A 112,571-nucleotide genomic window follows, 5' to 3' on the forward strand; every position below is an offset into this window, starting at 1 on the left:
GCACGATCCGTGATGGAAAAGATATCCGAGTGGGCGATTGGGTTCAGGTCTATCGCGCGGGCGACGTGATCCCCAAACTGTCGGATGTCGACTTGTCCAAACGCCCCGCCGATGCACGCCCCTTTGCCTTTCCGACACATTGCCCCGAATGCGAGAGCGATGCGATCCGCGAAGAAGGCGACGCGGTTCGACGGTGCACCGGCGGCCTGATCTGTCCTGCGCAGGCCGTTGAAAAGCTGAAACATTTCGTGTCGCGCAAAGCCTTTGATATAGAAGGGCTGGGTGCAAAACAGATTGAAATGTTCTATGGGGATCCAACCCTTCCGATCAATGCGCCAGCTGATATCTTCACGCTGGAACAGCGGGACGCAGCCAGTCTGACGCGGTTGAAAAACCGGGACGGGTGGGGCGAAACATCCGCCAGGAACCTGTTCGAAGCCATTGATGAAAAGCGGAAAATTCCTTTTGCGCGCTTGTTGTTTGCACTGGGCATTCGACATGTGGGCGAAGTCGGTGCGCGCGATCTGGCACTGTATTATCGTGATTGGGATGCGATGGCGCTCGCGTTGGACACTGCACGACCGGCTGCACTGGCGCAACGGCGGGCGGATGAGGCGGAAGACGCAGAGCGTGCGGCAGCGCAGCTTGAAGGGCGTCGCGCACGCGTGAAAGAAGTGCGGGACGCAGCCATCGCGGAGGCCAATGTCGCAGCCGATGCCAATGCCGCCTGGGCAGAGCTGATTGGCATCGACGGAATTGGCGCAACGCTTGGCCTTTCACTGTCGGACGCATTTGCCAATGAAGAGGAACGACGGGCTTTCGACACGCTGCGCAGCGAATTGACGGTTATCGCCCCCGACGCGCCAGCCTCGGACAGTCCGGTCGCGGGTAAAACCGTAGTGTTCACCGGAACGCTGGAAAAATTGACCCGCGCCGAAGCCAAAGCGCGGGCCGAGGCGTTGGGCGCCAAGGTTTCCGGATCTGTCAGCAAGAAAACCGATATTCTGGTCGCGGGTCCCGGGGCCGGGTCAAAGGCGAAAAAGGCAGCGGAACTTGGGATCGAAACTTTGGACGAGGATGGCTGGCTTCAGCTGATAGAAGGCGCATGAGCGGACGGCCCGAACAGCTTTTCCCGCTATTTGCGGGGCTGGAAACGTTGGATGGCGTCGGCCCCAAGACAGCGCAGGCCATGGCGCAGACCGGGGTGGAATCCCCGCGCGATGTTCTGTTCAGCCTGCCTTATGCCGTGGTGGATCGGCGCAGGCGGGATTCAATACAGGGGGTGAACCTGCCGGCCACTCTGACCGTGGAAGTGACAGTTGGCCCGCACAGACCGCCCCGCAGCAAGGGGGGTGCCTATCGCGTTCATGTCGAAGACAGTCAAGCCGATTTCCAGCTGGTCTTCTTCCACGCACGTGGTGAGTATCTGAAGAAAGTGTTGCCACAAGGATCACGCCGCGTGGTTTCCGGCAAGTTGGAACTGTTCGACGGTATGGCGCAGATGGTGCATCCGGACCACGTGCTGCCCGTTGAACAAGCAGGAGATATCCCGGAATTCGAACCGGTTTACCACCTGACGCAAGGGCTGACGCAGAAAACAGCGTTCAAGGCCAGCCGCAGCGCATTGGCACGCGCACCCGAACTTGAGGAATGGATCGATCCGGCGCAGGTGTCGCAGCAAAACTGGCCGAACTGGTCCGCGGCCATTCACGCCGGTCACAATCCGCGCGGCGCGGATGATGTAGCGCCGTTTGCCCCTGCACGTCAGAGGTTGGCGTATGACGAGTTGTTTGCGCATCAGCTGACGCTCGCTCTGGCCCGGCAGCGAGAGCGCAAGTCGCGGGGAATCGTCAGCGTGGGAACCGGGGTACTGCAATCGAAAGTGCTGGCAAGCCTTCCATATCGCCCGACCGGCGCACAAACGCGCGCCATTGATGAGATTTCGGCTGATATGGCATCTGACGCCCGAATGAACCGGCTGTTACAGGGCGACGTCGGCGCCGGTAAGACGCTGGTGGCCTTCATGGCCCTTCTGATCGTGGTTGAGGCAGGCGGGCAGGGCGTGATGATGGCCCCGACCGAAATTCTGGCGCGCCAGCATCTGGAAGGATTGCGCCCCCTGGCGGAGCAAGCCGGAGTGGTTCTGGAACTGCTCACCGGGCGTGACAAGGGCGCGGAGCGGCGTGCCAAGCTTGAGGCGCTTAAACAAGGCGATATTCACATACTGGTTGGCACACATGCAGTGTTTCAAAGCGATGTTGAATTCCAGGCGCTGAGATTGGCCATCGTCGACGAACAGCACCGGTTTGGCGTTCGGCAGAGGATGGAGTTGTCGGAAAAAGGCAAGGGGGCAGATGTTCTGGTAATGACTGCCACCCCCATCCCGCGCAGTCTGGCGCTGGCGCAATACGGCGACATGGATGTTTCGGTGCTGGATGAAAAGCCTCCGGGGCGAAAACCGATCAAAACGGCAATTGTCAGCACACAGCGTATGGACGAAGTCATAGCCCACCTGCGGCGCGCGATTGATGAGGGGCGACAGTGTTACTGGGTGTGTCCTCTGGTCGACGAATCCGAAGTTTCAGACCTTACAGCGGCCGAGGAACGCTTCAAACGCCTGCGGACCATTTTGGGTGAGGGCGTTGTGGGGCTGGTTCATGGTCAGATGCCACCAGCCGACAAAGACGCCGCAATGAGCGCATTTCAGAACGGGCAAACAAAGGTCCTTGTTGCCACGACGGTGATCGAGGTCGGCGTGAACGTACCCAACGCAACGATCATGGTCATTGAACGGGCCGAGATCTTTGGGCTCGCGCAATTGCACCAGTTGCGGGGGCGCGTTGGGCGCGGGGATGCGGAATCCACCTGTTTGCTGATGTATCAACCACCGCTCAGCGACGGAGGGCGCAAGCGGCTGGAGGTTCTGCGCGAGACAGAGGATGGCTTCCGAATCTCGGAAACTGACCTTAAGATGCGAGGCGCGGGCGATCTGATTGGTACTGCGCAATCCGGGTTGCCAAAATTCCATATCGCGGACCTGGAACGTCAGGCAGGATTGATGGCAGTCGCCCAATCCGATGCGCGGGCGTTGCTGACGACCGATCCCAAGCTGACCTCGGACAGGGGACAGGCCGCGCGTGTTCTGCTTTGGCTGATGAAACAGGATCAGGCGATCCGTTTGATTTCAGTGGGTTAGCTTTAACGTCCCCTAAAGTTCACAAATGTTCTCAAAAAGTTCTTTACCTGCGCTTGGAAATATGAGAACAAAAGGTCAACAAAGGATTAAAACTCTGACCGGAGGTGACCCTATGCTGACCCAGATCAAGACCGCTTTCAGCCGCGCGCAATCGACTATCCTGCAGGATGCCGTTGGCGTGGTGTCTTTGGTCGTGATGCTGATGGTGGCCCTTCACCTGCCGGTTGGTTTCTAAGCCTTTCTGCCTGCGATCTCGTGCCGAAAAATCCGCGCTGTCATCCCCATTTCAGTCAAGGGTGACCTGCCTGTCCCAAACCCCTTGAGGGGCCATGCCTCGGCCCCGCGCGGTACACCGGACCCCACGCGAGACACGCAATACCTACCGCCGCCTTTTCGCCCGGAAAGCGCGGCGGCTTTTTTTACAATTGGCCGGTTTTGAAGATTTCCAACAGCGCGGACAGGACTGAGTTGGCGGCAACCGAGGCCAAGATCATCCCCATGACACGGCTGATGATTGCCGCGCCTGAATGACCGATCAGCCGAATGATGGGCTCGGCCAAAAGCATCAGCACAAACGCAACCAGCAATACAGAAAGCATGACAAGCGCTGTGATACCCTGATCCGCGATGCTATAGCGGTGGTTGTCTGTCAGAATAACGATTGCCAGCATTGCGCCGGGGGATGCCAGTGAAGGCACGGCAAGCGGGAAAATCGCCGGGTTCTGCTGGTGGTACGCGTCTTCACGATCTTCTTCGGCTTGCCGTTGTTCGACCTCTTGTTTGCTTTCACCAAAGATCATCGTCAGGGCAAACAGAAACAGGATAATGCCGCCAGCGACCTGAAAAGAATTCAACCCGATATCCAGCGCTTCGATCAGCACCTGACCAAATACAAGGAAGAACAGCAATACGGCAGCACTTATCACGGCTGCTAACATCGCTGTCCGCCGCCGGCCTGCCGCGTCCAATCCGGCAGTAACTGCAATGAAAACGGGAATTGTTCCAATCGGGTCGATAACGACCCAAAGCGTAACGAAATGCTCGAGCAAATTATTCAAACCCATCCCTCCTGAAATCTGGGCAGAGGGTAAACGGGTTTACACCAAATAGCTATAATCAGGCGCAGTTTGCCTGTTCAGCCTGCGCCATGGCCTCAGCCGTGGCATCCAGAACCAGCAGGATCGACGCGTGGCGGTTTTTATAATCCCGTGCGGGCATAAGCACCTCAAGCCCATCAAACGGCGCATCAGGTGCAGGGCCGCCAGTCTTGAGCATGGCCGCCAACTGATCGCGCGCAGCTTCGACCTGCGCCCGCGACGCGCCAATTATCGCTTCCCCAACGACCGAGGCGGACGCTTGCCCCAAAGCGCAGGCTTTGACGTCCTGACCAAAGGCACTGATCTGACCATCACGAACCTTGATGTCCACAGTTACAGTCGATCCGCATAAAGGTGAGCGTTTCTTGACGGTTGCATCGGGATCTTCCAATCGCTCAAGATGCGGAATATCCGCAGCCAGCGCCAGAATGCGCCCAGAGTACAGCTTAATCAGGTCGTTCTCGCCGCTCATGGCTTTCCCTCGTCGTGTGTTACCCATACATAGTGGCGAGCCCACCGGATGCAAAAGGTTTTTGAGATGTCTGACCCAGTCGTGTTTGATCCCTCTACTTTGAGATTTAATGAGGCGGGTCTGATCCCGGCGATTGCGCAGGATGAAACATCAGGCGAGGTTCTGATGATGGCCTGGATGAATGTACAGGCAGTTGAAAAGACCCTCGAATCCGGGCGGGTGACCTATTGGTCACGCTCGCGGCAGGCTTTCTGGATCAAGGGCGAAACCTCGGGCCATGTGCAGGAACTTGTGGATTTCCGGATCGATTGCGACCGGGACTGCCTACTGGTTCTTGTCCGTCAAACCGGAGCAGCCTGTCATACCAACCGACGAACCTGTTTTTTTACCGCCGTTCGGGATGGGGACGAAACTGAACTGATGGCGCCAATGGAATAGGGGTCAAAGCCCAACCATTCGGCGTATGTCATTTGGGCTGGCCCCTTCGGCCCGGTACTTTGCAATTGCGCGGGCATCGTCGCGTTTGGCCAGCCGTTTGCCTGCATCATCGCGGATCAGATCATGATGGAAATACACGGGTGTCGGCAGGTTCAACAACGCCTGCAAAAGAACGTGGATGCGGGTTGCTTCGAACAAGTCCCTCCCTCGAACCACCTGTGTTACGCCCTGAGCAGCATCGTCAAGCACAACGGACAAGTGATACGACGTCCCCATGTCGCGGCGGGACAGAACTACATCACCTATGGTGGTGACCACCTCATCAGGCGTGAAAGTGATAATGCCGGTTTCGCCGCCCGGACCCGATCCTAACTCAAGAAATTGGTACCTGTCCGGGTTGCGGACCGCCTGACACGCCTTGACCACGTCCAATCGCAAGGGGTCCTGAGTTGGACGAGGAAGGTTCGATAAATCTTTGCCAGCAAACCTTTTTCGACAGGTCCCGGGATAAACAAGCCCGTCGGGTCCAAGCATGGGTGCGCCTTCCTGCGGCGCACTGGCTGCTGCTGCGATATCTTTGCGATTACACGTGCACGGATACAAAAGCCCCTGCGCCCATAGCTGGTCCAGCGCCTTATGGTAAACGTACATACGATCCGATTGGCGCATTACGGGTTCAGGCCATGTCAGCCCCAGCCATCTGAGGTCGCTGTATATCTGATCCTCCCATAGCTGTCGTGAGCGGGATCGATCGATATCCTCAATTCGCAGCAAGAACCGGCCGCTTTCAGATGCGGCCCTATCGCTGGCAACCAACGCAGAATACGCGTGCCCAAGGTGAAGGGGGCCTGTTGGGGATGGCGCAAAGCGCGTTACAAGAGTCACGCTTTTTCTAATACATACACGTCAGAGTTAAGGTTGATACCAGGCAGGTGGGGACCGTGTTCACGAAATAACAAACGTGCTGCCCCCATGTCGACCCAATCCGTCAGACGGCAAGTGAATTGATGGTCCGCCAACGCATGATCGTTCAGCGAAAAGCCAAGCAAACCGCCCTTGGGCAGTGCGTGCATCAACAAATCCAGTGTCTCGGGCGGGGCAGCACCTTTTCCGATCACTCCTATGGCTGTGATCATCGTGTACTCCCCACGCTTCAACGGCGCGGGTTTGGCGATATCGAATCCGGTCAATGCTCGGTAAACGCCTTTGCTGGCGGCTTCCTGAAGCATGTTCTCTGTTGGATCCATCCCATCGATGACCTCAAAGCCAACTGCGCGCAGGGCAAGCCCCGACAACCCGGTGCCGCAGCCGTAATCCAGAATGGGTGTCTGAGGCTTCGGTGCGAAAGACCACAAAGCCGCTGCAACACGGCCCGGCGTGGCGTAACCGTGTTCACCAACTTCCTTTTCATAGGTTGCAGCCCAGTTCTGATAGTGCGCTTCAGTCGCTTCAGGCGTGCCGAGATTGTATGTGCTGTTCAGAAACGTGTCGTTCATTCCAGCATGCTAGGCCGAGACCGCATTACGCGTCCAGTCAGCAATGCTCCAACCAGGTACTCCATTCGGCTTTGGCCCGGTCGGTATAGGCCTTGTACCGGTCTTTACGACCCCGACGCCCGCCTTTCAGACCATCCACGGGGCGAAACAGGCCGAAATTCACGTTCATCGGCTGAAAGGTCTTGGCCTCGGCACCGCCCGTTATGTGGTGAATCAAAGCACCCATTGCGCTGTCTTGCGGAACGGTTGGCAGGTCACGCCCCAAAATCTGAGCGGCGGCAAGCCGACCGGCCAGCAACCCCATCGCGGCGCTTTCTACATAGCCTTCGACACCCGTGATCTGTCCGGCAAAGCGGATGTTGGGTTTGGATTTCAACCGCATTTGCGAATCCAAAAGCGTGGGAGAGTTGATGAACGTATTGCGGTGGATGCCACCCAACCGGGCAAAGCTGGCATTTTCCAAGCCCGGGATCTTACGGAACACTTCGGTCTGGGCACCATATTTCATCTTGGTCTGGAAACCCACGATGTTGAACAAGGTGCCCAAAGCGTTATCACGGCGCAGCTGCACCACCGCATGAGGTTTCACGTCGGGCTCATGCGGGTTGGTCAGCCCGACCGGTTTCATCGGTCCATGGCGCAGCGTTTCGCGACCGCGTTCGGCCATAACCTCTATGGGTAGGCAACCGTCGAAGTAACCTGCTGTCTCTCCTTCGTGAAATTCAGTTTTTTCTGCTGCCAGAAGCGCGTCTATGAAGGCTTCGTACTGATCCCGGTCCATCGGACAGTTCAGATAGGCTGTGCGTTCTTCTTCGGTCTCGCCCTTGTCGTAGCGTGATTGCATCCACGCTTTGCTCATGTCGATGCTCTCGGCATAGACGATCGGTGCGATGGCGTCGAAAAAGGCAAGTGCGTCAGACCCTGTCTCGGTCTGGATGGCCTGGCCCAGCGCGGGCGACGTCAGGGGGCCGGTCGCAAAGATCCACTGGCCTTCGTCGGGCAGGGTCGTCACTTCTTCGTCGGTTACCGTCACGCGCGGGTGGGTGCGAAGTTTTGCGGTCACACTTTCTGCAAACGGGTCACGATCCACAGCCAGCGCGCCACCGGCTGGCAGGCGGTGTTCATCGGCCGTTGTCATGATCAACCCATTGGCGGCGCGCATTTCCCAATGCAGCAGGCCCACGGCATTCTGCTCATCATCATCCGAGCGGAACGAGTTCGAACACACCATTTCCGCCAGATTGCCGGTCTGATGTGCAAAGGTGCCGATGGTCGGACGCATTTCGTGGATCACAACACCCACACCCATTTCAGCAGCTTGCCAGGCCGCTTCTGACCCGGCCATGCCGCCGCCTACAATATGCAAAACTTGTGTCATGCGATGCCACATAGGGCAGACCACAATCGGGCGCAACTGAGGCGAAGCGGTTTCGCGAATTTTATCGAAGGGGTCTTGGGGCCGCCGCTGCGGGATTGTCAGCGCTGGTGAGAGAGACCAGCTGGAGGGACCTTCCGCCCACGGCGACCCAAAAGTGTCCTGAGGCCTTGGCCTCGACCCAGCTTTGCCACAGTGTCGCCCTTTTGAAAAGTGCAAAATTCAAAACAGTGGCGAAAAATGTGCAAAACAATTGCATTATTGGGACCAATTTGGGGGGCGTTTTTCGATAAAGGCTGAAATGCCTTCTTCTGTATCCCGGTACAGCATGTTTTGCGCCATTACGTCGCCGGTATAGGCATAGGCCTGATCCAGCGGCATCAGAAGCTGTTGATAAAACGCCTCTTTACCGATTTTGACAGCGGCTCCTAGCTTGGAGGCAACCTGTTCTGCAAGCGCATTGGCTTCGTGTTTAAGATGCGTCATGGGGACAACGCGGTTGACCAAACCCAAATCGGCAGCACGTTCAGCTGATATGAACTCTCCTGTTGTCAGCATTTCAAATGCCTGCTTTTTGGGGATATTGCGGCTGAGGGCCACCATTGGGGTGGAGCAGAATAAGCCGATATTAACGCCGTTCACTCCAAACCGCGTGTCTTCGGCGGCGACGGCCATGTCACAGGTGGCCACCAACTGACACCCGGCGGCGGTTGCAATGCCGTGGACCTGTGCGATGACGGGCTGGGGCAGGGACTGGATTGACATCATCACCTTCGCGCAGCGAGAAAACAGGTCATTGAAATAAGCTTTGCCGCCATCTTCGGACTGGCGTCCGGCCGTCATCTGTTTCAGGTCGTGACCGGCGCAAAAAGCCTTGCCCTGACCCGCCAGGATCACTGCCCGGATCGACGTGTCTTCACGCAACGTGTCCAGTTCAGCCTGAAACGCCGACAGCATCTCGTCACTCAGCGCGTTCAGCCGCTCTGGGGCGTTCATTGTAAGCCGCGCAACAGCGCCAGTGTCGTTACGTTCCAGAATTGCCATCTTGCCCTCCGATCCCATGTTGGGCCAACTCTAGGTCGGTATGAGCAGGAGGGAAAGCATGGCTTTGGCATTGAACCGGGACGAACTGTCACAATACCTTAAGCAGGTTTTCCCGCAGGTGCACAAAGACTTTGTCGTCGAGGACCTGACCGAAGATACAATCACCATGCGCCTTGTTGTGCAGGATCAGCATTTGCGGCCGGGGGGCACGGTTTCGGGGCCATCCATGTTTGGGTTGGCCGATGTTTGTGTATACGCAATGGTTCTGGCGCGAAAAGGGCGTCAATCCCTAGCGGTCACAACGAACAGTTCCCTGGATTTTTTGCGCAAACCAGAAGGCAACACGGACATGATCGCCAAATGTCGCCTGCTGAAACTGGGCCGGACTTTGGCCGTCGGTGACGTGCTTATGTATTCCGATGGCGCAGAAGACCCAGTTGCCAGAGCGACGATGACCTATTCCCTGCCACCTGCAGGGTCTGCAGCCGCGAAATTCGGATAAAAAAGACCGGGGACAAGCCCCGGCCCAGGAAGAGGTCCCAATAATGGGACTGGGGATCAGTTAAATCTGCCAAAAATGGCGCTTTACTTCGCGGCGCGCATCATGACGGGTCAGACCGACGTCTTTCAGCAAGCGGTCATCCAGATAACTAAGATTGACGCGGCTGCGGCGACGACGCTCCCATTGAGTGACCGCTGCCGCAAACCGCACGGCCAGTGCAGCGGCCAGAGGCAGCCGGGGGCTGTCGGTCAGCAGCAGAAGGGCGGGGGTGTGCATTGTGCGTGTCATCTCGGAATTCCTTTCAAATTGTATTGACACAAATTAGCTGTACTTGGTACACATGACTGATACATTCGAAATTGTGTCAAAAGCAAAGGAAGAATTGTAATGGATACAATTTGGCCAGAGGCGCTATCAAAATCTAAAGGACCGAAATACACTCTGGTTGCTGACACAATTCGAAAAGCCATAGATAACAAATCTTTGGAAGTCGGTGTCAAACTCCCTCCGGTGCGCGAACTGGCGTATCGTCTGCAAATAACACCTGGTACAGTCGCGCGCGCCTATACAATCCTGACAGATGAGGGGTTGTTACAAGCCGAAGTCGGACGTGGTACATTTGTTGCGCCGCCGAAATCGCCCATTCTTGACGACGTTTGGGCGCGGCAACTGCATCTTCGCGACGACAAGTACAATGCCAATGTAAGCCTGTTCAGCCCAAGGTTGGCGGATATGGGGCAGGTGTCCCTGATCCGTGAATGTCTGAAAAAAGTGTCGCAAGCCGATCCGGGTTTGTTTCTGAATTACCCGACGCGCGATGCGTACCAGCCCGTGCGACAGGCGGTTGTGGACTGGTTGTCAGATCTTCCGCTGGGTGCACTGACCCATGATGATATTGTGTTGACACATGGTGGCCAGAACGGGCTTTGCGTTGTGTTTCAGACGATCCTGCGTGGGCCCAAACCTGTCGTACTGGTCGAGGACCTGTCTTATGCCGGGTTCCGTCGCGCAGGCGAACTGATGCGCGCGGAAGTGGTCGGTGTGAAGATGGACAAATGGGGTGTCGATCCCGCAGCGTTGGAGCATGTTCTGCGCCAGACCACAGCGCAGGCCGTCTGTGTGTCGCCAGAAGTTCAGAACCCAACGGGCGCGCACACACCGTTGGAGCGGAGGAAAGAGATCGTTGAGATTGCCCGTCGCTTTGATTTGCAGATCATTGAAGATGACTGCTATCGCATGGGCGATGCCCGAGAGCCCAGCTTTCGGGCGCTGGCGCCTGAACGGGGATGGCACGTGTCATCAATCTCGAAGATTCTGACACCGGCATTGCGTGTGGGTTTTGCTATCGCCCCCAGAGAAAGAAGTGTCGATTTGCGCCGGTCCGCTGAATACGGATATTTCGGATTGGCCCAACCCTTGGCGGAATTAACCCGTCATTTGTTGTCCGATCCGCGCACGCGCCAGATCGCCAAGGATGTGCGCACACGGATGGGGGATTATCTACGCGTCGCCGTCAATACCCTGGGTGGGTTTGATTTGAACTGGGGCCCGGACGTTCCCTTTGTCTGGCTGAGCCTTCCGTCTGGCTGGCGGTCGGCTGCATTCAGTCGCGCAGCCGAGAGGGAAGGGATACAGCTCCGATCCGCCGACGAATTCGCGCTGCGCGATGGGCGCGCGCCGAACGCGGTACGTATTGCCATGAATGGCCATGTGTCGCTGGAACGGTTCGAGGACGCGATGCAGCGCCTGCGGGTTCTATTGGACAATCCGCCTGAACAAATCAGCGTTTGAAGATGGGGTAAAATAATACCTATTTTTTAAGTATTTGTTTTTACGTGCATAAATAAGACAAGTGCCGCTTGACCTGCGTGCAGGCACCTCATAAAACCCGTCCATCGAATTCGGGCCGCTCCGCTGGGGCGGTCTTTCACATCAAACAGGACTATCCTGCCATGAAAACCTTTTCTGCAACACCTGCAGACATCGACAAGAAGTGGATCCTGATCGACGCCGAGGGCGTTGTTCTGGGCCGTCTTGCTTCGATCGTCGCCATGCGCCTGCGTGGCAAGCACAAAGCGTCGTTCACCCCGAACATGGACATGGGCGACAACGTCATCGTGATCAACGCTGACAAAATCCAGATGACCGGCAAGAAGCGCGAAGAAAACTTCTACTGGCACACTGGCCACCCGGGCGGCATCAAGTCGCGCACCAAACAGCAGATTTTGGAAGGTGCGCACCCCGAGCGCGTGGTCTTCCAGGCCGTCAAGCGCATGCTGCCAGGCAACCGCCTGTCGCGCCAGCAGATGACCAACCTGCGTATCTATGCCGGTGCCGAGCACCCGCACGAGGCCCAGGCCCCCGAAGTTCTGGACGTCAAGTCCATGAACAAGAAAAACACCCGGAGCTAATGACCGATGGTTGATCAGATCAATACTCTCGAAGAGCTGAGCGCCGTCGCAGGCGTTGAAACCGTGGCCGAAGAAGTCATCGTGCGTGAACCCGTACGTGACGAGCTGGGCCGCTCCTATGCCACTGGCAAGCGTAAAGACGCTGTTGCCCGCGTTTGGATCAAGCCGGGTTCCGGCAAGGTCACCGTGAACGGCAAAGATCAGGACGTCTATTTTGCACGCCCCGTTCTGCAGCTGATTCTGCGCCAGCCGTTCCAGGTTGCCGGCGTAGAAGGTGAATTCGACGTTGTTGCAACCGTCAAAGGCGGTGGCCTGACCGGTCAGGCCGGTGCGGTCAAGCACGGCATCTCGAAAGCGCTGCAACTCTATGATCCGAACCTGCGTGGTGCCCTGAAAGCCGCTGGCTTCCTGACCCGCGACAGCCGCGTTGTGGAACGTAAGAAATTCGGTAAGCGCAAAGCCCGCCGTTCGTTCCAGTTCTCGAAGCGTTAATTCGCCGGGAATACCCAAAAGAAAGGGCTCGCACTTGCGAGCCCTTTTGCTTTGCGCGGGTCAGGGATTCATTCTTCGTGAACGAGTTTCCACGCACCGTTTTCAACAACGTTGACGAACACAGTATCCGCGCCCTGATGGTCTTCAGGGCCATAGGTGATATGGTTGCCAACCAGATCGTCCTGATAATCCAGCGTTTCCATCGCTGCGATGAAACTGTCCTGCGTCAGATCGGGGCCTGCGGCTTCTAACGCCTTGACCATCATCTCAGCCGCCGAATAACCCAGCATGGCAAATCCGACCGGATCTTCGCCCGTGGCTGCCTTGTATTCCTCGATAAATGCGGCCGGAGCAGGTTGATCCGCACGCGCCCAAAGATCCTGCCACGAAGCTGCCGCGTAGAATCCATCAGTCACGCCACCGGGCACCTGCGCCACGACCGTCAGGAAACTGGCCGAGGTGCCGAGAAATTTCATATCGGTCAGGCCCATTTTCTTAGCGGTGCCCACGACAGTGATCGCCTGCCGCACCCCAAGCGCCATGGTGACGATATCGCAACCCTCTTCCTTGAGCTTGCTCAGCGATCCAACGAAATCCGTCTCATCCGGTTTGTGGGTGGTTTCTGATCCAAAAGTGATCCCGGCTTCTTCGGCTCCGGCCTTGCTGCCTTCTAGAATTTCCTCACCAAAATCTGTCGGCAGGTACATGGTGCAGACCGTCTTTGATCCAAACTCGCCAGCCAGATAGTTCACACCGACACGCGCCTGATCGAAATAGGTCGAGAAGGAGGTGAACTTGTTCCGCATAGGTTCCTGCAACATCTGACGCGCAGCAGTAAGAGGCGCCACGTTGGGAATGCCTTTGGGATCCAACAGCTTGAACCCCGCCATGTTCATCGGCGTTCCAAGCGACTGCAACATGGCAAATACCTTGTCGCGATTCAGCAGTTTGTTATAGCCCTGCATGGCTCGCGGCATCTGATAGCCATTGTCTTCGACCACGTAACGAATTTTGCGCCCGTGCACGCCGCCAGCCGCATTCACCCGATCAAAGACAACATTTGCACCTTTGGTTGCCGGAACACCCACCGCGGCGAAAATCCCGCTCAGGTCGTTGACCGAACCAATGACAATCTCATCATCGGTCACGCCCTGTGTTTGCGCCCAACCAAGTGTTGCCGATGCTGTCAGCAGTGATGCAGCCGCCAGCCTGTTGCGTAATTTCTTCATCTCTTTCCTCCCGTTAATCTTTTGGTCAAGTGTACATGTCTTCGATCAGATGCCCGTGTTTCTTTTCAACCAATCCGCGTTTCAGCTTCATCGTGGCTGTAAGCTCGTCGTCTTCAGCGGTCAGCAGGACATCAATCAGACGGAAATCCTTGATCTGCTCGACCCGCGCAAATTCTGCATTCACAGCGGCAATTTCCGAACTGATCAACTGCCTGATTTCCGGTGCCGCGCATAGCGAGGCAAAATTCGAGAAGGGGATTTTATGGCCCTGCGCGTATTTTTCGACATTTTCCTGATCAATCATGATCAGAGCCGTCAGAAATTTGCGCCTGTCCCCGATGATGATTGCGTCCGCGACATAATGACTGAACTTAAGACGGCTTTCGATCTCGGCTGGGGTGATGTTCTTACCACCTGCGGTGATGATAATGTCCTTCAGGCGGCCCGTGATGGTGACATAGCCATCCTTATCTAATGTCCCCATATCTCCGGTACGCAGCCAGCCGTCGGCGGTAAAGGTTTCTGCCGTTTTCGCGTTGTTGCGCCAGTATCCCTGAAAAATGTTCAGGCCCTTCAGTTGGATTTCGCCATCGCCCGAGATACGGATGTCGCACCCTTCGACGGCTTTGCCTATGGTTCCGATCTTATTACTGTCTGTGGTGTTGAGTGTGGCAAGGCCCGAAGTTTCGGTCATCCCGAACCCTTCCACCAACGGCACGCCGATGGACCAGTACCATTTCAGCAGATCAGTCGAGATTGGGGCGGCACCTGTTCCGCCTCGTCGCAGTTTGTCCAGACCCAGCATCCGGCGCAGGTTTTTCAAAACCAGCTGATCCCAGAACCAGAATCTGGTGGCGACGCCGGATGGAACTGGTTGGCCTGCGCTCAGATATCCGGCACGGCGCGCACCAGCTTTCAATGCCAAACCGAATGCCAGCCGCCCCAAAGGTGTGGCTTCCTGCGTTAGGATCTGGACGTGTGAGTAGATCTTTTCCCAAACCCTTGGCACCGCTGTGAAGGTTGTGGGCGAGACCTCCTGAAGGTTTGCAAAAACGGTTTCAGGGCTTTCGGCAAAATTGACAGTGCAGCGGGCCGCCAAAGGAAAATAGACCGAGACATTACGTTCCAGAATGTGACACAGAGGCAGGAAACACAGCTGTTCATCGCTGGGCAGCGCTGGCAGCGCCCGTGCCGCGGATTCGATGGCCGCCAGAATATTTTCATGGCTAAGCATTGCGCCTTTCGGCTGACCCGTTGTTCCCGACGTATAGACCAGCAAGGCAGTGTCCTGCGGTTTGGCCAATGCAATTTCCGCTTCGAAGCGCCCGGGCTCGGCCAGTTCTGCCTTTTGGCCCAAGGCGAACAGCTCGTCGATCATCATGCAGCGCGGATGGTTCAGGTCATGCAATCCTTCGTCCTCAAGGATGATTACCTTGATCAGATCGGGAACCTCGGTCTCAATTCCGAGAAACTTGTCCAGATGTTCTTCGTCCTCGACAATCAGAAACCGGCTGCCGCTGTCGTTGATCAGATACTGCAACTGACTGGCGGAATCCGTGGTGTAGACGCCGGAAGCGATACCGCCAACACCCTGAATACCCATGTCGAGCCAAGCCCATTCCTTGCGATCTTCGGACAGGATTGAAACCACATCGCCGCGTTCCAGTCCCAGCTTGCGCAAGGCCAGCCCGATCCATTTGGCATGCTGCCAGTAATCGGCCCAGGAATAGGATTTCCAGATACCCAGGTCTTTTTCGCGATGCGCCGTTCGGCTGCCCAGTTCGGCACATCGGCCTTGGAACAACTCGGCAATGGTGATGCAGCCATCAACTCGTACCGGTCGCTGACCCGTTGTTGCGTTGAACTGAACGCCGTTTATCACGACCTGAGGGGGTAGGGGCGTGGCGTCCATCCGTTTTACCTCCACGTCTTTTTCCGCTTCCAGCGGCGGCTTTCGCGCGCGCCTTCTTCCTGTTTTCCAAGATAAAAGCTTTGGATATCGTCGGATCGCAAAAGCGCGTCCGCGGCCCCGTCCATGACGATGCGACCCACCTCCATGACATAGCCGTGATGCGCCAGTTCCAGCGCCGCATTGGCATTCTGTTCAACCAGCAACATCGTCATATTCTGCTCTTCGTTCAAGCGCTTGAGAATGCCGAATATCTCTTGCACCAGCAGAGGGGACAGGCCCAAAGACGGCTCATCCAGCAACATGATACGAGGTCTGGCCATCAATCCGCGCCCTATGGCCAGCATCTGTTGCTGCCCACCCGAAAGGGTTCCGGCCTCTTGCGACCGACGGCTTTTCAGAACCGGAAAATAACGAAAAACCAGCTCACGATCCTGTTCGATCTGGTCTTTGTCTTTGCGGGTGTAGGCGCCGAGGCTTAGGTTTTCATCAACCGTTAACAGAGGAAACACTTCGCGCCCTTCCGGGATGTGGACCACCCCGCGCTGGACAACCTTGTGCGGCTCCCAGCCCTGGATGTCACCGCCGTCAAAGGTAATCGTTCCCTTTTCCGGGTCCATCACTCCAGAGATGGTTTTCATCAATGTGGTTTTGCCTGCGCCGTTTGCGCCAAGGATCGACACGATTTTTCCTTCGTGCACATCCAGCGAAACGCCCCGAATGGCCATGATCGGACCGTAGAAACTTTCGATATTGCGAACTTGCAAGATCGGAGCGTTCATGAGGCTTTCCCCAGATATGCCTCGATCACGGCCGGGTGCGATTGCACGTCTGCCGGTGGCCCGAGGGCCAGCTTTGCCCCATCTGCCATGGCCAGGACCCGGTCGGACACGCCGGATACCAATCCCATGTCGTGTTCGACCATCAGCACGGTAATTCCCATTTGCCGCCGGATATCTTCGATCCACCAACGCATATCGGTCGTCTCTTCCACCGACAGCCCCGACGCCGGTTCATCCAGCAACAGTAGCTTAGGGTCGGTCGCCAAGGCACGTGCCACTTCGACCACTTTGCGCACGCCGTAAGGCAGCCCTGAAATCATCTTGTCGCGATAAGCCTGCAGGTCGAGGAAATCGATGATTTTTTCAACTTTTTCCCGGTTCTCCAGCTCTTGCCGTCGAACTGCAGGGGTGAACAAAAGTTCTGAAATCAGGTTCGTAGTCCGATGCCTGTGTCGTCCGACCAAAAGGTTTTGCAGGACAGTTGCGTGTTCGAAGAGCTCGATGTTCTGGAAGGTTCTCGCCACACCAAAGGCGGCCACGCCAGACGGTTTGACCTGAAGCAGATCGTGACCATCAAACCGAATCGACCCTGAAAACGGTTCGTAAAAGCGCGAGATCAGATTGAAGACCGTCGATTTGCCAGCGCCATTCGGCCCGACTATGGCAAAAACTTCGCCCTTCTGAACCGCGAAGGACAAATTGTCCACGGCCGTCAGACCACCAAATTTCAGGGTAACGTTTTCAAATTCCAGCAAGCTCATCTCAGACGCTCCGTCTTGAGATAAGATTTCTGCCGTTTGAACATGTCCTTGCGATAGAAGGGAAACAATTCGAACCAGGTGCGAATCTTCAGCCAACGGCCATAGATGCCCATGGGCTCGAAAAGGATGAAGCCGATCAGGATCATGCCAAAGATGCCGAACTCCAACCCCGGAATGGCAACGGTGTTTCCGCCAATGATCGCGCCGACATATTCCTTTGAAATCGATAGAAACTGCGGCAAGAACCCGATGACGATTGCGCCCAGAAACGCGCCATGGATCGAGCCCAGCCCGCCAATAACAATCATCATCAGCAATTGGATCGAAATCAGGACGCTGAAGGTTTCATTGTTAAACGCACCAGCAAACAGACCCATCAACGCGCCGGCCCAACCTGTAACCGCACAGGACAAGGCGAATGAAATCATCTTTGTTCGCGCGATATCTATACCCATCGCCTGCGCCGAAACCTCGGAGTCGCGAACGGCGATGAAGCTACGTCCTAGAGGGGCCCGCAGCAGGTTTATATATCCCAACGTGACCAGAACGGTGACGAACAGAACCAGCCAGTAAAAAAGATCAGGCGTCCCCCAGCGATCAACCGTAAGGCCAAAGATCTCGACCCCGCCGATATATTTACCCGCGACACCACCAGTGATCGGCTCGGACAGAACGATGATGTCATCCATCAGGATGGACAGCGCCATGGTAAAGATCGCCAGGTAGATACCGTGAAGCCGCAGGGCAGGGACTGCGACGGTCACACCCGCGATCCCGGTCAGAATTCCGGCCAGCGGAAACGCGACTAGAAAAGGAACGCCTGCCTCAATCAGGGCCACGTTGGCGTAACAGCCAAAGGCCAGAAAGGCCGCATGGCCCAGGCTGACTTGCCCTGTATGTCCGGTCAGGATCATCAGACCCAGACCGGCGATGGCCCAGATCAGAACGTTTGTCAGTTCACCCAGATAGAAATCGTCCAGTGCGAAAGGCGCGGCCGCGACGACAAACAGTAGAAGCAGATAAAGGCGCAGCTGGAACCCGTCTTTCCAGGGGCGGATATCCTGCATGTAGTCGGTTTTGAAAACGATCCGCATGGCTCAGACCTTCTTGACCCGGACCTGACTGAACAGCCCGTTTGGTCGGAAGATCAGGACGGCAAGCAGCAAAGCGTATGGCGCGACCTGGCTGTAACCTGCCGCAATGTACCGGCTGGCGAAGGGTTCGATAATGCCGACAATCAGCCCTCCGGCCAATGCACCCGGCAAACTGCCGAATCCGCCGATAACGGCGGCGGCAAACGCCTTGATGCCCAGCAGTCCGGTTGTCGGATCCACAGCGCCTTTTGCAGCAAAGAGAATTCCGGCAATTCCTGCAACGCCTCCGGCCAAAGCCCAGACCCATCCCTGAACACGCCTGACGGGAATGCCCATGTAATAAGCTGCCAGCTGGTTTTGCGAGGCACCCTGCATCGCCAGACCCAGCTTGGTGCGGCTGAAGAAAACATAGAGTGCCCATGTCAGCAGCACCGTAACAACGATTATCGCGACATCCTCCATCCCCAGTACAAGACCGCCCATTCGCACTTCTTTGCCCGCAAGCGGGTTTTGCAGCGTTTGCGGCTCGTGCCCCCAGATCAGACCGGCAACGAAACGGATCACAAAGCCCAAAGCAATGGTCAGTATGACAACGGCGGTCTGGCTTTCACCGAACAAGCGGCGAATGATCAGGCGATCCAGAAGAAAACCGAGCGCGCCCATTATTCCCAATGAAACAGGCAGAGCGAGCCAGAACGGCAACCCCATGTATTCGGTATTTGTCAGGCCGATGGTCACAAATGCGCCCAGCATCATGAAATCGCCCTGCGCAAAGTTCACCGCTTCGGTAGCCTTGTAGATCAGTACAAAGCCAAGCGCGATCAGGCCGTAGACACACCCGTTCGCCAGCCCGCTAATCAGCAGCTGCGCGTTATCCACACTGTCCTCCCTCCACCGGTTTTCCAGCGTCTTCGTCCGCCCGCGTGTATCCTCCGGTAACGCAGGTGAGTTCTACTATGGGGTGATAATCACCTTTCCGTCACTCTTTTTCAGCGCATCGGCAAGATTCGACACAAGATTTTCGAGAGTAAGGTGTTCGGAAACATCCGTTTTCCAGCGACCATCGGCAAAGCGGGCCTGAACTTCGGCCACAACCCGCATCTGGTCAGCGGGCGGTGTCGACATCATCCATTGCGTCAGCCAGAAACCTTCGATCCGTTTGCCCATGAAAATCAGCTGGCCGGTCTGGGAAAGCGTTGGCGCTTCGGTCGAAAGTTTGCCGTAGCTGACCCAGCGCGCCCGGTTGGGCATGGCGCAGAACAGTTTCTCGGACAGTTGATCCGTCACCGCATCAAGGAAGACCCGAGGCTTCAGCGTGGCGCTTATCGCGGCAAACTTCTCGCCGATTTCAGGATCGGACGTCACAAGCACTTCGGCTGCTCCAAGACTTTTCAGCGTATCGACTGTCTCGGCCCGGCGCACCAGCGCGATGGGTTTCAACCCCAGATCACGCCCGAGGCTGCACATCAGTTTTCCCAATTGGCTGGACGCAGCGGATATCACAAATGCATCGCCGTCTTCCCTTGCCATGTCCACCATCGCCATCGCGGTGAGAGGGTTGACGATTTGCGCGGCTCCGTCATCATCTGAAATATCCGGACGCAAAGGAATACACATTTGCATCTGCGTCACGATGTATTCCGCCCAGGCGCCGGAACCTGCGGCCACGAAAGCGACGCGCTGTCCCTTCAGCGCCTCGGCACCTTTTCCGGTTGCAACGACGTCGCCACAGCCTTCGAAACCGGCCGCGGCACCTTTGACGCGCGGCTGACCGTATTCACCCTTGATGAAGTGGAGGTCGGATGGATTGACCGACGACGCGCGCAGGCGGATCAAAACCTGACCGGGGCCGGGATTGGGAACGGGCAGCTCTGCTGCTTCAAGCCAGTCTGCTGCATCCTCGATAACCGGTCCGGTCGAAGTGGCCGAGTACCCGCCGTGTTTCAGGATGGCAGCTTTCATTGTTTGGGGCAGGTCAGTCATGGGATCATCCTCAAGATGGCTTGTTCAATGCGCACACCCCCTTAAACAGGAGATTGCCAACGGGCGACCTCGGGGTGAGGATGTGTTGTCGGGGCAGCCAATCAAAAGCCGAACACTGGGTCAATTCAGAGAAACGATAACGTAAGGGCACGACTGGAAAATTGGCGTGCGGGGTAGGGGCCGGAAACTGGCAACCGGCCCCTTCTTTGTTACTGCTGCGTCAACAGCGCGGTCAGTTCCTGAATCTTCAAGGCGATGGTTTCAGGCGACTCTTTAATGTCATTTACAATCTTGATCGCCTGTTCTTTCAGATCCGTGGCCAATGTGCTGTCCTGAATCGAGCTCATGATACCTTCATAGTCGAAATTGGTGGGGTCCAGCTTGCCTTCCTGAATCCAGGAGCTCAGCAATTCCTGTCCCTGACCCGCCAGCGCCGCCACCTGATCACCGGCTTGCTGTGCTGCCTCGGATGCTTGTTCCGCAACAGACGAAGCTGCCTCACTGGCTTGGTCGGCAACCGACGATGCGGCTTCCTGCGCCTGTTCGGTCAAGGATGAAGCTGCCTCGCTGGCCTGTTCTGTTGCACCTTCCAGCGCATCAGACGCAGCTTCCTGAGCGGTTGACGCGGCATCAGCCACTGCATCGCCCGCCTCCTGCGTTGCGGATTGCACTTGTTCAGCCGGGGTTTGTTCGGACTGGTTGAGATAGTAGTAACCACCAACACCGACAGCGGCGATGATGAGGAGGATGAGAATACGCGACATGTGTGTCTCCTTTGGAAAATGTGTCGCCGGGATGCGTTAAATGTAGCGGATATACAAAGGGGAATTCCTGTGAATTCTCAGCAGAATACAGGTTTGGGCCGTGCTACGCTGATTGCACCAGATTTCACGGCAAGAACACGCCGGGTGACCCAGGCCACTATAGTTTCTTACAGCGGACCACTTGCAATTTGTTGAGAACCCAAATCAGACCGGAAGACGTTTTCTGACGGCCTTCGATATTGGGAATGTGGCGGAGAGACAGGGATTCGAACCCTGGGTGGGCTTGCACCCACAACGGTTTTCGAGACCGCCCCGTTCGACCACTCCGGCACCTCTCCGCGGGGGTCTGTGAGGGGGGGATTTAGTCAGGAACGAACGGGGGCGCAAGCAGAAAATTCCGGAAATCGTGATTGCCGGGATTTTCCGTTGCCTGCCAGCGCAAAACACCTACTCTGAAAGGTATGACACAGTTTGCACGCCGCATCGCCTTTTGGTTTCTCGCCTCGTTTCTGGCACTCGTTCTGGTTCCTCCTGAGCTTTCCGCAGCGAACCGGGATCGGATTGAGGCTTTTCTGATCACAACGGGCTTTGACGTAGCTCTTGAAAGCATCGCCCTGAGTTCACGGTCCGCGCCGCAGATGTTGGGTGTCGACCCCGAGGGGTTCGGTTCGGACTGGTCTCGTTTGACGGACGAGGTTTTTGAAGTCGGTGCAATGCACGACACCGCGGTGTCCATTTTGGAGCAGACCCTAAGCGACGAGGCCCTTTTACACGCGGTGGAGTTTTACGCGTCTGATCTGGGGCAGCGTCTGGTCGAGGCCGAAAATGCCTCACACATGCAAGAAGACGATGACGTCAAGCAATTGGCAGGCCAAAGGATCATCTCTGACCTGATCAAAAGCGGATCGAAACGGGTCGAAAGTTTTAAACGCATGAACACGGCGATCGATTCCACAGGTACGGCGTTGCGTGCCTTGCAGGAAATTCAGGTGCGCTTCCTGCTGGCGGCCAGCGCATCGGGCGTCATCGAGTTGCAGCTGAACGGAGATGAACTGCGTGAATTGATCAAGCGAAATGAACCGGCAATGCGTCAGTCACTGCAACTTTCTAATCTGGCGGGTGCGGCCTACACCTATCAGGATTTTTCCGACGCTGATGTGGATACTTATGTTGACGCGCTGGAACAGCCGCTGATGCAGGAAGTCTACGAGCTGTTGAACGCCATCCAATATGAGATCATGGCCATGAGGTTCGAGGTTCTGGCGGCGCGGATGGCCGAATTGCACCCGGCACAGGACATTTGATGCAGCGCGCTATTCTGGCATTTGTGGTCGCCTTGTGTTGGGCACTGCCGCTTTATGCCGATGGAAAAGTCGATCGATTGGCAAAAGCCATGCGTCTGACACAGGTGATGGAAATCCTTGTTCACGAGGGGCAGGGCCACCGCGAGACTCTTGACGATACTTTTTTGGACAACAAGGGCGGCGCTTTTTTCGAGTCGCAGGTCAATCGTATCTACGATCCACTTTGGATGCGGCAACACATGACGAACGCCTTCAAAGATGGTTTGTCCGATGTTCAGCTTGATCAGGCCATCTTGTTTTTTGAAAGCGATCTTGGCCAGACCATCGTAACACTGGAAAACTCGGCCCGGCGCGCCATGTCGGATCAGGCAATCGAAGACATGGCCCGAGAAGCCTACAAATCCGCAGAACGCAGCACCGCTCAGTTTGCTTTGGTCAAGGAATATATCGAGGCAAATGACCTGATCGAAAAGAATGTTCAGGGGGCATTGACGTCTGACTACAGCTTCTTTCAGGGACTTGATATTGATGCGCGGACCGATGATCAGGAACTGCTGGCAGAGCTTTTGTTGCAGAAAGACAGCCGGGCCGAGGACACCGAAGAGTGGCTTTTCTCGTTTCTTCTTATGGCCTACCGCCCGTTGGACGAGGCTCAGATGCGCGAAAATATCGCGTTTTCCAGAACCGAGACGGGACAGGCCCTGAATGACGCCGTGTTTGACGGCTTTGATCGCATGTTCAATGATATTTCCTATCGCCTGGGGCAGGCGGTTGCACAGGCGCTGAGGGCGTCCGATCTTTGACACCGCTTTGGTGTTGACTTTTACCTGTAATCTATGGATAAGCGCGCATCCCGGCCGGTTTTCCGCGCCGGGTATCGTTATTATTTGGCCCTCATGACGTTGTCAGGGGCCATTCACACAGCCCGAAAAGGGCGCGCTGTTCGAGGTGGCTTTCAAGTTTCTTGGGGCCAAAACACCCAACCGGGGACCACAGAACGCGGGTTAGAAAAGGAAAGACGCATGTTTGCGGTCCTCAAGACTGGCGGCAAGCAGTACAAGGTTCAGGCGGGCGATATCCTCCGCGTTGAAAAACTGGCTGCCGACGCAGGTGAAAAAGTTCAATTCAACGATGTTCTGATGCTGGGCGGTGACGCTCCGGTCGTTGGCGCACCTTTCGTTGCAGGCGCAGGCGTTCAGGCCGAAGTGATCGAACAGATCAAAGGTGACAAGGTCATCAAGTTCGTCAAACGCCGTCGTAAGCACAGCTCGAAGCGTACCGTTGGCCACCGTCAGAAACTGACACTGGTCAAAATCACCGACATTCTTGCGTCGGGCGCCGACAAATCGGGCATCAAAGCTGCAACCGGTTCCGCTCCGGCTGGCGAGGCGGCACCCGCTGCAAAGCCTGCCAAGAAAGCCGAAGCCAAGGCTGAAGCACCCGCTGCTGCCGCTGCTGACGATCTGACCCAACTGAACGGTGTCGGCCCTGCCGCCGCCAAGAAGCTGGTTGAGGCCGGTATCGAGAGCTTTGCCGCTCTGGCCGCCTTGTCGGATGAGCAGATTGCTGCTATCGAAACGGTCAAAGTGAAACCCGAATGGGTTGAGCAAGCCAAAGAATTGGCTAAAGGCTAAGGAGAGAGAGAATGGCACATAAAAAAGCTGGCGGTTCCTCCCGTAACGGTCGCGACTCAGCTGGTCGTCGCCTTGGCGTAAAACTGTATGGTGGCCAGGCCGCTATCGCAGGCAACATCATCGTGCGTCAGCGCGGCACCAAGTTCTGGCCGGGCGAAGGCGTAGGCATTGGCAAAGATCACACCATCTTTGCAACTGTCGATGGCGCCGTGAAGTTCCACAAGGGACTTAAAAACCGCACCTTTATTTCGGTCCTGCCAGTGGCGGAGGCCGCAGAGTAAGCCGAGACCCAGAAGGTTTAAGAAAAATTCATGGGGGACCGGCACAAAGTGCCGGTCCCCTTTCTCGTTTTAACGCAGTCGTGACCGAAAGAACCGATGACAGTCGCAACCACCAGTTTCCTGATCTTTGCCGCCTCTCAGGTCGGTACGCCGGGGCCGGCCAACATGGTCCTGCTGGGAACGGGTGCGCGCTATGGGTTTCGTGCCGCATTGCCTTTTGTGGCCGGTGTCGTGCTTGGTAAGCAGCTGATTATCTGGCCCGTGGGCTTTGGTTTGCTGCAACTGGCGGAACAGGTTCCGACGGCCTTTGCGGCGCTGAAATATGCTTCGGCTGCATATATTTGCTGGCTGGCGTGGAAGATCGCGAATTTGCGACTGTCGCGCGAAACTGCGGTTGGTGATGTTCCGGGATTCTGGGCGGGGTTGATCGTGCATCCGCTGAATCCAAAAGCCTGGGCCATGATTGTTGCGGGTTTTACCGGCTTTGTCGCGGCGGGGACGTCCAGCTTTGACGCAACGCTCACGATCGCTCTTAGTTTGTTGATCTGCCAGATCGTTTTGCACCCGATTTGGACTTTTGCCGGGGATAGAATCGCGCATGCGGTTGAAGGTCGCCCGGCGGAAAAATATCTGATGTGGACGTTGGCGGGTCTTACGGTCGCGTCCGTACTATTCGTGTTGTTCGGAGGAGGAACACACCAATGAAGCTTGAGACAATAATTAATCAGCCGGTCATTGAAACCGAGCGGTTCGATCTGCGCCCCCTGCGCCGGTCGGACATGGGCCTTATCGAGCATTATGCAGGTGATGAGCGCGTGGCGCGGATGACCACCAGTATTGCACATCCACTGGCCCCCGGATCGATCGAAGCCTTTGTAACCCGTTCGATGGCCGACAACCGGGATGAAGACGTCTGGGTCATGGATGCCACCAAGGACGGAGGTCCGGAACTGATCGGTGTGATTTCGCTGAAACGACTTGACCGGAATCAGTCCGAAGTCGGCTATTGGGTCGCGCCGATCTATTGGAACACGGGCATTGCCTCGATGGCTGTCGAAGCACTCGTTAACGCCAACCCGCTGGAAAACGCGACGATGTTCGCCAGTGTGTTTCAGGATAATCCGGCCTCGGCCCGGGTCCTGACCCATTGTGGGTTCCAGTATCTGGGCGATGCGGAAAGCTATTCGGTGGCACGCGATGCGAATGTGCCCACCTGGACATACAGTAAAAAACTCTGACTTGTGGCCGATGGGGCCTTTGCAGTAGGGGACACACATGAAATTTCTCGATCTCGCAAAGGTCTACATCCGGTCCGGGGCCGGCGGTAGCGGCTGCGTCAGCTTCAGACGCGAAAAGTTTATAGAATACGGCGGCCCCGATGGCGGGGACGGCGGCAAAGGCGGGTCTGTCTGGGCCGAAGTTGTGGATGGGCTGAACACCCTGATCGACTTCCGCTATCAGCAGCACTTCTTCGCCAAAAACGGGCAACCGGGCCGGGGGCAGCAACGCACCGGCAAGGATGGGGACGATATCGTTCTGCGTGTTCCGGTTGGCACTGAAATCCTGGACGAAGACGAAGAAACCGTCATCTGCGACCTGACCGAAGTCGGGCAACGCGTTCTGCTGGCCAAGGGCGGCAATGGCGGCTTTGGCAACCTGCATTTCAAGTCCGCCACCAATCAGGCCCCGCGCCGCGCCAATTCGGGGCAGGCGGGGATTGACCGCACAATCTGGCTGCGGCTCAAGCTGATCGCCGATGTGGGTCTTTTGGGTATGCCGAATGCAGGCAAGTCGACCTTTCTGGCGGCCACGTCGAATGCGCGGCCCAAGATTGCCGACTATCCGTTTACCACGCTGCACCCCAATCTTGGCGTTGTCGGCGTGGACAACGTCGAATTTGTTGTGGCCGATATCCCGGGCCTGATCGAAGGCGCTCATGAAGGCCGTGGCATTGGTGACCGTTTTCTGGGTCACGTGGAACGCTGTGCCGTGTTGTTGCATCTGGTCGACGGCACCTCTGCGACGGTCGCCGATGATTACCGCACGATCATTCACGAGCTGGAAGCCTATGGCGGTGAACTGGCTGAGAAGCCCCGGATCACTGTTCTGAACAAGATCGACGCGCTGGATGACGAAGAACGTGCCCTTGCCGTCGCTGAGCTTGAGGAGGCCGTGGGCGGCCCCGTCATGACCATGTCCGGTGTGGCACATCTGGGTGTAACCGAAGTTCTGCGGGCGCTGCGCAGCCAGATTGACGACAACCGTGTGCGTCAGAAACCCGCTGAGGAGGCACAGCCTTGGCAACCCTGACCTCGGCACGCCGTCTGGTGGTAAAAGTCGGGTCGGCTTTGCTGGTTGATCGCGACACTGGCCTGCTGCGGTCTGACTGGCTGCTGTCGTTGGCGCAGGATGTTTCCTGGCTCAAGGGGCAAGGGAAAGATGTAATCCTTGTTTCGTCCGGTTCGATTGCACTGGGCCGCGGCGTTCTGGGACTGCCGATGGCGGCACTGCCCTTGGAACAGTCACAGGCTGCTGCTGCGGTTGGGCAAATCCGGCTTGCACGCGCTTATGAAGAAGCGTTGGCACCCCATGGGATCACCACGGCGCAGGTTCTGGTAACGCTTGAAGACAGCGAAGATCGCCGCAGGTATCTGAACTCACGCGCAACCTTGGAAACTCTGCTTGGGTTGGGCGTCGTTCCGATCGTCAATGAAAACGACACGGTTGCAACGGATGAAATCCGGTATGGCGACAATGACCGTCTGGCCGCGCAAATCGCCGTGACAGTAGGGGCCGACCAACTGATTCTGCTGTCGGATGTGGATGGTTTCTATTCCGGTAATCCAAAAGAAGATTCCTCGGCGACGCGCTTCGAGACAATCGACAGGATCACACCTGAGATTGAAGCTATGGCTGGTGATGCGGGATCGGGCCTGTCCAAAGGCGGGATGAAGACAAAGCTGTTGGCGGCCAAGATGGCAACCGCTGGTGGTTGCGCCATGGCAATTACTGAAGGGTCGGTTCTGAACCCTCTGAAAACGCTCGAAAACGGTGCCAATTCCACATGGTTTACTGCGACATTGGATCCACATGCAGCCCGCAAACGCTGGATTTCGGCAATGAAACCTCGGGGTGAGATCACAGTGGACGAGGGGGCGGCCAAGGCACTGGCCAATGGCAAAAGCCTGCTACCTGCCGGGATTGTGGAAGTGACCGGAGATTTCGGTCGTGGCGATCCTGTCGCCATCCTTGATCTGGAGTCCCGTCGTCTGGCTCAGGGGATCAGCCGGTATACGGCGCAGGAAGCCGATGCGATCAAGGGGCGTAAGTCTTCTGAGATTGAATCGACGCTGGGCTATCCAGGCCGCGCAGCCCTCATCCACCGGGACGACCTGGCCCTTTAACTTTCAATAAGATGATCTGAAAGGCACGCGATATGAAAGACTTCGACAGCATTCCTGCTCTGATGGAAGATCTTGGGAAACGTGCCAAAGCCGCTTCGCGTGAACTGGCTTTCGCAACAGCTGAACGAAAGCACGCAGCGCTGATTGCAGCCGCAGATGCGGTTTGGGCCAATCGGGCACGGATCATCGAAGCCAATCAAAAAGATCTGGAATTCGGCCGCGACAAGGGTCTGAGCCCCGCAATGATGGATCGCCTGATGCTTGATGAGGCGCGTGTTCAGGGCATGGTGGACGGGCTGAGAACCGTCGCGGAGCAGGCCGACCCGGTGGGTGAGGTTCTGTCTGAGTGGAATATGCCCACGGGCCTTAACATCCAGCGCGTCCGGACACCGTTGGGGGTTATTGGCGTGATCTACGAAAGCCGACCCAACGTGACTGCGGATGCCGGGGCGCTGTGCCTGAAATCGGGCAATGCGGTAATCCTGCGTGGCGGATCCGAAAGCTTTCATTCCTCAACCGCGATCCATGCCTGTCTGGTCGAAGGGCTGAAGGCCGCGAACCTGCCTGAAGACGCCATTCAACTTGTGCCCACACGCGACCGCGCTGCGGTGCAGGAGCTGCTGACGCTGACCGACTATGTCGACGTCATCGTTCCACGCGGAGGCAAGGGACTGGTGGGCCTTGTACAACGAGAGGCCCGTGTGCCGGTCTTTGCCCATCTCGAAGGCATCGTGCACATTTACATCGACAAGGCTGCTGATCCGCAGAAAACGCTGGAAGTGGTACTGAATGCCAAGACTCGCCGCACTGGTATTTGCGGAGCCGCTGAATGCTTGCTGGTTCATCAGGATATCGCCGACACACTGGGGCGTGACGTGGTTGCGGCACTGGTCCAGTCAGGCGTTGAGGTTCACGCCGACGGTGTCCTCGCTGGGGAGGGTACAGTTGCTGCTACGGCGGAAGACTGGGGAAAAGAGTTCCTCGACAGCGTGATCGCGGCGAAGCCCGTTGCCGATATTGATGCCGCGATTGCTCATATTCAGCAATACGGCTCGAACCACACCGATTGCATCATGACCGAGGATGACGCAGCAGCGGCCCGTTTCTTTGAGCGTCTGGACAGCGCAATCCTGATGCACAATGCCTCGACTCAGTTTGCGGATGGTGGCGAGTTTGGCATGGGGGCAGAAATCGGAATCGCGACGGGCAAGATGCACGCGCGCGGACCGGTTGGGGCGGCGCAATTGACCAGTTTCAAATATCTCGTGCGCGGGAACGGAACGATCCGGGCTTAAAACCGAAGTGACACGCGGGTTGCCGAGGTTTCAACGGCAATCCGCCGACCCATCGCAGCTGCCGTTTCAGGCAGCAACGCGAACTGAACGTGCGCGGGCGTGATCTTGGTGGGAAACCGACCTGTCACGACGTTCTTCCAAAGATCACCATCGACATTCAACCGGTCTGCAACCCCGGTCAATATCCAATTGTTGCCCTGATTGACGATTTCGACTGCGCCGCCCAGCGGCATGGCACTTTCGCAGCACATAAGCGCCAGAAAGGCCAGTTTGACCTGATTACGCGGCACTGGCCCGGTCAGGTTCCAGTTGACCCGTATCCGCCCGGCACGCTCGATATCTTTCAGCAGTTCGGTTACTTCGGTCCGACCAAGCGGCTGATCACTGGCCGAGCCAAAGGCAACGCGGAAAAAGCGAATACGTGCCCCGGCACTTCCGACACTGCCCGAGATCAGTTCCATCTCGGGGCCCTGTACGGCGCCCACCATATCCAACAGCTCAAGCCCGTTGGTGATCGCCCCGATCGGGCTGATCAGATCATGGCAAATCCGCGAACCGATCAATTCGGCCAGGTTGACGTTGCTCTCGCCCATACGTACCTCCGACTGTATCTGCCGCACGTCCCGGAGGCCCCTATGACAGACATGAATGCTATACTTGCACCGGGCATGTTTGTCCGCCACCCGGATTTTCCCGAATGGGGCGTCGGACAGGTTCAGTCCAACATTGCAGGCAAGATCACCGTAAACTTTCGCGAGCAGGGAAAAGTGGTGATCGACGGAACGCGCATCGCCCTGATGCCGGTCTTTGATCTGTGAAAGTGGTTTAGGAAAGGTTAACAACGCTGACCGAAGCGGGGCTTGTTGCCTTTGGCTGAAAAACTGCGGTATCAGCAGCCAAAAGAACACGGATCGCCCCATATGCCGGATACTGGCCCTTCTTTCACTGTAAAACTGGCCGAGACCGAAGCCGACCTGCAAGCAGCTCAACGCCTGCGCTATGATGTCTTCGTGCGTGAGTTGGGGGGCGGCGGAGAGATGGTCGATCACGATGCTGGCCTCGAGAAAGACCGTTTCGACCCGTATTTCGATCATATGTTGGCCTATGATGATCACACCGGCGAAATTATTGGCGTCTACAGGATGTTACCGGGCGAACGTGCCGCGGAACTAGGGCAATTCTATTCCGAAGATGAATATGACCTGACCGTTCTCAAGAACAGTGGGCGCAAACTGCTGGAGTTGGGACGGTCGTGCCTGCACCCCGACTACCGTGGGGGTACGGCAATGTACCACCTGTGGAACGGTTTGGCCGCTTATGTAGCGGAACGTGACATTGAGGTGCTGTTCGGCGTTGCGAGTTTTCACGGAACAGACGTGGCCACATTGGCGCAGCCCTTGTCGATGCTTCACCACAACCATCTGGCTCCGCCAGAGTTGCGCGTACGGGCGCAGCCCGATGTTTTTCAGTCGATGGACCTTGTGAAACCAGAGGCTTTGGACCGCCGCGCCGCCATGGTTCAGGTGCCAGCATTGATCAAAGCCTACCTTCGCTTGGGTGGTTTCGTGGGCGAGGGCGCCTTTATCGACCACACCTTCAACACAACGGATGTGTGCCTGATCCTCGACACGACGCGCATGAATGAACGGCAGCGTCGAATTTATGGCGGGGCGTGACGCTGTGAACGACCCGCTCTGGAATAGTGAAGACGCGCCCGATCCGATCGAGCTGGGCGTTACCGGATGGGTTCTGGTCATTCTGCGCGGAGTACCACTAGCGGCCCTTGTCTTTGGTGGCCTGATCATCCTTCTGGCCGTTCGCCTGATCGAGTATCCGATTTTCGGCGTCCGGCGACCTGTGACGCCGTTCATCACACAGTTTGTCTGCCGCAACGCGTTTCGAATTCTTGGCATCGGGTTCCGCGCATCAGGCGCGCTGATGAAAGAGAGGGGGGCGGTGGTGGCAAACCACACGTCCTGGCTGGATATCTTTGCTCTGAACGCGCGCAAGCGGGTCTATTTTGTCTCCAAGGCAGAAGTTGCCAAATGGCCCGGTATCGGCTGGCTGGCCCGTGCGACCGGGACACTGTTTATCGAACGGGATCGCAAGAAAGCCAAGGAACAAACCAAGCTGTTTGAAACCCGCCTGAAAGTGGGTCACAAACTGTTGTTTTTCCCCGAAGGCACCTCAACCGACGGGCTTCGCATTTTACCTTTCAAAACAACGCTTTTCGCCGCGTTCTTTGCAGATGAGTTGCGTGATTTCATGTATATCCAACCCGTTTCTGTGGTGTTTCACGCGCCCATAGGCCAGCCAAAACGCTTTTATGGCTGGTGGGGGGATATGGAGTTCGGGCCACATTTGCTGAAGACCCTTGGCGCACGTCGGCAAGGAACGGTTGAACTAATCTATCATGCGCCAGCGCGGGTCAGCGACTTTGAAAACCGAAAGGCTCTGGCCGCCCATTGTGAAGACGCCGTCAGGCATGCGCACGCATTGGCGCAGCTTGAAAAATAGGGGCGATTGGCCCTTGCGTAGCGCGCAAACCTGCCTTATACGCGCGCCATTCAAACCCGCAGGCGGGGTTTGGCCTTTTTGAGGGAGACATCCTCATCAAGACCGCCGGTTGGAGCGTCCGCTTCTTTCACCCCCGCCCAGGCGTAAACCGGAAAAGGAAAATTGCATGGCTCTTCCCGAGTTCACCATGCGTCAGCTGCTGGAAGCTGGCGTTCACTTTGGTCACCAGACACAGCGTTGGAACCCCCGCATGGGCCCGTTCATCTACGGCTCGCGCAATGGTATCCACATCATGGACCTGACCCAGACCGTTCCGATGCTGGATCAGGCTCTGCAGGCTGTTCGTGACACCGTCGCAAAAGGTGGCCGCATTCTGTTCGTTGGTACCAAGCGCCAGGCCGCTGGCCCGATCGCTGAAGCGGCCGAAAAGTCGGCTCAGTACTATATGAACCACCGCTGGCTGGGCGGCACGCTGACCAACTGGAAAACCGTTTCCCAGTCTATCAACCGTCTGAACCAGATCGACGAAGCCATGGAATCGGGCGCAGAAGGCCTGACCAAGAAAGAGCGTCTGGGCATGGAACGTGACCAGGGCAAACTTCAGGCGTCGCTGGGTGGTATCCGCGAAATGGGCGGCGTTCCGGACCTGCTGTTCGTCATCGACGTCAAGAAAGAAGCACTGGCCATCGCAGAAGCCAACAAACTGGGTATCCCGGTTGTGGCTGTTGTCGACACCAACTGCTCGCCCGATGGCGTTGACTACATCATTCCCGGCAACGACGACGCAGCTCGCGCAATCGCTCTGTACTGCGATCTGGCCGCACGCGCCGCTCTGGACGGTATGACCGCGCAGATGGGTGCAGCAGGCGTTGATCTGGGCGCATTCGAAGAAGCTCCGGTTGAAGAAGCTCTTGCGGAAGAAGCCGCAGAAGCCCCTGCCGAAGCGTAAGCTGCCCGTCACGTAAATGACATATGGGGCAGGGTATGACCTGCCCCAATTCCGTTTGAATTGAGGAGAGCCAAAAGATGGCAATCACAGCAGCAATGGTTAAAGAACTGCGCGACTCGACCGGCGCAGGCATGATGGACGCAAAAAAAGCGCTGACCGAAACCGGCGGCAACATGGACGACGCCGTTGATTGGCTGCGCACCAAAGGCCTGGCCAAAGCGGCCAAGAAATCAGGCCGTACCGCAGCAGAAGGTCTGGTTGCTGTTCACGTCAACGGTGGCAACGGTGTTGCTGTCGAAGTGAACTCGGAAACCGATTTCGTTGCGAAAAACGCTGAATTCCAGGAAATGGTCAGCAAAATTGCAAACGCGGCTGAAGGTGTGGACAACATCGAAGCGCTACTGACCGCTGATCTGGGCGGCAAAAGCGTTGCCGACACCCTGACTGACAAGATCGCCACTATTGGCGAAAACATGTCAGTGCGCCGCATGGCCAAACTGTCGGGCGACACTGTTGTGTCTTATGTGCACAACGCTGCGACCAACGGCATGGGCAAAATCGGTGTGCTGGTTGCACTGTCGGGTGGTGATGAAGCTATCGGCAAGCAGGTTGCGATGCACATCGCCGCTGTGAACCCGGCTGCCCTATCCGAGGCCGACATGGACCCGGCAATTGTCGAGAAGGAAAAGCAGGTTCAGATGGACATCGCCCGCGAATCCGGCAAGCCGGAGCAGGTGATCGAAAAGATGATCGAAGGTCGCATGAAAAAATTCGTCGCCGAATCGACATTGCTGAGCCAGCAATTCGTTGTGAACCCTGATCTGACCGTTGAAGCCGCTGCAAAAGAAGCCGGCGCAACCATCACCGGCTTTGTTCGCCTGGAAGTTGGCGAAGGCATCGTTGTGGAAAAAGAAGACTTCGCTGCCGAAGTCGCAAAAGCTGCTCAGGGCTAAAGAAAGGCTCCGACAGGGGCCTTGCTGAACAAAGTGAAAGGGTTACGCGTCGCGTAGCCCTTTTTTGTTGGTGGCACATCAGAGAATTGGCAAAGAAGTGAAGGATTGGAGGGCCCCGCATGATGGGGATGGTCGAGGCCCCCCAAAATTCCGACACAGGTACGCGGACGAATAGGCGCCCCCTTGTCAGAGTGATTGGAGAGCTTTGAAATCGCAAAGATCCAACCGAATGTTCCCTGGCTAAAGCCACCACTCACGGAACACTCTCACTTTGCAACTTTTAGGTTAGATTTGAAAAGTAGTGATTTCCTTACCTAGGGTAAACTGACGCGGGATGGCGTCATAAAAACACTCCTAAACTTCCATAATGAACATCTGATTATGCAAAGATGCCTTCAAAACAGCCTGAGCCGTCGTTTCAACCGACAACGCCTCACGGGCGAGTCGAAGATGCTTTTCGACAGTTGCCGCTGTCAGGCCCATCAGCAAGGCTATGTCCTGCGTGGTTTTTCCGTCACCAACCCATTGCAACGCCTCGCGCTGACGCTTTGTCAGGGCCCGGTTCGGTGGGTTGAAAGGCAATGTCAGGATCTTCAGATGCGCAACGTTGTTCATCAAAAGAATGTCTTCGCCATGCTCTTGCCAGATCGCGTCAATGTCTTCCTGGCTCATCCCTTCCTTGGCGGATAGGGAAATCGCCCCTTTCGAGCGCACAGAGACCGAGTTGAAGCTGACGGTGTAACCAGAAACGACGCCCATGGACTTGTTGAACTCGAAAACCTCACGCTCTTTGTCGCTCATCGACCCTCGAGAATGCATGTCCAGCAACATTTTCCAACTGGCGGCGCCTTCATTGTCCAGCGCCCATTTCAACATGGGGGCGTGAAAATACAAACCGTCCTTGATGAAACCATCCACATAGGCACGGTTATGGTTAGTCAGAATGACAAAGTCCTCTGGATCACCCAATGAGGTTGCCGTCCTGTATTGCGTGTGGCCGTAGATAAGGCGATCGAACCCGAATTTCGCCATCTGTCGGCAATGCGCATCCCACAGGTCTTCCAGGGTCTTGGCATAGCTGACAAACCGCAGATAATCCCTGAGGGTCATGCCGTGTCACCTGCTTTCAGATGGGCGGCAAGCGCGTCCAGAGCAAGAACATAGCCTTGGGCGCCAAAGCCACAGATCTGCCCCAAAGCAACAGGCGCGATATAGGACTTGTGCCGGAATGCTTCCCTTGCATGGATGTTTGACAGGTGAACCTCGACAACCGGCAGGTCAACTGACGCGATGGCATCCATCAGCGCAACCGACGTGTGTGTGAATGCCCCCGCATTGATCACAAGGCCATCCTGCACACCGCGTGCGCCGTGGATCGCATCAATTAACACACCCTCATGGTTGGATTGCAGATGCGAGACTTCAAGGCCAATGGACGCGCCATGGCGCTGGCACTCCTCCTCGATCATCTTCAGAGTGGTGCTGCCGTAAACCTCGGGCTGCCGTGTGCCAAGCAGGTTGAGGTTTGGGCCATTCAATACCAAAACGTTGTGCATGTCTTCACGATCCCCATTAATGGTACATAGACGCCTAAAGGTTGGGTTGTCTACCTGCCTTTGCCGGATCGAGTACAGTCGAAAAACCGGTGTGCGAAGCGGGTCGCTATTTTGTTCACGGCTTCAACTTTTCGCCATGGTGACAACGATTTTTCCCAGAACGGAACGTTGTGACAATTGTTCAAGCGCCTCGTGCGCGCGGGCAAGCGGGAACCGCGCGCTAATTCGCGGTTTGATTTTGCCGGCTGTGTAAAGATCGAACAGGTTCTTGACGTTGTCAGCATGGCCGATTGGGTCGCGGAAAACTGACGCGCCCCAAAACACACCAACGATCTGACATCCTTTCAAAAGGGCCAGATTCAAGGGAATCCGCGGAATGCCCGCTGGAAAACCGACGACAAGGTAACGACCTTTCCAGGCCATGCTGCGCAGGGACGGTTCGGCCAGCGTACCGCCAACAGCGTCGTAGACGATGTCTACGCCGTCAGGACCGGCAAGTTTCTTAACTTCGGCTGAGAAGGCTTTTTGTGCTTCCTTGTCCATGTCGCGCGGGTAAATCACCACGTCATCAGCGCCAATCTGGCGGCAGAATTCGGCCTTTTCCGGTGATGAAACGGCTGCGATCACCCTGGCACCCATGGCTTTGCCCAGTTCAATGGCGGCTGACCCCACACCTCCGGCGGCACCCAGTACCAACAGGGTTTCACCGGGTTGAATCTCCGCCCGATCCTTCAACGCGTGGTAGGACGTGCCGTAGGTGAAAATGAAACAGGCGGCATCTTCATAGGGCATGGCATCAGGAATTCGGATTGCAGTGTCCGCATTGAGTGTGACGTGGGTCGAAAACCCACCATGTCCGATAAGGGCCAAAACACGGTCGCCGGGCTTAAATCCACTGACGCCTTCGCCCAAAGCCAGAACTTCACCCGCGATCTCGCCACCCGGGGCGAAGGGCCGTGGCGGCTTCATCTGGTACAGATCGCGGATAATCAACGTGTCCGGAAAATTCACGCCCGCTGCTTTCACGCCGATCAAAAGTTGGCCTTTGCCCGGCTGCGGATCTGGTAGGGTCGTAAGCTCCAGGGTTTCGGGACCGCCCGGTGCGACGCTGAGTAATGCTTGCATACCGCCTCTGTTCTGCCTGTACTTTGTGTCGAGGAAGTTTTGGTGCAGCATGGTTTTTTGTCAACGCTACGGTCCAACGCCTGCCGCGACGGCAAGAGGAACGCAATTTGTATCAGGATGAACTGGCGACAAAGAAACTGAGGAGCACAAAATGACCCCCGACACCCTCTTTTCGCTTCACGGCAAAACCGCTTTGGTAACAGGTGGGGCGACAGGTATTGGCCGCATGGCAGCCGAGGCGCTGGTTCAGGCAGGCGCGCGCGTGCTCATTGCCTCAAGAAAAGGAGACGCCTGTGCCACGGTCGCTGCAGAACTGAACGCGCTGGACGCGCCGGGCAGCGCCGAAGGCTTTGCCGGTGACATTGGCAGCGCAGTCGGTATAGGCAAGCTGGTCTCTGACATTCAGGCGCGTACTGACAAACTGGACATCCTGATGAACAACTCGGGGGTGTCCTGGGGTGCACCGATGGGGCAGTTTCCCTACGATGCATGGGAAAAGGTCATGTCTGTCAACGTGACAGGGATATTCGAACTGACCCAGCGGCTTTTGCCAATGCTAATGAAATCAGGCACCGCCGAAGACCCGGCGCGCATTGTCAATGTGGGGTCAGTCATGGGTGAAGTCCCAATGGGCGATGGGGCCTACAGCTATTCGGCCTCAAAGGCTGCAGTTCTGCATCTGACCAGGGTCTTGGCCAAGGAACTTTCACCGCACCACATCACGGTTAACGCGCTCGCTCCGGGGCCGTTTGTGTCGCGCATGACTGCCTTTGCGACAGCCGATGAGGATACCAGAGAACGGGTTGGCAAGTCTGTACCTCTGGGTCGCGTCGGACGGGACGAGGATATTGCAGGCTGTATGTTGTTCCTGTGCGGTCGCGGCGGCAGCTATGTGACAGGCGCAGTGATCCCGGTTTCGGGTGGGATCAACGTGGTGACCGCCGGAAACATCTTTGCCGAGGCCCTGTGACGGGAAGACAGCCGATGAAAACCGAAACCAATCTGGATCTGGCGGCGGTAGATGCGTATCTGAGCGCGCATCTTTCCGGCTACAACGGGCCATTGGAGGCGAGGAAATTTGATGTCGGGCAATCCAACCCGACGTTTGAGTTACGCACACCAGAGAAGGAATACGTACTGCGCCGAAAACCCGCCGGCGTATTGCTGAAATCGGCACATGCCGTTGATCGCGAATTTCGGGTTCAAAGCGCCCTTGCCGGGAGCGAGGTTCCGGTGCCCACGATGTATCTGCTGTGTGAAGACGACAGCGTCATCGGCTCGGCCTTCTATGTGATGGAACGCTTGCAGGGCAGGGTGTTTCCGGACCCAACCCTGCCCAAAGAAAGCAACGAAACCCGCGCCGCCATCATTGACGAAATGAACAGGGTTCTTGCCCAATTGCACATGGTGGATATCGATGCCGTTGGCCTGTCTGACTATGGGCCGATTGGCAACTATTACGAGCGTCAGATCGCGCGCTGGACCAAGCAATACCGCGCGTCCGAAACCTCGGTAATTGCGGATATGGATGCGCTGGCTTCAGCGCTCGAGACCTCGGTACCGGCCGATGACGGGCAGCGCACGCTGGTGCACGGGGATTACCGCATCGACAACCTGATGTTCGCGCCAAATCGGGCGGAATGTATCGGGGTGCTGGATTGGGAACTGTCAACGATCGGTCACCCTTATGCGGATCTTGCCGCAGTAATCATGCAATGGCAGTTGCCGCCGGGAAAACAGGGCCGGGGGCTGGCAGGTGTGGATCGAAATCGCCTGGGCCTGCCCAGCGATGAGGCATTCATTGCCCAATACTGCAAACGTCGAGGCCTGGATGGCATAGACAACTTCGGCTTTTATCTCGGCTTCAATTTCTTTCGCATGGCGGGCATTCTACAGGGTGTCTACAAACGCGCGCTGGATGGGAACGCATCCGACCCTGACCGAGCAAAGGCGTTTGGCGCATATGTTCCGGTATTCGCCCAGCATGGCCTGAAAGCCCTTGATACCACATTAGAGTGACGCCCTATCAAGCTGTTTTTATGTCACTATTTTGCCTTGAAAGTTCAACCTCAAGGTTTGGCAGGCTATTCTTTCCAAAAAACAATTCAGCCCCGGTGAACATGCTGGGAACCCCAAACACGCCACGCCGAACCGACGACTTGGTTATCTCTTTCAGTTTCAGTTTAACGTCGGGGCTCGTCATGGCTTCGCGAATTTTGCGAACGGGCAAGTCGTTTTCATGCAGGATATCCGTCAGGACACCGATCTCGTCCGCCTTCTGACCATGCACCCAAATTGCATCAAAAATCGCGTTTATATATTTGACTTCCCAAGGTTTTCCATTGGCAAAACACGCGCCGCGCATGGCAAGTTTTGTGTTGATCGGAAAATGCGGGCTCATATGAAAGCTCAACCCACGACGGCGGGCAAACCGGTGCAGATCATGCGTCAAATAGGCTGTCTTTTGGCGGTTTTCGGAATACGCCTGAAATGGGCTTTGGTTATGCGTCGCCTTGAACACCGCAGGCAGCAGGACAGGAACATAAGTAATGCCTGCGTCATAGCGCTCGGCAAGATCGGGGAGCATCTTATGGGCGAGAAACGCGTTCGGGCTGCAAAAATCGTAAATGAAGTCTATGGTCTGCGTCATGGGGTTCCTCCCTTTCGGTTCCTTGAAATCTTGTTCATTGAACTTCAGGCGAATCTGCGTCGAAATCAGTCTAACATTCCATTGTGAGGCACGCTGATGAAGCCCATTCACGAATTTCTCTGCAACACGCAACTTTTTGCTGCTATTTCAGGTCACAAGCTCAAACAGTCGCAGTTTAGTACCTCACGGAAGTTCCCAAATGTCCCACAGGCAATCCATGTTTGATCAAACCCGGCTGGATCGGCTTAGCCATTGGATGGAAAACTATGTTGAGCAGCGCAAATATGCCGGATCATCCTTTTTGCTGCGCCACAAAGGGAGTGAGGCCTTTTTTCATGCCTGTGGTGTCAGCAGCCTCGAGACTGGCCGGCAATTCCAACGCGACACGCTGGTGCGCATTTATTCCATGACCAAACCGATCACATCGGTCGCGTTGATGACATTGGTCGAACGCGGGCTTGTTCACCTGAACGCGCCTGTGTCTGAGTTTCTACCTGAATTCAAAGATATGCAGGCGCTGGTCCCGGGGGCGGAGAAACTGGATCAGACCGAGGCTGCACCGCCTCCAACGCTACATCAGTTACTGACGCATACCAGTGGGCTAAGCTACCCGTTCAACCCCGGGCTTTTGCCCCAAGCGATGGATGAACAGGACCTTATTTTCAAACCCAATCAGGGGCTTCTGGAACATCTTGTGCGCGATCTGGCAGGGCTGCCACTGGCGTTCCAACCCGGTGCTCGCTGGGAATACTCGGTCGGGATTGACGTGCTGGGTCGTGTGATCGAGTTGGTCTCGGGCCAGTCATTGGAGCAGTTCTTTCGAAGCGAAATCCTTGAGCCGCTGGACATGCGCGAAACAGGTTTTTCCGTACCCGCTGGGGCAGGGGATCGTTTCGCATCGCTTTACACCCCATTGGCTGGCGACGCGATGGCGCTGAATTCCGCGGATCACGGTAGCGAAAGCCTTAGACTGTTCGATTCCCACATAGAATCCCCGTTCGAAAACACGACGACCTTTTCCGGCGGTGGCGGTCTGATTTCGACAATCGATGATTATGCCAAATTCGCGGACATGCTTCGAAATCGGGGGGCCGGGAACGGGTACCGCATACTTGGCCCGAAAACCGTCGATTTCATGATGCGCAATCACCTTCCCGGGGACATTGCTTCAATGGGTCCGCAGAGTTTCGCAGAGCAACCGATGGAAGGAATGGGCTTTGGGCTAGCCGGTGCGGTTGTTCTGAATCCCGGTCTGGTAAGGGTTCCCGGCTCTATCGGGGATTTCAGCTGGGGTGGAATGGCGTCGACCTATTTCTGGATTGACTGGCAGAATGACCTGACGGCGATTTTCTTTACCCAACTGTCCCCCTCAAGTTCGTACCCATCCCGCGCCGAACTCAAGGCACTGGTTCATGCGGCCATGATTGAATGATTTCCTCTGTACTGATACCCGGTGCCGGACGACACAACTTGCGAGCAGACGATGACCGAAGCGGAACGTATCTTACTGGATCTTCTGGATATTGAACGGCTTGAGATCGATCTGTTTCGCGGGACAGGGTCGGGCGGTGAAACCCCCACACGCATCTTTGGCGGACAGGTCATCGCGCAAGCGCTCGCTGCGGCGTATCGGACTGTTGAAGAACGGTTGTGCCATTCGCTACACGCCTATTTCATTCGCCCGGGAGATCCAGAGAAACCCGTTATTTATCAAGTTGATCGCGCGCGAGACGGAGGTTCGTTCACAACCCGCCGTGTGGTTGCGATTCAGCATGGAAAGCAAATCCTGAACATGTCGGCATCCTTTCATGTCCGGGACGAAGGTTGGGACCATCAGCATCCGATGCCCGTCGTGAACGCACCGGAAGCGTACCCGTCCCGATCTGAATTGCGTAAAACATACGTTGAACGTGTTCCCGAAAGGTTGAGGGGCGAATTGCTGCGCGAGCGCCCGATAGAGGTTCGGGAAGTCGATCACCTGGATCCATTCACACCGAAAGTCTCTGACGATCGAAACCAGACTTGGTTCCGTATGCCTGCAGCCGCTTCCGTTGACGCCAGAACGCAGCACTTACTGCTGGCTTATGCGTCTGACATGAACCTGATGTCCTCTGGATTGCGGCCACACGGTCTGAGCTGGTTTAGCGGAGAGTTCAACGGCGCAAGTCTGGACCACGCGCTATGGTTTCACGCACCGGTAAATTTTCAGAACTGGCATCTGTACGTAATGGACTCGCCGTGGACGGGGCAGGGACGCAGTTTTAACCGTGGATCGATCTATTCCGAGGACGGTACCCTTGTTGCATCTGTCGCACAGGAAGGATTGATGCGCAGAATTCGCGCACGACCTTAAGTATTGCCAATAAACCTTTGATTTAACTTCTGCATTCCGCTAAGCCACCGATCGTAATCAGCCGCTTTGAATTGCAAATAATCAGCGACTTGTGGATGAGGCAGAATCAAAAACCGTTCATTTCGAATAGCTTGCACACAGGATTCAGCCACATCTCTGGGCTCAAGCATCCCATCAATCGAAGCTACTGAGATTTCATGGCCTTCGGTCATTTTCGAACGTACCGCCTGCGGACACAGGACCGAGACTTTCAATCCTTCAGCGCCATATGTCAGCGAAAGCCATTCGGCAAATCCTACAGCCGCGTGTTTGGTAACCCCATATGGGGCTGCACCAGGTTGGTTCAGCAAACCTGCCGCAGACGCAGTTATCATTATATATCCGCCGCCGCGACGAACCATGCGTGGAACCAGATGGCGAGCAGTCCAGACATGGGACATGACATTGATCTTCCAGATCCGATCCCAATCTTCGTCCGCAACATCGAGACCGCCAAGCGTCAGAATTCCGGCATTTGCGCAAAACAGGTCAATTGGACCGACAGTTTCTTCAACAAAATCAATCAGAGCCTTGATCTGCGCTTCGCTGGAAACGTCGCAGGGATACGCCTGACCACCAATTTGCTCTGCGACCAAATTTGCGCCAGCGATGTCGACATCCGAGCAGATTACACGTGCACCTTCTTGGGAAAACCGTTCTGCAAGACCACGACCAATACCTTGGGCAGCGCCGGTGACAACGACAGTTTTGTTCTTAAGCTCCATGCGTATTCCGGACAGGTTCGTTACAGTGTTTTCAATGTGTTGGCTTGCCTTCCGTATTACAAGTATTACGTTTTTACCATAATACCAATTACACGCTAATCGAAAGTAGCGGAGATATACTCAGATTCCACTGCAATCAGTCATCAGACCAATGCGATCAACACAGGTCTGATGCGATTTATCCCAACGCGTAACCTGCACCGCGGACTGTTCGAACCGGATCATCCCCGCCGTGTTGCGTTAAGGCTTTGCGCAGTCGTCCAATGTGAACATCAACGGTACGCGTATCGACATAGATGTCGCGTCCCCAGACCCGATCCAGCAATTGTTCACGGCTCCAGACCCTGCCCGGCTTTTCCATGAACGTGCTAAGAAGCCGGAATTCGGTTGGACCAAGTTTCAAGGGCTTGCTGTCACGGCTGACCTTGTGGGTTTCCGAATCCAGAATGATGTCATCGTACTCCAGTCGCAAGCCAACAGTTGCAGGTCGGACGCGGCGCAGTTGTGTTCGGACACGCGCCATCAGTTCGACGATCGAATATGGTTTGACCACATAATCGTCGGCACCAGTTTCCAGCCCGCGAACCTTGTCTACCTCTTCTGATCTGGCCGACAGCATTATTATCGGGATCGAACGTGTGTCCGGACGGCTTTTGAGCCGGCGGCAAACCTCAATCCCGCTTAGGTTGGGCATCATCCAGTCCAGAACAATGATATCCGGGCAGTCTTCGTCGACCAGCAGCATAGCTTCGTCACCGTTGGCCGCCTTTGAGACGCGAAAACCTTCGGCTTCAAGGTTGTAGGCCAGCACCTCGCGTTGGGCCAACTCATCCTCGACCACCAGAACCGTCGGTTGATCTGCGGACATCTCAAGCCTCTCCTACGCTGTTTGCGACGTTATATCGGCCTTGGGCCGAGCCTCGGTCGGGCGGTCGCCTGTAACCAGATACACCACCTGCTCGGCAATCGAGGTTACATGGTCGCCCATACGCTCGATGTTCTTGGCGATGAAATGCAGGTGCATACAGGCCGAAATATTGCGCGGATCCTCGGCCATAAAGGTCAGGAATTCGCGGAACAGGCCGTTATACATCTGGTCGACCTCTTCATCGCGGTTGATGACGTCGGTGGCCAGTTCCGCGTCGCGCTGAATATAGGCGTCCAACGCGTCGCGCAGCATACGTTCAACTTCGCGCGCCATGCGGCGTAAGGCAGCTGCGCTGCCGCTGATCTCGCCCGCATTGGCCAGAACGGTCGTACGCTTGGCGATGTTCTTCGCGTAATCGCCAATCCGCTCAAGATTGCCGGATACTTTCAGGACCGAAAGAACCAGTCGCAGGTCACTGGCCGTGGGCGCGCGCAACGCAATCAGACGCGCGGTTTCCTCGTCGATCAGGTCTTCCAACGCGTCGATGGCCTTGTCACCTTGTCGTACTTCCTGGGCCAGCTCAACGTCACGGCTTTCAAGCGAGCGCGCCGCGCCCATGATAGCGGCCTCAACCAGACCGCCCATCTTCATGATATGCGCCTGGATTGTTTCGAGGTCGCGGTCAAAAGCAGATGCAATATGTTGTTCGCTCATTGTTTGATACCTGTGCTTAGCCGATACGGCCTGTAATGTAGCTTTCCGTGCGCGGATCGACCGGATTGGTAAAAATCTGACCGGTTTCACCGAATTCCACCAGATTACCCAGGTGGAAAAAGGCCGTTTTCTGACTGACGCGCGCGGCCTGCTGCATCGAGTGGGTGACGATCACAACCGAATATCGGGAACGCAATTCGTCGATCAACTCTTCGACCTGTGCGGTTGCAATCGGGTCCAGCGCCGAGCACGGCTCGTCCATCAACAGGACTTCCGGTTCAGTTGCCACGGCGCGCGCGATACACAAACGTTGCTGTTGCCCCCCTGACAAACCCGTGCCAGGCGAATCCAGACGGTCCTTGACCTCATCCCAGATTGCGCCTCGACGCAGTGATTTCTCAACGATCTCATCCAGTTCCGCCTTATTCTTGGCCAAGCCGTGGATACGCGGACCATAGGCCACGTTGTCGTAGATCGACTTGGGGAACGGGTTCGGTTTTTGGAACACCATGCCGACTTTGGCGCGCAACTGAACGGGGTCGACCCGCTTGTCATAAATGTCTTCGCCGTCCAACAGGATATCACCTTCGACACGGCAGATATCGATGGTGTCGTTCATCCGGTTCAGACACCGCAGGAAGGTCGATTTTCCACAACCCGAAGGACCGATAAAGGCCGTGACGGTCTTGTCTTCGATCTCAACACTCACGTCCTTGATGGCGTGGGTATCACCGTAGTATACCTGAACCTTCTTCGCGTTGATCTTGATGTCTTTGGAGTCCACGGTTCTCTCCACTCGTGTCATGTCGTTCATTATTGCCCCCAATTACCAGCGGCGTTCAAAGCGGCGGCGCAGGATGATAGCGATGATATTCATGGTCAGCAGGAACATCAAAAGGATGATGATTCCGCCCCAGGCCTTTTCGTAGAACCCGACATCAGCGCGTGCGGCCCAAGTGTAAATCTGGGCGGGCATTGCCGAGTTCGGCTCGGTAAAGCCGGCAAGGAACCCGTCGGGATATCCCCGCGCCACAAAGCCTACCATGCCGATCAGCAACAACGGCGCGGTTTCACCCAAGGCTTGTGCCAGACCGATGATGGTGCCGGTCAGAATGCCCGGCGCGGCCAAAGGCAGCACGTGGTGGAACACAGCCTGCATTTTCGAGGCCCCTACCCCCAACGCTGCATCACGGATCGACGGCGGAACCGCTTTCAGCGAGGCGCGGGTCGAGATGATGATCGTCGGCAATGTCATGAGGGTCAGAACCAGACCACCAACCAGCGGCGCCGATTGTGGCAGGTGCATGAACTGGATGAACACGGCCAGACCCAGAATACCGAACACAATCGACGGCACGGCTGCAAGGTTCGAGATGTTCACTTCAATCAGGTCGGTGAACCTGTTCTGTGGAGCGAACTCTTCAAGATAAATCGACGCTGCCACACCAATAGGCAGTGACAGGCCCAAAACCACCAGCATCATGAAAAACGACCCAATGACCGAGGCGCCGATGCCGGCACCGCCCGGGTTGTCAACGCCAGAATCCGCACCGGTGATGAACGGCCAGTTGAAAGCCTGCTTGATGATGCCCGCCTGTTCCAGCGCATCAACCAGATCCAGATCGCTAAGCTGCAGAAACCGGCTGTCCTGCAAGGTGTCACGGGACACGCGGCCTTTGAAATACCCGTCGACCCGGCTGGAGGCGGCCAGATCAAACTTGACCGGATCACCCAGCTTGCCGGGGTTATCGGCATAGTAAGTTCGGATTGTACCGCCGATTTTACCAAGAAGACGTTCGATCGCCGCTTCGTCGAAATCAACGCTGATCCCTTGGTCTTCCAGTTCCTTGCTCAACTGAGCGATGAACAGGTTGGAATAGGCCTTAGTCTTGAACAACGTACTTTCCGCCTCGTCTCGCTGCGCAGCGGACAAGGTGAAATCCACGCTGACAACAGTGCGCTGAAAGGCCGGAATACCCTGCGACAGGATCGAGGCGAACAGAACGATCAGGAAGAACAGGCCCGTTGCAATCGCGACAATCCCGTAGGCCCGAAATCGTTTCTCTGCATTTGCGCGTTTTTTGGTATGTGCATCCGCTACAGTCAGCGAGACAGAGCGATGACCTGTTTCAGGACTTTGCATACTGGCGTCGGTCATTCGTATTGCTCCCGATACTTACGCACGATGTAGAGGGCAAAGATGTTCAGCCCAAGCGTGAGGGTGAAAAGGGTCATGCCCAGTGCAAAGGCCACAAGCGCCTCGGGCGATGCGAAATCCGCGTCTCCGGTTAGCTGGCTCACGATTTTTGCGGTTACCGTCGTCATGGCTTCAAACGGGTTCAGGCTCAGCCGTGCTGCCGCCCCTGCCCCAAGGACCACGATCATAGTCTCACCGATGGCGCGCGATGCGGCCAGCAGGATCGCCCCCACGATACCCGGAAGCGCAGCTGGCAGAACGACCTGACGGATGGTTTCCGATTGCGTTGCGCCCAATCCGTAAGAACCGTCACGCATGGCCTGCGGCACCGCATTGATGATGTCATCGGACAAAGAGGACACAAACGGGATCAGCATGATGCCCATGACCAACCCAGCGGTCATGACTGCCGTGCCAGCTTTCATCCAGCCAAGCCCCTCATCCCCGAACAGGCCAAGCAAAAGCGGACCAACGGTCAGCAGCGCAAAAAGGCCGTAAACGATGGTCGGGATACCGGCCAGAATCTCGAGCAGCGGTTTTGCTACGGCGCGGACACGGGGGGAGGCGTATTCGCTGAGGTAAATCGCGGCGAACAACCCGATCGGGACGGCCACCAGCAGCGCAACGATAGAGATATAGAATGTCCCCCACAACAAGGGAATAATACCAAGCTCAGACGACCCGCCGCGTCCCGAAAAACTGGGGGCCCATGTCGTGCCGAAAAAGAAATCGGTAGCAGGGTAGAGCTTGAAGAATTCCCAAGTATTGAAAACCAGAGACAGGACGATCCCGACAGTGGTCAGAATTGCGATGGATGCGGCCGCCAGCAACAGAAAACGCACGCCCTGCTCGACCACATTACGCGCGCGGTATTCTGCGTGAGTTTGAAACCAGCTGGCTGCAGCACCGGCGAGTGCCGTCAGTATGACGGCGACAGTCATGACCGAATAGCCGGTCGCATTCATGATCCGATAACTTTGCGCCGCGCGCAGCACAGGTTGCGTGATATCCGACGTCACCACCTGCCCGGCATCCTTCAGACGCTGGGTCATGTCGATTACATCCGCGCGCGCGTTGCGCGCCAGTTCCTCGGGTATCTGCCCGGCGGCAACCGCGTTATCCAGACCGTACGCGGTGCGACGGACCTCGGCCATGACCAGATTTAGGGACGAGCCGTCTTGGATGGCGGAACCCGAGATCGTTTCAGAAACCTGAGAGTTCACGTAAAGCGGTTGTACCAGCAACCAGAGGATCATAAGGCCAAATGCGGGTACGATCGTCTTGAGAGCGACATTTGCGCCATAATACGACGGCAGCGAGTGCAAAGCCCGGGTATCTCCTGTGGCGCTTTGCAGGGCGCGTGTGCGCCCCAACACGTAACCGACTGAAGCAATCGCAAGCACGATCAGAACGAGCCATACTATCGGCATGAAACCCCCATTTGGTCTTGGCCGGGAAAGCTGAAAAATGTGGGGGCGACATAAATGCCGCCCCCGGTATTTCGAACCAAAGGCGGGATTAGCTGCCCGAACCCATGGTGACTTCGTTGGCGATTGCATCCTGAGTTTTTGCCAGCTCAGGGTCCGCAACCAGACCATAGTTTGCCAGAGGACCCGAAGCGCCTGCGATTTCGTCGTGGGTAAAGAACTGGGCATATTCTTTCAGGCCGGGGATCACGCCGATATGGGCTTTCTTCACGTAGAAGAACAGCGGGCGCGAAACCGGATATTCACCGGTCGAGATGGTTTCGGTCGAAGGAGCGATACCCGACATGGTGGCCACTTTCAGCTTGTCGGTGTTGTTCTCGTAGAACGCCAGGCCGAAGATGCCGATGCCATTGGGGTTGGTGTCGATACGCGCCAGCGTTTCGGTGTAGTCACCATCGATGTCGACCGCCTTGCCGTCGGTACGTACAGCCAGACATGCATCTTCTGCGTCGTCTTCGCTCATACCGCCAGCAATCATGGCTTCCATCGCGCCGGTTGCTTCACACCCGATCAGCAGAACTTTTTCTTCGAACACTTCACGGGTGCCGTGTTTGGTGCCCGGAATAAAGCCAGCGATTTCTACATCAGGCAGTTCAGGGTTGAATTCGGCCCAAGTAGTGTAAGGATTATCAACCACTTCACCGTCTTTCAGAACTTTTGCGCCCAAAGCGTTAAAGATGTCGGCAGGTTCAAAAGCGGTGAAGGCAGGACCGGTCTGCTGGCTTGCAAAAACGATACCATCATAACCGATGCGGACTTCCATGATGTCAGTCACACCGTTTTCGGCGCAGGCTTTGATTTCTTTTTCACGGATCGCGCGCGATGCGTTTGCAATGTCGATGGTGTTTTCACCAACACCTTCACAGAAACGCTTCAGACCAGCTGACGAACCGCCCGATTCAACAACCGGGGTCGGGAAATCGGTGTTCTCACCAAACAGTTCCGCAACGATCGAGGCATATGGCAGAACGGTCGACGAACCGGCAACCTGAACGTTGTCACGGGCAGCAGCGGTGGTTGCCGAGACGGCGGCGATTGCCAGCGCAGAAGCCGACAGTTTCACAAAGGACATTTCAGTCTCCTTGAAAAGGTATGATTGATCACCCCCATGATGATCCTGCGTGCACCCCTAGGGGCCGTGCGTAAGCCTTTTGTGACAAGTGTGTAACGCTTTTATGACAACCTTCGTTTATCCGGAGATTTCGGGTCAAAAAATCGAAACGAGGCAGATTTTGAAGGGCGGTAATGTGGGAAGGGCTACCGTGGTAAGATGACCGTAAAGACGGAACCTTTTCCCAACTCACTTTCCACGCGCAACCGTCCGCGGTGGCGATTGACGATGTGCTTGACGATGGCCAGCCCCAGCCCCGTTCCACCCAACTGCCGGGATCTGTGATTGTCGGCGCGATAGAATCGCTCGGTCAGACGTGGCAAATGCACGGAATCAATTCCTGGCCCCTTGTCGATGACCTTCACCCGCACCCCAGGTCCACGCATCGCCGCGTCACGCTCTGATGACAGAACGCTGACTGTGACGCTGCCACCGCTGGCACCGTATTTGATTCCGTTTTCGATCAGGTTGGTGAATACCTGCCGTAACTGATCGCTGTCTCCGGTCACGGAAAGTGGGCCGTCCTGTGCGTCAAGCGTTAGCGTCACACCCGCCTCTTCCGCCAGGGGGCGCAACGAGTTCAGGGTGGATTGCAGCAGCCCTGTCAGCTCCAGCTGTTGATTTGGGCGTACTCTTTCTTCGCTTTCCACGCGGTTCAGGGACAAAAGATCGCCAACCAGCCGGTTCATCCTGTTGGCTTCATCAGCCATGATTTGCAGGAACCGGTCACGCGCAGCCGGATCGTTGCGTGCAGGGCCGCGCAGGGTTTCAATGAAGCCCATCAGTGCCGTCAAAGGCGTCCGCAATTCGTGACTGACATTGGCAACAAAGTCGCGGCGCATCTGACTTGCCTGTTCCAGATGCGTGACATCTTGAAAAGTGGTCAGAACGGCCCCGCCCGACACGGCTCCGACCCCGTTCATATACCGGCATTGCACATCAAATGTTGTGTCCTGTGCACCATCATTGGAAAGATGACGCGCCGTCTTAGTTCCCTTCGATTGAAGGCTTTGTTCAATTGCTTCAAGAACCTGTGGCTGCCGCAGGATGGTCGCAAAATGCCGCCCCACGATATTCTGCCCCAAAAGGGTTTTCGCATCCGTATTGGCGGCAACGATCCGTTCGGTCTGATCCACCATCAGCGCGGGCATAGGGATGGCCTGGACAAATCCATCAAGAAGGTCATCTGACATGCTTCAAACCCCGATCAATCCACGCGCCTTATTGAGCAGCTCTCAGGGTGTCACGAAACCTGCGCATGTTTTCCTGATAGTGCAGCGCGCTTAGGGTAATCCGTTTTGCTGCGACCTCGTCCAGCTGGCGTACCACTTTGCCCGGAGCCCCCATCACAAGGGAATTATCCGGAATCTCCTTGCCTTCCGTGATCAGGGCCCCTGCCCCGATCAGGCAATTCCGGCCGATCCGGGCACCATTCAGAACAATCGCGCCCATTCCGATCAGAGTATTTTCTCCGATCGTACACCCGTGCAGCATCACTTTGTGTCCGATGGTGCAATTCGAACCGATCGACAAAGGATACCCGGCATCGATATGCATGACGCAGTTTTCCTGAACGTTGCTGCCTGCACCAACGCGGATTTCCTCGTGATCTGCGCGTATCGTGCAGCCGAACCAAACCGAGGCGCCCTGTTCCAGCACGACCTTGCCGATTAGGTTGGCATCGGGCGCAACCCACGTGTCCTCGTGAATTTCGGGCATGTGCTCGCCTAACGCGTAGATCGTCATGACAGCCCCTCGAATTCGTTTTGAAGTTTGCGCACGTGCTGTTGCAGATTTGGCTGTTGAATACGGCGCATCCGTTCGGCGCTGACGATGGTCTTCAGCTTCTTTTCGGTCGCCTCAAGATCGTCATTGATCAGGACATAATCGTAATAGCCCCAGTGGCTGATCTCGTCCCAGCTTTTGAGCATCCGCCTTGCGATAACTTCATCGCTATCCTGTCCACGCGATTCCAGACGGCGGCGCAGTTCAGGGATCGACGGCGGCAGGATGAAGATCGACAGCGCGTGTTTACCCAAGTCCGAATTGCGGATCTGAACCTCACCTTGCCAGTCCACGTCGAACAGAACGTCCTTGCCCGCGTGAATCGAGCTACGCACCGGATCAGCGGGTGAGCCGTAGAAATTGCCGAAAACATGCGCATGTTCCAGCATCTGGCCATTGGAGACCTTCTGCTTGAACTCGTCCTCTGAAAGAAAATAGTAATCCCGCCCATGTTCTTCTCCCGGACGCGGGGCGCGGGTTGTGGCCGAGACCGAAAACTCAAGGTCCTTGTCCCAGTCCATCAGCCGCTTTGCCAGGGTGGATTTGCCTGCCCCGGACGGGGAAGACAGGATGATTAAAAGGCCTCGGCGATCCGCCATATCAGTCGTTCCCATCATTATTCTACGTTTTGCACTTGTTCGCGCATCTGATCGATCACCGCCTTCAGTTCCAGCCCGACAGCCGTCAGTTCCGTACTCTGAGCCTTGGAACACAGCGTGTTGGTTTCGCGGTTGAATTCCTGCATCAGGAAATCAAGTTTGCGTCCGACAGCCCCTTCCTGCCCAAGCAGCTCTCTTGCTGCGACGACATGTGCAGACAGGCGGTCAATCTCTTCGGTAATGTCGGCTTTAACCGCGATCAATGCCAGTTCCTGCGCGACGCGATCCGGGTCCGCGCCCTGCGCGTTGTCCAGTACGTGCGCCAGATTGTCCCGCAATGTCGCGGCCATCTTGTCCTTACGATGCACGGCCAGATCAGCTGCCCGAGCTGTCAGCGCCGCAACCTGATCCAACTGAGTGTTCAGCACGTCAGCCAACGCCTCGCCCTCGGCCCGGCGCATATCGACAAAAGCGGCCAACAGGACGTTGAAATCTTCGGTCAGGCGCGCAACCAGCGGCGCGGGATCATCCGCATCTGCGGTTGCATCCAACATGCCTTTGAGTGCCAAAAGGTCCGAGGCGCGCGCCGGTTCCAGAGCAATACCGCGCGCAGCTGCCATCTTGTGTGTTTGTTCCAAAGCGCTCAGGGCAGCGGCCATAGCGACCTCGTTCAATGCCAGTTCCGAGGCAGAGTCCTCGCGGGTCAGACGCATTGACAGGGTCACATTCCCACGGCTCAGGGATTTTGACAGCGCGGCCCGAAGGGCCACCTCAAGCCCGGTCAGCCAATCAGGGACGCGCAGGCGCATATCAAGGCCTTTGCCGTTGACACTGCGCAACTCCCACGTCCAGCTGTGCGGTCCGTATTCCCCTTTCCCCGAGGCAAACCCGGTCATGGATCTGATCATGACTGTCCTTTCCTGTGACCTCACCCTTTTGGATGTGTGCCGCACCTAATGCGATTGGCCGGTGCAGAGCAAGAGTTTGCTGAGGCAGCATTTGTTTGGCGTAAGTTAACCATTCGTTAAAGAATTACTCCAAAATTGAATAAACCCGAGTCAAACTACCCCTGGTAATGGCTTGCAGGCCACAAATGCTCCGGTTGTGTTGCATTTTATGAAAATGGCGGCCAATTGACGTTCGGGTGAAGAAAATGAAAACCTTTTTCGGGACTGGTTCCGGGTCAGATTTTGGAAAGATCGTCGCAATGGATCGCTTTGACAGTGGGCGCAGCCTTACGCCGATCCGCCAGGCCGAGGCGTATTGGACTGCATTGCTGAGCGGTGACGGTGTTCCGATGCGGTCTCAGGTCGACCCGCGTGGACTGGAAAACATACTTGAATATACTTTCATTCTTGAACGGATCGCGCCCGGACTGGCCCGGTTTCGTCTTGCCGGAAGCCACTTGAACGCGCTTGCGGGGATGGAGGTTCGCGGCATGCCTGTGACGGCCTTTTTTCAACCTGATGACCGCGCCAGGATTAAGGACGTTCTGGAGCAGGTATTTGCAGCACCCGCCGTCGCAGAACTGGGTCTGGAGTCGAACGGGATACTGGGACGTACCCGGATGCAGGCCTGCATGATCCTTTTGCCGCTCAAAAGCGATCTGGGCGACGTCAGCCGGGTTCTGGGCGTCATGGTTGCGGATGGTGCGATTGGTAAAACCCCACGCAGATTTTCGATTACTGATACGCGGATCAAATCGTTTTCGGAAGTTCAGGCACCAGTTCCTGCTGTGCCTCAAACCGTTGACGGTTTTGCCGAAGACCAAACGGATTTCAAACGCGCGGCCAAACACCTTCGTCTGGTCGTGTCGCGCGATGACTGAACCAGTTTGAACACCCGGAACTAAAAAACAGCGGACCGTTGGCCCGCTGTTTTTCCCTCTTTTCGCACGCTTAACTTGCGGCGCGTTTTGATCCGTTACGGCGCAGGTTGGTCAGTTCTTCCGCCACAAGGAACGCCAGTTCCAGTGACTGAGACGCGTTCAGGCGTGGGTCGCAGGCGGTGTGGTAACGATCCGACAGATCCTCTTCGGTCACGGCCCGCACACCACCGGTGCATTCGGTAACGTCGAGACCGGTCATCTCGAAATGGACACCGCCAGGGATCGTGCCCTCGGATTGATGCACACCAAAGAAATCGCGCACCTCACGCAGGACAGAATCGAACGGGCGGGTTTTGTAGCCCGTGGCCGATTTGATCGTATTGCCGTGCATCGGGTCGCACACCCAAGTAACCTTGGCGCCTTCTTCCTTCACGGCCTTGACCAGACGCGGAAGGTGTTCACCCGCCTTGCCTGCACCAAAGCGCGCGATCAGGGTCAGACGGCCCTCTTCATTTTCAGGGTTCAGCTTCGACATGAGAACCTTGAGATCTTCTGCCGTCGTCGTCGGACCACATTTCAATCCGATCGGGTTCAGAACGCCACGACAGAACTCGACATGTGCGCCGTCAGGTTGGCGTGTACGGTCGCCGATCCAGATCATGTGGCCAGACCCGGCCAGCCAGTTGCCCGAGGTCGAATCCAGACGGGTCAGCGCCTCTTCATATTCCAGTAACAGACCTTCGTGACTGGTGTAGAATTCAACGGTCGAGAATTCGTGCGTCGTGTCTGCCGTGATACCAGCCGCTTCCATGAAGTCGATGGTGTCCTGAATGCGGTCCGCAACTTCGGAATACTTCTGAACGTCCTGTTCGTCGGTAAAGCCCAGCGTCCACGAATGAACACGGCTCATGTCGGCGAAGCCACCGGTTGAGAAGGCACGCAGCAGGTTCAACGTGGCCGCCGCCTGCGTGTAGGCCTGCAACATCTTTCCGGGATTCGGAATCCGCGCTTCGGGCGTGAACGCCAGTTCGTTGATGATGTCACCCCGGTAGCTGGGCAGTTCTACACCATCCACAACCTCGGTCGGGGCGCTGCGCGGCTTTGCAAATTGACCGGCCATGCGACCGACCTTTACCACGGGCACCTTGGCACCGTAGGTCAGAACCATCGCCATTTGCAGCATCACCTTGAAGGTGTCACGGATCGCATCGGCGCTGAATTGTTCAAAGCTTTCAGCACAATCCCCGCCCTGAAGCAGGAAGGCCTCGCCGCGACCGGCGGCACCAAGATGTTGCTTGAGGCGCCGCGCTTCACCGGCAAAGACCAGCGGGGGATACTGCGAAAGCTGGGCCTCGACCTTGGCCAATGCGGCCGCATCGGTATAGTCTGGCATCTGAACCCGGGGCTTGTTGCGCCAGTTCGACTTTTGCCATTCGGTCATAGCTTTGATCTCCGCTGAAGTGTTCAGGTCGCCTCTATACAAAAAGCAATGAAGAGTGACCATATCCCATTTGCGCCTCTTGACGCCGCAAACAAGCTTTGATCATGGTGACTGCCAAATACGTCGCCGGATACCAGGTTTTCCCGCGCAGAATTAAGGACATTTTGTCATGCAAGTGCAACGCCAAGCAGTCACGGTGGAAAATGCTGGGGCCACACCCCGCCATTTCGTTTTTGTCCTGCTGGACAAGTTTTCGCTGCTGTCTTTTGCGTCGGCGCTCGACAGCCTGCGCATCGCAAACCGCATGGCCGACAAACAACTTTATACATGGACGCTTTCAGGTGAAGGCGGAGATTCGATTTCATGTTCAGCCGGAACCGAATTCAAACTGGATCGTGACCTGGACGAACTGCAACGCGACGATGTCGTTCTGATTTGCGGGGGCGTTGACGTACAAGCCGCGACCACCAAACGCATTCTGAACTGGTTGCGGCGCGAGGCACGGCGCGGATTGCGGATCGGCGGTCTGTGCACGGCTGCTTATACCTTGGCCAAGGCGGGTCTGCTAGATAACAAACGCGCCACGATACATTGGGAAAACTCAGACAGTTTCATCGAAGAATTCGATGAGGTCGAGTTGACGAAAGCTGTCTTTCAGATTGACGGCGGTCGTATGACGACGGCTGGAGGGACCTCGTCTATCGATCTGATGCTCAAGTTGATTGCAGACGATTTCGGCGAAGACCTGGCAAATGCGGTGGCGGATCAGATGATCTATTCGTCTATCCGGACAGATCAGGACACGCAGCGCCTATCTACACCGACACGGATTGGCGTACGTCACCCCAAGTTGAGTCAGGTCATCCTGATGATGGAAAAGAACATAGAAGAGCCGATCTCACCTTCGATTCTGGCCAAGGAAGTCGGCATGTCGACCCGACAGCTTGAGCGTCTGTTCAGGCGCTATCTCAGCCGCTCGCCCAAGCGGTACTATATGGAACTTCGCTTGCACAAGGCGCGGAACCTGCTGATGCAAACGGATATGAGCGTCATCAACGTAGCGCTGGCCTGTGGATTCGCTTCGCCCAGCCATTTCTCAAAATGCTACCGCGCGCATTACAACACAACACCTTATCGCGAACGCGGAGCGCAAAGCGGGCGGCTATCGGTTTAAGGTCACTCCGCCGGAGATATTCTGTAAATTGCCCCCTTCCCAACCGAAATAAACCAGATCGACCCGTCTGGCGCTTCGACGATATCGCGGACGCGCTCGGTTTCAGGGCTTCTGATCTGTTCGGCTTCATGCATTGGATGGCCCTGAAGTCGGGCGATATAGTCAAATTTCAAAGATCCTACGAAAACATCACCTGCCCATTGCGGCCAGAGCTTGCCGGAATAAACCAGCAGGCCAGACGGCGCGATGGAAGGATCCCAGTAGTGAGCTGGCTGTTCCAGCCCCTCTTTGGCTGTACCTTCTCCGATTTTTTCACCCGAATAATGCGTACCATAGGAGATGAGAGGCCAACCATAATTCCGGCCTGCGCGGGGTTGGTTGATTTCATCTCCACCCCGCGCCCCGTGTTCCGAGGTCCAAAGTCGGCCACGCGCGTCCAAATCCGCGCCCTGTGGATTTCGATGACCGTATGACCATATTTCGGGTTCGATATTCGATTGCCCGACAAAGGGGTTATCTGCCGGAACCGTCCCATCGCGGTTGATACGGATGACCGAGCCCATGGGATTGGACCGATCCTGTGCATTCTCCGCATGCCCACGGTCACCGAGGGTCACGAACAATGTCCCGTCCAGCGCTTCGACCACACGACTGCCAAAATGCCGACCACCCGTACCACCGGGCGATGCCTCGAAAATTACTCGGAAGTTCTGAAGGTTTTTGCCAGTCTCGGATAGGTGCGCAACCGCAACCGCAACCGCAGTCCCTGCACCGTCGCCCTGAGGTTTTGCGAAGGTCAGAAAGATCTCTCGGCTTTGATTGAAATTGCGCGAAATCGTGACGTCCAGCAATCCGCCCTGCCCCAGAGCGGCAACCTTTGGAACGCCTGAAACATCCCCAACTTGTCCATTTCGCACATACAGCAACCTTCCATCCCGTTCCGTGACGAGGAAGCTTTCATCGGGCAAAATGCCAACCGCCCATGGGGTCTCTAGCCCGCCGATCATTTCTTCCAGTTCGATCATCCCGGTGGAAACCGACAACGTCTGAGCTGCGGCATTCAAGGCGCAGAGTGAGAAAGACAGAATCATCGCCGTTCTGAGCATTCTGGTCCCTTTCGGTGACAATCAGGGGTGAGTCCCAACAAAACAGATAGATTTTCAACCGAAAAAGACACGTTTGCGTTAGGACTTTTCTTTTCCGAACAGCTTGCCTAGGGTCGTCGCCAGAACGAATACGTTCACAACTGGGAGTAACCATATGAAAAAGCTGCTTACTGCAACTGCAGCAACTGCATTGCTGGCCGGCGCAGCCATGGCCGAAGATGTCAAACTTGGGATTTTGATCGGCTTTACCGGCCCCATTGAATCGCTGGCCCCTGCCATGGGGTCGGGTGCTGAGCTGGCAATCGCCGAAGTCAACGAATCCGGCAAGTTCATGAACGGTGCCAGCGTGGCTGGTGTACGTGCCGATACCGGCTGTATCGACAATGGTCTGTCCACCTCGAACGGCGAGCGTATGATCGCTGACGGCGTTGCAGGCATCATCGGCGGCGACTGTTCGGGTGTTACCGGCGCGATTCTGCAAAACGTTGCCATTCCAAACGGCATGGTCATGATCTCGCCTTCGGCGACCTCGCCCGGCCTGTCGACCATGGAGGACAACGGCCTGTTCTTCCGCACCGCGCCATCGGATGCACGCGAAGGTCAGGTTATGGCTGATATCCTCAAGGATCGCGGCATCAACTCGATCGCGCTGACCTATACCAACAACGACTATGGCAAAGGTCTGGCCGATGCGATCCAGACGTCCTTCGAAGCGGTTGGCGGCGAAGTGACCATCGTTACGGCGCATGAAGACGGCAAGGCCGACTATTCGGCTGAAGTTGGCGCGCTGGCCTCGGCCGGTGGCGACATTCTGGTTGTCGCGGGTTATCTGGACCAGGGTGGTCTGGGCATCATCCAGTCGTCGCTGGACAGCGGTGCGTTTGACACCTTTGGTCTGCCCGGTGGCATGATTGGCGACTCGCTGCCCGCAAATGTCGGCCCCGACCTGAACGGCTCGTTCGGTCAGATCGCCGGGTCGGGTGGTGAAGGTGCAGAAAAGTACTTTGCACTGGCTGAAGCAGCCGGGTTTGACGGGTCGTCGCCCTATTCGCCCGAATCCTATGACGCGGCAGCGCTGTTCATGTTCGCCATGCAAGCCGCCGGTTCGACCAACCCGGCAGATTACGCGGGCAAAGTTATGGACGTCGCCAATGCGCCGGGTGAAAAGATCTATCCGGGTGAACTGGCCAAAGGTCTGGAACTGCTGGCCGCCGGTCAGGACATCGACTATGTCGGCGCGTCCGGTGTCGAGTTGATCGGCCCCGGCGAAAGCGCAGGGTCGTACCGCGAGATCGAAGTGACCGACGGCGAAAACAAGACCGTCAACTTCCGTTGATCCCGCATATCAAGCTATAAAATCAGACAGCCCGGGCCTTGTGTCCGGGCTGTTTCAATGACAAAAGGCTGCACCTCGTTTCACGGGGACAAGGCAAGGGGATACCATGATCGTCGTCGAGGACGTGCATAAGCATTTCGGCGGGTTTCACGCGGTGGACGGGGCGTCGCTGGAAATCCAAAAAGGGTCGATCACCGGCCTGATCGGGCCCAACGGGGCCGGAAAAACCACTCTGTTCAACGTGATCGCCGGTGTTTTGCCTCCGACCAGCGGAAAGGTGGTTATGGATGGTGAAGATATCACTGGCCTGCCTCCGCATGAGCTGTTTCACAAAGGTTTGCTGCGCACGTTCCAGATCGCGCATGAATTCTCGTCGATGACCTGCCGCGAAAACCTGATGATGGTGCCCGGTGCGCAATCGGGTGAGGCGCTGTGGAATACCTGGTTCGGACGCAAGCGCATCGCTGATGAAGAGCGCGCGTTGAAAGCCAAGGCAGACGAGGTGCTGGAGTTTTTGACCATCGAACATCTGGCCGATCACAAGGCCGGTCAGGTTTCGGGCGGTCAAAAGAAACTGCTGGAACTTGGTCGTACCATGATGGTGGACGCCAAGATCGTATTTCTGGACGAGGTCGGAGCAGGCGTGAACCGCACCCTGCTGATGACCATCGCTGATACGATCCTGCGCCTGAACAAAGAGCGTGGTTATACGTTTGTTGTCATCGAGCACGACATGGATTTCATCGGCAAGATCTGCGACCCGGTCATCTGCATGGCCGAGGGTAAGGTTTTGGCCGAGGGTACTCTGGATGAGATCAAGGCAAACGAGCACGTGATCGAAGCCTATCTTGGCACCGGCCTCAAAAACAAAGACAAGCTGGAGGCCCAGACATGACCGCTGGCATGAGCGACAACCCCTATCAGGACGACAAGGGCAACAAGGACGCATCGATTACCAACACGCAAGGTATCGGAACAATGACGCCTGCCCATCGTAAAAGCGGGACGACTCATCGCGTTGAAGGCGGCCCGTTTCTGATCGGCGACACCATGACCGGCGGTTATGGCAAAGGCCCGGATATCCTGCATGACTGCACCATTGCCGTGGACAAGGGTGAGATCGCAGTCATTGTCGGCCCCAACGGTGCGGGCAAGTCAACGGCGATGAAGGCTGTGTTTGGGATGCTGGATGTGCGCGCCGGCTCTGTACGCCTGGACGGCGAGGATATCACCAGCCTCACCCCACAAGATCGCGTGATCCGCGGTATGGGCTTTGTTCCTCAGACATCGAACATTTTCACCTCGATGACTGTCGAGGAAAATCTGGAAATGGGTGCCTTTATCCGGCACGACGATTTCTCGGACATAATGGAGCAGGTCTATGATCTGTTCCCAATTCTGCGTGACAAACGCAACCAACCTGCCGGCGAACTGTCCGGCGGTCAGCGCCAACAGGTTGCCGTGGGTCGCGCGCTGATGACGCAACCCAAGGTCCTGATGCTGGACGAGCCCACCGCAGGTGTCTCACCCATCGTGATGGATGAGCTTTTTGACCGCATCATCGAGGTCGCACGCACCGGCCTGCCGATCCTGATGGTTGAACAAAACGCCCGCCAGGCGCTGGAGATTGCCGATAAGGGATATGTGCTGGTTCAGGGGCGAAACGCCTATACCGGTACGGGCAAGGAATTGCTGGCCGATCCGGAAGTGCGGAAGAGTTTCTTGGGCGGTTGAGGATGAGACGGAGCGCAAACTCCCTTTTGGTGCGCACCGTCCTCCTCATTCTAGCAGTGGGTTCGCAGAAACACGTTGCTTCAAGGAAAACAGTGCAGAAAATCACTGCATAACCAAGTACAACCGCCTTCCTAATTCTCACCCCGCCGGATTGCTACAATATCCGGAGTCATTCGCGGCATGTGGGCCTTTGACCGACATGTCATAGTGCAGGTTATCGAAATCCATCACAAAGGTCACCACGTCCTGATCCATGATATGCAGGAAGGTGAGCGAGTTCAGACCGGGAATAATCTTCGCCTCGCCCTTGATGTTTTCGGCCACGATGAACCCCTTGTCCGTCTCACCCGACCGCGCCAGAGTCACCGATCCCCCGTTTTTGTCGGAGAGGCAATTGACGACAAAATCCGCGCCATTCAGCGGGTCGTCGATTGCAGCTTGTACGAATGTGGGCATCAACAGGCCAGCCGTGATCAGCGCGGTAAATCTCATGAGTTTCTTCCTTCTGTTACTTATGCCTGCCTTCGCGCGCTATTACGCTCGCGAGATCAGCCTTATATTTCGGTCCTGGCTGCGCTCGACAATCACATCTTCCGCAGCTCAACGAAGTGAATTTAGGAAAAACCCTTTCGTATCATAGACCTGAACCAGCTATTTCACCGGAACTTGAGGCCTGGTGAGGTGGTGTGCGCTCAGCTTGAGACAAGAACAATCTGGGGCCCTAGATTGGCAGACAGAACGGCCCGGCGCGGGTCACTTTGAACCTGAATCGCTCAACCCATGTCTGATTGTGTTTTCAATATGTCAGGATAATGGTGCGTTAAATTTGAGGACGTTAAACATGACTATTATTTATTTGTTTTAATGGCTCTTTCACGAGACCAAATCGGTTATTTTCACGCGTTATTCAAAGGGCAAAAAACACGCTTAAGTTCAATTTGTGACATAATGGAGCTTTAGGCGGGCCATCCACGCCGGTCGGGCCATATTACTGAACCAATGGCTCGACAGTTCGAAGGCGAATGCAAAATCGAAGACAAGGACCCGCAGACTATGAAACTCTGGATCGCTTTGCCGCTTGCCCTATTTTCGGCCACTCAGGCAGTAGCCGAAGAACGCCACCTATTGTGCACCTCCGACCGCGACGGCAGCGAAATCCGCCTTAGCCGTGCCGCGGACGGTGACAAAGGTAACATTGAAACCCCAATAGCCGCAGGCGATGCTGTGATCCTCAAAGGCGTGGGAAGCATGACGTTCATGTATATCGAAGGTCAGAACGTGATGACGCTGGTGGTTCAACTTGACGACATGTCCTATGATCTGTCTGTCAAAGGTCCCCATGCCGACGAGGATTTCGGCAAATGCCAAGACGTTCAGGCGTGACTTTGCATCCAAGCAATACTGCCGGGTGGCCACGCTGACCTCAAAAGTCGCGCGGCTTCACCTGCGGGTTTGGTTCTCGGAAACTCACAAGCCTTGCTGGTTCCGCGTTACCCTGGCAAAAAACGTTCGCCCAATTCGTTGAAAACCATAGCCGTGTGTTGAATTACCAATGGTACACATGCCATAAAGCCGCACCCGGACAGTGAGAAGAATTCATGGATTTACTGAACGCGTTGGTCACACTGGCCAACTTTGTCATCGTGCCTGCGATTGCCTATGGCAGCCAGCTGGCATTGGGAGCGCTTGGCGTGACCCTGATCTACGGCATCCTGCGGTTTTCGAACTTTGCACATGGTGACACCATGGCCTTTGGGGCGATGATCGCTGTGCTTGTCACTTGGGGCTTACAGGCCGCTGGTGTCAGCTTTGGGCCGTTGCCGACTGCCCTGCTCGCCCTGCCCTTTGCCATCCTTGGCTGCATCCTGCTGGTGTTGGTCACGGACAGGCTGGTCTACCGCTTTTACCGCGAACAAAAGGCCAAGCCGGTTATCCTTGTGATCGTATCAATGGGTGTAATGTTCATCATGAACGGTTTGGTGCGCTTTATCATCGGGCCGGATGACCAAAAGTTTTCGGACGGTGCAAGATTCCTGATATCCGCGCGGGACTTCAAATCCATGACGGGCCTACAAGAGGGGCTGGCTATCAAGACCTCGCAAGGGATCACACTGATAGTGGCCGTTATTGCCGTGGTCTTGTTGTTCTGGTTCCTCAATAAAACACGAACCGGGAAATCGATGCGCGCCTATTCCGACAACGAGGATCTGGCGCTTTTGTCCGGCATCAACCCTGAACGTGTTGTGATGATCACCTGGATCATCGTGGCCGCCTTGGCGACCACAGCGGGTGTTCTTTACGGGTTGGACAAGAGCTTTAAACCCTTCGTCTATTTCCAGCTTCTGCTGCCGATATTCGCTTCGGCCATCGTGGGTGGCCTTGGTAACCCACTGGGCGCAATTGCCGGCGGGTTCATCATCGCGTTTTCCGAGGTGACGATCACCTATGCCTGGAAAAAAGTACTGACCTATGTGGCCCCCGAAAACCTGGAGCCGTCCGGATTGGTCCAGCTCCTGTCCACCGATTACAAATTCGCTGTCAGCTTTGTCATCCTGCTGATTGTGCTTCTGTTTAAGCCCACGGGCCTGTTCAAGGGAAAAGCAGTATGACCGAATCTGTCAAAAACACTCTGCTTTTCATAGCGGTTGGCAGCCTCATTCTGCTGACCGGTTTCACGCAAAGTTGGAACACTGCCGTTCTGATCCTGAACATGGGGCTGATCTCGGCCATCATGGCGATCGGTGTGAACCTGCAATGGGGCTTTGCGGGCCTGTTTAACGTAGGGGTCATGGGCTTCGTCGCGCTGGGCGGTCTGGCCGTGGTGCTGGTATCAACAGCGCCTACCCCGGGCGCCTGGGGCGCTGGCGGTTATGGTATCGTTCTGTCCTTGCTGTTGGGGGCTGCCACCGTGGTTGCAGCCGTCCTGGTGGCAACAAAAATGCCCAAAGGCCGGGTGCAGACGCTGACAATAATCACTGTCCTTATCGTCGGCTTTTTCCTCTACCGGGCCGTGTTCGACCCCAATGTTGCCGCGGTCGAGGCCATTGACCCGGCGATTGCCGGTAACATTGGTGGTCTGAACCTGCCCGTTCTGCTGGCCTGGCCTGCCGGAGGTCTGCTGGCTGCCGGGGCGGCATGGCTGATTGGCAAAACCGCGCTTGGGCTGCGGTCAGATTATCTGGCAATTGCCACGCTGGGTATCGCCGAGATTATCATCGCCGTCATGAAGAACGAGGATTGGCTGGCCCGCGGCGTGAAGAATGTCTATGGCATTCCGCGCCCCTCACCGGTTGTCGGGTACGAAGTTGAATTGCAGCAAGATCCGGCTTTTCTTGCCCGCGCCGAATGGCTGGGGCTGGATCCGGTCACTGCATCCACCCTCTCGGTGAAACTTGGGTATTCGCTGCTGTTCATGCTGGTTCTTCTGGCGTTACTCTGGATGGCGCAGATGGCGCTGAAAAGCCCGTGGGGTCGCATGATGCGCGCAATCCGCGACAATGAAGTTGCAGCCGAAGCGATGGGCAAGGACGTCACCCGTCGCCACTTGCAGATTTTCGTATTAGGGTCGGCCATTTGCGGCATCGCAGGCGCGATGATGACCACTCTGGACGGACAGCTGACGCCGGGCACCTACAATCCGCTGCGCTTTACCTTCCTGGTTTGGGTCATGGTGATCGTTGGCGGTTCAGGCAACAACTTCGGGGCCGTTTTGGGTGCGTTCCTGATATGGTTCTTGTGGGTTCAGGTCGAACCGATTGGCTTGTGGTTGATGAGTGTTATCACTGCAGGCTTGCCGGATGGCAGCGCGCTGAAGGCACATCTTATTGATAGTGCCGCACATATGCGCCTGTTCACGATGGGCCTGATCCTGTTGATTGTTCTCAGATTCAGCCCAAGGGGTCTGATCCCCGAGAAATAGGTCCGCGCCACGTTCCAATGCGCAAAACCGCGCCACTTATCTGGCGCGGTTTCTTGATTCTTAAGGTTTTTCTGAATAAACGAACCCACCACAGTGTTTTCGATTTGCGGCAGGTTGCTGGCACTCACCCTCGCCTATGCCGTTTCAATCGATCAACAAGACGAGTAGATAAGAGTAGAAAATGAAAGCACCACATCTGAAATCACTCATTCTGTTTCCGGCTATTGCGGTTGCGGTATCCGCTTGTGTTCCCAGCCCCGAAGATCTTGAGACGACGCCCGTCAAGGTTCAGACACCTAAAGGTGTCGTGACCTGTCAGTTGTATCGTCAGGATCGCGTGACCTGGGACCGTGCAATCGACTTCCCAGCCACGAAGATGTCTGTTCCCGAGGCTGACGCCTATTGTCGCCAGGAAGGCCAACGCCGACTGAAGTAAACGCTGTAGCGCCCACCAAGGACGCTACGTTTTTACCTGTTGCGAAACAATCCGCCGAGGATACCGCGCACGATCCGGCGCCCGGTTGTGCCCTTAAGCTCTTTGATCACCGCTTCGGTCATTGCCGTGGCAAACGTGTCCTGCTTGCGCTCAACACGGGAGGAGGACCGGCCGACCCGGCTGCCCGAATATCTGCGGGCCGAAGAATATTCGCGTTCGATCGGCGTTTGCGCTTCAAGAACTTCGTCGGATTCGGCCAGTTCTGCGGCATTGGCCGCAGCTTGGGCCCGAGCCTGAAGAATCTCGAAGGCAGATTTTCGATCTACGCTCTTGTCGTATTTTCCTGCCATCGCCGAGGCGGCAAGGATATCCCGACGTTCGGCATCTGAAATTGGCCCCAGCTGAGATCCCGGCGGACGAATAAGCGTACGCTCGACCACGCCCGGAACACCTTTCTTTTGCAGCATTGAGGTGACGGCCTCCCCCACACCGACTTCGCGAATTGCCGTTTCCGTGTTAAAAGTCGGGTTCTCGCGATAGGTTTCAGCGGCCAGCCGCAGGTTCTTTCGGTCCCGCGCCGTGAATGCCCTTAATGCGTGCTGTATACGGTTGCCCAGCTGTCCAAGAATATCTTCCGGGATATCGGCGGGGCTCTGAGTAATGAAGTATACACCCACACCCTTTGAACGGATCAGGCGGGCGACCTGTTCGACCTTGTCCACCAGAACCTTTGGCGCATCGTCGAACAACAGATGGGCTTCGTCAAAAAAGAACACCAGCTTTGGTTTTTCGGGGTCTCCGACCTCTGGCAGCTCTTCGAACAGTTCACTCAACAGCCACAACAGAAACGTTGCATATAGCCGTGGGGCTGCCATCAGCTGGTCTGATGCCAGAATGTTCACCATTCCGTGCCCGTTTTCGTCAGTTCGCATCAGATCGGCCAAATCCAGCGCCGGTTCGCCAAACAGTTTTGTTCCGCCCTGATTCTCGAGAACCAACAGACGTCGCTGGATCGCCCCAATCGAGGACGTGGATACATTGCCGTATCGCAATGACAGTTGCGCCCGATTCTCTCCGATCCAGACCAGCAGCGCCTGTAGATCCTTGAGGTCCAGCAACGGCATCCCTTCTTCGTCGGCCACGCGGAATGCGATATTCAGGATACCTTCCTGCGCCTCGCTCAACTCCAGTAACCGCGACAGCAACAGCGGACCCATTTCCGTCACCGTCGTGCGCACTGGATGGCCCTGTTCACCGAACAAATCCCAGAATGTCACCGGGCAGGCAGAATAGGCAAAATCCTCGAACCCGATCCGACTGGCCCGGTCCTGAAAGGCCTGATGCAGTTTGTGAGCCTCGCTTCCGGGAAGGGCCAGACCAGACAGATCCCCTTTTACATCCGAGAGGAATACCGGGACACCCGCCTGAGAAAAACCTTCTGCAAGAATCTGCAATGTCACGGTTTTGCCGGTACCAGTTGCCCCGGCAATCAACCCGTGGCGGTTGGCATATTTCAACGCCAGTTCCTGCGGCTGGCCATAGTTTTTACCGCCACCGCCCAAAAAGATATTCGTGCCCATTAACATTGCCTTATTGTTCACCGATCTGCCGCCAGCATACAAAGTTAACCTTTGACTGCGATAGTCTATTTGCCTTGCATTGCGGGGCAGACTTCCTCCCTGTCGACTGGCCGTGCCTGCTGGCACGGCCTTTTTGGTTTGGCCATCGGATTATTATTCTGGCGCATAGATTAAAAAATGAGGATTGCTGTTGACCCGTGTGCGCCCCTTCCGTAGGGTTTGCGCATAAATAAGTCGGCCAGTCCGACGGGGAGAAACTTATGGGGAAGGGAGCTGGTCGAACAGCTCCCTTTTTCTAATCTCCGAAGGTGCGGTTCCAGGCCTCAGGCAAGAATCCGTTCACGTTCACAAAGGCAGTTCTGTTAGTGCCTGACACTGGTTCAGAAGAGTGTTAAACGAAGCAAAAAGATCAATCATCAACCCGAGGCATTCATGTTCAAGAAAATCCTCTCGTTCAACACGATCGCCGCTGTTCTGCTATCCGGCGCAGCGTATGCACAAGACACACCCACAACAGCGCCAGACGCCGGTCTGGACCTTGGTCAGGAAGGCCCCCGGGTCGGAGAACAGTTCGTAAAGGAAGAATTCGGCGATTGGGACGTATCCTGTATCAAGGCACAGGAAGGCGAGGATCCTTGCGCCATCGTTCAGGTTCTGGAGGGTAAAAATGGTGATCCGATCGCAGAAGTATCCATCGGGAAACTGCCAGAAGGTGGTGCCGCCGTTGCTTGGGCAAATGTGATCGTACCCCTCGAAACTCTGCTGCAAGCGCAACTGGCCCTGTCAATCGATGGCGCGCCGCGTAAATTGTACAACTACCACCAATGCGTTCCCGTGGGCTGCATCGCGCAACTAGGTCTTAGCCAAGGGGATATCGACGCGATGAAAGCTGGAACCAAAGCGACGTTTTCACTGGTTCCCGCCCGTTTCCCGGATCAGGTTCTTGAAATGGACATGTCGCTCTCCGGCTTCACATCGGGCTTTGACGCTCTGAACGTCAACACAAACTAAGAAAAAACATCCGTGGAAGCCGCCGTATTATTAACGGCGGCTTTTTCACTAAACCCGCTTCAGGGCCAGTACGGCATTCAACCCACCAAAGGCGAATGCGTTGCTAAGCGCGACGTCGACCTTTGCTTCGCGTGCTTCGTTCGGTACCACGTCCAACGCGCATTCCGGGTCCGGTTCCTCATATCCAATCGTCGGTGCAATGACACCGTCCCGCAGTGCCATGATGCAGGCCAGCAATTCCACCGCGCCGGTCCCTCCAATCAAGTGGCCGTGCATGGATTTCGTGGACGAGATCATCAGATCGTCGGCGTGTGGGCCAAATACGTCGGCCACGGCTGCGCATTCGGTCTTGTCATTTGCAGCTGTTCCGGTGCCATGCGCGTTGATATAACCTACATCTTTTGCGTTCAGCTTCGCATCGGCCAAGGCACCGGCCATGGCACGCGCGGCCCCTTGTTTGCTGGGCATCACAATGTCAGAGGCATCCGATGACATGGCAAAGCCGACAACTTCGCACAGTATTTCGGCCCCTCGGGCGCGGGCGTGTTCGTATTCCTCAAAGACAAAGACGCCAGCCCCTTCACCCTGCACCATTCCGTTGCGGTTGGCACTGAACGGGCGGCACGCGTCTTTCGACATCACGCGCAGACCTTCCCAGGCTTTTACACCGCCGAAACACAACATCGATTCGGACCCGCCCGTAACCATGACCGGAGCCGCGCCACTACGCACCATCTGAAAGGCCTGAGCCATCGCATGGTTTGATGACGCACATGCCGTCGACACGGTGAAACTGGGGCCTTTTAGGTTATGTTCCATTGAAACATGACTGGCGGCGGCATTGTTCATGAGCTTTGGAACGACAAAGGGGTGTACCCTGTTCTTCCCGTCCTCATAAACGGAACGGTAATTGTCATCCCAGGTTGAAACACCACCGCCTGCGGTCCCCAGAACGACGCCTGATCTGGCCGCCAGTTCGCCGTGAAATTCGATACCCGACTGTTCAATCGCCTCTTTGGCTGCCGTCAGGGTGAATTGGGTGAAGCGGTCGTACAGCGACATCTGCTGTCGGTTGAACCGCCCTTCCGCCTCGAACCCCCGAACCTGTCCGCCGATCTTGATGGCCAACCGATCAACATCCCGGAATTCAAGTTCCGAAATACCACAACGACCTTCGCGCATTGCTTCCAGCGTGTCAGGGACCGAATGGCCCAGCGAGTTGATCGTACCTGCTCCGGTAATGACAACGCGTTTCATGAGCGTGTGTCAGACCTTTTCCGACACAAGCTTTTCGATCCCAGAGATGATCGCAGCCACATTGGAGATATCAAAATCGTTGGCCTCGGGCTCGTTGGCATTGAAAGGAATCGAAATGTCGAACTCTTCCTCGATGGCAAATATGCTTTCGACCAGCCCTAGGCTGTCGATACCCAGATCTTCCAGCGTGCTTTCGGGTGTTACATCCGATGGCTCCAGAACGGCCTGCTCTGCAATGATCGCGATGACGCGGTCGCTGATGCTCATGTCGATCCCCTGATTATCAGTTTGAGGTTGATTTAATCGCTCGGGGTCTGTTTGAAAACAGCCTTTTTCAATGCCTCGACGTCGCGTGCCATACGGGGCAAACGCCGTTGTGCCTTGTAGATGTCCGTATGCGTTTCCATTTTGACGCCGGGATACCCCATGATCACGCGACCAGCAGGCACGTTGGAAAGTATCTTGGTGCCGCCACCGGCAATAACCCCATCCCCGATGAATATGTTGTCGACAACGCCGGTCTGACCGCCCAGAACCACGTTGTTTCCGATCTCAACCGAACCCGACACACCAGTCTGACCGCACAACAGGCAGTCCTGACCGACTCGGGTGTTGTGCCCGACATGGACCAGGTTATCCAACTTGGAACCGTGGCCAATATACGTATTTCGGATCGTGCCATTGTCGATTGTGCAATTCGCGCCAATTTCGACATCGTCACCGATTTCCACAGCACCCAGCGAGTGAATGCGCAGCCAGCTCTGAGCTTTGGCCTCACCCTGATCGCCCATTGTCTTGCGTACATTTTCGACGCCCGAGACTTCGGGGGTAACAAAACTGAACCCGTCCCCTCCGATCCGGGCACCGGGTTGCGCAATAAAACGATCTCCGATCTGCGCCCGTGCGCCAATGCTGACCATTTCGCGCAACACTGCCTGGTCGCCCAATATGGCGTCCATTCCCACGGTGCAATGTGCCCCTATGACAGAGCCTGCGCCGATCCGGGCGCGCGCTCCTACAACAACCAACGGTCCAATCGCCACGTCAGAACTGATTTCAGCTGTTGGATCGATCACGGCCGAGGGGTGAATCCCCGGCTCAACTCCTTGCCCACGGTCCAGCATGGAAGTGATGCCAGCCATCGCCATACGGGGACGTTTTACAAAAATCGCCGCACGCAATCCCATCGCCTGCCAGTCGGCGCCCTCCCAAAGGACGGCCGCACGAGCGGCTCCGTTGGTAAGCGCCTCGGCGTACTTCGGAGACATAGCCATCGCCAGATCTGTCGGGCCTGCATCGCCCGGTTCGGCGGCGCGCACAATCGTCAGGCCGCCATCGCCCTGACATTCGGCACCCAGAGACTCGGCAATCTGTTGTACGGTAAACTGCATGGCGGGCTTCCTTTTGGCAGGATTTGCCCTGTGCTTACCCCTGAACGTCCGGCAGGGCCACCCCTGCCTTTTGTAGGGCATCCCAAATCTTGCCGTCCCGCCCATAGACATCGCGACGATACTGCACTTCGCCTTTGGGCCCGATATAGGCCGTGCGGTAAATCAGATGCACCGGAACTTTCTGTTCCAAATTGACTTTGGTCTCTTTTCCGGTGTTCAGAACGCGATGGAAGAATGCCTTTGGATCTTCCTCTTGTTTGGCCAGCAAGGCGTAAGCAAATTCAAATGGCTGGGCCAAGCGGATACACCCATGTGAAAAGGCCCGAACTTCGCGCGAGAACAGGTTTTTCTGTGGAGTATCATGCAGATAGATGTTGTGCTTATTGGGGAACATGAACTTCACCAGACCCAGCGCATTGCTTTGGCTGGGCGGTTGACGCATTGCGAAGGGAAAATTGCTGGTCGTAAACTGGGTAAAGTCCACCGCACCCCGATCGACCTGCCTGCCGCTTCTGTCAGTTATCAGAATATGTCCCACGGAATTCGGGTTTGATTGCAGTTTCGGAAGGTATTCCTTGGTCACGATCGAGCGGGGAACATGCCAGCTTGGGTTGATCACCATATGCTCCATCTCATCCGAAAATTCCGGACTTCTTCGATCATGCACATTTTTACCGATGACTGCGCGGGTTTCAAAAGTGACTTGCCCTTCGTCCACGATCTTGGCCGTGAAGTCGGCTTGGTTCACAAGGATATGACGCGTGCCGCGTTCCCGAGGCAGCCAGCGTTCGCGTTCCAACGCAACGTAAACGGCTTTCAACCGGTCTGTGGCTGGACGGTTAATTTCGGCAATCGTCCCCTTGCCCGCCACACCATCGGTTTCAAGCCCATGCGCGGATTGAAAGGCACGAACGCCTTCAAGCAACGCGCTGTCGAAAGACGGGCTGGCGGACGGTTTCATGTAACCCATCACCACCAGACGGTCGCGCAGCTTGACAACATTCGGTCCCGTGTCGCCGTATTCCAGTTTGCTTTCGGGAACTGTTGGCCCCCATCCCCCTTGAAATACCAGCTTTTCCAAGGACAGCTTCTGCTTCATCAATGCGCGGTATTGATGTGATTGCGGCGCCAAGACTGTAAAGTAGGCCGCGCCCAGAGTGCTTATTCCCAGCAAATGCTCAACAGTGCTGCGTCGTTCTACGGACCGAACCAGCCCATCATCCACACTGCCGGGCCGGATTGCGCCCGCATAAAGCGCGTCGGCATATTCGACAAAGATACGGCTAAGTTCTGCTTCAACCGCACCGAGATCGCGCACCGAACGGGCCTTTTCCATCTTCTCCATCACGGCGGCAACAGTCGGCTCGGCCTGTGGAAGGCCGTGCAGATGCGCATTCGTAAGCGCATTGATCAGCGCCGCCCGGCGTTGAGTGTGTTCAGGCGTATCGCCGACCCAAAGCGGCAAAAACCCGTTTGCCCGGTAGAACTCAACCAGTTGCGGCGCCTGCTGAGTATGTTCAGCCATCGCCATCTGAAACGCAGTTCCTGGCGTAGCTTCAGACGACACATTGGCGACGGATGCGGTAGCCACGAAACACGCGGCAAACAGGATGCTGGTACTGGTGCGGAGAACAGAAAACATAGGATGGCCTTGGAATTCAATAGTTTGAACTGGTGATTTATACGTCGATCAACTATGCAGTCGTGCCAGAACGCTTGTCCACTCACGATATCCTTACCAAATCGCTTCTTCGTGGGCCTGATGCGCGTTTGCATCGGCTGCGCGGCCCAAAGCCCACAACTGCGAAATATTTGTGATGCTCTGTGGCAAATGCGCAAAAAACTGCCGAAAATTCCCCCTTGAAAAGGTGAAAATGAAACACTTCTTGGCCGTCGATTCCGATTGTGCCATAAATCCCGCATCTGGGATGGGAATAATTAAGACAGTGCACGTAACATCGTGTGCAGGCAGGAACAGTACGGGACGAAACCAAAATGACAGAGAGCAGTTCCTCGGGCTTGACCCGGCGTGCCCTATTGGGAGCGTTTGCAGCAACGGCAGTCGTAGCAGCACCCACCTACTCCAACGCAGCAGGCTTTTTACGCGGTGGCGGCGATATTCGTCGCATTCGTATGTATTCCGGTCGCACTGGCGAACGGTTGGATATGATCTATTGGGTCGATGGTAAGTATATCAAGGACGCTGTCAAAGAAGTGAACAACTTCATGCGTGATTGGCGCACAGATCAGGTAAAATCCATCGATTTACGCACGATTGATATCATGGCGGCATCACACAGCCTGCTGGATGTCAACGAACCCTATATGCTGTTGTCCGGCTACCGCTCTCCTCAGACCAACGCAATGCTGCGTTCCCGGTCCCGCCGTGTGGCGCGCAACTCGCTTCACATGGAAGGGCAAGCAGCTGATTTGCGCCTTGCCTCCCGCTCGGTATCGCAGATGGCCAAGGCGGCGATGTCGTGCCGCGCAGGCGGTGTTGGTCAGTATTATGGATCGAACTTCGTACACATGGATTGCGGCGTAGTTCGCACCTGGCGCGGGTAACACCTTGACGCTCCTCCCGGTTTGTTCAGAACTTTAGCTGACTGTTTATTCCGGTCGGTTTTATAGTTTTCGTGGCGATTGGCGGCAGAGCCGCCAAGTCTGCTAATTTGAATTTCTCGGTACCTGGCAGGGTATCCCTCTCTCAAGCACTACAACTCGGCTATGGTTATTAGCTTGCGGGCCGTTGTGATGACTGCACGATCAACGCGCAAAGCGAGCTAATTCACAAGCCTACAGTTCTGGGCTCCCGACTTCGATCCAATTTTGAATATTGGGTGGCGCACCTGAGATGGCTCTCGTGCAAATCCAACCTCCGCGTAACGCCTTATTTTATTGAGAATGTCAGCCGCTAGGTGTGACGCAAGTGGTACAGAAGTGGTACAGAAGCTGTCAAGGTTGGTCGTGGCTCTTTGAAAATCAGTCTTTGTTTGTATCAACCAGCCTCTTCAAGTCTGAAAGCCAGCGTACAAACGCATAACCAGCAGAAACCGACAGTATGCAAAGTTCCTCAGGTGGTTGACTTGGAGCGTTGGCACCCGGCTCGTGACGATAGGTGTGCGCTGCCTCTATCCACTCGCAAAACCCCGCCAACTGCCTATTTGCCACTCTCAATTCTGATGAACCGTTATCGTAATTTTGAGCGAGGAACTTTCCAATCTTTGTCTTAGCTTTACCAGAGACCAGTCGGTCGTCATTTGTCATCTGCTTGTATATATTTTCTGCTGCCAGAAAGACCCTGTAAATTGCTTGAGCACCGTCGACAGGGTTCTTCAGAAGCGCGGTTTCTACTTCATCAAGGTGGGTTCGCGCCGCCTCAAACTCAGCAGCCTCCACACCTCTAACAGCCCAAGTCCTTGCTACCTCAAAGGCTTGATCGACCTTTGGGTGAACAATCCCATCGCGATCCAGTTTCGCTAAGACATTTTCCTCAGCGAAGACGCGATTAACATCCCTGAAAAACTCGCTTAGCCGCCTACTGTAAACAGAGCTTCTTTCGGTATTTGATTTCTCAAGCAGGTAATCAATCAAGGCGCTAATGCAGTTTCGACAATCTCGCCAGTCTAGACCCTCAAAGTACCGAGGCCAGTCCGCGTAGTATATGCCAACTCTGCTAGGGCCATCTATCCCGACAAGGCCCTCTATCGCATTTCCGACAGAGATATGGTCTTCTCCCACAGCCCTTTCAAAGGCTTTTGCCAACCTGAGCCTAACTCTTGCATTGTCTCCAGAGTTCGCGTCGGGCCTTTCGTACATCTGGGAAAATGTTCTTGGGACAAAGTCTTCTTCTGACACTGCTCAACCTCTAATTACTTTCGGTGACATTACTCACCAAAAGAAAGAATGGTCCACCTATGACTGCTCTTTTTTTCAATTGGGAGGCAGGTTCTACCGAATATTTTGGCGAAAAAACCTGAGTGTTAGAGATTAAAGAATATGCCGCGCAGGCCCCCCGGTGGGACCACCTCAGGGCCACCTCTCTCCACCGGCAGGAAAGTCCTTTTAGTGCATATTTTTCAATGGGTTGACTTGCTGTTGAAGCGGAGCCAAGTTGAACGCACATCGCTAATGATGGACATCATTTATGAGGTAACGACCCATGATCATCTTTGACATTCGCTTTGGTCCTTTTGACTTGCTCATCGAACGTGAGGCTCGTTCAGTTCCTTTTAAGGTGACACGAGAAGCACCGGGTGAGGTGTTCCTTGACGCTGGACGCTACGCCCTGACCTTCACGAACCACCGGAAGGCTGCCTGAACATCTGTGTCTCATTTGACCGGAGTGTAACAAGACAGGTGCCAACCCCTTACATACTGTCTCATTTAAGTTGGGTTTACATTTATGATACACTTTCCTATTTACCTCATAAAGATAAACGATACACATTCGGAGACAGGCACATGCTCATAGGATATGCGCGGACGTCAACAGCAGACCAGATTGCAGGCTTTGAGGCCCAGCAGCGTGAACTGACAGACCATGGGTGTGAGAAGTTGTTCGCAGAACAGGTTAGCAGTGTTAAGCAGCGTGACCAGCTTGAAGCGGCCATAGACTTTGCCCGTGAAGGGGACACTCTGGTCGTCACAAAGCTGGACCGTCTGGCACGCTCTGTTCCTGACCTCATCGACATTCGTAAACGGCTTGCAAGCAAAGGTGTCCAATTGCACATCATGAACATGCCCATGATGAATGACAGTGCCACTGCGCAGATGCTTGAGACCATCCTAGGGGCCGTTGCTCAGTTTGAACGTGAGGTGATGCTTGAGCGGCAGCGGGAAGGGATTGCGAAGGCCAAGGCTGAAGGGAAATTCAAGGGACGCCCAGCAATGGATGAGGACAAGGCAGCCGCCATTCGCGAAGCGTTCCAGAAAGGCGAGAAGCCGACCCAGATCGCGAGAGACTTCGGGGTCAGCAGAGCGACTGTTTATAGGCTGGCGAAAGAGGCGACGTGAGGGCCTGAAATCAATTCGCCCCCAAACAAGCAGAAAGCGGACATTCAGCAAGCAACAGTGGTCGCTCAAACTGGCATTAGTCCATTTACCCACAGTATAGACGCTTGGAACATTGCGCGAGCATTCACCCCCACTATAGCCGTACACTGAATTCCGAAACCCGAAGTGTTGGCAGGCCAGACGGCAGGTTTTTTCCGTCCGGTAGTTCGTGCGTGCCCCTGCCATGGGGCGTCATCCATTGAAAAGCCAAGTTGCACGCAATGCAGGAAGCGAACGAGACCGCATCTGGCAAACCTCCGAATGTTCCCGAGCAGGCACCAGCAAGAACACCTACCCCGGGAACACCTACCCTTACCCTTATGGTTATACTTAGTAGCCCACCCCAGAAAGGATATACACATGCGGACCGATGCGCTGGGCACGCCGTTATTTGATGATAGGTCGTTCCATCATTCAACTCTCATCTTCAAAGACCAACCAATCAACGTCGTGGCTACAGGTGGTCGTAAGTGGCTGTATGCTGCCGATGCTTTGGCCGCGGCAGGTGTACCTAAAGCCAAGAAGGCGGGATATGCAAAGACCATTGGTCGTCTGCATGCGATGGATAAGATCAAGATCGCTGACACAGCATTCTCATTCATGAATGGTAGCAAGGACAGAGGGTCTCTCATCTCACCTCGGTCAATCATTGAACTACAAACCAAGACCATTCGGGGTCGAAACCCCATTGAGACCACTTCTTTCATTGAGTGGATTGAAGAGAATGTTCTAGAGGGCGAACACCCCGATCATTGGTCTCCGGCAAAACCAGAACCTCTGACACCTGTATTCAGGAAAACAGTGGTTGAAAATAGCGATGCTGATCAACCTTTCATCCCTGACCCTATGCGCCCGCTCGGTCTCTACAAGCACACCAACGATAAGCGCCGCCTAAGGTCAGACGAGGTGCAATTCTGTCTTTGCCAATCCAAGGTATGTGGTTGTGACATTATCGAACTCACTCCGTATTTCGGTCCTTACAATGAGGATGACTGCCCTGTTGTTGATGACTACGATGACCTCTCCCCCGACACAGCCTGGACTGCGGTCTGGTCTAAGAAACTCCATCACGATGTCCGCCCAGACTTCTTCAAACATGCCGATTTGGGACCCTTTGGCCTCAACCAAAGCCGCCCCGATGTAATGACCAGTCGCCCTGCCTTCTATGGTGCTGCGTGTGTGGAGTTCACAGACGAAGGCCTGCCTGATCGGGTCATCCTAGGGGAGACAGCATAGAGGGAGGCGTTTTCTCCTCTGAACAGCAACCGGGGCGTCCAGAACGGGCGTCCCTTTTCATATCTGGAACATACAATGGAACTGAATGAACAAAATCGCGTGGCCGACAAAGGGCTACGCTGTATCGGCTACGACAAGCGACGAGCGTTTACGAAGCGCCTGAAGTCAACTGCACGTTCCCGCTTGGGCCGCGACAAGATCGACGAACAGCTTGTCCCTTGGGTCGACCGACCAAACCACTGGGCCAGCATGAGAGTGCGCCCCGAAGTGGTAGCTACGGTTAACACCGTGCGGGAACGCATGGTCAAACAGTTGGCGCGTGAGGTCTCACAGAGCGAGGCGCTTTCATTCTTGGTTGAGCTTGGCGTGGTCGCCATGACCGACTGCAAACAAACCACAGCCCCCTAACGAACGAAGAAGAAGCCCAAATGACAAACACTGAAATCACTATTCACACTGATGGCTCATGCCTTGGAAACCCCGGTCGCGGCGGCTGGGCTGCAACTCTCCGACGATACGAAGGCGGCAAAGAGGTCAAGAAGCGCTCCATCAATGGCGGCGTCAAACACACCACCAACAACAGGATGGAAATGACAGCCGCCATTCAGGGCCTGAAAAAGATCAAGAAAGGCGAAAAAGCTCAGATCACCGTTTACTCTGACAGCCGGTTGCTCATCCAAGGAATGACTGATTGGCACCACAAATGGCAGACTAACGGCTGGCGTAAAGCGGGCGGTAAGCCCGTCGAAAACCGCGACCTTTGGGAGGAACTACTCACAGTGACTCACGAGCTTAACGTGCAATGGGAATGGGTTCGGGGTCACGCAGGAGACCGAAGAAATGAAGAAGTAGACGCAATGGCTGCTAACGCTGCCTACAAAGCGGCCTGAGTTCGGGGCATATTTACCTCGAGAACACCACGTTCACCCCGGCGGTATTCAGCCGGGGTAGATGGGTTTGGCATAGAGGCTCCAAAGGCCCGTTTGCAGTGGCACGACGAGTCAAACCGTATCGCTCAGGCGCTTCTTCAAAACCTCCGCTAAGCCTTCTTTGTCGTTCGCTGAGTGCAACGCACGGTGGCAGTTAGGACAGACAGCAGCGCAGTTTTCTACGGTGTCGGGACCACCCTCTGCTAGAGGCAATATGTGGTGTGTTTCGAGATAGCCTGTGCCATCTGGCCTGCGGAAAGGTGCTTTTTGTTGGCACAGTTCGCACACGCCATTTGCCCTTTGCTGTGTGTACGCAACGACGCGTGGGTCGCGGACGTAGACCGTCCCGAGTGCTAGCTCTTTCTTTGGTGACGGATTACCAGCAGGCGGTTCTGAGAGCATTTCAGGCCGCGAAAGTATGGCCTTGGCCTTTTTCTCCAACTCATCCCGGTTGTCAGTCGGCATTGCCAAGTCGAAATCCGCGAGCCGTTTCTTCGCGGTTTCAACGACTTCACTCGGGAATTGCTTGAAGTGATCGACTACAATTTGTTCGTAAGACTTACCGGATGCCGATACTTCATCGAAACCACTGGCACGAGAGCGCACGCGCTTTTCTATGACATGCACAGCACCGTGTTTCCGAATTTGGCCTGGTTCTCGACCAAGCCCCGGGAACCGTCCGAAGTCACGTTTGGTATCCTGCCAATCAATCAGAACTTCCGCTAGCTGGTTCTCCAATGGCTTATCGCTTGCCAGTAGCTCCCGTAGCACTTCTGATTTTGGCAGCGGCCTTTCAACCTTCGGAACCTGCCCCCCGCTTTCAAGAAAAGCCTGAATGCGGTTTCTTATGTCATACGCAGCCAACAATAATTCGCGCTCTGGCAACGTAAAGACTTCAAGTTCAACGTCACGAACACGCTCGTGCCCAAGCCCAATGCCTTTGTAATTTTCATCATATTTCCGCAACTCCATAAGCTTCATGTAAACACCGTTTGGGTTACGGAAGGTGTCGTTGCCGCTGAGCCCCTGCATAACTGCTGTCGCACGTATTTCGTCCGCGAGTGCAGTCAACGGTTTAGATGATTTGCTGGGAATACTCGGCGCGTGTCGAAGATAGAACTCAGTTGCGAGGATTAGTTCGTCGCGCGACCAGTCCGGATTTCGTGTTGGCGGCGGATTCTCAACCACTTCAAATCTTAGGTTCTCTAAGACCTGCACGGCGAGCCTTTGCCCACCAGATGAGTTCTTAGCATTAAGCGGAACAAATCCCGGCCCCACATATCCATGCGCGGCCCCCACGATAGCCTTAGATTCGTAGTATTTCCCGTTGTGGAGAAGGTGGTACTTCTTCGAACTACCGAAGCCATACTTTTTCAGAAACCTGGTTTTGCCAAGCTCGTCGTATTCGTCACATGCGGCTATGATTGATGCTGTAGTAATGTCAGATAAACTCATGACGACATCTTGCTGCTAGCGTGCCGCAAAGCAAGACCAGATCGCGGAACTCCGTTCATTTACGCATCGTTAACCAACGTCCCGCCAATATCTACGGAAGGAGTTCAACGGCGGGCGCGGGTATGAAAAGCCAGATCATAGACCACCTCAAAGGGGTGATAGCGGGAGACAGAAAGAAGTTCGGCAAGCTAGTCAAATACGACGGGCAATACGGCTTCTCAGAGGATGCGATGAAGGGGCTGAAAGACCTCGACGCGCGAATTCCCCCACCGGACGCGATCAGCGAACCAGCCCATTCACCCAGTTATGTTTATCGTGACCGTCTATCGCCAAAGAACGCAGCCGGGGGCGGCCTCGTTACGGGTGATGACGGAGCCAAACGACCTCACTATTGGGGGCACCGCCAGCGCCTAAGAGATCGCTTCTTACAGGGCGGTCACCAACCGATGCCCGAGTACGAACTACTGGAACTCCTTCTGTTCAACGCCATCCAAAGAATTGACGTTAAACCTCTTGCGAAACGTCTACTGGCAGAATTTGGCGACTTAAACGGGGTCATTGCAGCATCAAGGCATCGAATACTCCAAGTCGATGGTGCAAACGACTGGGTCTACTATCACCTCAGAGTGGTCGAAGCGTTTGGGCACAGAATGGCACAGGCTCAGGTATTGAAGCGGGATGTGGTTTCATCTTGGGAAGCCTTGGTCACCTACTGCAGGACCGCAATGGCGCACCGAGAGGTGGAACAGTTCCGTGTCCTGTATCTGGACCGCAAGAATGTTCTGATTGCTGACGAGGAACAGGCAAAAGGCACAGTAGACCATGTACCAGTGTACCCTCGCGAAATTGTCAAACGTGCTCTAGAACTGAACGCGAGTTCACTCATACTGGTCCACAATCATCCCTCAGGTGACCCTTCACCCAGCACTTCTGACATCTTAACGACAGAACGTATTCAGGATGCCTGCAATACTATGGGCATACTCATACATGACCATGTCATCATTGGGAAAAAGGAAGAGTATTCGTTCAGCACTAACGGGTTGCTAACACGAGGCTAGAGGCGTAGCTGATAGCCAGACCTTTGCCTTCTTGATCTGATTTCCGAACATGAAACGCTTTCTCACAGCCTTCACTCTCGCCCTCGCAACGAATGCTCTCGCTGGTGGCACATACGTCCGGGACGCAGACACCATCGTCGTTGATGGCACCCCTGTGCGATTAAACGGCGTTGATGCACCCGAGTTGGGCACCCGTTCTGGTCGGAGTGCTAAACGGTGGATGGTCAACTATCTTCGCGGGAAGACTGTAACGTGCGACTTGAACGGAGAACGTACCTATGACCGCTGGGTCGGTGTTTGCTATGCGGATGGTCAGGACGTGGGTGCCGCTGTGATTGCCGCTGGCCACGCACTAGATTGCCCTCGGTACTCAGGTGGCAGATACAGGAAGTTGGAAACAGCCGCAGCCAAATCACGGCTGAAACGTGCGGGATATTGCAGATAGAAGGACCCTCAAATTGAGAAAATCAAGACTGCTAGGAGCCGCCGCTGGAGGGCTGCTCGGGTTTTTAGTGGGCAGCGGTACAGGCATTGTCGGCGGGCCATTTGTCGCCATAGCCGGAGTTTCGGTTTTCACCTCTATTGGGGCTGGTTGGGGGTTCAGTGCAGGGCCTGACTTAGCCAACTGGTGGGCCAAGCGAAATTCGTAATTCAGGCAAACGAGAAGGAACCACAAGTGGCAGTCCCTAACGAAGCTCAGCATCAAAGGAACTTTGAAGAGTTCCAGATGATAAACGAAAAAGCTATTGATACCTCAAATATTGTACTGAAAAGTGCACTGCTTATCAACGGTGGTGCGGCTGTTGCCGTGCTTGGTTTTGTTGCTTCGATAGTTAAAGACAACGGCGACTTAACGGCACTATTGGAAGGTGTTGCGTTTGCACTGATGTACTTCGCGTGGGGCGTTGCTGCTTCGGTGATTGCGTTAGCTTTGGCCTATTTGACCCACTACTCAATGCTGGCGATCTTGAATAAGAGAACTGAGGGGAAAAGTGATCGCCTGAGTCGTATTGCCAATGTTTCATCTCACGTTTTGGCATTTCTAGCCACAGTTTCGGCGATAGGGCTTTTTGTGCTCGGAGCCTATCAGGTCAAAGCGACGATCTCATCCGATGCTTTGGCAACCTCGCTGATGGAATAGAGGTAGCCCACCACCAGGTAAAAACACCTTGGTCAGAAAGTATTTGGGTTACTTTGTATTTTCACCCCTCGGCTCTTCTCTAGCGAGGAAGCGGTATTTCAAAGCCCAGCCTTAACGCCCCACCTAGCGAACTCTCTGAGCCGAGCGTCACCCCGCTAACGAACAGACTGTTCCTAATTGGGGCGGTCTGTTTTCAATGACTTAGGAAACACTATTGAAGGCATCTGAGACCAACTTCAGTCTAGCCTCTGGTCCACCGTAGGTCTCGCCTACACCGGCCACAGCGTGACCCAACGCAAACTTCTGAACGACTGGGTCTACACCAGCCAACCTTAGGCGGTCCTTCATTGCATGCCGCGTGGAGTGGACTGTCAGCCTTGTGTCTTGGGTAATGGTCCTGAGATGTTTGATAAGCACCTGAGACGCGCTGTCAGCCCCCCTGTCGCGGCCATACGCAGGCCACAATGGGTCACTTCCACCAGCCCCGTTGCGTTTCTCAACGGCTGCCTTAACAGCCACCAGAGCGCTGCCAGTGAGTGGGACCCTTCGCACTGATACCTTAGTCTTGATAGGCCGGATGGAGTTTGGGCGAATGTCGATGTTTGGAATATCATCATCAAGGTGGACATCGTCTAGGGTGAGACCAGTTATCTCAGCTAGACGGCAGCCGGTGTCGATGAGCATATCCCATATCAAAGGTAGATCAGGTGACCTTGCGTGGTCCCTTAACCTGACACTCATTGCCTCCATCTGGTCCATACTTAGGGGCAGCCTCTTGTCTTCTTCTTTGGTTTCCCCTTGGTGAACCTCTAACCCTTGGAAGGGGTTCGATGCTTCATTGGTAAGGTCGAACTCCTTTATACCCACGTTGACCATAGAAGAGACAATCCGCAATTCCCGCTTCACAGATGACGGAGAAAGTAGCTTGCCGGGTGAGGTGGTCATTTTGAGCATCTGGTCACGCAGATACCGCGCCTGTTCTCGCTTCAATCCCATCAGCTTGATTTGATCCAAGGGACCAAGCACATCCTCAATACGTCTACAGGTTCGATCAAGCTGTTGTTGGGAGGACCTCTTACCCCTCACCCTTTCCGTTTCATAGATAGCCTTGGCGTCAGCTAGGGTAACCGCAGGGGGTTTAGCTTCTGGGTCCCGGATGGCTTTGAGTAGCATCGGGTCCGAACCTAGCTTGTGCATCTCATCCGCTAGGACGTCACTGAGGTCTTCGTCAGGTAGCTCACCGACAAGCCTCTCGGCTTCTGTGAGGGCGCGATACCATCTTTCCCTAGGAGGCAACTCTTCCGACCCGGTCGCCCGTTTTCTGGCTGCCCTGACGGTGTTGTCAAAGTCTCTCAGTAGGGCCGCATGTTCACGAATAAGAGCGGGTCCCTCTTCCTTCACCGCGAACCGAGCCTGAAAGAACTCCTTGCCAGTGAATTGAACAACGTCCTTTGGAAACCTGCGCTTGAACCTGTAGCCTTCTTTGAGTTTGTCGAGGTATTTGATCTTCATCACGATAGCCATGTGGTACTTAAGCCCCTGCAAATGTGGTACAGAAGCGGCTGTTTTTCCCAATAACCCTTAAAAACATGGCGAAAATGGCGCACCTGAGAGGATTCGAACCTCTGGCCTCTGCCTTCGGAGGGCAGCGCTCTATCCAGCTGAGCTACAGGTGCCTTGGCCGTTAGCTAACCTTGTTCCAATCCGGGTGCAACTGCAAATCGCGATTGCCGCACCCCAATCAAGACCAAAATCAGGCAAACAGATCATGCGCCAATTCAAGCGCTTCGATCAGCGTGTCAACTTCATCGGTAGTGTTATAGAGACCAAAGCTGGCGCGGCACGTTGCCGTCACCCCCAGGTGGTCCATCAGTGGCCCGGCACAGTGGTGACCGGCACGAACCGCAACACCCTTCTTGTCGAGAATGGTTGAGACGTCGTGTGCATGGCCAGCACCGTCCAGCGTAAAGCTGAAAATCGCGGCCTTGTCCGGGCGAGTGCCCTGAACCTGCAACCAGTTCAGCCCTGTCAGACGTTGCATCGCGTAATCGCGCAAGCTGGATTCATGGGCAGCGATGTTTTCCATCCCCAAGTCCATCATATACTCCAGCGCTACGCCAAGACCGATGGTCTGAACGATCCCCGGCGTGCCGGCCTCGAACTTCATAGGCGGGTCATTATAGATGACTTGATCCTTACTGACCTCTTTGATCATGTCGCCGCCACCGATAAAGGGGCGCATTTCGGCCATGCGGTCGGATTTGATGAAAATCGCACCCGACCCTGACGGACCATAAAGCTTGTGGCCAGTGATCGCGTAGAAATCGCACCCGATCTCTTCGACATTTACCGGCATGTGAACGGCACCCTGACTGCCATCAACCAGAACCGGGACGCCCTTGGCGTGGGCACCGTCAGTTATGGCTTTCACATCCACGACCGTACCCAGCACGTTCGAGCAGTGTGTCACAGCAACCAGCTTGGTTTTCGGCCCGATTGCATCGATTACCGCCTGAGGGTCAAGCCCGCCCTCTGCGTCGACATCGACCCATTTCAGCACGATGCCCTGTCGTTCGCGTAGGAAATGCCAGGGTACGATGTTTGCATGATGCTCCATCACACTCAGAACGATCTCATCCCCCGCTTTAAGTCGCGGCATAGCCCAGCCATAGGCGATCAGGTTGATCCCTTCGGTGGTACCAGAGTTCAGGACGATCTCATTCTCGTTCGATGCCCCCAGAAACCGCGCGGTCGTGCCACGAACGGCCTCGTATTTCTCTGTCGCAAGATTGGACAGAAAATGCAGGCCACGATGGACGTTCGAATACTCCTCGGCATAGGCCCGCGTCACCGCGTCAATGACCACCTGAGGTTTCTGAGCCGAAGCACCATTGTCGAGATACGTCAAAGGCTTGCCATTCACCTGACGCGACAGGATCGGAAAGTCAGAGCGGATTTTCTGCACATCATACATAAGAGTGGTATTCCTAGACGGGCCCGGTTGGGCTTAGAAACAGAACAAAAGGGATGGCGACAAGGGCTGACAACACAATTACCGCAAAGGATTTCCAGAGCGACCCGAGCTGATGCGCTTCGTTCAGAAAATGAAGCGTGACGTAAAGGCTCAGGATTGCTGTCGCCAACAAGGTCATCATCATCAGGAACGGTAGGGTCAGGCTCAAGATCAGCGTCACGACCAAGGCGGCTATTTGCAGGAATTGCAGCCAGATCGTCAGAACCATCAGATCATCGAACCTCGCCAGACCTCCAAGCATTCGCCCGACCAGCAGGAACGCGACAATGCTCAGCATCATGGCCCCGGCCGAGCGCACCAAAACCATGGGAATGCTTTCGAGCGCAGGAGAGGGTTGACCCGCCGCCATTGTTATCGACAGATCAATTCCCAATTGGACAACGCAGTTCAAAACGACCGCCAGCGCAAATGCCAACCAAAGCACTTCTCGTCCCAGCTTGAGCGCCATCAGCCGTCGCGCCGCTTCGGCCGGGTTCTTGATCGTCAAGACCGCCAGATTTCCCAGAAAACTCGAATTCATGCGACGGACCTTTGCACTTGTCTGAGACCGGATACCCAGAACCAGACAAAAACAGCAACCCAGGCGAGACCTACAAACGTCAAGGTAGGCCCTGGCCCGATGAATCCGGCGACAAGGCCGTTCAGCAGAACCAGCGGCGCAGAGGACAACAGCGCCCAAAACAGTGCCAGGCGCGCACCATAAGCGCTTCCCTGCCCGCCAAACAGGCGTGCCGCCCAATGAGATACCAGTGCCAGCGTGTAAAAAACCAAGGGCAGAATGAACACTGATCCAAGCAGAGCACCACCCAATAGCATATTCAGCTCAACGCCTTCCAGATGCGCTTTACGGGCAAGGCCAGGCATCTGGGCGATGAATGCCACCACACAAAACGCCATGACAAAGATCAGCGCCCGGTCTTCTCGTTGACCCATATCCAGAAGCCTGCGCACCACGCGCCCCGGCCCCCGGTACGTTGCCAGGATATCCGACGACAGGGCCATCAGCTTCGGCGCGCCAGCCACCCTTCCAGACGGCTTACGATTTCATCTGCCAAAGCACTGTCTTCGATTTCGTCCACCGCTTCGGCCAGGAATGCCAGCGTCAACATGTTGGTCGCGTCCTTGACCGGAACACCCCGTGACCGAAGATAGAACAGCGCTGTTTCGTCAATCGCCCCCGAGGTTGAGCCGTGGGAACACGCCACGTCATCGGCGTAGATCTCAAGTTCGGGTTTGGCGAGGAACTGGCTATCATCATCCAAAAGCAGCGATTGGCTGATCTGGTACCCATCGGTTTTCTGGGCCCCTTCCTTTACAAGGATCTTGCCCTGAAACACTCCGGTCGCACCGTTGCGCAGCACTTTCTTAAAGACCTGACGGCTTTCGCAATTCACCGCGTCATGGGTGATGAACACCGTGTCATCATGGTGGAAATCACCATCCCCAACACAGGCCCCGGCCACATGCGCCACAGCATTGTCGCCGGTCAGTTCAACGACCTGTTCGTTACGGGTCAGCACCCCATTCGCTGTCAAGGTGAAGGACTTGTAGACCGACTCTGCCCCCAAACGCGTGAACATATGGGTCGCGGCGCGACGTTCATGGTCCCTGCCTTGTGCCCGCACATGATGCAGCGTCCCCTTGTCGGCGATTTCAATCTCCATGCATTTGTTGAAACGCGACGCCGCCGGACCGGATTCAAGAATTGTCACCTCGGCCCCGCTTTCCACACGAATAACGTGATGCAGGATCGCGTCGGATGTCGGTGAGGCATGACGATAGATCAGGTTGATCGGTTTAGAGGGTTTGCCCGTAACGTGAATGGCGACACCGTCCGACGCAAAGGCCGTGTTCAATGCAGCCAACGGACGTTGAACCGGGGACTGGCCACGCGCTTCCAGAACGCCATACAGGTCTTTTGCCCAATGAATGTCTTTGCAGCAGATGTCTTCAATCCGGTCGATCTTGACACCGTCCAGCGACAGCTCATCGGATTCCTCGGCGCTGAACACCCCGTCGACAAAGACTATTTTCAAACGGTCGAGGTCGTTGAAAAGTACCGGTTCATCATTGACAAACACCGCCGCAGGCAAAGCCTCGGCAGAAATCAGACTGTCGGGCTGGGTGTATTTCCAATACTCATCCCGGCGCCCCGGCAGCCCGGATTCCAGAACACGCGCCAGAGCGTCTTCGCGTGCACCGCGGGTGCAGCCCGCGTCAGGCATGGTCAGCGCAGCCAGACGCGCCTCGGTTGCGGTTTGTTTCGCTTGCGGCAAAGCCATCAGTTCACCTCGGCCAGAATGTCGGCATAACCGTTGTTTTCAACCTCAAGCGCCAGATCCGGGCCTCCGGTTTTGACAATGCGGCCATCGGCCATGATGTGCACGACGTCAGGTTTGATGTGATCCAGCAGGCGCTGGTAATGGGTGATCACCAGGAACCCACGGCCTTCGTCCCGCAGGGCATTCACACCTTCGGCGACCAGCTTCATCGCATCCACATCAAGGCCCGAGTCGGTTTCGTCCATGATGCACATCTTCGGTTCAAGCATAGCCATCTGCAGGATTTCGTTACGCTTTTTCTCACCGCCCGAAAAACCAACATTGACCGGGCGCTTAAGCATATCCGCGTCGATCTTTAGCGTCTTGGCCTTGGCACGCACTTCTTTCAGGAAGTCTGCGGCAGACAGTTCCTCTTCTCCACGGGCCTTGCGCTGCGCGTTTACTGCGGTGCGCAGGAACGTCATGTTGCCAACTCCGGGGATTTCAACCGGGTATTGGAAGGCAAGGAAAACACCTGCTGCTGCGCGTTCCTCCGGTTCCATCTCCAGCAGGTCCTGACCGTCCAGAGTGGCCGAACCTTCGGTTACTTCGTACCCGTCGCGGCCCGACAGCACGTAGCTGAGTGTTGACTTGCCTGACCCGTTCGGCCCCATGATCGCGTGTACCTTGCCGGCTTCAACCGTCAGGTCCACACCCTTTAGGATCTGCTTGTCTTCTTCTTCAAGTTTCACGTGCAGATTCTTGATTTCCAGCATTTTTTGTCCTTTTGCGTATCGCAAGGGGCACTGTGACCCCGCATTGTTCTAGCCCAGCAATCTGCGGATCAGTCTGGCGAGAATCCAACCCAGGATTGCCCCGCCACCTACCGCCCAAACCGGGTTGATGAATTCCATGTAATGGGTGTTGACGTAGGCCACGCCAAGCAGACCGCCCAGAACCGGCAATGCGTACCCAAGCCAGGTCAGCACATTATCCTTACGGATGCGGGTTCCGGGTGACCGCGTCATCACCCAACCGAACCTTCAAGTGAGATGGCCACCAACTGCTGTGCTTCCATCGCAAACTCCATCGGAAGCGCCTGAAGCACGTCTTTGCAGAACCCGTTGACCACCAGAGCCACGGCTTCTTCCTCGTCCATGCCGCGCTGACGGCAGTAGAACAGCTGATCGTCATCCACTTTTGACGTCGTCGCCTCGTGCTCAACGCGGCTCGAGTTGTTCTTGACCTCGATATAGGGAACCGTATGTGCGCCGCATTTGTCGCCGATCAGCAGACTGTCACACTGCGTGTAGTTCCGGCTGTCCCTGGCTTTCGGGTGCATCGACACTAGCCCACGATAGGTGTTCTGGGCCTTGCCCGCGCTGATGCCCTTGGACACGATGCGCGACTTGGTGTTCCTGCCCAGATGAATCATCTTGGTGCCGGTGTCGGCCTGTTGATAATTGTTGGCAATCGCGATCGAATAGAATTCACCCTGGCTTTCATTGCCGCGCAGGATGCAGGACGGGTATTTCCATGTCACGGCCGATCCGGTTTCCACCTGCGTCCACATCACCTTGGACCGGTCACCCCGGCAGTCGGCGCGTTTGGTCACGAAGTTATAGATACCGCCCTTGCCGTTTTCGTCCCCCGGAAACCAGTTCTGAACGGTCGAGTATTTCACCTCGGCATCTTCTTCGACGATGATCTCGACCACGGCAGCATGCAGTTGTGCCGTGTCACGCTGGGGTGCAGTGCAGCCTTCCAGATATGAGACGTACGAGCCCTTGTCAGCAATGATCAGGGTGCGTTCGAACTGGCCCGTGTTCTCGGCGTTGATGCGGAAATACGTGCTTAGTTCCATCGGGCAGCGAACGCCCGGCGGGATGTAGACGAATGAGCCATCCGAGAATACAGCTGAATTCAATGTTGCATAGAAATTGTCCGATACGGGAACCACGGTTCCCAAGTACTTCTTGACCAGCTCAGGATGCTCTTTGATCGCCTCAGAGATCGAGCAGAAGATCACGCCTGCCTTTTTCAGTTCGGCCTGAAAAGTCGTGCCCACGGAAACCGAGTCAAACACTGCATCGACTGCCACCTTGCGGCCTTCGGCAGGTGCATCCTCAGCCCCTTCAACACCAGCCAGAATCATCTGTTCTTTCAGAGGGATACCAAGCTTCTCGTAAGTGGCGAGCAGCTTTGGATCAACCTCATCCAAAGATTTGGGTTTCTCTTCCATCGATTTGGGGCGGGCATAGTAATACTGGTTTTGAAAATCGATTGGCGGATAGTGAACCATCGCCCATTTGGGTTCTTCCATTTTGGTCCAACGCTCGAACGCGGCCAGACGCCATTCGGTCATCCACTCGGGCTCATCGTTTTTCCCCGAGATCAGACGGACGATATCCGGGTTCACGCCTTTGGGCGCGTATTCCATCTCGATATCGGTATCCCAGCCATATTTGTATGTGCCGACCTCGCGAACCGCGTCCACGGTTTCCTGATCGACACCTTCTTTTACCTGGGTCTGGTCCAAAGCGGCCATGACTTACCCTCCGTCAGATCACGCAGCCCGCGCGCGATGCTTTTTCTCTTTTTCAAGCCACGTTTCGGCGAAACGCAGCACATCTTCTTCAGTCGTCTCTGGCCCCAGCGATACGCGGATTGCGCATGACGCCACCGTCTCATCAAATCCCATTGCCGTCAGAACCCGACTGGTTTTGACCTTGCCGCTGGAACAGGCGGATCCCGCACTGATGGCAAAGCCAGACAAATCCATCTGCATCACCTGCGTTTCGCCTTTCCAGCCGGGCGTCGCGAAACACAGGGTATTCGGGAGTCGCTCCTGATCTTTCCCGACAAAAATAGTAGATATTGCACCAGCCTCAAGGGCGTTTTCTAGAATATTTCTAAGTTCTCTGACTTTTTCCCATACTCCATCCGCCAGATCGCGCTGAGCAGCCTCGGCAGCCGCGCCAAATCCGGCAATGCCCACCACATTTTCAGTACCAGATCTTCGGCCCATTTCCTGTCCGCCACCGCTGGCCAAAGGTTCGATATCGATACCTTGCCGCAGGATCAAAGCGCCAACACCTTTTGGCCCGCCAATCTTATGCGCCGACAGGATCGCCATATCAGCGCCGCTCCAGGCGAAGGAAAATGGAATGCGTCCGACAACCTGCGTAATATCCAGCAACAGCCAGTCCGCGCGCCGCGCGCCATAGGGCCACTGGTTCTCAACTTTCTGTGGCGGCTGCGTGATGACTCCGGTTTCGGAGTTCGCAAGCCCCATCGCCAATATGTGCCCAGGGCCAAAGGGATGCTCGCTACAATGGGTCAGATCGAAATGCGACCACAGCGCATCGTGGGCAGTGCTGTCGACAAAGACGTCGCAGCCTTCGGGGCGATTTTGCAGAACCCGCGCCGCTTCAGTCGCGCCAGAGGTAAATATGACCTCTTGCGGACGGCAACCGACGGCCTCGGCGACCTGCGCCCGCGCGCGTTCGACCAGCGCTTTTGCGGCACGTCCTTCCGCATGAACAGATGACGGGTTCCCGACCACATCCATCGCCGCGATCATTGCCTCGCGCGCTTCGCGTCGCAGCGGCGTAGTCGCGTTATGATCCAGATAAACACGTTTCATGGATACATCTTTTCCTGCACAGAAGTCATATGCATGTTCGACTTACCCAGCTCATTCATCGACGACGGAAAACAGGCTTGGAACTGCCGGGCAAGGCGCAAGGTCGTTTCTGATCACATCCGACAGGCGCGTCTGGTGCAGGAAGACATAAACATGCGCGCTCAGGCTTTCCCACAAGCGGTTCGTCAGGGATTGCGCCCTGCTACCCGATGACGCACCGGATGCTCCGGCCCCTTTTTGCAGCGCATCAACTGTCTCATCCACAGCGGCCAGAACCTCGACCACGCGAATCTCGGACGCGGGGCGTGCAAGACGATACCCCCCTCCGGGCCCACGGACAGAAGCAACCAGTTCCGCGCGACGCAGCTTGACGAAAAGCTGCTCAAGATACGGCAGAGAAATGTCCTGCCGTTCCGAGATTTCGCCCAGGGTTACCAGCCGGTCTGTTGGCTGAAGCGCAATATCCGCCAAAGCGACCATCGCGTAACGCCCTTTGGTCGAAAGCTTCATGCCCTGCCCCCTTTTAGCCGGATCTGCGCGAAATCATTGACGCCGACGCTGCCAGTGCGTATCTCCGACTGACAGCGCGATTGCGCCAAGCAATGTAATTAGAACCGTTCTAAGGTGTCCGACGATTATAGTCAAGTATATCCGGATACCCGCACGAAAATGACAGGACCAAAGCACACATGCCCGAGGTGATTTTTCCCGGACCCGAAGGCCGCCTGGAAGGCCGTTACCACCCGCAAAAGGAAAAAGACGCACCGATCGCTATCGTGCTTCACCCGCATCCTCAGTTCGGCGGGACCATGAACAACAAGGTGGTCTATAACCTGCACTATGCCTTTTACAACATGGGCTTCACAGTGCTGCGCTTTAACTTCCGCGGCGTCGGTCGCAGCCAGGGCGAATATGATCAGGGCGTAGGCGAGCTGAGCGATGCGGCATCTGCGCTGGATTACCTTCAATCCATGAACAACAACTCGAAACACTGTTGGGTTGCGGGCTTTTCGTTTGGGGCGTGGATTGGAATGCAGTTGCTGATGCGCCGCCCCGAAATCACGGGTTTCATCAGCGTGTCGCCGCCTGCCAACATGTATGACTTTTCCTTCCTTGCGCCCTGCCCGTCTTCGGGCTTGATCATCAACGGATCGGCTGACCGTGTGGCACCACCAGCGGATACCACCGCGCTGGTCAACAAGTTGCACGAGCAAAAAGGGATCACGATCACCCATAACGAGGTTGAGGGCGCGGATCATTTCTTCCAGGATCGCCACATGGACACGCTGATCACAGATGTCAGCGACTATGTGAAACGTCGGCTGACTGAGAACACCCGCTAATGTCCGACACCATCACATCGCTCGCGGCCAAACTGGCCGAAGATACGATGAAGGTCATGGACGAAACCGGCGAAGACCGGTTCTTTGTGGAAGTGGGTGAAGTTCTTGGTGCGGCGTCTCAATCTCTGGAAGAGGCTTTCCTGACAGAAATCCGCGTGCGTCTGGCTGAACGCAAGGCCAGACAATTCGTGATCAAGCGCCTCGCTTCGCATCGCGCGAAACTCAAGGCGATTGAAAAGCAATGACCGATCGCCTGGTTGCGCAGGTCGCATTTCTGAAACGGGCCGACAATCTGAAACTGGTCGAGCGGGCAAATGTCCTGCTTGACCAATCAAGGCCGGAAAACTCTGCTGAACACAGCTGGCACTTGGCTTTGTGGGCAATGGTCATGGCACCGCTGGCCGGGCCGGACATCTCGGTCGACCGGGTCATCCGCATGTTGCTGCTGCATGATCTGGTTGAGATCGTGACAGGTGATCACCCGATTCACCTCAACACGGATTGGGACACCGTGGCCGAGGCTGAACAGGCCGCAGCACAAGAATTGTTTGGCCTGTTGCCCGACGAACAGGCGCAGGAATTTCTTTCGCTCTGGCACGAATTCGAGGCGGACCAAACCCCGGATGCCCGGTTTGCCAAGATTCTGGATCGCTGCCAGCCGCTGTTTCAGGTTCTGTGCGCCGCCGACCCACGAGAGGATCATGTGGAGATTGCGCGGTCGAATCTGGCAGACGGTCGCGCAGCGTATCTGGCCCATGCGTTTCCATTGGCCCACCAGCATGCCACAAACCTCTTGACCAACTCGGACCCTCAGGATGACGCCTTCACGAAAAGATTGGCGTTTCTTACAGAAGCGGACCAGTTGAAATCCGTTTTGCGCGCGTCACGCCTGATGGCCAGTGACAGGTTCGAGAATTCGGCGGAACATTCGTGGCATGTCATGCTCTACGCATGGGTATTGTCAGAATACGCGCATTCGGACGTTCAAGTGGACCGAACCCTCCAGATGTTGCTTTTGCACGATGTTGTCGAAATCGACGCGGGCGACCACCCGATCCACGGACATGTCGACCACGCGGAACAAGAAGCCAAGGAACAGGCCGCCGCCAAACGACTGTTTGGCCTTCTGCCTGACTGTCAACACAGGTCATTTACTGAACTATGGCGCGAGTTTGAGGCGGCTGAAACCCCGGAAGCCAGATTTGCAAAGGCTGTTGACCGGTTTCAAACACCCATAGCAAATCTGGAAACAGGTGGCGGATCATGGGTCGAATACAAAGTAAAATTCGATCAGATTGTAACACATGTCCGACCAGCTATTGCAGCGGGAGCACCTCAGCTGTGGGACTGGCTGCAACCACAACTGGTTGTGCATTTTGAACATGTCGAAACACCCGATCCTCAAACATAAAAAAAGGAGCCTGAAGGCTCCTTTTTTCTTGCTTGGTTTCTAGCGGCGTTCAAAAAACACTACTACCATCAAACTGTTGAACCACGTTGGCTGCATTCACTTCGACGGACCCCCCGTCAGCAAGCCACCCAATCGCCACTATCAGACCCGAAGCAAATATGATTGATTTCGCAAATAACGTCATCGCTCAAAACTCGTTAACAAAATGAAAAAATATGCAGCGAATATTACATTCATTCGACTGAAAAAACAGTCAGGTATACCTGACCCAAGGTAATCTTGTAGACAACATGACGGCCCGCGTATTTCACTCACACAAATCACCCTCAGGCCACCCGACGCACCCTTTTCCGAGGTATTCAAATGCCCCAAGCCTATCTGTATCTGTTGCTGGCTGTGCTGGCTGAAACCATTGGCACAACGGCCCTGCAAGCCAGCCAGCAGTTTACGCGGTTCTGGCCATCCGTGATCGTTATCGTTGGGTACGCGTTTGCATTCTACCTTTTGGCGATGACGTTGAAGGTCATGCCTGTCGGCATTGTTTATGCTATCTGGTCCGGACTAGGCATCTTTCTGATCGCGCTCATCGGTTTTATCGTTTTCGGTCAGCGTTTGGATTGGCCGGCAATACTCGGATTGGCGATGATTCTGGCGGGAATCCTGATCATTCACCTCTTTTCAAAGACTGCCGGGCACTGAAGGCCGGTTAGGGCTGGTATATTTTGCCGCGCCGCGTTATGCGCGCGGCAACTTCCCGTTCAAAGGCTGACCTCTCATGGACCTGCGCAACATCGCAATCATCGCTCACGTGGACCACGGCAAAACGACCCTGGTGGACGAGCTGCTCAAACAATCCGGTGCATTCCGGGAAAATCAGGCCGTCGCGGAACGCGCCATGGACAGTAACGACCTGGAGCGTGAACGCGGCATCACCATCCTGGCCAAGGCCACCTCGGTTGAGTGGAAAGACACGCGCATCAATATTGTCGACACCCCTGGCCACGCCGATTTCGGCGGCGAGGTCGAGCGCATTCTCAGCATGGTCGACGGTGTTGTTCTGTTGGTGGACGCCGCAGAAGGCCCGATGCCCCAGACCAAGTTTGTAACGTCCAAGGCACTGGCGCTGGGCCTACGCCCGATCGTGGTTCTGAACAAGGTCGATAAGCCGGATGCCGAACCTGACCGCGCACTGGACGAATGCTTTGACCTGTTCGCCAATCTCGGCGCGGATGACGACCAGTTGGATTTTCCTTCAATGTACGCCTCGGGCCGTTCGGGCTGGGCGGATATGGAGTTGGACGGTCCCCGCAAAGACTTGAGCGCGCTATTCGACCTGATCGTCGATCATGTCCCTGCCCCGAAGCAGGTCGAACACAAAAATGAACCCTTCCGGATGCTGGCCACGACATTGGGCAGCGATCCCTTCATCGGTCGTATCCTGACCGGTCGTGTGGAAAGTGGCACGCTGAAGGCTGGCGACAACCTCAAGGCGCTCAGCCGCGATGGTTCGGTCATCGAAAACTTCCGCGCCACGAAAATCCTGGCGTTCCGGGGACTGGCCCAGCAGCCCATTGATGTGGCCGAAGCAGGCGACATCGTGACCATCGCTGGCATGAGCAAAGCCACCGTAGCGGATTCGCTGGTTGCCCCTCAGGTCACTGAGGCCCTGCCCGCGCAGCCCATCGATCCACCGACCATTACCGTGACCTTCGGTATTAATGATTCTCCGCTGGCAGGCCGTGACGGCAAAAAAGTTCAATCTCGCGTCATTCGTGACCGGCTGATGAAGGAAGCCGAGTCGAACGTCGCCATCCGTGTCACCGACACCCCCGGCGGTGAGGCGTTCGAGGTTGCGGGCCGCGGCGAGTTGCAAATGGGTGTTCTGATCGAGAATATGCGCCGAGAAGGCTTTGAGCTCAGCATCTCGCGCCCGCAGGTTCTGTTCCGTGAAGAAGACGGGCAGCGGCTTGAGCCTATCGAAGAAGTCACCATCGACGTGGATGACGAATATTCTGGTTCCGTTATTGAAAAGGTTACCGGCGCACGTAAGGGTGAACTGGTCGAGATGCGCCCGGCCGGTACGGGCAAGACGCGGATCATCGCCCATGTCCCGTCCCGCGGTCTGATCGGTTACCACGGCGAATTCCTGACCGACACGCGCGGTACGGGTGTACTTAACCGCGTGTTCCATGACTGGGCGCCACATAAGGGGCAGATTCCGGGCCGTCGCGCAGGCGTTCTGATCTCGATGGAGAAAGGTCAGGCTGTGGCTTATGCGCTGTGGAACCTGGAAGAACGTGGCCGTATGTTTGTTGGTCCGCAAACAGACGTATATCAGGGTATGGTGATCGGCGAACACTCGCGAGACAACGATCTGGAAGTGAACCCGCTCAAAGGCAAGAAGTTGACAAACGTGCGCGCCAGTGGATCCGACGACGCGGTCCGCCTGACGCCGCATATTCAGTTCTCACTGGAAGAGGCAATTGCCTATATCGACGATGATGAACTGGTGGAAGTTACACCAAACGCGGTGCGCCTGCGGAAGCGTTTTCTTGACCCGCACGAGCGTAAGCGGATGGCCAAATCTGCCTAGAACACCCTCAGGTTGCAAACTGACCAAACGGAAACAATGGCAATAGTGTGGCATATTTGCTTCCAATACGACAAAAGACGAAATCAGAAAAACCGGGCTCACTGCCCGGTTTTTATTTGAAAACTAACACCTTTCTCCGCATGGTTGAAAATTTCCGCCCCGGGCCTCACCAACAAGATATTGTAGGCGCCCTCGAATTATGGTCAAAACACGTCAGAAGTGTGACGTCCTTCACAAACACCGATACGGGAATGGTGCATAGAAGGACGTAGTTTAGTTATCGAGTTCCAAGGAGTTCAAAATGGGTAATAGAGCTCGCAAGTTTCCACTGTTTTTTATTGCGACAACTTTTCTGCTTTCACCTGCCGGTGAAACCTTTGCCGCTGGGACATGTACGGTTGCAACAGCACGGCAATCCGCTGCGTCCGCGCAGGTTTTGTGCGAATGCGATACTGTGACATCCGGCATGATCCGCTACATTCAACGCCGTCATGACTTCGATCAGATCCTGGCGCGCGTCGGTGCAGAATGCGCCCCGCTGGCAGGTCTGCTAAGTGACTTCCCGACCGCATCGATCGGTGTCTCAGACCAGAGATCCGGCGACGGACCTTCCCAAGAAAATGGCACGCCCCCCAATGGTGGCGGCGGTAACCCAACCGGTGGCGAAGAACCTGGTGGTGAAGAACCCGGTGGCGAAGAGCCCGGTGGTGAAGAACCCGGTGGCGAAGAACCTGGTGGTGAAGAACCCGGTGGTGAAGAGCCCGGTGGCGAAGAACCCGGTGGTGAAGAACCCGGTGGCGAAGAGCCCGGTGGAGAAGAACCCGGTGGCGAAGAGCCCGGTGGAGAAGAACCTGGTGGCGAAGAGCCCGGTGGAGAAGAACCCGGTGGGGAAGAACCCGGTGGTGAAGAGCCCGGTGGTGAAGAGCACGAAGAAGACTGATAAAGACGAAACCGAATACCAGCGAACCGGCCCTAGGAACGCGGAGCATATTCGATAGAAAAAACTCTGCTGGTCGAGGCTTCGGGGCTGGAATACGTCGATACGCAAAACGTTCGGATTAATCCGTCCAAGCGTAAGGTCAAAGACTACACTCTTGGGCGCAGACCAAATCTGCGTCCAAGGGTAAGATTTTGGGTAGGTAAATATACCGCTGAGGTCAACTGCGCCCGTAAACGCCGACCCATTGACTGGGTCGCTTCGGATCTTGCATGCGCAGGAACAAATAGCGCGTAGCTGTCCAGGGTTTGATCCGGTTTGTGAGATTGTCCAAGATCAGGTCGCCCTGCGCCGAGCGGTAGACCAGAACCGCATGAGGCGTCCGGCGTGTGTCCAGAACGGTCGCAATCAAAAGCTTACTTGGATCAACCCCGGCATGGATCAGATCCCTTTTCTTCAACAATGCAAAGTCTTCACAATCACCGCCTCTGGGTGTTGGCAAGGCCCATCGCTCACGCGTTTTGTACTGGGACTGATCCGTAACTTCCCGGGTCGACGCGTTTACGCGGCGATTCACTTGATTTACCACCGTCAGCTCTTGGTGGCTGGACAACGTGACCGAGCGTTTTGCAGTGCAAGCCCAGTTATATTGGTTGCATAGGTTGATTGCGCCTGAGGGCGGAGGCGAAGACGCAACGATAGGGATAAAGACGCCGTCGGATGCCTGCGCGACAGGTGCGGAGGCGATTACGCCGATACATACGGTGCAGATACCCACTGCGCGCGCCGCAGCCGATGCAAGAGCGGCAACACACCTCTTGGCTAAATTCGCGAATGAAATCATGCGAGTTCCCCGATCCGATGTTCTTCGAACGATTGCATGTCCAACTGCACCACATTCTGTTTCTTGAAACTATCTGTGATCAGGCGTTTCGCGCAATCTTTTGAGAACCTGCAAAGGAAACGGGGCGAAAATTCGTCCGAGAATCTGACAATTTCACGTAAGAATTTTGTTGGCGCGGCCACAATTCTGCCAGGACCCATTCGACAGAACAGGAGCATCAAAGGGTAAGTGATTGAATTAAATCAATTAAACAAAAAACAGCCCGCTGTCGCGTGCTAATCAGTATCAACCAAACATGACATAAGCCGAATCTTGCTTATTCACTGCCGGTTTTCTTGGAAATATCAGCGCCTTGGACGCAAGGCCCATATGTCACTCGGTGATTTCCACCACAACCAGTTCACGCTCACTTGCGCCGCGCGCGTGATTCAGGGCCTGCTGGTACTCATCCGAGTTATAGCATTCAACCGCAGCCTCCAGCGTTGGGAAGCGCGCCACTACGTTTCGTGGACGTTCCTTACCTTCCAGCTGAACGTACCGTGCAGCACGGGCGATAAACTCGCCCCCGTGCTTGGCGATGGCCGGTCCGGCCAGTTCCGCGTATTTGCCGTAAGCCTCAGTGTTCGTCACCGTGACATGCGCAATCCAAAGAGCAGCCATATTAACCTCCCAAAACCTGTTGTGCGGCCTTGATTGCCGCATCTGCATTTGATGCATCCTTGCCGCCGCCCTGGGCCATATCAGGACGACCGCCGCCGCCTTTTCCGCCCAACTCGATTACCGCAGCTTTGACAAGATCCACCGCCGAAATCCGTCCGATCAGGTCTTCTGTCACACCAGCCGCAACGGCCGCCTTGCCGCCCGTATCCGCAATCAGCAACACCGCACCCGATCCAAGGCGGCTTTTGTGTTCGTCGATCAACGCGGGAAGGTCCTTGCCTGAAACACCGCTGAGCGCTTGTGCCAGGAATTTCACACCGTTTACATCCCGCGCCTCGGCACCACCGCCCTGACCGGCCCCGCCAGCCATAGCCAGATCCCGGCGCAACTGAGCCACTTCGTTCTGCAAGGCCTTGCGTTCGTCCAGAAGGCTTTTCACGCGCGCCACCACGTCGTCCGGTTGCGCCTTCAGTTCCGATGCCACCTGAGCCAGACGTTGATCCTGTGCCGAAAGATAGCGGAAGGCCTCATCCCCGGTCAGCGCTTCGATCCGGCGCACACCTGCACTGCTGGCGCTGTCACCCAACACAACAAAGGTGCCGATATCACCTGTCTGGCGCACATGTGTGCCGCCACAGAGTTCTATCGACCACGTATCGCCGTCATGGCCTTTGCCTGTTGGTGCCTTGCCCATGGAGACGACACGAACCTCGTCACCATATTTCTCGCCGAACAGGGCCTGCGCGCCCAATGCGCGCGCGTCGTCGGGTGTCATGACCCGGGTTTCAACAGTCGAATTCTGGCGGATGAAATCGTTCACCTCACGTTCGACTTTCTGGATTTCCTCTAGGCTCAGCGCTTTGGAATGACTGAAGTCGAACCGCAGACGATCCGCTGCGTTCAGCGAACCGCGTTGTGCTACGTGGTCACCTAGCGTTTCGCGCAGGGCTTCATGCAGCAGGTGCGTGGCCGAGTGATTGGCGCGAATGGCGGAACGGCGGGCGTGATCAACCTCAAGCTCTACCGCGTCGCCCTTGCAAACAACGCCGCTTTGAACCGCCACCTTATGAGCATAGACCTTGCCGTCGGCAAACTTCCTCGTGTCCTCCACGCGGCTCAGGTGATCGCGATCCTCCAGCCTACGCAACGCGCCAGTATCGCCGACCTGACCGCCGGCCTCCCCGTAGAACGGGGTCTGGTTCACGACGACCCAACCGCTGCTGCCCGCGTCGATCTTGTCGACCATTGCGCCATCAACAACCAAAGCGGCAACCTGCGCTTCGGCTTTCTCGGTATCGTAGCCCAGAAAATCCGTCGCACCGGCGGTATCCAGCACATCAAACCATACAACCTGATCCGCTGCTTCACCTGACCCGGCCCATGCAGCACGTGCCTTGGCCTTCTGTTCAGCCATCGCGGTGTCAAAACCGTCCGTGTCGACGCTCAGGCCCTTTTCACGCAGCGCATCCTGCGTAAGATCCAGTGGGAAGCCATACGTGTCGTAAAGCTTAAAGGCCGCTTCACCTGACAGGGGTGCCCCCTCAGAAAGCCCTGAAACCTCATCATCCAGCAACTTCAGACCACGGTCCAGTGTCTGCTTGAACCGGGTTTCTTCCAGCAGCAGCGTCTCTTCGATAAGCGGTTGCGCCTGTTTCAGTTCAGAATAATGCCCGCCCATCTGCTGCACCAGCGTAGGTACCAGGCGATGCATGACAGGATCCTTGGCGCCCAGCAGGTGCGCATGGCGCATGGCGCGGCGCATGATCCGGCGCAGAACATATCCCCGGCCGTCATTGCTGGGCATCACACCGTCTGCAATCAGGAACGAGGTCGACCGCAGGTGATCCGCGATCACCCTGTGATGCACGTTCTGGTCGCCATACGGGTCGACACCGGTCGCATCTGCCGAAGCCTCGATCAAGGTCTTGAACAGGTCGGTGTCATAATTGTCATGACTGCCCTGCAACAGCGCCCCAATCCGTTCGAGCCCCATACCTGTATCGATCGACTGCATGTCAAGTTCGACCATCGAGCCATCTTCGAACTGCTCGTTTTGCATGAAAACGACGTTCCAGATTTCGATGAATCGGTCGCCATCCTCCTCGGGTGATCCCGGAGGGCCACCCCAGATGTGATCGCCGTGATCATAGAAGATCTCGGTGCACGGGCCGCAAGGTCCGGTCGGACCCATCTGCCAGAAATTGTCACTGGTGGCGATACGAATGATCCGGTCCTCGGGCACACCGACCTTTTTCCAGATTTCAAAGGCTTCATCATCGGTATGATAGACGGTGGTCAACAGGCGAGTCTTGTCGATACCGAATTCCCTGGTGATCAGTTCCCAGGCAAAAGGGATCGCTTCATGTTTGAAATAATCCCCGAATGAGAAGTTTCCCAGCATCTCAAAAAACGTATGGTGACGCGCCGTATAGCCAACATTGTCGAGGTCGTTGTGCTTGCCACCCGCACGCACACATTTCTGCGCCGTAGTGGCGCGTTTGTAATCGCGGGTTTCCAGACCGGTGAACAGGTTCTTGAACTGCACCATGCCTGAGTTCACGAACATCAGCGTCGGGTCATTGCGCGGCACCAGCGGGCTGGACGCGACGACCTCATGCCCTTGTTTTTCAAAGTAGTTCAGAAAAGTCGATCGGATGTCGTTCAGGGTTGGCATAGGGCTCTCTCGGCGCACATATATCTTGGTCTCCGTTGGTTTAGCCCCCTGTCAGGTGAGTGTCCACAGCAGAGGCACACAGGAACGAAACAAGGCGACCCGATCAGGTCGCCTTGTTTCAAGTGTTATAGTCTTTGCGCAGATGTCAGGGGTTACCCACCTCAGGACATCACGCCTCCAGAATATCGTCATCCTCGGCAACGCCTGGCGACATATCGAATTCCAGCCCATGCGCCGCGCGGATCTTGTCTTCGATGTCCAGCGCCACCCGACTGTTTTCCCGCAGGTATTGTTTGGCGTTCTCGCGCCCCTGCCCGATCCGCTCATCACCATAGCTGAACCAGGATCCTGACTTTTCAACAACGCCGGCTTTGACACCCAAATCCAGCAATTCGCCCATCTTCGAGATGCCTTCGCCATACATGATGTCGAACTCGACCTGTTTGAACGGCGGTGCGACCTTGTTCTTCACAACTTTGACGCGGGTCTGGTTCCCGACCACTTCATCCCGGTCCTTGATCGCGCCAATCCGGCGGATATCCAGCCGAACCGAGCTGTAGAATTTCAGCGCGTTACCACCGGTTGTGGTTTCCGGGCTGCCGAACATCACGCCGATCTTCATACGGATCTGGTTGATGAAGATGACCATGCAGTTCGAACGGCTGATCGAGCCTGTCAGTTTGCGCATTGCCTGGCTCATCAGCCGGGCCTGAACACCCACGCTGCTGTCGCCCATGTCCCCTTCGAGTTCCGATTTCGGCGTCAGGGCAGCGACCGAGTCGACAACAACCATATTGACTGCGCCCGAGCGTACCAGAGTATCTGTGATTTCAAGCGCCTGCTCACCGGTGTCAGGCTGCGAGATCAAAAGCTCATCCAGATCAACGCCCAGCTTGCGGGCATATTGCGGGTCCAGAGCGTGTTCCGCATCTACGAACGCGCAAACTCCGCCGCGCTTTTGCTGCTCAGCAATGCAATGAAGGGTCAAAGTGGTTTTACCCGAGCTCTCAGGCCCGTAAATCTCAACGATACGCCCCATCGGCAGCCCGCCGATACCCAGCGCGATATCCAGACCCAGCGACCCGGTCGAGCTCGCCTCGATATCCTGCCGGGCATCTTCTCCCAGCTTCATGATCGACCCCTTGCCGAACTGCCGTTCGATCTGGGCCAGCGCACTGTCGAGCGCCTTTTGCTTGTCTGCGTTTTTCTTGTCGCTCATTGTCAGAAGATCCGCCATTGTCCTGTCGCCTTCCCTTTTGTCACACCCTTAATCGGGCGGCAATCGCTGCTTTGTTCGCCTCTTGTTCCTTATGAGATCAAAAAGAGAACATTTCAACTAAAACTTACAGAAATCAGTCTTCTGCAATTGTATTAAAGAGTCGTTTACGACAATCTGCACAAGTAACATGGCAACCTCGGGAACCGATAAATGCTTGTTTTTTATAAAGAACGACTTGCTTTTCTTTCAGTCCCCAAGACCGGAAGCACGGCTTATCACACGGCGTTGCGTGACCGGGCCGATCTCATCGTGACACATCCGCCAGAGCTGAAACACGCCCCGGTGCGTCGGTATGACCGGTTTTTCCAGACCATGTTTCGAAAACTGTTTGATACCGAGATGGAAATTATGGCCGTTGTGCGCGAGCCGTTGGATTGGCTGGGCAGCTGGTACCGGTTTCGCAGTCGTGAAGACTTGATAGGTCAACCGCGCTCGACACGTGACATGAGTTTTGACGCATTCGTTCAAGCCTATTTGCTGGACACACGTCCCGAGTTCGCAAATGTCGGCAGCCAGGCGCAATTCTTCCGTACCCGCAACGACAGTGCTGGCGCTCGTCATATCTTCAAATACGAACATCAGGACAAGGTGTTGGACTTTCTGCAAACACGTCTGGACATGCAGATCGACCTGAAGCGCGAAAACGTATCGCCTCCGGGAGATTTGCATCTGTCACCTGCTACCGAACAGAAGTTTAGAAATGCCTGCCCGGAAGAATTTGCGCTGCACAAAGCCGCATTGTGATCCATCAGTTGAGTTGTTGAAACACGGCCTCTGTCAGTTGGGTGAGGGAAAACGGTTTGGGCAGAAAGGTTGAGTTGGCAATATCCGGACCGGTATCGCCGAAAACGCCTTCGGTATACCCGGACACGAAAATCACACGCGCATCCGGGCGCGTCTCCATGGCCTTGCGCACCCAAGTGGGCCCGTCCATTCTTGGCATGACAACATCTGTGACGAATACATCAACACTTAACGCGGAATCTTCAAGCAGTCGAAGCGCCTCTTCCGCCGAGTCCGCCTCGAGCACGGTGTAACCTTTCAGCCGCAGGGCGCGGGTCGCAAAGGCGCGAACAGGCGCCTCATCCTCGACCAGCAGCACCACGCCTTCGCCCTGCCTGGCGCTCTGGGCTTCGGGCTGGACTGGCGATTCAGTTTCGACCTCGGACGTCGTCGCGCAAACCGGAAGAAAGACAGTGAACTCGGTGCCCCATCCAATTGCGCTGTCGACAAAGATAAACCCACCGGTTTGCTTTACGATCCCGTAGGCCGTTGACAACCCCAACCCGGTGCCCTCACCAGTTCGTTTCGTGGTGTAGAAGGGTTCGAAAATCTTCTGCAGCTTATCTGCTGGGATACCAACACCGCCATCCACAACCTTGACTGTCACATAGTCGCCCGGTTGTACGGTTGCCCTGTCCCGCATGAGAGGCTGCAAAAGGGTCAACACACTGGTTTCAATGCGAATTTCACCACCGTCCGGCATGGCATCTCGTGCGTTAACGACAAGGTTCATCAGCACCTGCTCAAGTTGACGCTTGTCCGCCCGCACGGGTTTGAGCACCGGATCGTGGCTCAGCGTCAATTGCACCTTCTCGCCAACCAAACGGTTCAGCAAGTGAATAAGATCCGATATCGTGTCACGCAGATCCAACACTTCGGGCCTGAGGGTCTGTTTTCGCGAAAACGCCAAAAGCTGACTGACCAGCGCGGCGGCCCGGTTGGCATTCTGATTGATCTGCACCAAATCCCCGTAGTCCGGGTCATTCTGGTCATGGCGCAACAGCAGCAGATCGCAGTGACCGGAAATGGCCGTCAGCAGGTTGTTGAAATCATGTGCAACACCTCCGGCCAATTGCCCCACGGCCTGCATCTTCTGGCCCTGAACGAATTGAGCTTCGAGCGTCTTCAGTTCAGTCGCATCGTTCAGAACCGCGATCAGGCATATCTTTCCATCGACAAACACACGGCTCAGGGTGACTTGAACAAAGATTTCCTTGTCGTCCCTAATGAACTGCAAAAACTCTGATCGCTGCGTTTCTTCATGCGCCTCGGTTCGTTTCAACCAATCCAGCACAGGCCCCCCCACGCCCCGCATGATGTCGCTGATGTTACCGCCTTCAAGCTGCTTCTTTCCCAACAGTTTCGCCGCCAGCCGATTACTGTCCAGAATGATGCCGTCCTCGGAAAGTCTGAGGATTGGAACCGGAAGGTCAGAGAAGGACATGACCGCATCCTGTGCGGGCACCTGCGTAATCGGTAACAAACAAAGGCTTCGTTCCGACACGGATTGAGAAAATTCGGACACGGCTGCCAGAATATGACCATCGCGGGTCCTGACTGCGTTGACAGCCCCGGTCCGCGGTTCGGCTTCGCTGAAAATATCCTGCGCCCTGGCAGGGTGCGCACCAAACAAACGCTCGGCCGTGGCATTGACGCGCAATACGTCACCTGCGCGTCCAAGGGTTACGACCGGCAAGCCAAGGGTTTGCCAGCTATCCTGTTGAACACAGCTAAAGTTCCAGTAGAACAGTCCCGGCCGCAATCGGTGCACGGAAACCGAAATAGTCCGATCGCCACCGGGAAACTCGCTCTGGGCGCTTCCTGTGGATTGCGCCCGCGATTGTAGGCTCAACAAGATCGCCGAAGGGTTAGCAAACCTGGAGCGCAAACAGCGGGCTAGGTTTTCGCCTCGTATGGCCCCCAGCTTTTTGTCCGCCAGGACGTTCGCGGCCAATATGTCACCATACCCGTTTGAGATCACGACCGGAGCATCCTCGCGCTCTGCGAAAGCGGCCAAAAGGGCTGATATCTGTTGCAAATGCCTGTTCGTAATCGCCCCCTTGATCCCAAACAAGAGCGCCACAACCAAAAGGGAAATGCCTGTTGCCAGCAAACCTTTTGTCCAATCCGACGGCAGAAACCCAACCGCAGGTGCCAGGCTGATCAACAGCGCCACAAACACTAACGACCCGATCCGAAACACCGATGGAGTATTAGCGGCTGAAGGGGCTGGAACAAATTCAGTGATGTCAGGCATAAACGGCTCGGGCACAGGTTTTGCGGTAATAACAGGTAGAATTGGTTAACACTCGCCTAACGGCGTTAAAAAACAAGTTAGCTACCCAAGGTTGTATTTACCGAAAGATCAGCGCGTCAAGTGTGACGTAAAGAACCCGTCGGACCCGCGAGTTACCTGCCATGCCTGCCGGAAGGTTTCACGCCAGCCCGCATGTTGCGCCAGAAACCTGTCGACAACCGCATCGTTCTCGTCGGCAAGAACCGAACATGTTGCATATGCCAGCACTCCACCTGCTTGGACCAACGGCGTGATTTGTGCAAGAATGTCAGCTTGGATGACCGTGAGATCTTGCAAACGGTCTTCAGTCAATGCCCATTTACCTGCCGGTGCGCGCCGCCACGAACCGCTGCCGGAACACGGGGCGTCGGCCAAAATGACGTCAAAAGGCCCGTGATTGGCAAGATCTGCGCTGTTCAGGATGGTTATTCTGGCCCCGGCCCGTTCTGCCCGCGCTGGAATATCCTTCATTCGGCGCGCGTTCACATCATGAGCGTAAACCTCGACACCCTTGTTCGCAGCAATCGCAAGCGACTTGCCACCGCCCCCGGCGCAGTAGTCCAAAACGCGCATTCCAGAGCGCAGATCCAAGGAAGCAACAACCGCCTGACTTGCCGCATCCTGAAGCTCGACCAAACCCTGAGCGTATGCCTGGCTTTGCGCAATCCGACGCGCGCCCTCTGTCACCTCCAGAGCGGTTTCACAAATCGGCGTTGGACGGGCTGAAATACCGTCGGTCGCCAAAGCATCAATCGCCCAGGTTACATCCGTTTTCAATAAATTGACCCGCAGAAAAACCGGGGCGCGTTCCTGCAATGCCAATGCGCAAGGAACGGCGGCATCGTTCAAGGATGCGACGAGCTTTGGCCACAGCCAGTCGGGAAAATCATATCTCTCGGCTTCGGATGCAAAATCCCTTGATACTTCGTCATTTTGAAGGGCTTCGGGCGCGTGGCGGTCGCCGGTAAACAACTCAACAGGGTCTTCATCCGATGCGCGAATGGCGCCGATCATCAGGCCGCGACCAGTTCCGGAACCACCCAACGCAGCAAACGAGCGTTTGCACCGCAAAGCGTCAAACACATGATCGCGAATAGCTGCCCGATCCTTGGAGCCCGCAAACCTGCTGCGCCGCGCCCAGCCGGTCAGCGCCTTTTCAACCGGGGCCCCGGCGAGAATTTCATCCAGAATTTCAATCGAGGCCTGAACGCGGGCAGCAGGTGTCATCACGGATTACCTTGGCTGAAAAAGGCCGTGACAGGCCAATCCAAAATCACTACGGCACCCCGTGCTAGGGTGCCGTATGTCATGCGCAACGGCTTACATCACCCGGTAGTTCGGGCTTTCACGTGTGATCTGAACATCGTGTACGTGGCTCTCTTTCAGACCTGCGCCCGTGATCTTCACGAATTGGCAGTTTCTGCGCATCTCTTCGACAGTCGCGCAGCCGGTGTATCCCATCGCAGCGCGCAAACCACCAACAAGCTGGTGGATCACTGCACTGGCTGATCCTTTGTAAGGAACCTGCCCTTCGATCCCTTCAGGTACCAGCTTGTCATTTGCCGCGTCCTTCTGGAAATACCGATCCGCCGATCCGCGCGCCATCGCGCCAAGACTGCCCATACCGCGATAGGATTTGAACGACCGGCCCTGATACAGAATGACCTCACCCGGGCTTTCGTCTGTGCCCGCGATCATCGAACCCACCATGGCGCACGACGCACCGGCGGCAATTGCCTTGGCAAAATCGCCCGAAAACTTGATGCCACCATCCGCAATGACCGGAACATCCCCCGCCGCGGCGGCACAATCACTGATCGCGGTCAACTGAGGGACACCAACGCCCGCCACCATGCGTGTTGTACAGATCGAGCCGGGGCCAATACCCACCTTGATGGCGTCAGCACCTGCGTCGATCAGCGCCTTGGTCGCCTCGCCTGTAGCAACGTTTCCGGCAATGATCTGAACCTCGTTCGACAGGGTTTTGACCCGTCTCACCGCATCCAGCACGCCCTGAGAGTGACCATGCGCCGTATCGACCACAATGATATCAACGCCCGAAGCTACCAGCTGCTCGGACCGCTCAAAACCCGCGTCTCCAACCGAAGTCGCGGCAGCCACTCGCAGGCGGCCAAGCCGGTCTTTGCACGCTGTTGGGTTCAGAACCGCCTGTTCGGTGTCTTTCAACGTTAGCAGACCTGTAAGTTTACCCGTGCCATCAACCACAAGCAATTTTTCGATACGACGGGCCCGCATCAGGCTTTTAGCCTCTTCCAGATCGGCGGGTTCTTTCAGCATTGCCAGGTTTTCCGAGGTCATCATCGCCTTGATCGGAGTGTTGTCGGAATTGGCAAAGCGCATATCCCTGTTGGTCACGATACCAACAACGCGGCCATCCGCGTCAACTACCGGGAAACCGGTAAAATTATAGCGCTCGACCAGAGCCTTCGCATCGGCCAGGGTTTGGTCCGCGCGCAAGGTAACAGGGTTGTAGACGATGCCCGACTCGAACCGTTTGACGCGGCGAACTTCGCGAGACTGCTCTTCTACGGAAAGGTTCTTGTGGATGACCCCGATACCGCCTGCCTGTGCCATGGCAATGGCCATGCGCGCCTCGGTCACCGTGTCCATGGCCGAGCTCAGCAGCGGGATGTTCATGGTAATCTCACGCGTGACACGCGTGGTGGTGTCCGCTGTTGCCGGCAGCACTGAAGATGCGGCCGGAACCAGAAGAACGTCGTCAAAGGTGAGTGCCTCACGAATCTGCATCTGAATACCCCATGCAAAAGCCCGTTTGGCGGTGACCCTATTGCATGGATTGAACCAAAGGAAAAGCCCTTGAGGGCAACTCTGTGGCTCTAGTTGACTATACAGCCGAAGAAAACGACGCATGCCGTGCAAATCGTGCCGCTGATAGCCCTTTCCCTTTGCGCTCAAACCCATATCTTGCCGGGAAAACGCGCGAACACAAAAAGGCATGTCACTCATGACCAACGACCCACTTGTCGTCTTTACCCCGTCCGGCAAACGCGGGCATTTTCCTGTCGGCACGCCCATTCTGACCGCAGCCCGCCAATTGGGAGTGGATCTGGATTCGGTCTGCGGGGGCCGCGGTATCTGTTCAAAGTGTCAGATCACCCCAAGCTATGGCGAATTTCCCAAGCACGGCGTCACGGTGGCCCAGGATGCGCTGAGCGAATGGAACGCGGTCGAGCAACGTTATGACGACAAGCGCGGCCTGAAACCCGGTCGTCGTCTGGGCTGTCAGGCCTCGGTTCAGGGCGATGTCGTGATCGACGTGCCGCCGGAAAGCCAGGTGCATCGTCAGGTCGTTCGCAAGGCCGCCACTGCACGCGCCATCACCATGGATCCGGCAACGCGTCTGTATTTCGTGGTGGTGGAAGAGCCCGACATGCATTCGCCAACCGGCGATCTGGAGCGCCTTGAACGTGCGCTGCGCGAGCAATGGAAAATTGACGCGGCCACGGCGGACCTATCGCTTCTGTCCAAGCTGCAGCCGGTTCTGCGCAAAGGCAAATGGGAAGTCACTGTGGCAGTTCACAAAGGCCACAAGGACAGCGTCGCACGCATTGTCGAAATCTGGCCCGGCCTGCACGAAGGCGGGATGTATGGGCTGGCCATCGACCTCGGCTCAACTACGATTGCGGCTCATCTGACCGACCTGGAAACCGGCGAAGTCAAAGCGTCATCGGGTCTGATGAACCCGCAAATCCGCTTTGGCGAAGACCTGATGAGCCGTGTTTCATATTCCATGATGAACCCCGGCGGGGATCGGGAAATGACAAAAGCCGTGCGCGAGGCGATCAATGATCTGACCACCGCAATCGCCGAAGAAGCCGGCATTGACACCGCGCTGATCGTTGAAACGGTGTTTGTCTGTAACCCGGTCATGCACCATCTGCTGCTGGGTCTGGATCCCGTCGAGCTGGGTCAGGCGCCCTTTGCCCTGGCCACGTCCGAGTCGATGTCCCTGCCCGCACGTGAGATGGAACTGACCACCATGAACCCCCGCGCGCAGGTCTACATCCTGCCTTGCATCGCGGGCCATGTGGGCGCGGATTGTGCGGCGGTTGCCCTGTCCGAAGAACCCGGCAAATCCGAGGATTTGGTTCTGATCGTCGATGTGGGCACCAATGCCGAAATCCTGCTGGGCAACACCAGCCGCGTTCTGGCCTGTTCCTCACCTACCGGGCCTGCGTTTGAAGGCGCTCAGATCAGTTCTGGCCAGCGCGCAGCACCCGGCGCGATCGAGCGGATCGAAATCGATCCCCTTACCAAGGAACCCCGCTTTCGCATCATCGGGTCCGAGAAATGGTCGGACGAAGACGGCTTTGACCTTGATGTCGCCACCACTGGTATCACCGGCATCTGCGGCTCGGGCATTATCGAAGCTGTGGCCGAGATGCGTATGGCTGGCCTTCTGGATGAAAGCGGCCTGATCGGATCGGCCGAACAGACTGGAACGGCCCGCTGCATTCCTGAAGGACGCACACACGCTTACCTGATTCACGATGCCAGCGCCGAAGGTGGCCCCCGCATCACCGTCACGCAGGGCGACATCCGCGCCATCCAGCTGGCAAAATCCGCGCTATATGCCGGTGCGCGTCTGCTGATGGACGAGATGGAAGTTGACAAGGTGGATCGTGTGGTTCTGGCCGGTGCCTTTGGAGCTCATATTTCGACCAAACACGCCATGGTTCTGGGCATGATCCCTGATGCACCGCTGGACAAGGTCACCAGCGCGGGTAACGCCGCTGGTACAGGTGCGCGGATTGCGCTGTGCAATATCGGATCACGCGCTGAAATCGAACGCGTCGTGCGCGAGATCACCAAGATCGAAACCGCAATTGAGCCGAAGTTCCAGGATCATTTCGTGGCCGCCAACGCGATCCCGCACAAAACCGATCCGTTTCCGGAACTGGCGCAGGTTGTCACGCTGCCCAATCCAAGCTTCAACACAGGTGGAGAGAGCGAAACAGGCGGTGGGCGCCGTCGCAGACGCCGCGGTTAAACCAGCATAGGAACGACTCGCAGGTACGCCTCGGGTCGTTCCCCAAACTGGTTTCAGGTTTCGAGACGCACCTCGTCCAGCGACGAAACGCCCATCTGCGCCATGGCAATACTCATTTCATCACTCAGCACAGACCACAGTTGCTCAAGCCCTTCTTCCCCTTCTGCCGCGATTGCAAATTGCAGGATGCGGCCGAAGAAGGCAAAATCTGCGCCGTTTGCCAAGGCTTTCAAAACATCCTCGCCCGAGCGCAAACCGCTGTCGTAAAACAGCGGATATTCCGGACCGACGGCGTTCCGAATTTCAGGCAATACGGCAATCGGCGCGGGCGCACTGTCCAACTGGCGGCCACCGTGGCTTGAGACCTGAATGGCATCGACACCTGCCGACTTGAGGTTCAGCGCGTCCTCTGCATCCAGAACGCCCTTGACGACCAGTTTCCCGGCCCACTGGTCGCGCAGACGGTCCAAAGTCTCCCAAGTCGCCTTGGCCCGGCTTTCCCGTCGATCAAAATCATATCCGTCCATCAGGAAATTCGCCATTTCGGGCTTGCCCCGCAGTAGCGTTGATAGCGACCACCGGGGGTGCAGGGCAAAATCAAGCACCTGTTTTGGCCCCATTTTGAATGGCATCCTGAACCCATGGCGCAATTCACGCGGGCGACGTCCCACTTCGGGCACGTCAACCGTCAGTACCAGCGTTTCGTACCCCGCAGCCTTTGCGCGCTCGACCAGCTTGAACGTGCCACTGCCATCGCCGCTGAAATACAGCTGAAACCAGGCATGTCCTTCTGCCTCGACAATCAGGTCTTCCAACGGGGTCGATGCGACGGTTGAGACCCCAAGCGGCACCTCGTACCGCGCCGCAAGACGTGCCAGCATCAGATCTGCACCGGGGGCCGACAGATTGCACATGCCCATCGGTGCGATGCCAAACGGGCGTTGGGTCGACCTGCCAAAGACGGAACAAGTAAGCGACCTTTCGCTGACATCATTCAGAATTCTAGGGCGAAGGGTCAGCGCATCCAGTGCAGCCCTGTTTCGGGCTGCACCAACCTCGGACCCGGCGGAACCGTCGATATAGTCAAATACCATCCACGGCAGACGCCGCCGCGCGAGGCGGCGGGCGTCCTCGGAACTGTGGATAGCGCTGGATAACATCAGGCCTGTACGGCCTTCATGAACCGGTCGCGGATCACCACCGGATCCATCGTGATAACAGGCATCTTGGCATTTCCGCTTTCGCACTTAGCCACGATGATGGTCATCTGTTTCGAATCCAGCGCTTCTTGCAGCACGCGGCCGGTGTCTTCGGCCTGACATTCGATTACGCGCTCGCATCCTGCGGCTTCCGCCATTTTCGCCAGAGAGGTCTTCTGCCCGGCATACGTCGGCTGATCCCCAGTGGACCCGTACGACCCATTATCGACGATCAACAGGATATAGTTGTCCGCCACGTTGTTGGCGATGGTCGGCAAGGTACCCAGATTGGTCAGAACCGACCCGTCCCCATCGATCACGATAACCGGCTTGGGCTGCGACAAGGCCAGACCCAGACCGATGGATGAGGCCAGCCCCATCGTGCCCAGCATGTAGAAATTGGTGGGCTGGTCGTCGATGGCATGCAGTTCCTGACTTGGAATGCCGATGTTACAAACAACAAGCTGATCGCGCAGGATCGGAGCGATTTCTTTCAGAATCTCAGAACGGATCATTGGTCGCCATAGCCTCCCCAGAAACTGGCATCGGTCAGAATGGCGACCGGTTTATTGCACATAAAGGTGTATTTGAGGATCGTGTCGAGCTCCTCAACATCTGACTGATGGTGGAAATGATAAGTCGGGATATTCAGCTGAGCCAGCAGCGCTTTGGTATGCACGGCCATTTCAACCTGGCAGGCAACCGGTTCGCGCAGCTCTCCGCGATAGGAAATCAGCATCGGCAATGGCATGCGGTAAAACTGGATCAGTGTCGCCAGCGTGTTGATCGTCACACCGATTGCGGTGTTTTGCATGATGATCGCGGGACGCTTGCCGCCCATCCATGCCCCGGCGCACAGGCCCATCCCCTCGTCTTCCTTGTTGGACGGGATGTGATAGATGTCCTCTCGCTGGTCGATTTCAGCGATGACGCCTGCCAGTTGCTTGCAGGGGACGGTGGTGACGAACGAGATATCGTTGGCCACCAGGTCGTCGGTTATCTTCTTGTCTATGTTCATGGTCGGGCTGTTGGTCCTGTTGGGGCGCTTGGCGCGATTAAGGAAATCAGGTTCTGCGGTGCACATGTACAGCGCAGGGGGCATGACGAACAACGCGTGACGCTGTCGATCCCAGAAAGTAGTCGCTTAGATCCGGTTTATGCGAACCTATGACAATGCAGTCCACATTGTTGCTGGTCGCGTAGTCAATGATGGTGCGGGCGGTGTGCCCTTTGATGATTTCGGCTTTCACACCATCCAGCCCGTCAACTTTTTGCAACAAGGCCTGCCTCGCGCGCTCGAACCCTTCGGCTACTGCGGATTTGTCCAGATAGGCGCTGACCGATCCCTGTGGCATTTCGTAGACATGCAAGCCGATGACCTCGGCCCCGTTTTCGGACAAGGCACGCGCGACTTCCAGCGTATGCTGTGAAATGCCGTGATCCAAAGCCATCGGGACCAGAATTTTCTTATACATGGTGGCCTCCAGTTCTGTCAGGTTTATCCCCAGGGTCTCAGGATAATCTTCGGTGCGGCTACAGAGCCAGAGCGGATATCGCGAAACGCCTGCGCGCCATCGGCCAGTGCACGCTCATCAACCCAATTCAGGGCGCCAAGACGGCCGTCAAAGATCGCCTGAGCCGTGTCGCGGAAATCCTGCGCGGTGTAGGTGTAGGTTCCGATAAAGGTGATCTCCTGCAAGGTCATGCGACGCACGTCCAGACCTCTGGCATCTTCACCCAATCCGACATGCGCGATCACGCCACCCGGCGCGGCCAGGGCCGAAGCGACCGACCGTGTCGCGGCATATCCAACAGCATCAATGACCAACGGGAAAGACCCATTGGGCGCATCCACAAGTGCAAAACTTTCGATTTCCGCCAGATAAGTCCGGCGCAACGCGTTTGGTTCCGCGATTGTAACGTCTTCAATACCCTGCGCCCGCAGGGCCAAGGCCGCCGCAAGGCCAATAGCCCCTCCGCCAATCACCAAGGCGCGGCGGTCCATCGCAGAATGCTGAGCCTCGATCCCCAGTCTGACTGCGTGCCAGCTTACAGCCAGAGGTTCAGCCAGCGCAGCCTTGGCGAAAGGGACATCATCGGGCACGTCGACAAGATTTCTGCCTGGCATCGAGACATATTGCGCGAACGCCCCTTCGCGCGGTGGCATCGAGATGATCTGGCGGTCCGGGCACAGATTCTCGCGACCCGCCCGACATGCCGCGCATTGGCCACAGGTTACCAGCGGGTTGATCGTCACCCGGTCACCGGCGCGGATACCATCAGCTATGACACCGGCTGCCTCGTGCCCGAGGATCAGGGGCGCTGGGCGACGTGCATCATGGCCCAGATAGGCGTGCATGTCCGATCCGCAGATGCCAACCGCCTCGACCCGGATCAGGTGTTCCGATGCGCCCGGTTCGGCATTCGGCACATCGTCAAACACCATGTGTTCAACACCTTTGTAAACCAGAGCCTTCATTTGGCAGTAAACCCTCCGTCAACCATCAGAACCTGTCCCGTGACATAGTCAGACGCCCGAGAGCATAAGAACAGGATCGGTCCGTCGATATCCTGCATTCGTCCGTTGCGTCCGATACAGGTTTGCGCGGCGTTCCGTTCTGCGCGCTTGGGGTCATCGAACACGGCCTGAGTCAGTTCGGTGGGAAAGAACCCCGGCCCGATGGCGTTGGCGGTTATGCCGAAAGGCGACCACGCCTCGGCCATGGCGCGTGTCAACTGCCCGATCCCCGCCTTGGATGCGCCATAGGCGATACCACCTGGAAAAGCGCGCGTTGTTTGCAGCGAGGCGAAATTGACAATTCGCCCCCACCCCTTTTCCTTCATCGCCGGAACCATCGCCTGGCTGAGGAAGAACGGTGCGCTGAGGTTCAGGGCAAG

General features: G+C 56.0%; 117 protein-coding genes and 2 tRNA genes (2 of these 119 running past the window's edge). 53 read left to right on the forward strand and 66 right to left on the reverse strand.

Going from position 1 to position 112,571, the window contains the following annotated elements; translation table 11 throughout:
* The 3 genes from ligA to ACR0M9_RS01390 all read left to right on the forward strand — a co-directional run.
* On the forward strand, positions 1–1,109 hold the 3' portion of the coding sequence (gene ligA / locus ACR0M9_RS01380) for an NAD-dependent DNA ligase LigA (protein WP_480772675.1). Its footprint begins 1,144 nt before the window's first position; 1,109 of the gene's 2,253 nt are visible here — the last part of the coding sequence; its start codon lies beyond the left edge, outside the window; the stop codon is at positions 1,107–1,109.
* The gene (recG, locus tag ACR0M9_RS01385; protein WP_480772676.1) at positions 1,106–3,196 is read left to right on the forward strand and encodes an ATP-dependent DNA helicase RecG; all 2,091 of its coding nucleotides are present in this window, start codon (positions 1,106–1,108) and stop codon (positions 3,194–3,196) included. Before ligA ends, recG begins: the two co-directional genes overlap by 4 nt.
* Positions 3,197–3,308: 112 nt before the next feature.
* Entirely contained in the window at positions 3,309–3,431 is a 123-nt protein-coding gene (locus ACR0M9_RS01390; RefSeq protein WP_480772677.1) for a hypothetical protein, read from the forward strand.
* Positions 3,432–3,615: 184 nt separating this feature from the next.
* On the opposite strand, the gene ACR0M9_RS01395 is transcribed toward ACR0M9_RS01390, so the two are convergent.
* The gene (locus ACR0M9_RS01395) at positions 3,616–4,254 is read right to left on the reverse strand and encodes a MarC family protein (RefSeq protein ID WP_480553457.1); all 639 of its coding nucleotides are present in this window, start codon (positions 4,252–4,254) and stop codon (positions 3,616–3,618) included.
* Positions 4,255–4,312: 58 nt separating this feature from the next.
* Complete coding sequence (locus ACR0M9_RS01400; protein ID WP_267366385.1) at positions 4,313–4,765, reverse strand: iron-sulfur cluster assembly scaffold protein; 453 nt, start codon at positions 4,763–4,765, stop codon at positions 4,313–4,315.
* Positions 4,766–4,813: 48 nt separating this feature from the next.
* Between ACR0M9_RS01400 and hisI the strand changes: the two genes are divergently transcribed.
* Positions 4,814–5,203 carry a phosphoribosyl-AMP cyclohydrolase gene (hisI, locus tag ACR0M9_RS01405; RefSeq protein ID WP_480772678.1) on the forward strand — a complete coding sequence of 130 codons (390 nt, stop codon included), beginning with the start codon at positions 4,814–4,816 and terminating at the stop codon, positions 5,201–5,203.
* Positions 5,204–5,206: 3 nt separating this feature from the next.
* On the opposite strand, the gene gluQRS is transcribed toward hisI, so the two are convergent.
* From gluQRS to ACR0M9_RS01425, 4 genes are all read right to left on the reverse strand, one after another.
* Positions 5,207–6,088, reverse strand: a complete 882-nt coding sequence (gluQRS, locus tag ACR0M9_RS01410; RefSeq protein ID WP_480772679.1) for a tRNA glutamyl-Q(34) synthetase GluQRS — start codon at positions 6,086–6,088, stop codon at positions 5,207–5,209.
* Positions 6,085–6,699 (reverse strand): class I SAM-dependent DNA methyltransferase, encoded by a 615-nt coding sequence (locus tag ACR0M9_RS01415; protein ID WP_480772680.1) that lies wholly within the window; start codon positions 6,697–6,699, stop codon positions 6,085–6,087. Before ACR0M9_RS01415 ends, gluQRS begins: the two co-directional genes overlap by 4 nt.
* Before the next feature lie 37 nt (positions 6,700–6,736).
* Entirely contained in the window at positions 6,737–8,077 is a 1,341-nt protein-coding gene (trmFO, locus tag ACR0M9_RS01420; protein ID WP_480772681.1) for a methylenetetrahydrofolate--tRNA-(uracil(54)-C(5))-methyltransferase (FADH(2)-oxidizing) TrmFO, read from the reverse strand.
* A 255-nt stretch (positions 8,078–8,332) separates the two neighbouring features.
* Positions 8,333–9,118 (reverse strand): enoyl-CoA hydratase, encoded by a 786-nt coding sequence (locus tag ACR0M9_RS01425; protein ID WP_480772682.1) that lies wholly within the window; start codon positions 9,116–9,118, stop codon positions 8,333–8,335.
* Between the two features lie 58 nt (positions 9,119–9,176).
* Here ACR0M9_RS01425 and ACR0M9_RS01430 point away from each other — a divergent pair, with 58 nt between their 5' ends.
* A complete protein-coding gene (locus ACR0M9_RS01430; RefSeq protein WP_480480994.1) occupies positions 9,177–9,620 on the forward strand; it encodes a PaaI family thioesterase in 444 nt (147 codons plus the stop codon).
* A gap of 60 nt (positions 9,621–9,680) precedes the next feature.
* Here the strand turns inward: ACR0M9_RS01430 and ACR0M9_RS01435 are convergent, their stop codons facing one another.
* A complete protein-coding gene (locus ACR0M9_RS01435; RefSeq protein ID WP_480472702.1) occupies positions 9,681–9,908 on the reverse strand; it encodes a DUF1127 domain-containing protein in 228 nt (75 codons plus the stop codon).
* 99 nt (positions 9,909–10,007) lie between these two features.
* Between ACR0M9_RS01435 and ACR0M9_RS01440 the strand changes: the two genes are divergently transcribed.
* The 3 genes from ACR0M9_RS01440 to rpsI all read left to right on the forward strand — a co-directional run bounded on the left by ACR0M9_RS01440 (position 10,008) and on the right by rpsI (position 12,523).
* Positions 10,008–11,411 carry an aminotransferase-like domain-containing protein gene (locus ACR0M9_RS01440; RefSeq protein WP_480772683.1) on the forward strand — a complete coding sequence of 468 codons (1,404 nt, stop codon included), beginning with the start codon at positions 10,008–10,010 and terminating at the stop codon, positions 11,409–11,411.
* Between the two features lie 161 nt (positions 11,412–11,572).
* Positions 11,573–12,031, forward strand: coding sequence for a 50S ribosomal protein L13 (gene rplM / locus ACR0M9_RS01445; protein ID WP_209503960.1), 459 nt, complete (start codon positions 11,573–11,575; stop codon positions 12,029–12,031).
* 6 nt (positions 12,032–12,037) lie between these two features.
* The gene (gene rpsI / locus ACR0M9_RS01450) at positions 12,038–12,523 is read left to right on the forward strand and encodes a 30S ribosomal protein S9 (RefSeq protein WP_209503959.1); all 486 of its coding nucleotides are present in this window, start codon (positions 12,038–12,040) and stop codon (positions 12,521–12,523) included.
* Positions 12,524–12,591: 68 nt separating this feature from the next.
* Here rpsI and ACR0M9_RS01455 read toward each other — a convergent pair whose 3' ends face one another.
* From ACR0M9_RS01455 to ACR0M9_RS01495, 9 genes are all read right to left on the reverse strand, one after another.
* A complete protein-coding gene (locus ACR0M9_RS01455) occupies positions 12,592–13,752 on the reverse strand; it encodes an ABC transporter substrate-binding protein (RefSeq protein ID WP_480480990.1) in 1,161 nt (386 codons plus the stop codon).
* Between the two features lie 25 nt (positions 13,753–13,777).
* Complete coding sequence (locus ACR0M9_RS01460) at positions 13,778–15,664, reverse strand: AMP-dependent synthetase/ligase (protein ID WP_480772684.1); 1,887 nt, start codon at positions 15,662–15,664, stop codon at positions 13,778–13,780.
* Between the two features lie 5 nt (positions 15,665–15,669).
* Positions 15,670–16,443 carry an ABC transporter ATP-binding protein gene (locus ACR0M9_RS01465; RefSeq protein ID WP_480480985.1) on the reverse strand — a complete coding sequence of 258 codons (774 nt, stop codon included), beginning with the start codon at positions 16,441–16,443 and terminating at the stop codon, positions 15,670–15,672.
* Complete coding sequence (locus ACR0M9_RS01470; protein WP_480772685.1) at positions 16,440–17,204, reverse strand: ABC transporter ATP-binding protein; 765 nt, start codon at positions 17,202–17,204, stop codon at positions 16,440–16,442. Before ACR0M9_RS01470 ends, ACR0M9_RS01465 begins: the two co-directional genes overlap by 4 nt.
* On the reverse strand, positions 17,201–18,298 hold the full coding sequence (locus ACR0M9_RS01475) for a branched-chain amino acid ABC transporter permease (RefSeq protein ID WP_267364860.1): 1,098 nt from the start codon (positions 18,296–18,298) through the stop codon (positions 17,201–17,203). The genes ACR0M9_RS01470 and ACR0M9_RS01475 overlap by 4 nt, the downstream gene beginning before the upstream one ends.
* 3 nt (positions 18,299–18,301) lie before the next feature.
* Complete coding sequence (locus ACR0M9_RS01480) at positions 18,302–19,177, reverse strand: branched-chain amino acid ABC transporter permease (protein ID WP_480485668.1); 876 nt, start codon at positions 19,175–19,177, stop codon at positions 18,302–18,304.
* A 75-nt stretch (positions 19,178–19,252) separates the two neighbouring features.
* Positions 19,253–20,281 (reverse strand): alcohol dehydrogenase catalytic domain-containing protein, encoded by a 1,029-nt coding sequence (locus ACR0M9_RS01485; protein WP_480485666.1) that lies wholly within the window; start codon positions 20,279–20,281, stop codon positions 19,253–19,255.
* Positions 20,282–20,490: 209 nt separating this feature from the next.
* Complete coding sequence (locus ACR0M9_RS01490) at positions 20,491–21,045, reverse strand: hypothetical protein (protein WP_480485664.1); 555 nt, start codon at positions 21,043–21,045, stop codon at positions 20,491–20,493.
* Between the two features lie 248 nt (positions 21,046–21,293).
* Positions 21,294–21,383 (reverse strand) — tRNA-Ser (locus ACR0M9_RS01495).
* 123 nt (positions 21,384–21,506) lie between these two features.
* Between ACR0M9_RS01495 and ACR0M9_RS01500 the strand changes: the two genes are divergently transcribed.
* The 9 genes from ACR0M9_RS01500 to ACR0M9_RS01540 all read left to right on the forward strand — a co-directional run bounded on the left by ACR0M9_RS01500 (position 21,507) and on the right by ACR0M9_RS01540 (position 28,963).
* Entirely contained in the window at positions 21,507–22,349 is an 843-nt protein-coding gene (locus ACR0M9_RS01500; RefSeq protein ID WP_480480973.1) for a DUF2059 domain-containing protein, read from the forward strand.
* The gene (locus ACR0M9_RS01505; protein ID WP_480772686.1) at positions 22,349–23,152 is read left to right on the forward strand and encodes a DUF2059 domain-containing protein; all 804 of its coding nucleotides are present in this window, start codon (positions 22,349–22,351) and stop codon (positions 23,150–23,152) included. The genes ACR0M9_RS01500 and ACR0M9_RS01505 overlap by 1 nt, the downstream gene beginning before the upstream one ends.
* 219 nt (positions 23,153–23,371) lie before the next feature.
* Positions 23,372–23,983, forward strand: a complete 612-nt coding sequence (locus tag ACR0M9_RS01510) for a 50S ribosomal protein L21 (protein ID WP_480480969.1) — start codon at positions 23,372–23,374, stop codon at positions 23,981–23,983.
* Positions 23,984–23,994: 11 nt separating this feature from the next.
* Positions 23,995–24,264, forward strand: a complete 270-nt coding sequence (gene rpmA / locus ACR0M9_RS01515; protein WP_050602452.1) for a 50S ribosomal protein L27 — start codon at positions 23,995–23,997, stop codon at positions 24,262–24,264.
* A 96-nt stretch (positions 24,265–24,360) separates the two neighbouring features.
* On the forward strand, positions 24,361–24,969 hold the full coding sequence (locus ACR0M9_RS01520; RefSeq protein WP_480584225.1) for a LysE family translocator: 609 nt from the start codon (positions 24,361–24,363) through the stop codon (positions 24,967–24,969).
* Positions 24,966–25,502 carry a GNAT family N-acetyltransferase gene (locus tag ACR0M9_RS01525; RefSeq protein ID WP_480472732.1) on the forward strand — a complete coding sequence of 179 codons (537 nt, stop codon included), beginning with the start codon at positions 24,966–24,968 and terminating at the stop codon, positions 25,500–25,502. The genes ACR0M9_RS01520 and ACR0M9_RS01525 overlap by 4 nt, the downstream gene beginning before the upstream one ends.
* 37 nt (positions 25,503–25,539) lie before the next feature.
* Positions 25,540–26,574, forward strand: a complete 1,035-nt coding sequence (gene obgE / locus ACR0M9_RS01530) for a GTPase ObgE (RefSeq protein WP_209596239.1) — start codon at positions 25,540–25,542, stop codon at positions 26,572–26,574.
* Positions 26,562–27,668 (forward strand): glutamate 5-kinase, encoded by a 1,107-nt coding sequence (gene proB / locus ACR0M9_RS01535; RefSeq protein ID WP_480772687.1) that lies wholly within the window; start codon positions 26,562–26,564, stop codon positions 27,666–27,668. Before obgE ends, proB begins: the two co-directional genes overlap by 13 nt.
* Positions 27,669–27,700: 32 nt before the next feature.
* Entirely contained in the window at positions 27,701–28,963 is a 1,263-nt protein-coding gene (locus ACR0M9_RS01540; protein ID WP_480537853.1) for a glutamate-5-semialdehyde dehydrogenase, read from the forward strand.
* Here ACR0M9_RS01540 and ACR0M9_RS01545 read toward each other — a convergent pair.
* A complete protein-coding gene (locus tag ACR0M9_RS01545; protein ID WP_480772688.1) occupies positions 28,960–29,556 on the reverse strand; it encodes a histidine phosphotransferase family protein in 597 nt (198 codons plus the stop codon). The genes ACR0M9_RS01540 and ACR0M9_RS01545 overlap by 4 nt on opposite strands.
* A 42-nt stretch (positions 29,557–29,598) precedes the next feature.
* Here ACR0M9_RS01545 and ACR0M9_RS01550 point away from each other — a divergent pair, with 42 nt between their 5' ends.
* From ACR0M9_RS01550 to tsf, 5 genes are all read left to right on the forward strand, one after another.
* Positions 29,599–29,781 (forward strand): DUF3553 domain-containing protein, encoded by a 183-nt coding sequence (locus tag ACR0M9_RS01550; protein ID WP_267364751.1) that lies wholly within the window; start codon positions 29,599–29,601, stop codon positions 29,779–29,781.
* A 102-nt stretch (positions 29,782–29,883) separates the two neighbouring features.
* Positions 29,884–30,639: an L-ornithine N(alpha)-acyltransferase gene (gene olsB / locus ACR0M9_RS01555; protein ID WP_480480957.1), complete on the forward strand. Its 756-nt coding sequence runs from the start codon at positions 29,884–29,886 to the stop codon at positions 30,637–30,639.
* Positions 30,605–31,480, forward strand: coding sequence for a lyso-ornithine lipid O-acyltransferase (olsA, locus tag ACR0M9_RS01560; protein ID WP_480772689.1), 876 nt, complete (start codon positions 30,605–30,607; stop codon positions 31,478–31,480). The genes olsB and olsA overlap by 35 nt, the downstream gene beginning before the upstream one ends.
* Positions 31,481–31,646: 166 nt before the next feature.
* Complete coding sequence (rpsB, locus tag ACR0M9_RS01565) at positions 31,647–32,429, forward strand: 30S ribosomal protein S2 (protein WP_209503940.1); 783 nt, start codon at positions 31,647–31,649, stop codon at positions 32,427–32,429.
* 77 nt (positions 32,430–32,506) lie between these two features.
* A complete protein-coding gene (tsf, locus tag ACR0M9_RS01570) occupies positions 32,507–33,382 on the forward strand; it encodes a translation elongation factor Ts (protein WP_480564795.1) in 876 nt (291 codons plus the stop codon).
* 354 nt (positions 33,383–33,736) lie between these two features.
* Here tsf and ACR0M9_RS01575 read toward each other — a convergent pair whose 3' ends face one another.
* The 3 genes from ACR0M9_RS01575 to ACR0M9_RS01585 all read right to left on the reverse strand — a co-directional run bounded on the left by ACR0M9_RS01575 (position 33,737) and on the right by ACR0M9_RS01585 (position 36,063).
* Positions 33,737–34,492, reverse strand: a complete 756-nt coding sequence (locus tag ACR0M9_RS01575; protein WP_480772690.1) for an autoinducer binding domain-containing protein — start codon at positions 34,490–34,492, stop codon at positions 33,737–33,739.
* Positions 34,489–34,938, reverse strand: coding sequence for a type II 3-dehydroquinate dehydratase (gene aroQ, locus ACR0M9_RS01580; RefSeq protein WP_480772691.1), 450 nt, complete (start codon positions 34,936–34,938; stop codon positions 34,489–34,491). Before aroQ ends, ACR0M9_RS01575 begins: the two co-directional genes overlap by 4 nt.
* Before the next feature lie 123 nt (positions 34,939–35,061).
* The gene (locus ACR0M9_RS01585) at positions 35,062–36,063 is read right to left on the reverse strand and encodes an NADPH:quinone oxidoreductase family protein (RefSeq protein WP_480772692.1); all 1,002 of its coding nucleotides are present in this window, start codon (positions 36,061–36,063) and stop codon (positions 35,062–35,064) included.
* Between the two features lie 151 nt (positions 36,064–36,214).
* Between ACR0M9_RS01585 and ACR0M9_RS01590 the strand changes: the two genes are divergently transcribed.
* Complete coding sequence (locus ACR0M9_RS01590) at positions 36,215–37,033, forward strand: SDR family NAD(P)-dependent oxidoreductase (RefSeq protein WP_480772693.1); 819 nt, start codon at positions 36,215–36,217, stop codon at positions 37,031–37,033.
* Positions 37,034–37,047: 14 nt separating this feature from the next.
* The gene (locus ACR0M9_RS01595; protein ID WP_480772694.1) at positions 37,048–38,082 is read left to right on the forward strand and encodes a phosphotransferase family protein; all 1,035 of its coding nucleotides are present in this window, start codon (positions 37,048–37,050) and stop codon (positions 38,080–38,082) included.
* Positions 38,083–38,089: 7 nt separating this feature from the next.
* Here the strand turns inward: ACR0M9_RS01595 and ACR0M9_RS01600 are convergent, their stop codons facing one another.
* Positions 38,090–38,824: a DsbA family protein gene (locus ACR0M9_RS01600; protein WP_480772695.1), complete on the reverse strand. Its 735-nt coding sequence runs from the start codon at positions 38,822–38,824 to the stop codon at positions 38,090–38,092.
* A gap of 106 nt (positions 38,825–38,930) precedes the next feature.
* Here ACR0M9_RS01600 and ACR0M9_RS01605 point away from each other — a divergent pair, with 106 nt between their 5' ends.
* Both ACR0M9_RS01605 and ACR0M9_RS01610 read left to right on the forward strand, forming a co-directional pair.
* Positions 38,931–40,145 carry a serine hydrolase domain-containing protein gene (locus ACR0M9_RS01605; protein WP_480564777.1) on the forward strand — a complete coding sequence of 405 codons (1,215 nt, stop codon included), beginning with the start codon at positions 38,931–38,933 and terminating at the stop codon, positions 40,143–40,145.
* 51 nt (positions 40,146–40,196) lie between these two features.
* Entirely contained in the window at positions 40,197–41,066 is an 870-nt protein-coding gene (locus ACR0M9_RS01610; protein WP_480564774.1) for an acyl-CoA thioesterase, read from the forward strand.
* Here the strand turns inward: ACR0M9_RS01610 and ACR0M9_RS01615 are convergent.
* The 11 genes from ACR0M9_RS01615 to ACR0M9_RS01665 all read right to left on the reverse strand — a co-directional run bounded on the left by ACR0M9_RS01615 (position 41,063) and on the right by ACR0M9_RS01665 (position 51,499).
* Complete coding sequence (locus tag ACR0M9_RS01615; RefSeq protein WP_480564771.1) at positions 41,063–41,830, reverse strand: SDR family oxidoreductase; 768 nt, start codon at positions 41,828–41,830, stop codon at positions 41,063–41,065. The genes ACR0M9_RS01610 and ACR0M9_RS01615 overlap by 4 nt on opposite strands.
* A gap of 178 nt (positions 41,831–42,008) precedes the next feature.
* Positions 42,009–42,698: a phosphate regulon transcriptional regulator PhoB gene (gene phoB / locus ACR0M9_RS01620; RefSeq protein ID WP_480480935.1), complete on the reverse strand. Its 690-nt coding sequence runs from the start codon at positions 42,696–42,698 to the stop codon at positions 42,009–42,011.
* Positions 42,699–42,710: 12 nt separating this feature from the next.
* Positions 42,711–43,412 (reverse strand): phosphate signaling complex protein PhoU, encoded by a 702-nt coding sequence (gene phoU / locus ACR0M9_RS01625; protein ID WP_267366515.1) that lies wholly within the window; start codon positions 43,410–43,412, stop codon positions 42,711–42,713.
* A 16-nt stretch (positions 43,413–43,428) separates the two neighbouring features.
* Positions 43,429–44,226: a phosphate ABC transporter ATP-binding protein PstB gene (pstB, locus tag ACR0M9_RS01630; protein WP_267366513.1), complete on the reverse strand. Its 798-nt coding sequence runs from the start codon at positions 44,224–44,226 to the stop codon at positions 43,429–43,431.
* A gap of 12 nt (positions 44,227–44,238) precedes the next feature.
* Positions 44,239–45,570 (reverse strand): phosphate ABC transporter permease PstA, encoded by a 1,332-nt coding sequence (pstA, locus tag ACR0M9_RS01635; RefSeq protein ID WP_267366511.1) that lies wholly within the window; start codon positions 45,568–45,570, stop codon positions 44,239–44,241.
* Positions 45,567–47,039 (reverse strand): phosphate ABC transporter permease subunit PstC, encoded by a 1,473-nt coding sequence (gene pstC / locus ACR0M9_RS01640; protein WP_480564768.1) that lies wholly within the window; start codon positions 47,037–47,039, stop codon positions 45,567–45,569. The genes pstA and pstC overlap by 4 nt, the downstream gene beginning before the upstream one ends.
* Before the next feature lie 88 nt (positions 47,040–47,127).
* Positions 47,128–48,168, reverse strand: a complete 1,041-nt coding sequence (locus ACR0M9_RS01645) for a substrate-binding domain-containing protein (RefSeq protein ID WP_209503925.1) — start codon at positions 48,166–48,168, stop codon at positions 47,128–47,130.
* A 185-nt stretch (positions 48,169–48,353) separates the two neighbouring features.
* Complete coding sequence (locus ACR0M9_RS01650) at positions 48,354–49,400, reverse strand: ATP-binding protein (RefSeq protein WP_480772696.1); 1,047 nt, start codon at positions 49,398–49,400, stop codon at positions 48,354–48,356.
* A 28-nt stretch (positions 49,401–49,428) separates the two neighbouring features.
* On the reverse strand, positions 49,429–49,953 hold the full coding sequence (locus tag ACR0M9_RS01655; RefSeq protein ID WP_267365705.1) for a gamma carbonic anhydrase family protein: 525 nt from the start codon (positions 49,951–49,953) through the stop codon (positions 49,429–49,431).
* Positions 49,950–50,591, reverse strand: coding sequence for a guanylate kinase (gmk, locus tag ACR0M9_RS01660; protein WP_480485630.1), 642 nt, complete (start codon positions 50,589–50,591; stop codon positions 49,950–49,952). The genes ACR0M9_RS01655 and gmk overlap by 4 nt, the downstream gene beginning before the upstream one ends.
* Before the next feature lie 17 nt (positions 50,592–50,608).
* A complete protein-coding gene (locus ACR0M9_RS01665) occupies positions 50,609–51,499 on the reverse strand; it encodes a YicC/YloC family endoribonuclease (RefSeq protein ID WP_480772697.1) in 891 nt (296 codons plus the stop codon).
* A gap of 245 nt (positions 51,500–51,744) precedes the next feature.
* On the opposite strand from ACR0M9_RS01665, the gene ACR0M9_RS01670 reads away from it, so the two are divergent.
* Entirely contained in the window at positions 51,745–52,419 is a 675-nt protein-coding gene (locus tag ACR0M9_RS01670; RefSeq protein ID WP_480772698.1) for a PAS domain-containing protein, read from the forward strand.
* A gap of 70 nt (positions 52,420–52,489) precedes the next feature.
* Here the strand turns inward: ACR0M9_RS01670 and ACR0M9_RS01675 are convergent, their stop codons facing one another.
* Positions 52,490–53,860 carry a class II 3-deoxy-7-phosphoheptulonate synthase gene (locus tag ACR0M9_RS01675; RefSeq protein WP_480485626.1) on the reverse strand — a complete coding sequence of 457 codons (1,371 nt, stop codon included), beginning with the start codon at positions 53,858–53,860 and terminating at the stop codon, positions 52,490–52,492.
* A 169-nt stretch (positions 53,861–54,029) separates the two neighbouring features.
* Between ACR0M9_RS01675 and ACR0M9_RS01680 the strand changes: the two genes are divergently transcribed.
* Positions 54,030–55,034, forward strand: a complete 1,005-nt coding sequence (locus ACR0M9_RS01680; RefSeq protein WP_267365697.1) for a GlxA family transcriptional regulator — start codon at positions 54,030–54,032, stop codon at positions 55,032–55,034.
* 2 nt (positions 55,035–55,036) lie between these two features.
* Here ACR0M9_RS01680 and ACR0M9_RS01685 read toward each other — a convergent pair whose 3' ends face one another.
* Positions 55,037–56,125: a PQQ-dependent sugar dehydrogenase gene (locus ACR0M9_RS01685; protein WP_480772699.1), complete on the reverse strand. Its 1,089-nt coding sequence runs from the start codon at positions 56,123–56,125 to the stop codon at positions 55,037–55,039.
* Positions 56,126–56,294: 169 nt separating this feature from the next.
* Between ACR0M9_RS01685 and ACR0M9_RS01690 the strand changes: the two genes are divergently transcribed.
* From ACR0M9_RS01690 to ACR0M9_RS01700, 3 genes are all read left to right on the forward strand, one after another.
* Positions 56,295–57,476 carry an ABC transporter substrate-binding protein gene (locus tag ACR0M9_RS01690; RefSeq protein ID WP_209503916.1) on the forward strand — a complete coding sequence of 394 codons (1,182 nt, stop codon included), beginning with the start codon at positions 56,295–56,297 and terminating at the stop codon, positions 57,474–57,476.
* A gap of 106 nt (positions 57,477–57,582) precedes the next feature.
* The gene (locus ACR0M9_RS01695) at positions 57,583–58,371 is read left to right on the forward strand and encodes an ABC transporter ATP-binding protein (RefSeq protein ID WP_209596275.1); all 789 of its coding nucleotides are present in this window, start codon (positions 57,583–57,585) and stop codon (positions 58,369–58,371) included.
* Positions 58,372–58,379: 8 nt separating this feature from the next.
* Positions 58,380–59,210: an ABC transporter ATP-binding protein gene (locus ACR0M9_RS01700; RefSeq protein ID WP_480772942.1), complete on the forward strand. Its 831-nt coding sequence runs from the start codon at positions 58,380–58,382 to the stop codon at positions 59,208–59,210.
* A 138-nt stretch (positions 59,211–59,348) separates the two neighbouring features.
* Here the strand turns inward: ACR0M9_RS01700 and ACR0M9_RS01705 are convergent, their stop codons facing one another.
* A complete protein-coding gene (locus tag ACR0M9_RS01705) occupies positions 59,349–59,702 on the reverse strand; it encodes a hypothetical protein (RefSeq protein WP_480772700.1) in 354 nt (117 codons plus the stop codon).
* A gap of 507 nt (positions 59,703–60,209) precedes the next feature.
* On the opposite strand from ACR0M9_RS01705, the gene ACR0M9_RS01710 reads away from it, so the two are divergent.
* From ACR0M9_RS01710 to ACR0M9_RS01725, 4 genes are all read left to right on the forward strand, one after another.
* Positions 60,210–60,593: a hypothetical protein gene (locus ACR0M9_RS01710; protein WP_480514494.1), complete on the forward strand. Its 384-nt coding sequence runs from the start codon at positions 60,210–60,212 to the stop codon at positions 60,591–60,593.
* A 215-nt stretch (positions 60,594–60,808) separates the two neighbouring features.
* A complete protein-coding gene (locus ACR0M9_RS01715; protein ID WP_480772701.1) occupies positions 60,809–61,819 on the forward strand; it encodes a branched-chain amino acid ABC transporter permease in 1,011 nt (336 codons plus the stop codon).
* Complete coding sequence (locus ACR0M9_RS01720) at positions 61,816–63,129, forward strand: branched-chain amino acid ABC transporter permease (RefSeq protein ID WP_480772702.1); 1,314 nt, start codon at positions 61,816–61,818, stop codon at positions 63,127–63,129. Before ACR0M9_RS01715 ends, ACR0M9_RS01720 begins: the two co-directional genes overlap by 4 nt.
* A gap of 181 nt (positions 63,130–63,310) precedes the next feature.
* Entirely contained in the window at positions 63,311–63,565 is a 255-nt protein-coding gene (locus ACR0M9_RS01725) for a hypothetical protein (protein ID WP_209503910.1), read from the forward strand.
* A gap of 32 nt (positions 63,566–63,597) precedes the next feature.
* On the opposite strand, the gene ACR0M9_RS01730 is transcribed toward ACR0M9_RS01725, so the two are convergent.
* Positions 63,598–65,145: a helicase HerA-like domain-containing protein gene (locus tag ACR0M9_RS01730; RefSeq protein WP_480772943.1), complete on the reverse strand. Its 1,548-nt coding sequence runs from the start codon at positions 65,143–65,145 to the stop codon at positions 63,598–63,600.
* Positions 65,146–65,577: 432 nt separating this feature from the next.
* Here ACR0M9_RS01730 and ACR0M9_RS01735 point away from each other — a divergent pair, with 432 nt between their 5' ends.
* A complete protein-coding gene (locus tag ACR0M9_RS01735; RefSeq protein ID WP_480772703.1) occupies positions 65,578–66,156 on the forward strand; it encodes an invasion associated locus B family protein in 579 nt (192 codons plus the stop codon).
* Between the two features lie 48 nt (positions 66,157–66,204).
* Here ACR0M9_RS01735 and ACR0M9_RS01740 read toward each other — a convergent pair whose 3' ends face one another.
* The 4 genes from ACR0M9_RS01740 to ACR0M9_RS01755 are packed head-to-tail and all read right to left on the reverse strand — an operon-like array spanning position 66,205 to position 70,446.
* Positions 66,205–67,413: a beta-ketoacyl-[acyl-carrier-protein] synthase family protein gene (locus ACR0M9_RS01740; RefSeq protein WP_267366704.1), complete on the reverse strand. Its 1,209-nt coding sequence runs from the start codon at positions 67,411–67,413 to the stop codon at positions 66,205–66,207.
* 9 nt (positions 67,414–67,422) lie between these two features.
* Positions 67,423–67,680 (reverse strand): acyl carrier protein, encoded by a 258-nt coding sequence (locus ACR0M9_RS01745; protein ID WP_171723262.1) that lies wholly within the window; start codon positions 67,678–67,680, stop codon positions 67,423–67,425.
* 32 nt (positions 67,681–67,712) lie between these two features.
* Complete coding sequence (locus ACR0M9_RS01750) at positions 67,713–68,804, reverse strand: UDP-3-O-(3-hydroxymyristoyl)glucosamine N-acyltransferase (RefSeq protein WP_480485621.1); 1,092 nt, start codon at positions 68,802–68,804, stop codon at positions 67,713–67,715.
* 34 nt (positions 68,805–68,838) lie between these two features.
* A complete protein-coding gene (locus ACR0M9_RS01755; protein WP_480480895.1) occupies positions 68,839–70,446 on the reverse strand; it encodes a L,D-transpeptidase family protein in 1,608 nt (535 codons plus the stop codon).
* A gap of 353 nt (positions 70,447–70,799) precedes the next feature.
* On the opposite strand from ACR0M9_RS01755, the gene mepK reads away from it, so the two are divergent.
* Positions 70,800–71,369, forward strand: coding sequence for a peptidoglycan L,D-endopeptidase MepK (gene mepK, locus ACR0M9_RS01760; RefSeq protein WP_480480893.1), 570 nt, complete (start codon positions 70,800–70,802; stop codon positions 71,367–71,369).
* Between the two features lie 417 nt (positions 71,370–71,786).
* Here the strand turns inward: mepK and ACR0M9_RS01765 are convergent, their stop codons facing one another.
* Positions 71,787–72,662, reverse strand: coding sequence for a hypothetical protein (locus ACR0M9_RS01765; RefSeq protein WP_480772704.1), 876 nt, complete (start codon positions 72,660–72,662; stop codon positions 71,787–71,789).
* A 304-nt stretch (positions 72,663–72,966) separates the two neighbouring features.
* On the opposite strand from ACR0M9_RS01765, the gene ACR0M9_RS01770 reads away from it, so the two are divergent.
* The 5 genes from ACR0M9_RS01770 (at position 72,967) to rnhA (ending at position 75,985) form a co-directional block, all read left to right on the forward strand.
* Positions 72,967–73,125 carry a hypothetical protein gene (locus ACR0M9_RS01770; protein ID WP_480772705.1) on the forward strand — a complete coding sequence of 53 codons (159 nt, stop codon included), beginning with the start codon at positions 72,967–72,969 and terminating at the stop codon, positions 73,123–73,125.
* 143 nt (positions 73,126–73,268) lie between these two features.
* Complete coding sequence (locus ACR0M9_RS01775) at positions 73,269–73,820, forward strand: recombinase family protein (protein WP_480772706.1); 552 nt, start codon at positions 73,269–73,271, stop codon at positions 73,818–73,820.
* A 399-nt stretch (positions 73,821–74,219) separates the two neighbouring features.
* Complete coding sequence (locus tag ACR0M9_RS01780) at positions 74,220–75,095, forward strand: hypothetical protein (protein WP_480772707.1); 876 nt, start codon at positions 74,220–74,222, stop codon at positions 75,093–75,095.
* A gap of 75 nt (positions 75,096–75,170) precedes the next feature.
* Positions 75,171–75,503 (forward strand): hypothetical protein, encoded by a 333-nt coding sequence (locus ACR0M9_RS01785; RefSeq protein WP_480772708.1) that lies wholly within the window; start codon positions 75,171–75,173, stop codon positions 75,501–75,503.
* 20 nt (positions 75,504–75,523) lie between these two features.
* A complete protein-coding gene (gene rnhA / locus ACR0M9_RS01790) occupies positions 75,524–75,985 on the forward strand; it encodes a ribonuclease HI (protein WP_480772709.1) in 462 nt (153 codons plus the stop codon).
* A gap of 111 nt (positions 75,986–76,096) precedes the next feature.
* Here rnhA and ACR0M9_RS01795 read toward each other — a convergent pair whose 3' ends face one another.
* Positions 76,097–77,479 (reverse strand): HNH endonuclease, encoded by a 1,383-nt coding sequence (locus ACR0M9_RS01795; protein ID WP_480772710.1) that lies wholly within the window; start codon positions 77,477–77,479, stop codon positions 76,097–76,099.
* Positions 77,480–77,601: 122 nt separating this feature from the next.
* Here ACR0M9_RS01795 and radC point away from each other — a divergent pair, with 122 nt between their 5' ends.
* The 3 genes from radC to ACR0M9_RS01810 all read left to right on the forward strand — a co-directional run bounded on the left by radC (position 77,602) and on the right by ACR0M9_RS01810 (position 79,681).
* Positions 77,602–78,540: a RadC family protein gene (gene radC / locus ACR0M9_RS01800; protein WP_480772711.1), complete on the forward strand. Its 939-nt coding sequence runs from the start codon at positions 77,602–77,604 to the stop codon at positions 78,538–78,540.
* A gap of 49 nt (positions 78,541–78,589) precedes the next feature.
* The gene (locus ACR0M9_RS01805; protein WP_480772712.1) at positions 78,590–78,985 is read left to right on the forward strand and encodes a thermonuclease family protein; all 396 of its coding nucleotides are present in this window, start codon (positions 78,590–78,592) and stop codon (positions 78,983–78,985) included.
* A 231-nt stretch (positions 78,986–79,216) separates the two neighbouring features.
* Complete coding sequence (locus ACR0M9_RS01810; protein WP_480772713.1) at positions 79,217–79,681, forward strand: hypothetical protein; 465 nt, start codon at positions 79,217–79,219, stop codon at positions 79,679–79,681.
* A gap of 201 nt (positions 79,682–79,882) precedes the next feature.
* On the opposite strand, the gene ACR0M9_RS01815 is transcribed toward ACR0M9_RS01810, so the two are convergent.
* The 11 genes from ACR0M9_RS01815 to iscR form a co-directional block, all read right to left on the reverse strand.
* On the reverse strand, positions 79,883–81,205 hold the full coding sequence (locus tag ACR0M9_RS01815) for a site-specific integrase (RefSeq protein WP_480772714.1): 1,323 nt from the start codon (positions 81,203–81,205) through the stop codon (positions 79,883–79,885).
* Between the two features lie 75 nt (positions 81,206–81,280).
* A tRNA-Arg gene (locus tag ACR0M9_RS01820) sits at positions 81,281–81,357 on the reverse strand.
* 77 nt (positions 81,358–81,434) lie between these two features.
* On the reverse strand, positions 81,435–82,655 hold the full coding sequence (locus tag ACR0M9_RS01825; RefSeq protein WP_480564735.1) for a cysteine desulfurase: 1,221 nt from the start codon (positions 82,653–82,655) through the stop codon (positions 81,435–81,437).
* Between the two features lie 13 nt (positions 82,656–82,668).
* Positions 82,669–83,235 carry a YIP1 family protein gene (locus ACR0M9_RS01830; RefSeq protein WP_480480889.1) on the reverse strand — a complete coding sequence of 189 codons (567 nt, stop codon included), beginning with the start codon at positions 83,233–83,235 and terminating at the stop codon, positions 82,669–82,671.
* Entirely contained in the window at positions 83,232–83,717 is a 486-nt protein-coding gene (locus tag ACR0M9_RS01835) for a YIP1 family protein (protein ID WP_267365776.1), read from the reverse strand. The genes ACR0M9_RS01830 and ACR0M9_RS01835 overlap by 4 nt, the downstream gene beginning before the upstream one ends.
* A complete protein-coding gene (gene sufD, locus ACR0M9_RS01840) occupies positions 83,717–84,997 on the reverse strand; it encodes a Fe-S cluster assembly protein SufD (protein ID WP_209596296.1) in 1,281 nt (426 codons plus the stop codon). Before sufD ends, ACR0M9_RS01835 begins: the two co-directional genes overlap by 1 nt.
* The gene (sufC, locus tag ACR0M9_RS01845) at positions 84,997–85,752 is read right to left on the reverse strand and encodes a Fe-S cluster assembly ATPase SufC (protein ID WP_480485611.1); all 756 of its coding nucleotides are present in this window, start codon (positions 85,750–85,752) and stop codon (positions 84,997–84,999) included. Before sufC ends, sufD begins: the two co-directional genes overlap by 1 nt.
* Before the next feature lie 48 nt (positions 85,753–85,800).
* Positions 85,801–86,004, reverse strand: a complete 204-nt coding sequence (locus tag ACR0M9_RS01850; RefSeq protein WP_480480885.1) for a hypothetical protein — start codon at positions 86,002–86,004, stop codon at positions 85,801–85,803.
* Positions 86,004–87,524: a Fe-S cluster assembly protein SufB gene (sufB, locus tag ACR0M9_RS01855; RefSeq protein ID WP_480480883.1), complete on the reverse strand. Its 1,521-nt coding sequence runs from the start codon at positions 87,522–87,524 to the stop codon at positions 86,004–86,006. The genes ACR0M9_RS01850 and sufB overlap by 1 nt, the downstream gene beginning before the upstream one ends.
* An 18-nt stretch (positions 87,525–87,542) precedes the next feature.
* Positions 87,543–88,622 (reverse strand): cysteine desulfurase family protein, encoded by a 1,080-nt coding sequence (locus ACR0M9_RS01860; RefSeq protein ID WP_480480881.1) that lies wholly within the window; start codon positions 88,620–88,622, stop codon positions 87,543–87,545.
* A 51-nt stretch (positions 88,623–88,673) separates the two neighbouring features.
* Positions 88,674–89,132 (reverse strand): Fe-S cluster assembly transcriptional regulator IscR, encoded by a 459-nt coding sequence (gene iscR, locus ACR0M9_RS01865; protein WP_209596301.1) that lies wholly within the window; start codon positions 89,130–89,132, stop codon positions 88,674–88,676.
* A gap of 179 nt (positions 89,133–89,311) precedes the next feature.
* On the opposite strand from iscR, the gene ACR0M9_RS01870 reads away from it, so the two are divergent.
* The 6 genes from ACR0M9_RS01870 to ACR0M9_RS01895 all read left to right on the forward strand — a co-directional run bounded on the left by ACR0M9_RS01870 (position 89,312) and on the right by ACR0M9_RS01895 (position 94,909).
* Positions 89,312–89,965: an alpha/beta hydrolase gene (locus ACR0M9_RS01870; RefSeq protein WP_170424714.1), complete on the forward strand. Its 654-nt coding sequence runs from the start codon at positions 89,312–89,314 to the stop codon at positions 89,963–89,965.
* The gene (locus ACR0M9_RS01875) at positions 89,965–90,210 is read left to right on the forward strand and encodes a hypothetical protein (RefSeq protein ID WP_267366187.1); all 246 of its coding nucleotides are present in this window, start codon (positions 89,965–89,967) and stop codon (positions 90,208–90,210) included. Before ACR0M9_RS01870 ends, ACR0M9_RS01875 begins: the two co-directional genes overlap by 1 nt.
* Complete coding sequence (locus ACR0M9_RS01880) at positions 90,207–91,376, forward strand: HD domain-containing protein (RefSeq protein WP_480772715.1); 1,170 nt, start codon at positions 90,207–90,209, stop codon at positions 91,374–91,376. The genes ACR0M9_RS01875 and ACR0M9_RS01880 overlap by 4 nt, the downstream gene beginning before the upstream one ends.
* Positions 91,377–91,739: 363 nt before the next feature.
* The gene (locus ACR0M9_RS01885; protein ID WP_209596305.1) at positions 91,740–92,075 is read left to right on the forward strand and encodes an SMR family transporter; all 336 of its coding nucleotides are present in this window, start codon (positions 91,740–91,742) and stop codon (positions 92,073–92,075) included.
* Positions 92,076–92,151: 76 nt separating this feature from the next.
* Positions 92,152–93,969, forward strand: a complete 1,818-nt coding sequence (gene typA / locus ACR0M9_RS01890) for a translational GTPase TypA (RefSeq protein WP_209596307.1) — start codon at positions 92,152–92,154, stop codon at positions 93,967–93,969.
* A gap of 301 nt (positions 93,970–94,270) precedes the next feature.
* Positions 94,271–94,909: a hypothetical protein gene (locus ACR0M9_RS01895; protein ID WP_480772716.1), complete on the forward strand. Its 639-nt coding sequence runs from the start codon at positions 94,271–94,273 to the stop codon at positions 94,907–94,909.
* Positions 94,910–95,126: 217 nt separating this feature from the next.
* Here the strand turns inward: ACR0M9_RS01895 and ACR0M9_RS01900 are convergent, their stop codons facing one another.
* The 4 genes from ACR0M9_RS01900 to recA form a co-directional block, all read right to left on the reverse strand.
* Positions 95,127–95,750, reverse strand: a complete 624-nt coding sequence (locus ACR0M9_RS01900) for a transglutaminase-like cysteine peptidase (RefSeq protein WP_480485607.1) — start codon at positions 95,748–95,750, stop codon at positions 95,127–95,129.
* A gap of 372 nt (positions 95,751–96,122) precedes the next feature.
* Positions 96,123–96,410 (reverse strand): DUF1330 domain-containing protein, encoded by a 288-nt coding sequence (locus ACR0M9_RS01905; RefSeq protein ID WP_480480870.1) that lies wholly within the window; start codon positions 96,408–96,410, stop codon positions 96,123–96,125.
* Position 96,411: 1 nt separating this feature from the next.
* Positions 96,412–99,084, reverse strand: coding sequence for an alanine--tRNA ligase (gene alaS / locus ACR0M9_RS01910; protein ID WP_480772717.1), 2,673 nt, complete (start codon positions 99,082–99,084; stop codon positions 96,412–96,414).
* Between the two features lie 169 nt (positions 99,085–99,253).
* On the reverse strand, positions 99,254–100,321 hold the full coding sequence (recA, locus tag ACR0M9_RS01915; protein WP_267366220.1) for a recombinase RecA: 1,068 nt from the start codon (positions 100,319–100,321) through the stop codon (positions 99,254–99,256).
* A gap of 192 nt (positions 100,322–100,513) precedes the next feature.
* Here recA and ACR0M9_RS01920 point away from each other — a divergent pair, with 192 nt between their 5' ends.
* The gene (locus ACR0M9_RS01920) at positions 100,514–101,107 is read left to right on the forward strand and encodes a sulfotransferase family protein (RefSeq protein ID WP_480480866.1); all 594 of its coding nucleotides are present in this window, start codon (positions 100,514–100,516) and stop codon (positions 101,105–101,107) included.
* Positions 101,108–101,111: 4 nt separating this feature from the next.
* On the opposite strand, the gene ACR0M9_RS01925 is transcribed toward ACR0M9_RS01920, so the two are convergent.
* From ACR0M9_RS01925 to guaB, 3 genes are all read right to left on the reverse strand, one after another.
* Positions 101,112–103,403 (reverse strand): ATP-binding response regulator, encoded by a 2,292-nt coding sequence (locus tag ACR0M9_RS01925; RefSeq protein ID WP_480772718.1) that lies wholly within the window; start codon positions 103,401–103,403, stop codon positions 101,112–101,114.
* 108 nt (positions 103,404–103,511) lie between these two features.
* Positions 103,512–104,669 (reverse strand): RsmB/NOP family class I SAM-dependent RNA methyltransferase, encoded by a 1,158-nt coding sequence (locus tag ACR0M9_RS01930; RefSeq protein ID WP_480772719.1) that lies wholly within the window; start codon positions 104,667–104,669, stop codon positions 103,512–103,514.
* 93 nt (positions 104,670–104,762) lie between these two features.
* On the reverse strand, positions 104,763–106,211 hold the full coding sequence (gene guaB / locus ACR0M9_RS01935) for an IMP dehydrogenase (protein ID WP_480485596.1): 1,449 nt from the start codon (positions 106,209–106,211) through the stop codon (positions 104,763–104,765).
* A gap of 217 nt (positions 106,212–106,428) precedes the next feature.
* Between guaB and ACR0M9_RS01940 the strand changes: the two genes are divergently transcribed.
* Positions 106,429–108,474, forward strand: a complete 2,046-nt coding sequence (locus tag ACR0M9_RS01940) for an ASKHA domain-containing protein (RefSeq protein ID WP_480772720.1) — start codon at positions 106,429–106,431, stop codon at positions 108,472–108,474.
* Between the two features lie 53 nt (positions 108,475–108,527).
* Here ACR0M9_RS01940 and ACR0M9_RS01945 read toward each other — a convergent pair whose 3' ends face one another.
* The 6 genes in view from ACR0M9_RS01945 to ACR0M9_RS01970 are tightly spaced (at most 46 nt apart) and all read right to left on the reverse strand, a layout consistent with a single transcriptional unit that may run on beyond the window.
* On the reverse strand, positions 108,528–109,634 hold the full coding sequence (locus tag ACR0M9_RS01945; protein WP_480772721.1) for an alpha-hydroxy acid oxidase: 1,107 nt from the start codon (positions 109,632–109,634) through the stop codon (positions 108,528–108,530).
* Complete coding sequence (comE, locus tag ACR0M9_RS01950; protein WP_209503877.1) at positions 109,634–110,188, reverse strand: sulfopyruvate decarboxylase subunit beta; 555 nt, start codon at positions 110,186–110,188, stop codon at positions 109,634–109,636. The genes ACR0M9_RS01945 and comE overlap by 1 nt, the downstream gene beginning before the upstream one ends.
* Positions 110,185–110,691: a sulfopyruvate decarboxylase subunit alpha gene (gene comD / locus ACR0M9_RS01955; RefSeq protein ID WP_209503876.1), complete on the reverse strand. Its 507-nt coding sequence runs from the start codon at positions 110,689–110,691 to the stop codon at positions 110,185–110,187. Before comD ends, comE begins: the two co-directional genes overlap by 4 nt.
* A 46-nt stretch (positions 110,692–110,737) precedes the next feature.
* A complete protein-coding gene (locus ACR0M9_RS01960; RefSeq protein WP_209503875.1) occupies positions 110,738–111,148 on the reverse strand; it encodes a universal stress protein in 411 nt (136 codons plus the stop codon).
* Between the two features lie 23 nt (positions 111,149–111,171).
* Complete coding sequence (locus ACR0M9_RS01965; RefSeq protein ID WP_480772722.1) at positions 111,172–112,152, reverse strand: alcohol dehydrogenase catalytic domain-containing protein; 981 nt, start codon at positions 112,150–112,152, stop codon at positions 111,172–111,174.
* Positions 112,149–112,571 carry the 3' portion of an SDR family NAD(P)-dependent oxidoreductase gene (locus ACR0M9_RS01970; RefSeq protein ID WP_480772723.1) on the reverse strand. It continues 339 nt past the right edge of the window, so the window shows 423 of its 762 coding nt (coding positions 340–762); its start codon lies off the right edge, out of view; its stop codon occupies positions 112,149–112,151. The genes ACR0M9_RS01965 and ACR0M9_RS01970 overlap by 4 nt, the downstream gene beginning before the upstream one ends.

This window comes from Ruegeria sp. CH2 (genome assembly GCF_056537065.1).

Coding starts and splice junctions, on each gene's coding strand:
- gmk (WP_480485630.1), bottom strand. CDS start 50,591: ATGGCGGATCGCCGAGGCCTTTTAATCATCCTGTCTTCCCCGTCCGGG.
- olsB (WP_480480957.1), top strand. CDS start 29,884: ATGCCGGATACTGGCCCTTCTTTCACTGTAAAACTGGCCGAGACCGAA.
- ACR0M9_RS01610 (WP_480564774.1), top strand. CDS start 40,197: ATGACCGAAGCGGAACGTATCTTACTGGATCTTCTGGATATTGAACGG.
- pstC (WP_480564768.1), bottom strand. CDS start 47,039: ATGCCGATAGTATGGCTCGTTCTGATCGTGCTTGCGATTGCTTCAGTC.
- rpsB (WP_209503940.1), top strand. CDS start 31,647: ATGGCTCTTCCCGAGTTCACCATGCGTCAGCTGCTGGAAGCTGGCGTT.
- alaS (WP_480772717.1), bottom strand. CDS start 99,084: ATGCCAACCCTGAACGACATCCGATCGACTTTTCTGAACTACTTTGAA.
- ACR0M9_RS01795 (WP_480772710.1), bottom strand. CDS start 77,479: ATGAGTTTATCTGACATTACTACAGCATCAATCATAGCCGCATGTGAC.
- ACR0M9_RS01685 (WP_480772699.1), bottom strand. CDS start 56,125: ATGATTCTGTCTTTCTCACTCTGCGCCTTGAATGCCGCAGCTCAGACG.
- ACR0M9_RS01540 (WP_480537853.1), top strand. CDS start 27,701: ATGAAAGACTTCGACAGCATTCCTGCTCTGATGGAAGATCTTGGGAAA.
- ACR0M9_RS01550 (WP_267364751.1), top strand. CDS start 29,599: ATGACAGACATGAATGCTATACTTGCACCGGGCATGTTTGTCCGCCAC.
- ACR0M9_RS01705 (WP_480772700.1), bottom strand. CDS start 59,702: ATGAGATTTACCGCGCTGATCACGGCTGGCCTGTTGATGCCCACATTC.
- ACR0M9_RS01835 (WP_267365776.1), bottom strand. CDS start 83,717: ATGGCCCTGTCGTCGGATATCCTGGCAACGTACCGGGGGCCGGGGCGC.
- sufC (WP_480485611.1), bottom strand. CDS start 85,752: ATGCTGGAAATCAAGAATCTGCACGTGAAACTTGAAGAAGAAGACAAG.
- ACR0M9_RS01945 (WP_480772721.1), bottom strand. CDS start 109,634: ATGTTATCCAGCGCTATCCACAGTTCCGAGGACGCCCGCCGCCTCGCG.
- ACR0M9_RS01400 (WP_267366385.1), bottom strand. CDS start 4,765: ATGAGCGGCGAGAACGACCTGATTAAGCTGTACTCTGGGCGCATTCTG.
- ACR0M9_RS01650 (WP_480772696.1), bottom strand. CDS start 49,400: ATGTCAGATGACCTTCTTGATGGATTTGTCCAGGCCATCCCTATGCCC.
- ACR0M9_RS01655 (WP_267365705.1), bottom strand. CDS start 49,953: ATGACGATCTACGCGTTAGGCGAGCACATGCCCGAAATTCACGAGGAC.
- ACR0M9_RS01545 (WP_480772688.1), bottom strand. CDS start 29,556: ATGGGCGAGAGCAACGTCAACCTGGCCGAATTGATCGGTTCGCGGATT.
- ACR0M9_RS01745 (WP_171723262.1), bottom strand. CDS start 67,680: ATGAGCATCAGCGACCGCGTCATCGCGATCATTGCAGAGCAGGCCGTT.
- trmFO (WP_480772681.1), bottom strand. CDS start 8,077: ATGACACAAGTTTTGCATATTGTAGGCGGCGGCATGGCCGGGTCAGAA.
- ACR0M9_RS01510 (WP_480480969.1), top strand. CDS start 23,372: ATGTTTGCGGTCCTCAAGACTGGCGGCAAGCAGTACAAGGTTCAGGCG.
- ACR0M9_RS01490 (WP_480485664.1), bottom strand. CDS start 21,045: ATGTCGCGTATTCTCATCCTCCTCATCATCGCCGCTGTCGGTGTTGGT.
- tsf (WP_480564795.1), top strand. CDS start 32,507: ATGGCAATCACAGCAGCAATGGTTAAAGAACTGCGCGACTCGACCGGC.
- rplM (WP_209503960.1), top strand. CDS start 11,573: ATGAAAACCTTTTCTGCAACACCTGCAGACATCGACAAGAAGTGGATC.
- recG (WP_480772676.1), top strand. CDS start 1,106: ATGAGCGGACGGCCCGAACAGCTTTTCCCGCTATTTGCGGGGCTGGAA.
- ACR0M9_RS01675 (WP_480485626.1), bottom strand. CDS start 53,860: ATGACCGAATGGCAAAAGTCGAACTGGCGCAACAAGCCCCGGGTTCAG.
- ACR0M9_RS01755 (WP_480480895.1), bottom strand. CDS start 70,446: ATGTTTTCTGTTCTCCGCACCAGTACCAGCATCCTGTTTGCCGCGTGT.
- ACR0M9_RS01895 (WP_480772716.1), top strand. CDS start 94,271: ATGGGTAATAGAGCTCGCAAGTTTCCACTGTTTTTTATTGCGACAACT.
- ACR0M9_RS01465 (WP_480480985.1), bottom strand. CDS start 16,443: ATGAACGCTCCGATCTTGCAAGTTCGCAATATCGAAAGTTTCTACGGT.
- ACR0M9_RS01900 (WP_480485607.1), bottom strand. CDS start 95,750: ATGATTTCATTCGCGAATTTAGCCAAGAGGTGTGTTGCCGCTCTTGCA.
- ACR0M9_RS01695 (WP_209596275.1), top strand. CDS start 57,583: ATGATCGTCGTCGAGGACGTGCATAAGCATTTCGGCGGGTTTCACGCG.
- ACR0M9_RS01615 (WP_480564771.1), bottom strand. CDS start 41,830: ATGGAGCTTAAGAACAAAACTGTCGTTGTCACCGGCGCTGCCCAAGGT.
- ACR0M9_RS01605 (WP_480564777.1), top strand. CDS start 38,931: ATGTTTGATCAAACCCGGCTGGATCGGCTTAGCCATTGGATGGAAAAC.
- ACR0M9_RS01520 (WP_480584225.1), top strand. CDS start 24,361: ATGACAGTCGCAACCACCAGTTTCCTGATCTTTGCCGCCTCTCAGGTC.
- ACR0M9_RS01460 (WP_480772684.1), bottom strand. CDS start 15,664: ATGGACGCCACGCCCCTACCCCCTCAGGTCGTGATAAACGGCGTTCAG.
- ACR0M9_RS01500 (WP_480480973.1), top strand. CDS start 21,507: ATGACACAGTTTGCACGCCGCATCGCCTTTTGGTTTCTCGCCTCGTTT.
- ACR0M9_RS01715 (WP_480772701.1), top strand. CDS start 60,809: ATGGATTTACTGAACGCGTTGGTCACACTGGCCAACTTTGTCATCGTG.
- ACR0M9_RS01440 (WP_480772683.1), top strand. CDS start 10,008: ATGGATACAATTTGGCCAGAGGCGCTATCAAAATCTAAAGGACCGAAA.
- olsA (WP_480772689.1), top strand. CDS start 30,605: ATGAACGGCAGCGTCGAATTTATGGCGGGGCGTGACGCTGTGAACGAC.
- aroQ (WP_480772691.1), bottom strand. CDS start 34,938: ATGCACAACGTTTTGGTATTGAATGGCCCAAACCTCAACCTGCTTGGC.
- typA (WP_209596307.1), top strand. CDS start 92,152: ATGGACCTGCGCAACATCGCAATCATCGCTCACGTGGACCACGGCAAA.
- ACR0M9_RS01665 (WP_480772697.1), bottom strand. CDS start 51,499: ATGATCAGATCCATGACCGGGTTTGCCTCGGGGAAAGGGGAATACGGA.
- sufD (WP_209596296.1), bottom strand. CDS start 84,997: ATGGCTTTGCCGCAAGCGAAACAAACCGCAACCGAGGCGCGTCTGGCT.
- ACR0M9_RS01805 (WP_480772712.1), top strand. CDS start 78,590: ATGAAACGCTTTCTCACAGCCTTCACTCTCGCCCTCGCAACGAATGCT.
- ACR0M9_RS01885 (WP_209596305.1), top strand. CDS start 91,740: ATGCCCCAAGCCTATCTGTATCTGTTGCTGGCTGTGCTGGCTGAAACC.
- ACR0M9_RS01960 (WP_209503875.1), bottom strand. CDS start 111,148: ATGTATAAGAAAATTCTGGTCCCGATGGCTTTGGATCACGGCATTTCA.
- ACR0M9_RS01730 (WP_480772943.1), bottom strand. CDS start 65,145: ATGGGCACGAATATCTTTTTGGGCGGTGGCGGTAAAAACTATGGCCAG.
- ACR0M9_RS01775 (WP_480772706.1), top strand. CDS start 73,269: ATGCTCATAGGATATGCGCGGACGTCAACAGCAGACCAGATTGCAGGC.
- ACR0M9_RS01830 (WP_480480889.1), bottom strand. CDS start 83,235: ATGAATTCGAGTTTTCTGGGAAATCTGGCGGTCTTGACGATCAAGAAC.
- ACR0M9_RS01880 (WP_480772715.1), top strand. CDS start 90,207: ATGACCGATCGCCTGGTTGCGCAGGTCGCATTTCTGAAACGGGCCGAC.
- ACR0M9_RS01965 (WP_480772722.1), bottom strand. CDS start 112,152: ATGAAGGCTCTGGTTTACAAAGGTGTTGAACACATGGTGTTTGACGAT.
- ACR0M9_RS01475 (WP_267364860.1), bottom strand. CDS start 18,298: ATGCGGATCGTTTTCAAAACCGACTACATGCAGGATATCCGCCCCTGG.
- ACR0M9_RS01920 (WP_480480866.1), top strand. CDS start 100,514: ATGCTTGTTTTTTATAAAGAACGACTTGCTTTTCTTTCAGTCCCCAAG.
- ACR0M9_RS01425 (WP_480772682.1), bottom strand. CDS start 9,118: ATGGCAATTCTGGAACGTAACGACACTGGCGCTGTTGCGCGGCTTACA.
- rpsI (WP_209503959.1), top strand. CDS start 12,038: ATGGTTGATCAGATCAATACTCTCGAAGAGCTGAGCGCCGTCGCAGGC.
- iscR (WP_209596301.1), bottom strand. CDS start 89,132: ATGAAGCTTTCGACCAAAGGGCGTTACGCGATGGTCGCTTTGGCGGAT.
- comD (WP_209503876.1), bottom strand. CDS start 110,691: ATGAACATAGACAAGAAGATAACCGACGACCTGGTGGCCAACGATATC.
- sufB (WP_480480883.1), bottom strand. CDS start 87,524: ATGGCCGCTTTGGACCAGACCCAGGTAAAAGAAGGTGTCGATCAGGAA.
- comE (WP_209503877.1), bottom strand. CDS start 110,188: ATGATCCGTTCTGAGATTCTGAAAGAAATCGCTCCGATCCTGCGCGAT.
- mepK (WP_480480893.1), top strand. CDS start 70,800: ATGACAGAGAGCAGTTCCTCGGGCTTGACCCGGCGTGCCCTATTGGGA.
- ACR0M9_RS01710 (WP_480514494.1), top strand. CDS start 60,210: ATGGCTCGACAGTTCGAAGGCGAATGCAAAATCGAAGACAAGGACCCG.
- hisI (WP_480772678.1), top strand. CDS start 4,814: ATGCAAAAGGTTTTTGAGATGTCTGACCCAGTCGTGTTTGATCCCTCT.
- ACR0M9_RS01735 (WP_480772703.1), top strand. CDS start 65,578: ATGTTCAAGAAAATCCTCTCGTTCAACACGATCGCCGCTGTTCTGCTA.
- ACR0M9_RS01825 (WP_480564735.1), bottom strand. CDS start 82,655: ATGTATGATGTGCAGAAAATCCGCTCTGACTTTCCGATCCTGTCGCGT.
- rpmA (WP_050602452.1), top strand. CDS start 23,995: ATGGCACATAAAAAAGCTGGCGGTTCCTCCCGTAACGGTCGCGACTCA.
- ACR0M9_RS01470 (WP_480772685.1), bottom strand. CDS start 17,204: ATGAGCTTGCTGGAATTTGAAAACGTTACCCTGAAATTTGGTGGTCTG.
- ACR0M9_RS01850 (WP_480480885.1), bottom strand. CDS start 86,004: ATGACGCGGTCACCCGGAACCCGCATCCGTAAGGATAATGTGCTGACC.
- rnhA (WP_480772709.1), top strand. CDS start 75,524: ATGACAAACACTGAAATCACTATTCACACTGATGGCTCATGCCTTGGA.
- ACR0M9_RS01875 (WP_267366187.1), top strand. CDS start 89,965: ATGTCCGACACCATCACATCGCTCGCGGCCAAACTGGCCGAAGATACG.
- ACR0M9_RS01390 (WP_480772677.1), top strand. CDS start 3,309: ATGCTGACCCAGATCAAGACCGCTTTCAGCCGCGCGCAATCGACTATC.
- radC (WP_480772711.1), top strand. CDS start 77,602: ATGAAAAGCCAGATCATAGACCACCTCAAAGGGGTGATAGCGGGAGAC.
- ACR0M9_RS01860 (WP_480480881.1), bottom strand. CDS start 88,622: ATGAAACGTGTTTATCTGGATCATAACGCGACTACGCCGCTGCGACGC.
- ACR0M9_RS01930 (WP_480772719.1), bottom strand. CDS start 104,669: ATGACACCTGCTGCCCGCGTTCAGGCCTCGATTGAAATTCTGGATGAA.
- phoB (WP_480480935.1), bottom strand. CDS start 42,698: ATGTCCGCAGATCAACCGACGGTTCTGGTGGTCGAGGATGAGTTGGCC.
- ACR0M9_RS01750 (WP_480485621.1), bottom strand. CDS start 68,804: ATGCAGTTTACCGTACAACAGATTGCCGAGTCTCTGGGTGCCGAATGT.
- ACR0M9_RS01740 (WP_267366704.1), bottom strand. CDS start 67,413: ATGAAACGCGTTGTCATTACCGGAGCAGGTACGATCAACTCGCTGGGC.
- ACR0M9_RS01925 (WP_480772718.1), bottom strand. CDS start 103,403: ATGCCTGACATCACTGAATTTGTTCCAGCCCCTTCAGCCGCTAATACT.
- ACR0M9_RS01670 (WP_480772698.1), top strand. CDS start 51,745: ATGAAAACCTTTTTCGGGACTGGTTCCGGGTCAGATTTTGGAAAGATC.
- ACR0M9_RS01645 (WP_209503925.1), bottom strand. CDS start 48,168: ATGTCCTTTGTGAAACTGTCGGCTTCTGCGCTGGCAATCGCCGCCGTC.
- ACR0M9_RS01485 (WP_480485666.1), bottom strand. CDS start 20,281: ATGACTGACCTGCCCCAAACAATGAAAGCTGCCATCCTGAAACACGGC.
- pstB (WP_267366513.1), bottom strand. CDS start 44,226: ATGAACGACATGACACGAGTGGAGAGAACCGTGGACTCCAAAGACATC.
- ACR0M9_RS01525 (WP_480472732.1), top strand. CDS start 24,966: ATGAAGCTTGAGACAATAATTAATCAGCCGGTCATTGAAACCGAGCGG.
- phoU (WP_267366515.1), bottom strand. CDS start 43,412: ATGAGCGAACAACATATTGCATCTGCTTTTGACCGCGACCTCGAAACA.
- ACR0M9_RS01455 (WP_480480990.1), bottom strand. CDS start 13,752: ATGAAGAAATTACGCAACAGGCTGGCGGCTGCATCACTGCTGACAGCA.
- ACR0M9_RS01780 (WP_480772707.1), top strand. CDS start 74,220: ATGCGGACCGATGCGCTGGGCACGCCGTTATTTGATGATAGGTCGTTC.
- ACR0M9_RS01585 (WP_480772692.1), bottom strand. CDS start 36,063: ATGCAAGCATTACTCAGCGTCGCACCGGGCGGTCCCGAAACCCTGGAG.
- ACR0M9_RS01430 (WP_480480994.1), top strand. CDS start 9,177: ATGGCTTTGGCATTGAACCGGGACGAACTGTCACAATACCTTAAGCAG.
- ACR0M9_RS01815 (WP_480772714.1), bottom strand. CDS start 81,205: ATGGCTATCGTGATGAAGATCAAATACCTCGACAAACTCAAAGAAGGC.
- ACR0M9_RS01690 (WP_209503916.1), top strand. CDS start 56,295: ATGAAAAAGCTGCTTACTGCAACTGCAGCAACTGCATTGCTGGCCGGC.
- recA (WP_267366220.1), bottom strand. CDS start 100,321: ATGGCGGATCTTCTGACAATGAGCGACAAGAAAAACGCAGACAAGCAA.
- ACR0M9_RS01725 (WP_209503910.1), top strand. CDS start 63,311: ATGAAAGCACCACATCTGAAATCACTCATTCTGTTTCCGGCTATTGCG.
- ACR0M9_RS01415 (WP_480772680.1), bottom strand. CDS start 6,699: ATGAACGACACGTTTCTGAACAGCACATACAATCTCGGCACGCCTGAA.
- ACR0M9_RS01720 (WP_480772702.1), top strand. CDS start 61,816: ATGACCGAATCTGTCAAAAACACTCTGCTTTTCATAGCGGTTGGCAGC.
- guaB (WP_480485596.1), bottom strand. CDS start 106,211: ATGCAGATTCGTGAGGCACTCACCTTTGACGACGTTCTTCTGGTTCCG.
- ACR0M9_RS01595 (WP_480772694.1), top strand. CDS start 37,048: ATGAAAACCGAAACCAATCTGGATCTGGCGGCGGTAGATGCGTATCTG.
- ACR0M9_RS01905 (WP_480480870.1), bottom strand. CDS start 96,410: ATGGCTGCTCTTTGGATTGCGCATGTCACGGTGACGAACACTGAGGCT.
- ACR0M9_RS01680 (WP_267365697.1), top strand. CDS start 54,030: ATGCAAGTGCAACGCCAAGCAGTCACGGTGGAAAATGCTGGGGCCACA.
- ACR0M9_RS01770 (WP_480772705.1), top strand. CDS start 72,967: ATGATCATCTTTGACATTCGCTTTGGTCCTTTTGACTTGCTCATCGAA.
- ACR0M9_RS01870 (WP_170424714.1), top strand. CDS start 89,312: ATGCCCGAGGTGATTTTTCCCGGACCCGAAGGCCGCCTGGAAGGCCGT.
- pstA (WP_267366511.1), bottom strand. CDS start 45,570: ATGACCGACGCCAGTATGCAAAGTCCTGAAACAGGTCATCGCTCTGTC.
- ACR0M9_RS01940 (WP_480772720.1), top strand. CDS start 106,429: ATGACCAACGACCCACTTGTCGTCTTTACCCCGTCCGGCAAACGCGGG.
- ACR0M9_RS01785 (WP_480772708.1), top strand. CDS start 75,171: ATGGAACTGAATGAACAAAATCGCGTGGCCGACAAAGGGCTACGCTGT.
- ACR0M9_RS01590 (WP_480772693.1), top strand. CDS start 36,215: ATGACCCCCGACACCCTCTTTTCGCTTCACGGCAAAACCGCTTTGGTA.
- ACR0M9_RS01505 (WP_480772686.1), top strand. CDS start 22,349: ATGCAGCGCGCTATTCTGGCATTTGTGGTCGCCTTGTGTTGGGCACTG.
- ACR0M9_RS01700 (WP_480772942.1), top strand. CDS start 58,380: ATGAGCGACAACCCCTATCAGGACGACAAGGGCAACAAGGACGCATCG.
- ACR0M9_RS01435 (WP_480472702.1), bottom strand. CDS start 9,908: ATGACACGCACAATGCACACCCCCGCCCTTCTGCTGCTGACCGACAGC.
- ACR0M9_RS01575 (WP_480772690.1), bottom strand. CDS start 34,492: ATGACCCTCAGGGATTATCTGCGGTTTGTCAGCTATGCCAAGACCCTG.
- obgE (WP_209596239.1), top strand. CDS start 25,540: ATGAAATTTCTCGATCTCGCAAAGGTCTACATCCGGTCCGGGGCCGGC.